Annotated in this window: 102 protein-coding genes, 3 tRNA genes, 1 pseudogene and 1 riboswitch (2 of these 107 cut by a window edge); of the genes and pseudogenes, 55 read left to right on the top strand and 51 right to left on the bottom strand. The window is 63.6% G+C overall.

Annotated elements, in window-relative coordinates; translation table 11 throughout:
* The 5 genes from yihA to rpmH form a co-directional block, all read right to left on the bottom strand.
* Positions 1-392, bottom strand: partial view of a ribosome biogenesis GTP-binding protein YihA/YsxC gene (gene yihA, locus JVX98_RS20140; RefSeq protein ID WP_043616883.1) — the 5' portion only. It extends 262 nt beyond the left edge of the window; 392 of the gene's 654 nt are visible here — the first part of the coding sequence; its start codon is at positions 390-392; its stop codon lies off the left edge, out of view.
* A gap of 56 nt (positions 393-448) precedes the next feature.
* Entirely contained in the window at positions 449-1,381 is a 933-nt protein-coding gene (locus tag JVX98_RS20135) for a DMT family transporter (protein WP_205237203.1), read from the bottom strand.
* Positions 1,382-1,539: 158 nt separating this feature from the next.
* On the bottom strand, positions 1,540-3,327 hold the full coding sequence (yidC, locus tag JVX98_RS20130; protein ID WP_205237202.1) for a membrane protein insertase YidC: 1,788 nt from the start codon (positions 3,325-3,327) through the stop codon (positions 1,540-1,542).
* Positions 3,327-3,725, bottom strand: a complete 399-nt coding sequence (gene rnpA, locus JVX98_RS20125; protein ID WP_034797300.1) for a ribonuclease P protein component — start codon at positions 3,723-3,725, stop codon at positions 3,327-3,329. Before rnpA ends, yidC begins: the two co-directional genes overlap by 1 nt.
* 20 nt (positions 3,726-3,745) lie before the next feature.
* Positions 3,746-3,880, bottom strand: a complete 135-nt coding sequence (rpmH, locus tag JVX98_RS20120; protein WP_077962533.1) for a 50S ribosomal protein L34 — start codon at positions 3,878-3,880, stop codon at positions 3,746-3,748.
* 397 nt (positions 3,881-4,277) lie between these two features.
* Here rpmH and JVX98_RS20115 point away from each other — a divergent pair, with 397 nt between their 5' ends.
* From JVX98_RS20115 to JVX98_RS20105, 3 genes are all read left to right on the top strand, one after another.
* Positions 4,278-6,281: a methyl-accepting chemotaxis protein gene (locus tag JVX98_RS20115; RefSeq protein ID WP_192447981.1), complete on the top strand. Its 2,004-nt coding sequence runs from the start codon at positions 4,278-4,280 to the stop codon at positions 6,279-6,281.
* 442 nt (positions 6,282-6,723) lie between these two features.
* A complete protein-coding gene (locus tag JVX98_RS20110; RefSeq protein ID WP_192447980.1) occupies positions 6,724-8,205 on the top strand; it encodes a HAMP domain-containing sensor histidine kinase in 1,482 nt (493 codons plus the stop codon).
* Positions 8,206-8,523: 318 nt separating this feature from the next.
* Positions 8,524-8,600, top strand: a tRNA-Arg gene (locus JVX98_RS20105).
* Positions 8,601-8,836: 236 nt separating this feature from the next.
* Here JVX98_RS20105 and JVX98_RS20100 read toward each other — a convergent pair.
* The 9 genes from JVX98_RS20100 to JVX98_RS20060 form a co-directional block, all read right to left on the bottom strand.
* Positions 8,837-9,424, bottom strand: a complete 588-nt coding sequence (locus JVX98_RS20100) for a hypothetical protein (RefSeq protein WP_205237201.1) — start codon at positions 9,422-9,424, stop codon at positions 8,837-8,839.
* A 297-nt stretch (positions 9,425-9,721) separates the two neighbouring features.
* On the bottom strand, positions 9,722-9,904 hold the full coding sequence (locus JVX98_RS20095) for a hypothetical protein (protein WP_246764913.1): 183 nt from the start codon (positions 9,902-9,904) through the stop codon (positions 9,722-9,724).
* Between the two features lie 35 nt (positions 9,905-9,939).
* Entirely contained in the window at positions 9,940-10,116 is a 177-nt protein-coding gene (locus JVX98_RS20090) for a MerR family DNA-binding transcriptional regulator (RefSeq protein ID WP_205237200.1), read from the bottom strand.
* A gap of 371 nt (positions 10,117-10,487) precedes the next feature.
* Positions 10,488-10,919 (bottom strand): DUF1810 domain-containing protein, encoded by a 432-nt coding sequence (locus JVX98_RS20085; protein ID WP_205237199.1) that lies wholly within the window; start codon positions 10,917-10,919, stop codon positions 10,488-10,490.
* Positions 10,920-10,958: 39 nt separating this feature from the next.
* A complete protein-coding gene (locus JVX98_RS20080; protein WP_205237198.1) occupies positions 10,959-11,945 on the bottom strand; it encodes an aldo/keto reductase in 987 nt (328 codons plus the stop codon).
* A 191-nt stretch (positions 11,946-12,136) separates the two neighbouring features.
* Entirely contained in the window at positions 12,137-12,721 is a 585-nt protein-coding gene (locus JVX98_RS20075; RefSeq protein WP_205237197.1) for a YigZ family protein, read from the bottom strand.
* 347 nt (positions 12,722-13,068) lie between these two features.
* Complete coding sequence (gene putA, locus JVX98_RS20070) at positions 13,069-16,776, bottom strand: trifunctional transcriptional regulator/proline dehydrogenase/L-glutamate gamma-semialdehyde dehydrogenase (protein ID WP_205237196.1); 3,708 nt, start codon at positions 16,774-16,776, stop codon at positions 13,069-13,071.
* Between the two features lie 186 nt (positions 16,777-16,962).
* Positions 16,963-17,277, bottom strand: a complete 315-nt coding sequence (locus JVX98_RS20065; protein WP_205237195.1) for a YkgJ family cysteine cluster protein — start codon at positions 17,275-17,277, stop codon at positions 16,963-16,965.
* 41 nt (positions 17,278-17,318) lie between these two features.
* Positions 17,319-18,125 carry a phosphodiesterase gene (locus tag JVX98_RS20060; RefSeq protein ID WP_205237194.1) on the bottom strand — a complete coding sequence of 269 codons (807 nt, stop codon included), beginning with the start codon at positions 18,123-18,125 and terminating at the stop codon, positions 17,319-17,321.
* A gap of 200 nt (positions 18,126-18,325) precedes the next feature.
* Between JVX98_RS20060 and JVX98_RS20055 the strand changes: the two genes are divergently transcribed.
* Positions 18,326-19,360 carry a proline racemase family protein gene (locus JVX98_RS20055; protein ID WP_205237193.1) on the top strand — a complete coding sequence of 345 codons (1,035 nt, stop codon included), beginning with the start codon at positions 18,326-18,328 and terminating at the stop codon, positions 19,358-19,360.
* A gap of 87 nt (positions 19,361-19,447) precedes the next feature.
* Here JVX98_RS20055 and JVX98_RS32720 read toward each other — a convergent pair whose 3' ends face one another.
* Both JVX98_RS32720 and JVX98_RS32715 read right to left on the bottom strand, forming a co-directional pair.
* Positions 19,448-19,786 carry a tetratricopeptide repeat protein gene (locus JVX98_RS32720; protein WP_371826572.1) on the bottom strand — a complete coding sequence of 113 codons (339 nt, stop codon included), beginning with the start codon at positions 19,784-19,786 and terminating at the stop codon, positions 19,448-19,450.
* Positions 19,763-20,308, bottom strand: a pseudogene (locus JVX98_RS32715) (sel1 repeat family protein); the annotation flags it as partial. The gene JVX98_RS32720 and the pseudogene JVX98_RS32715, both read right to left, overlap by 24 nt.
* A gap of 216 nt (positions 20,309-20,524) precedes the next feature.
* Between JVX98_RS32715 and JVX98_RS20045 the strand changes: the two are divergent.
* The gene (locus tag JVX98_RS20045; protein WP_205239488.1) at positions 20,525-21,148 is read left to right on the top strand and encodes a FecR domain-containing protein; all 624 of its coding nucleotides are present in this window, start codon (positions 20,525-20,527) and stop codon (positions 21,146-21,148) included.
* Between the two features lie 35 nt (positions 21,149-21,183).
* Here the strand turns inward: JVX98_RS20045 and JVX98_RS20040 are convergent, their stop codons facing one another.
* Both JVX98_RS20040 and JVX98_RS20035 read right to left on the bottom strand, forming a co-directional pair.
* Complete coding sequence (locus tag JVX98_RS20040) at positions 21,184-23,046, bottom strand: CHASE2 domain-containing protein (protein ID WP_205237191.1); 1,863 nt, start codon at positions 23,044-23,046, stop codon at positions 21,184-21,186.
* Positions 23,047-23,051: 5 nt separating this feature from the next.
* A complete protein-coding gene (locus tag JVX98_RS20035; RefSeq protein ID WP_043618891.1) occupies positions 23,052-23,756 on the bottom strand; it encodes a Crp/Fnr family transcriptional regulator in 705 nt (234 codons plus the stop codon).
* A 263-nt stretch (positions 23,757-24,019) separates the two neighbouring features.
* Here JVX98_RS20035 and JVX98_RS20030 point away from each other — a divergent pair, with 263 nt between their 5' ends.
* A complete protein-coding gene (locus tag JVX98_RS20030) occupies positions 24,020-24,442 on the top strand; it encodes a DoxX family protein (protein WP_043618888.1) in 423 nt (140 codons plus the stop codon).
* Between the two features lie 188 nt (positions 24,443-24,630).
* Here JVX98_RS20030 and JVX98_RS20025 read toward each other — a convergent pair whose 3' ends face one another.
* Positions 24,631-25,059: an RbsD/FucU family protein gene (locus JVX98_RS20025; RefSeq protein ID WP_192447971.1), complete on the bottom strand. Its 429-nt coding sequence runs from the start codon at positions 25,057-25,059 to the stop codon at positions 24,631-24,633.
* Positions 25,059-26,291: an ROK family transcriptional regulator gene (locus JVX98_RS20020; RefSeq protein WP_205237190.1), complete on the bottom strand. Its 1,233-nt coding sequence runs from the start codon at positions 26,289-26,291 to the stop codon at positions 25,059-25,061. The genes JVX98_RS20025 and JVX98_RS20020 overlap by 1 nt, the downstream gene beginning before the upstream one ends.
* A gap of 342 nt (positions 26,292-26,633) precedes the next feature.
* Between JVX98_RS20020 and JVX98_RS20015 the strand changes: the two genes are divergently transcribed.
* From JVX98_RS20015 to JVX98_RS19985, 7 genes are all read left to right on the top strand, one after another.
* Positions 26,634-27,659, top strand: coding sequence for a sugar ABC transporter substrate-binding protein (locus JVX98_RS20015; protein ID WP_034797243.1), 1,026 nt, complete (start codon positions 26,634-26,636; stop codon positions 27,657-27,659).
* A gap of 201 nt (positions 27,660-27,860) precedes the next feature.
* A complete protein-coding gene (locus JVX98_RS20010; protein ID WP_192447969.1) occupies positions 27,861-28,946 on the top strand; it encodes an ABC transporter permease in 1,086 nt (361 codons plus the stop codon).
* Entirely contained in the window at positions 28,946-29,728 is a 783-nt protein-coding gene (locus tag JVX98_RS20005; RefSeq protein WP_034797240.1) for an ATP-binding cassette domain-containing protein, read from the top strand. Before JVX98_RS20010 ends, JVX98_RS20005 begins: the two co-directional genes overlap by 1 nt.
* Positions 29,725-30,345 (top strand): nucleoside triphosphate hydrolase, encoded by a 621-nt coding sequence (locus JVX98_RS20000; RefSeq protein ID WP_205237189.1) that lies wholly within the window; start codon positions 29,725-29,727, stop codon positions 30,343-30,345. The genes JVX98_RS20005 and JVX98_RS20000 overlap by 4 nt, the downstream gene beginning before the upstream one ends.
* 186 nt (positions 30,346-30,531) lie before the next feature.
* Positions 30,532-31,569 (top strand): dihydroorotase, encoded by a 1,038-nt coding sequence (pyrC, locus tag JVX98_RS19995; protein WP_205237188.1) that lies wholly within the window; start codon positions 30,532-30,534, stop codon positions 31,567-31,569.
* Positions 31,570-31,697: 128 nt separating this feature from the next.
* A complete protein-coding gene (locus tag JVX98_RS19990; RefSeq protein WP_043618867.1) occupies positions 31,698-32,390 on the top strand; it encodes an orotate phosphoribosyltransferase in 693 nt (230 codons plus the stop codon).
* Positions 32,391-32,481: 91 nt separating this feature from the next.
* Positions 32,482-33,408: a carbohydrate kinase gene (locus JVX98_RS19985; RefSeq protein WP_205237187.1), complete on the top strand. Its 927-nt coding sequence runs from the start codon at positions 32,482-32,484 to the stop codon at positions 33,406-33,408.
* Between the two features lie 3 nt (positions 33,409-33,411).
* Here JVX98_RS19985 and JVX98_RS19980 read toward each other — a convergent pair whose 3' ends face one another.
* From JVX98_RS19980 to JVX98_RS19960, 5 genes are all read right to left on the bottom strand, one after another.
* Positions 33,412-33,624 (bottom strand): helix-turn-helix transcriptional regulator, encoded by a 213-nt coding sequence (locus JVX98_RS19980; RefSeq protein ID WP_192447965.1) that lies wholly within the window; start codon positions 33,622-33,624, stop codon positions 33,412-33,414.
* A gap of 3 nt (positions 33,625-33,627) precedes the next feature.
* On the bottom strand, positions 33,628-34,182 hold the full coding sequence (locus JVX98_RS19975) for a DUF2975 domain-containing protein (RefSeq protein ID WP_205237186.1): 555 nt from the start codon (positions 34,180-34,182) through the stop codon (positions 33,628-33,630).
* A gap of 133 nt (positions 34,183-34,315) precedes the next feature.
* Entirely contained in the window at positions 34,316-34,606 is a 291-nt protein-coding gene (locus tag JVX98_RS19970) for a hypothetical protein (protein ID WP_205237185.1), read from the bottom strand.
* A 336-nt stretch (positions 34,607-34,942) separates the two neighbouring features.
* The gene (gene pgi, locus JVX98_RS19965; RefSeq protein ID WP_205237184.1) at positions 34,943-36,568 is read right to left on the bottom strand and encodes a glucose-6-phosphate isomerase; all 1,626 of its coding nucleotides are present in this window, start codon (positions 36,566-36,568) and stop codon (positions 34,943-34,945) included.
* 139 nt (positions 36,569-36,707) lie between these two features.
* Positions 36,708-38,408, bottom strand: coding sequence for a long-chain fatty acid--CoA ligase (locus JVX98_RS19960; protein WP_205237183.1), 1,701 nt, complete (start codon positions 38,406-38,408; stop codon positions 36,708-36,710).
* 337 nt (positions 38,409-38,745) lie between these two features.
* On the opposite strand from JVX98_RS19960, the gene JVX98_RS19955 reads away from it, so the two are divergent.
* From JVX98_RS19955 to JVX98_RS19920, 8 genes are all read left to right on the top strand, one after another.
* A complete protein-coding gene (locus JVX98_RS19955) occupies positions 38,746-39,981 on the top strand; it encodes an MFS transporter (protein ID WP_192447960.1) in 1,236 nt (411 codons plus the stop codon).
* A 188-nt stretch (positions 39,982-40,169) separates the two neighbouring features.
* The gene (locus JVX98_RS19950) at positions 40,170-41,330 is read left to right on the top strand and encodes an AI-2E family transporter (RefSeq protein ID WP_043618916.1); all 1,161 of its coding nucleotides are present in this window, start codon (positions 40,170-40,172) and stop codon (positions 41,328-41,330) included.
* A gap of 326 nt (positions 41,331-41,656) precedes the next feature.
* Positions 41,657-41,743, top strand: a complete 87-nt coding sequence (gene kdpF, locus JVX98_RS32710; protein WP_043618850.1) for a K(+)-transporting ATPase subunit F — start codon at positions 41,657-41,659, stop codon at positions 41,741-41,743.
* A gap of 85 nt (positions 41,744-41,828) precedes the next feature.
* Positions 41,829-43,538, top strand: coding sequence for a potassium-transporting ATPase subunit KdpA (gene kdpA / locus JVX98_RS19940; protein ID WP_192447958.1), 1,710 nt, complete (start codon positions 41,829-41,831; stop codon positions 43,536-43,538).
* Between the two features lie 124 nt (positions 43,539-43,662).
* Entirely contained in the window at positions 43,663-45,783 is a 2,121-nt protein-coding gene (gene kdpB, locus JVX98_RS19935; protein ID WP_205237182.1) for a potassium-transporting ATPase subunit KdpB, read from the top strand.
* Between the two features lie 2 nt (positions 45,784-45,785).
* Positions 45,786-46,355 (top strand): potassium-transporting ATPase subunit KdpC, encoded by a 570-nt coding sequence (gene kdpC / locus JVX98_RS19930; RefSeq protein ID WP_192447956.1) that lies wholly within the window; start codon positions 45,786-45,788, stop codon positions 46,353-46,355.
* A gap of 22 nt (positions 46,356-46,377) precedes the next feature.
* Positions 46,378-49,074 (top strand): sensor histidine kinase KdpD, encoded by a 2,697-nt coding sequence (locus tag JVX98_RS19925; RefSeq protein WP_205237181.1) that lies wholly within the window; start codon positions 46,378-46,380, stop codon positions 49,072-49,074.
* Positions 49,071-49,766, top strand: a complete 696-nt coding sequence (locus JVX98_RS19920; RefSeq protein WP_192447954.1) for a response regulator — start codon at positions 49,071-49,073, stop codon at positions 49,764-49,766. The genes JVX98_RS19925 and JVX98_RS19920 overlap by 4 nt, the downstream gene beginning before the upstream one ends.
* Before the next feature lie 30 nt (positions 49,767-49,796).
* On the opposite strand, the gene JVX98_RS19915 is transcribed toward JVX98_RS19920, so the two are convergent.
* Together JVX98_RS19915 and ampC are read right to left on the bottom strand one after the other, a co-directional pair.
* Positions 49,797-50,951, bottom strand: a complete 1,155-nt coding sequence (locus JVX98_RS19915; RefSeq protein WP_371826571.1) for an alpha/beta hydrolase — start codon at positions 50,949-50,951, stop codon at positions 49,797-49,799.
* Positions 50,952-51,250: 299 nt separating this feature from the next.
* On the bottom strand, positions 51,251-52,423 hold the full coding sequence (gene ampC / locus JVX98_RS19910; protein ID WP_205237179.1) for a class C beta-lactamase: 1,173 nt from the start codon (positions 52,421-52,423) through the stop codon (positions 51,251-51,253).
* 532 nt (positions 52,424-52,955) lie between these two features.
* Here ampC and JVX98_RS19905 point away from each other — a divergent pair.
* The 6 genes from JVX98_RS19905 to JVX98_RS19880 all read left to right on the top strand — a co-directional run bounded on the left by JVX98_RS19905 (position 52,956) and on the right by JVX98_RS19880 (position 58,312).
* On the top strand, positions 52,956-53,207 hold the full coding sequence (locus JVX98_RS19905; protein WP_192447951.1) for a glycine zipper 2TM domain-containing protein: 252 nt from the start codon (positions 52,956-52,958) through the stop codon (positions 53,205-53,207).
* A 17-nt stretch (positions 53,208-53,224) separates the two neighbouring features.
* Positions 53,225-53,578: an EF-hand domain-containing protein gene (locus tag JVX98_RS19900; RefSeq protein ID WP_192447950.1), complete on the top strand. Its 354-nt coding sequence runs from the start codon at positions 53,225-53,227 to the stop codon at positions 53,576-53,578.
* A 400-nt stretch (positions 53,579-53,978) separates the two neighbouring features.
* On the top strand, positions 53,979-55,340 hold the full coding sequence (locus JVX98_RS19895) for a DUF3300 domain-containing protein (RefSeq protein WP_205237178.1): 1,362 nt from the start codon (positions 53,979-53,981) through the stop codon (positions 55,338-55,340).
* A 21-nt stretch (positions 55,341-55,361) separates the two neighbouring features.
* A complete protein-coding gene (locus tag JVX98_RS19890) occupies positions 55,362-56,318 on the top strand; it encodes a DUF2950 domain-containing protein (RefSeq protein ID WP_192447947.1) in 957 nt (318 codons plus the stop codon).
* A gap of 4 nt (positions 56,319-56,322) precedes the next feature.
* A complete protein-coding gene (locus tag JVX98_RS19885; RefSeq protein WP_246764911.1) occupies positions 56,323-57,549 on the top strand; it encodes a hypothetical protein in 1,227 nt (408 codons plus the stop codon).
* Between the two features lie 91 nt (positions 57,550-57,640).
* Entirely contained in the window at positions 57,641-58,312 is a 672-nt protein-coding gene (locus JVX98_RS19880) for a VOC family protein (protein ID WP_205237177.1), read from the top strand.
* A gap of 45 nt (positions 58,313-58,357) precedes the next feature.
* On the opposite strand, the gene JVX98_RS19875 is transcribed toward JVX98_RS19880, so the two are convergent.
* Positions 58,358-58,433 (bottom strand) — tRNA-Thr (locus JVX98_RS19875).
* A gap of 76 nt (positions 58,434-58,509) precedes the next feature.
* Complete coding sequence (locus tag JVX98_RS19870; RefSeq protein ID WP_205237176.1) at positions 58,510-59,520, bottom strand: nitronate monooxygenase family protein; 1,011 nt, start codon at positions 59,518-59,520, stop codon at positions 58,510-58,512.
* 341 nt (positions 59,521-59,861) lie between these two features.
* Here JVX98_RS19870 and JVX98_RS19865 point away from each other — a divergent pair, with 341 nt between their 5' ends.
* On the top strand, positions 59,862-61,103 hold the full coding sequence (locus tag JVX98_RS19865; protein ID WP_205237175.1) for a biotin transporter BioY: 1,242 nt from the start codon (positions 59,862-59,864) through the stop codon (positions 61,101-61,103).
* An 84-nt stretch (positions 61,104-61,187) separates the two neighbouring features.
* On the opposite strand, the gene ppk2 is transcribed toward JVX98_RS19865, so the two are convergent.
* The gene (gene ppk2 / locus JVX98_RS19860) at positions 61,188-62,084 is read right to left on the bottom strand and encodes a polyphosphate kinase 2 (protein WP_205239486.1); all 897 of its coding nucleotides are present in this window, start codon (positions 62,082-62,084) and stop codon (positions 61,188-61,190) included.
* Between the two features lie 232 nt (positions 62,085-62,316).
* On the opposite strand from ppk2, the gene phoR reads away from it, so the two are divergent.
* The 7 genes from phoR to phoB all read left to right on the top strand — a co-directional run bounded on the left by phoR (position 62,317) and on the right by phoB (position 70,189).
* Entirely contained in the window at positions 62,317-63,582 is a 1,266-nt protein-coding gene (gene phoR, locus JVX98_RS19855; RefSeq protein ID WP_043622440.1) for a phosphate regulon sensor histidine kinase PhoR, read from the top strand.
* A 195-nt stretch (positions 63,583-63,777) separates the two neighbouring features.
* Entirely contained in the window at positions 63,778-64,812 is a 1,035-nt protein-coding gene (locus JVX98_RS19850) for a substrate-binding domain-containing protein (RefSeq protein ID WP_192447942.1), read from the top strand.
* Positions 64,813-64,906: 94 nt separating this feature from the next.
* Positions 64,907-66,391 (top strand): phosphate ABC transporter permease subunit PstC, encoded by a 1,485-nt coding sequence (gene pstC / locus JVX98_RS19845; RefSeq protein ID WP_192447941.1) that lies wholly within the window; start codon positions 64,907-64,909, stop codon positions 66,389-66,391.
* The gene (gene pstA, locus JVX98_RS19840; RefSeq protein WP_205237174.1) at positions 66,388-67,710 is read left to right on the top strand and encodes a phosphate ABC transporter permease PstA; all 1,323 of its coding nucleotides are present in this window, start codon (positions 66,388-66,390) and stop codon (positions 67,708-67,710) included. Before pstC ends, pstA begins: the two co-directional genes overlap by 4 nt.
* 13 nt (positions 67,711-67,723) lie before the next feature.
* Complete coding sequence (gene pstB, locus JVX98_RS19835) at positions 67,724-68,539, top strand: phosphate ABC transporter ATP-binding protein PstB (RefSeq protein WP_034797173.1); 816 nt, start codon at positions 67,724-67,726, stop codon at positions 68,537-68,539.
* 50 nt (positions 68,540-68,589) lie between these two features.
* Entirely contained in the window at positions 68,590-69,303 is a 714-nt protein-coding gene (gene phoU, locus JVX98_RS19830) for a phosphate signaling complex protein PhoU (RefSeq protein ID WP_089043230.1), read from the top strand.
* Between the two features lie 202 nt (positions 69,304-69,505).
* The gene (gene phoB / locus JVX98_RS19825) at positions 69,506-70,189 is read left to right on the top strand and encodes a phosphate regulon transcriptional regulator PhoB (protein ID WP_034797168.1); all 684 of its coding nucleotides are present in this window, start codon (positions 69,506-69,508) and stop codon (positions 70,187-70,189) included.
* A gap of 68 nt (positions 70,190-70,257) precedes the next feature.
* Here phoB and JVX98_RS19820 read toward each other — a convergent pair whose 3' ends face one another.
* Entirely contained in the window at positions 70,258-70,779 is a 522-nt protein-coding gene (locus JVX98_RS19820) for a GcrA family cell cycle regulator (RefSeq protein ID WP_034797167.1), read from the bottom strand.
* A gap of 421 nt (positions 70,780-71,200) precedes the next feature.
* On the opposite strand from JVX98_RS19820, the gene JVX98_RS19815 reads away from it, so the two are divergent.
* The 3 genes from JVX98_RS19815 (at position 71,201) to JVX98_RS19805 (ending at position 74,711) form a co-directional block, all read left to right on the top strand.
* Entirely contained in the window at positions 71,201-72,400 is a 1,200-nt protein-coding gene (locus JVX98_RS19815) for an aspartate aminotransferase family protein (protein WP_205237173.1), read from the top strand.
* A 104-nt stretch (positions 72,401-72,504) separates the two neighbouring features.
* The gene (gene argF, locus JVX98_RS19810; RefSeq protein ID WP_043622364.1) at positions 72,505-73,422 is read left to right on the top strand and encodes an ornithine carbamoyltransferase; all 918 of its coding nucleotides are present in this window, start codon (positions 72,505-72,507) and stop codon (positions 73,420-73,422) included.
* 299 nt (positions 73,423-73,721) lie between these two features.
* Positions 73,722-74,711 (top strand): Hsp33 family molecular chaperone, encoded by a 990-nt coding sequence (locus JVX98_RS19805; protein WP_192447938.1) that lies wholly within the window; start codon positions 73,722-73,724, stop codon positions 74,709-74,711.
* 69 nt (positions 74,712-74,780) lie between these two features.
* Here JVX98_RS19805 and apaG read toward each other — a convergent pair whose 3' ends face one another.
* Complete coding sequence (gene apaG, locus JVX98_RS19800; RefSeq protein ID WP_043622371.1) at positions 74,781-75,173, bottom strand: Co2+/Mg2+ efflux protein ApaG; 393 nt, start codon at positions 75,171-75,173, stop codon at positions 74,781-74,783.
* Between the two features lie 228 nt (positions 75,174-75,401).
* Positions 75,402-76,586, bottom strand: a complete 1,185-nt coding sequence (locus tag JVX98_RS19795; RefSeq protein WP_043622374.1) for an O-succinylhomoserine sulfhydrylase — start codon at positions 76,584-76,586, stop codon at positions 75,402-75,404.
* Between the two features lie 44 nt (positions 76,587-76,630).
* Positions 76,631-76,709, bottom strand: a riboswitch (SAM riboswitch).
* A gap of 74 nt (positions 76,710-76,783) precedes the next feature.
* Between JVX98_RS19795 and JVX98_RS19790 the strand changes: the two genes are divergently transcribed.
* The 3 genes from JVX98_RS19790 (at position 76,784) to JVX98_RS19780 (ending at position 79,010) form a co-directional block, all read left to right on the top strand.
* Positions 76,784-77,881 (top strand): 2'-deoxycytidine 5'-triphosphate deaminase, encoded by a 1,098-nt coding sequence (locus JVX98_RS19790; RefSeq protein WP_205237172.1) that lies wholly within the window; start codon positions 76,784-76,786, stop codon positions 77,879-77,881.
* An 81-nt stretch (positions 77,882-77,962) separates the two neighbouring features.
* A tRNA-Gly gene (locus tag JVX98_RS19785) sits at positions 77,963-78,037 on the top strand.
* Between the two features lie 139 nt (positions 78,038-78,176).
* Complete coding sequence (locus JVX98_RS19780) at positions 78,177-79,010, top strand: transporter substrate-binding domain-containing protein (protein WP_205237171.1); 834 nt, start codon at positions 78,177-78,179, stop codon at positions 79,008-79,010.
* A gap of 34 nt (positions 79,011-79,044) precedes the next feature.
* On the opposite strand, the gene JVX98_RS19775 is transcribed toward JVX98_RS19780, so the two are convergent.
* The 3 genes from JVX98_RS19775 to JVX98_RS19765 all read right to left on the bottom strand — a co-directional run bounded on the left by JVX98_RS19775 (position 79,045) and on the right by JVX98_RS19765 (position 81,084).
* Complete coding sequence (locus JVX98_RS19775; protein WP_192447936.1) at positions 79,045-79,455, bottom strand: tellurite resistance TerB family protein; 411 nt, start codon at positions 79,453-79,455, stop codon at positions 79,045-79,047.
* Between the two features lie 128 nt (positions 79,456-79,583).
* The gene (locus JVX98_RS19770; RefSeq protein ID WP_192447935.1) at positions 79,584-80,417 is read right to left on the bottom strand and encodes a thermonuclease family protein; all 834 of its coding nucleotides are present in this window, start codon (positions 80,415-80,417) and stop codon (positions 79,584-79,586) included.
* A gap of 13 nt (positions 80,418-80,430) precedes the next feature.
* Positions 80,431-81,084 (bottom strand): helix-turn-helix transcriptional regulator, encoded by a 654-nt coding sequence (locus JVX98_RS19765; protein ID WP_192447934.1) that lies wholly within the window; start codon positions 81,082-81,084, stop codon positions 80,431-80,433.
* 192 nt (positions 81,085-81,276) lie between these two features.
* On the opposite strand from JVX98_RS19765, the gene JVX98_RS19760 reads away from it, so the two are divergent.
* Positions 81,277-82,353 (top strand): calcium:proton antiporter, encoded by a 1,077-nt coding sequence (locus tag JVX98_RS19760; RefSeq protein ID WP_205239485.1) that lies wholly within the window; start codon positions 81,277-81,279, stop codon positions 82,351-82,353.
* A gap of 18 nt (positions 82,354-82,371) precedes the next feature.
* Here JVX98_RS19760 and JVX98_RS19755 read toward each other — a convergent pair whose 3' ends face one another.
* Positions 82,372-82,881 (bottom strand): helix-turn-helix domain-containing protein, encoded by a 510-nt coding sequence (locus JVX98_RS19755; protein WP_043622393.1) that lies wholly within the window; start codon positions 82,879-82,881, stop codon positions 82,372-82,374.
* A 133-nt stretch (positions 82,882-83,014) separates the two neighbouring features.
* Here JVX98_RS19755 and JVX98_RS19750 point away from each other — a divergent pair, with 133 nt between their 5' ends.
* On the top strand, positions 83,015-83,479 hold the full coding sequence (locus JVX98_RS19750; protein ID WP_192447933.1) for an SRPBCC family protein: 465 nt from the start codon (positions 83,015-83,017) through the stop codon (positions 83,477-83,479).
* A 67-nt stretch (positions 83,480-83,546) separates the two neighbouring features.
* On the opposite strand, the gene JVX98_RS19745 is transcribed toward JVX98_RS19750, so the two are convergent.
* Positions 83,547-84,128: a LysE family translocator gene (locus JVX98_RS19745; protein WP_205237170.1), complete on the bottom strand. Its 582-nt coding sequence runs from the start codon at positions 84,126-84,128 to the stop codon at positions 83,547-83,549.
* Positions 84,129-84,345: 217 nt separating this feature from the next.
* Between JVX98_RS19745 and JVX98_RS19740 the strand changes: the two genes are divergently transcribed.
* Positions 84,346-85,230 carry a DMT family transporter gene (locus JVX98_RS19740; RefSeq protein ID WP_205237169.1) on the top strand — a complete coding sequence of 295 codons (885 nt, stop codon included), beginning with the start codon at positions 84,346-84,348 and terminating at the stop codon, positions 85,228-85,230.
* A gap of 22 nt (positions 85,231-85,252) precedes the next feature.
* Here the strand turns inward: JVX98_RS19740 and JVX98_RS19735 are convergent, their stop codons facing one another.
* The 6 genes from JVX98_RS19735 to JVX98_RS19710 all read right to left on the bottom strand — a co-directional run bounded on the left by JVX98_RS19735 (position 85,253) and on the right by JVX98_RS19710 (position 92,471).
* Entirely contained in the window at positions 85,253-86,086 is an 834-nt protein-coding gene (locus JVX98_RS19735; RefSeq protein ID WP_205237168.1) for a methyltransferase domain-containing protein, read from the bottom strand.
* A gap of 73 nt (positions 86,087-86,159) precedes the next feature.
* Positions 86,160-86,588, bottom strand: a complete 429-nt coding sequence (locus JVX98_RS19730; RefSeq protein ID WP_205237167.1) for a GNAT family N-acetyltransferase — start codon at positions 86,586-86,588, stop codon at positions 86,160-86,162.
* A 162-nt stretch (positions 86,589-86,750) separates the two neighbouring features.
* Positions 86,751-88,967, bottom strand: coding sequence for an FAD-dependent oxidoreductase (locus JVX98_RS19725; RefSeq protein ID WP_205237166.1), 2,217 nt, complete (start codon positions 88,965-88,967; stop codon positions 86,751-86,753).
* 11 nt (positions 88,968-88,978) lie between these two features.
* Complete coding sequence (locus JVX98_RS19720; RefSeq protein WP_192447927.1) at positions 88,979-89,383, bottom strand: YbaY family lipoprotein; 405 nt, start codon at positions 89,381-89,383, stop codon at positions 88,979-88,981.
* A gap of 11 nt (positions 89,384-89,394) precedes the next feature.
* Positions 89,395-90,603, bottom strand: a complete 1,209-nt coding sequence (locus JVX98_RS19715) for an acetyl-CoA C-acetyltransferase (protein ID WP_192447926.1) — start codon at positions 90,601-90,603, stop codon at positions 89,395-89,397.
* Between the two features lie 71 nt (positions 90,604-90,674).
* Positions 90,675-92,471 (bottom strand): acyl-CoA dehydrogenase C-terminal domain-containing protein, encoded by a 1,797-nt coding sequence (locus JVX98_RS19710; protein WP_205237165.1) that lies wholly within the window; start codon positions 92,469-92,471, stop codon positions 90,675-90,677.
* A gap of 476 nt (positions 92,472-92,947) precedes the next feature.
* Between JVX98_RS19710 and JVX98_RS19705 the strand changes: the two genes are divergently transcribed.
* From JVX98_RS19705 to JVX98_RS19690, 4 genes are all read left to right on the top strand, one after another.
* Positions 92,948-96,793 carry a peptidoglycan-binding protein gene (locus JVX98_RS19705; protein WP_205237164.1) on the top strand — a complete coding sequence of 1,282 codons (3,846 nt, stop codon included), beginning with the start codon at positions 92,948-92,950 and terminating at the stop codon, positions 96,791-96,793.
* Positions 96,794-97,133: 340 nt separating this feature from the next.
* The gene (locus JVX98_RS19700; protein ID WP_043622412.1) at positions 97,134-98,060 is read left to right on the top strand and encodes a sulfite exporter TauE/SafE family protein; all 927 of its coding nucleotides are present in this window, start codon (positions 97,134-97,136) and stop codon (positions 98,058-98,060) included.
* On the top strand, positions 98,060-98,860 hold the full coding sequence (locus JVX98_RS19695) for a TIGR02186 family protein (RefSeq protein WP_205237163.1): 801 nt from the start codon (positions 98,060-98,062) through the stop codon (positions 98,858-98,860). Before JVX98_RS19700 ends, JVX98_RS19695 begins: the two co-directional genes overlap by 1 nt.
* Before the next feature lie 113 nt (positions 98,861-98,973).
* A complete protein-coding gene (locus JVX98_RS19690; RefSeq protein ID WP_034797129.1) occupies positions 98,974-99,210 on the top strand; it encodes an Lrp/AsnC ligand binding domain-containing protein in 237 nt (78 codons plus the stop codon).
* A gap of 52 nt (positions 99,211-99,262) precedes the next feature.
* Here JVX98_RS19690 and pdeM read toward each other — a convergent pair whose 3' ends face one another.
* Together pdeM and JVX98_RS19680 are read right to left on the bottom strand one after the other, a co-directional pair.
* A complete protein-coding gene (gene pdeM / locus JVX98_RS19685) occupies positions 99,263-99,988 on the bottom strand; it encodes a ligase-associated DNA damage response endonuclease PdeM (protein ID WP_205237162.1) in 726 nt (241 codons plus the stop codon).
* A 78-nt stretch (positions 99,989-100,066) separates the two neighbouring features.
* Complete coding sequence (locus JVX98_RS19680) at positions 100,067-102,613, bottom strand: ligase-associated DNA damage response DEXH box helicase (RefSeq protein ID WP_205237161.1); 2,547 nt, start codon at positions 102,611-102,613, stop codon at positions 100,067-100,069.
* 108 nt (positions 102,614-102,721) lie between these two features.
* On the opposite strand from JVX98_RS19680, the gene JVX98_RS19675 reads away from it, so the two are divergent.
* Positions 102,722-103,225, top strand: coding sequence for an Rrf2 family transcriptional regulator (locus tag JVX98_RS19675; protein WP_205237160.1), 504 nt, complete (start codon positions 102,722-102,724; stop codon positions 103,223-103,225).
* A 35-nt stretch (positions 103,226-103,260) separates the two neighbouring features.
* The gene (locus JVX98_RS19670) at positions 103,261-103,725 is read left to right on the top strand and encodes a carboxymuconolactone decarboxylase family protein (RefSeq protein ID WP_205237159.1); all 465 of its coding nucleotides are present in this window, start codon (positions 103,261-103,263) and stop codon (positions 103,723-103,725) included.
* Positions 103,726-103,825: 100 nt separating this feature from the next.
* Here the strand turns inward: JVX98_RS19670 and JVX98_RS19665 are convergent, their stop codons facing one another.
* Positions 103,826-104,461, bottom strand: a complete 636-nt coding sequence (locus tag JVX98_RS19665; protein ID WP_034797123.1) for a YitT family protein — start codon at positions 104,459-104,461, stop codon at positions 103,826-103,828.
* A gap of 106 nt (positions 104,462-104,567) precedes the next feature.
* Entirely contained in the window at positions 104,568-105,506 is a 939-nt protein-coding gene (locus tag JVX98_RS19660; RefSeq protein ID WP_205237158.1) for a methyltransferase, read from the bottom strand.
* A 162-nt stretch (positions 105,507-105,668) separates the two neighbouring features.
* Here JVX98_RS19660 and JVX98_RS19655 point away from each other — a divergent pair, with 162 nt between their 5' ends.
* The 3 genes from JVX98_RS19655 (at position 105,669) to JVX98_RS19645 (ending at position 108,118) form a co-directional block, all read left to right on the top strand.
* Positions 105,669-105,935, top strand: coding sequence for a DUF6460 domain-containing protein (locus tag JVX98_RS19655; protein WP_205237157.1), 267 nt, complete (start codon positions 105,669-105,671; stop codon positions 105,933-105,935).
* 2 nt (positions 105,936-105,937) lie between these two features.
* On the top strand, positions 105,938-106,441 hold the full coding sequence (locus JVX98_RS19650) for a CAP domain-containing protein (protein ID WP_192447917.1): 504 nt from the start codon (positions 105,938-105,940) through the stop codon (positions 106,439-106,441).
* Between the two features lie 321 nt (positions 106,442-106,762).
* Positions 106,763-108,118 carry an MATE family efflux transporter gene (locus tag JVX98_RS19645; protein ID WP_205237156.1) on the top strand — a complete coding sequence of 452 codons (1,356 nt, stop codon included), beginning with the start codon at positions 106,763-106,765 and terminating at the stop codon, positions 108,116-108,118.
* On the opposite strand, the gene JVX98_RS19640 is transcribed toward JVX98_RS19645, so the two are convergent.
* Entirely contained in the window at positions 108,094-109,179 is a 1,086-nt protein-coding gene (locus JVX98_RS19640) for a quinone-dependent dihydroorotate dehydrogenase (RefSeq protein ID WP_205237155.1), read from the bottom strand. The two genes, JVX98_RS19645 and JVX98_RS19640, sit on opposite strands and share 25 nt — an antisense overlap.
* Positions 109,176-109,523 (bottom strand): DUF952 domain-containing protein, encoded by a 348-nt coding sequence (locus tag JVX98_RS19635; RefSeq protein ID WP_192447914.1) that lies wholly within the window; start codon positions 109,521-109,523, stop codon positions 109,176-109,178. Before JVX98_RS19635 ends, JVX98_RS19640 begins: the two co-directional genes overlap by 4 nt.
* Positions 109,524-109,692: 169 nt before the next feature.
* Between JVX98_RS19635 and JVX98_RS19630 the strand changes: the two genes are divergently transcribed.
* Both JVX98_RS19630 and JVX98_RS19625 read left to right on the top strand, forming a co-directional pair.
* Positions 109,693-110,112: a hypothetical protein gene (locus tag JVX98_RS19630; RefSeq protein ID WP_205237154.1), complete on the top strand. Its 420-nt coding sequence runs from the start codon at positions 109,693-109,695 to the stop codon at positions 110,110-110,112.
* A gap of 81 nt (positions 110,113-110,193) precedes the next feature.
* Complete coding sequence (locus tag JVX98_RS19625) at positions 110,194-110,844, top strand: response regulator transcription factor (protein ID WP_192447912.1); 651 nt, start codon at positions 110,194-110,196, stop codon at positions 110,842-110,844.
* 63 nt (positions 110,845-110,907) lie between these two features.
* On the opposite strand, the gene JVX98_RS19620 is transcribed toward JVX98_RS19625, so the two are convergent.
* On the bottom strand, positions 110,908-111,429 hold the 3' portion of the coding sequence (locus JVX98_RS19620; protein WP_205237153.1) for a PAS domain-containing hybrid sensor histidine kinase/response regulator. The gene runs 2,982 nt beyond the window's last position; the window shows 522 of its 3,504 coding nt (coding positions 2,983-3,504); its start codon lies off the right edge, out of view; it ends in the stop codon at positions 110,908-110,910.

Here is a 111,429-nt window from a genome sequence, read left to right as displayed (position 1 = left end):
ACATAGACGCGCTTCAGCGTCGAGCGGCCGCGCAGATAGTCGAAGACGAGTTTCGTCCAGGCATCGACCTGGTCCTTCGGCGCCTGGGCATAGCCGTAGCCGGGCATGTCGACGAGCGCCATCGGCGGCAGGTCGTCGGCCTCGCCGGAAAAACCGTCCGGCACGAAGTAGTTGAGTTCTTGCGTGCGGCCAGGGGTATTGGAGGTTCTCGCCAGGCCCTTGTGGCCGACCAGCGCGTTGATCAACGACGATTTGCCGACGTTCGAGCGACCGGCAAAGGCAATCTCGGCCGGTCCTTCGGGTGGCAGGAATTTCATGGCGGGAACGCCGCGAATGAAAATCCACGGCCGGCCGAACAACGGCTTGTCGTCTTTGGGTCTGGTATCGGCCATCGGCGGTCGGTCCTTCATCGAGAAAGTCCTTGGCTTCAAGGTTTTGGCCGTGGATGTCAAGGCGTCGGCGTGCGGACCGGCCGTGTGGGGATGGTTTGCGTCCGCCGGAATTCGTTGAGCAAGTAGGCAAGCAACGCCAGAAGAATGAAGGTGCCGCCGACGATCGTCCGGCTGCTCGGCACTTCGCCATGGATGATCGCGACCCAGAGCGGCCCCAGCACGGTTTCCGCCGTCCCGAGCAGTGCGGCCAGCGCCGAGGGCACCAGCCGGGCGCCGGTGACGAAGAGCGCCATGCCAAGCCCGAGGTTGAAGGCGCCGAAGACGAAGAGCAGCGCGAGTTCGCCTCCGCTCACCGCCAGGCCCGATGATTGGCTGGCGGCAATGCCGCTTGCGGCAAAGCAGCCGAAGCAGGTGGCGGGCGTCATGCGCACATGCGGGTAGCGGCGGGTAATGACGGTTGCCAGTGCGAACACGACGGGGATCAAGAGCGCCAGCGCGTCGCCGACCGGTGACATTGTTCCGGTCAGGCTTTCCGACACCATGATCCCGACGCCGAAGATGACCGCGGTGATCGCCCCCCACGTGAAGCGGGAGACCCGTTCGCGAAACAATACCCAGCTCATCAGCGCTGCAAACAGCGGCACACCGGCGCCGAGCAGAACGACATTGGCGATCGTCGTGTAGGAGATCGCAATGATGAAGGACGTCGAGGCGATGGTGAAACAGAGCCCGACGGCGATGCCCGGCCAGCCCATGCCCTTGAACAGCGCCACCGTGCCGCGCGGTCCGTCGCGCACCAGCATGAAGGCGAGCAGGAACAGGCCGGCGAACAGGCAGCGCCAGAAGACGATCGTCCAGCTGTCGGAAATGTGCAGGAAGCGCGCAATGGCCCCGCCGAAGCTCCAGAAGAAGGCCGAGCCGAAGACGAGCAGGGCGCCAAGCTTCTCGTTGGCGGCAAACGGGGCGGAAGTGGCCGACGGGTCGGTCATGGCAAGTTGTCCTGGAGCAGGGGGACGCTGATTTCAATAACGCCAGATGCCCGGACCGCACGCCCGCGTCAACGCCATCCGCGTGTCGCGCCGCGGCGTGGAAACAAAAAAGCCCCGGACCGAAGTCCGGGGCTCTGCGATTGTGGTGTCGGCCGGCGTCATTCCGCCGGTTTGGGTTTCTTCGAGAACAGGCCCTTCAGATTGTCGAAGAGCTCGATCTTCACGCCCTGGCGCTTCATGATGATCGACTGCTGCAGCACCGAAAGCGTGTTGTTCCAGGCCCAGTAGATCACGAGACCGGCCGGGAACGAGGCCAGCATGAAGGTGAAGACCACGGGCATCCAGGTGAACAGCATCGCCTGGGTCGGATCCGGCGGCGTCGGGTTCATGCGCATCTGCACGAACATGGTGACGCCCATGATGATCGGCCAGACACCGAGGTGCAGGAAGGCCGGACCGTCGAACGGCAGGAGGCCGAAGAGGTTGACGATCGTCGTCGGATCGGGCGCCGAAAGGTCGTGGATCCAGCCGAAGAACGGCGCGTGGCGCATCTCGATGGTGATGTAGATCACCTTGTAGAGCGCGAAGAACACCGGGATCTGGATGAGGATCGGCCAGCAGCCTGCCAGCGGGTTGATCTTCTCTTCCTTGTAGAGCTGCATCATCGCCTGCTGCAGCCCCATGCGGTCGTCGCCGAACTTCTTCTTCAGTTCCTCCATCTTCGGCTGAACCTTCTTCATGTTCGCCATCGATGCGTACTGCTTGTTGGCAAGCGGGAAGAACAGACCCTTGACGACGATCGTGGTGATCAGGATCGCGATGCCGAAGTTGCCGAACAGACGGAAGAAGAAATCCATCATTTTGAACATCGGCTTGGTGATGAAGTAGAACCAGCCCCAGTCGATCAGCTTGTCGAAGTTGGGGATCGAGTAGGCCACTTCATAGTTGTCGACGACAGGAACTTCCTTGGCGCCGGCAAAGACGAGGTTCTTGATTTCCGAGGACTGGCCAGGCGCGACCGTGATCGCGTCGCTCTTGTAGTCGCTCTGGTAGCGGGCGCGACCGTCGGTAAAGTGCGTGAAGCGGGTGTCGTAGGGGGTTGCCTGCGGCGGAACGATGGCCGCTGCCCAGTACTTGTCGGTGATGCCGAGCCAGCCGCCGGTAGCCTTGCCCGGCTCGACCGACTTTTCGTCTTCGATCTTGCCGTACTTCAGTTCCTGCAGGCCGTGCTCGCCAAGCACGCCGATGAAGCCTTCATGCAGCACGTAGACGCTCGGCGTCGTCGGCTTGTTGAAGCGGGTCACGCGGCCGTAGGAGGAAAGGCTGAGGGGCTCGGCTGCGCCGTTCTTGATGCTGTCGACCACCTGGAACATGTAATGTTCGTCAACCGAGATGGTGCGGTTGAACGTGACGCCCTTTTCGTTGGTGAAGGTCAGCGTCACCGGGGTTGCCGAGGTCAGTTTGTCGCCGCCCGAAAGCGTCCAGACGGTCTGCGGGCCGGGCACGGTGCCGGTCGCGTCGCTGCCGACATAGCCGATTTCGGCAAAGTAGCCGTCAGCGGTTTCAGCCGGGCTGAAAAGGGTGATGACCGGGCTCTTCGGATCGACCGTCTCGCGGTACTCCTTGAGCTTCAGGTCGTCGAAGCGGGCGCCGGTCAGGTTGATGGAGCCGGAAAGCGCCGGCGTGTCGATCGCAACGCGAGCCGACTTGGCAATCGCCTGGTCGCGGTTTTCACCGGCACCCGGGATTGCGCCGCCGCCCGGCAGGGCCTGGCCTGGCGTCTGCTGTGTCGGTGTTGCCGGCTGCGACTGTGCCTGCTGGGCCTGCAGCGCTTCCGCAGCGATGCGTTCCTTTTCAATCTTCGGATTGACGTAAAGGAACTGCCAGGCAATGAGGATCAGCACGGACAGGCCAATCGCCACGAAATAGTTGCGGTTTTTTTCCATCATAGTTTCCTGGAACCGGCCGGCGGCCGCTTCTGTTTCGGCTTGTTTTCGATGCGCTCGTGAAGGCCCCGGGTCAAGGCGTCGAAGGGAGCATTCAGGAGTTCGCGTCGGGCGACAATCACATAGTCGTGTCCGGGTTTCATTGCAAACCCGGCGGAAAGCCGCACCGCCTCTTTCAGGCGTCGGCGCATCCGGTTTCGCTCGACGGCATTGCCGTGTTTCTTGGTCACGGTGAAGCCGACGCGGGCTTCGCCTTCCGGATCGTTGCGGTCGAGCACTTCGAGGAGAAACAGGGGGCCTCTGCGGCCTTCTCCAGCCCGAACGGCCAAAAACTGCGGACGGCTTTTCAGCCGCCCGACAGTCGTTTTGTCTTTATCTGACGTCATGTGCCCGGACACTGGTTTCGGGCAGTTTCGGCTTAAGCCGAAAGACGCTTGCGGCCACGAGCCCGGCGGGCTGCGAGGACCTTCTGGCCACCCTTGGTAGCCATACGCGAACGGAAGCCGTGGCGACGCTTGCGGACAAGCTTGGACGGTTGGTAAGTACGCTTCATTTATTTAATACCGCGGTGTGCGGCCCTTCTTGGGTTTGCGTGTAGCAAGGAGCGTTTACGTTATCGGACATGGCTCCGCCATTTCGGGCAGGAGGGCTTGACCGGACGTGGGCGGCTTATAAGGGGAATTTTCCCGGAAAGTCAATTGCGGGCGGCGATTCAGTGGCGACAGCGCCGCAAAAAGCGCCGGTGCACCCGCCAATGGCGATCCGTCGGACCGCGAAAAGGAAGGTCAACTAGCCGAGATTGGTAAAGGGAGCCCTAACTGGATCTCCCCAGAATGCCGGTCGAGGCCGACGAGCTTTATTAACCACGCCTATTTTAGGGTCTTCCCGGTGCATATGGGGCGGCGGCATGTCCGATAATCGGACGCTCTCGTCACTCCGTGGAGGTCGGGATGAAAATACGCGGAAAGATCAATCTAATCGTCGGCATCATGAGCATGCTGGCGATCGCTGTGACCGGCATGTCGCTGGTGGCGGTCAACAAATACAACGAAAAATTCCATCAGTACGAGAACGTTGCGGAGCGCGCCTTCAATGCCGAGCGCCTCAACCGCCTGGTGACCGCGGTGGTGATGGAATCGCGTGGCATTTATGCCGCCCCGACCCTTGAGAAGGCAAAGCCCTTCGCCGAAGGCATTCGCAAGAATCTCGACAAGATCGATACGCTGCTCGCCGAGTGGCGCCTGCTGATCCCGGCTGAAACCATGGCCTCCTTCGACACGCTGGTCGCGCGCGCCGCGGAGTTCAAGGCTTTCCGCGTCGAGACCGCCCGTCTTGGCGAGGAAGTTTCGCCGCAGGCTGCCAACGAGCAGGGCAATACTGACGCCAATCGCGCCAACCGCAAGGCGTTCCAGGAGCAGATCGACGGCGTCGTCGACATCAACCTGAAGACGCTTGAAGTCGTGACGGCTGACGTTGCTGTCTTCGAGCGCGGCGTGATCATCACGATTCTTGCTATCGCTGGCCTTGGCCTCATCGCCGGCATAGGCGCGGCATTCTATATCGCCACCAACCATCTGAGCCGTCCGATCCTCGAGTTGACCGGCAAGATGAAGCAACTGGCTGGCGGCGATCTCACCGCAGACGTGCCCTTCGTGGGCCGCACGGACGAGATAGGCGAAATGGCCGAAGCCGTGCAGGTCTTCAAACAGAACGGCCTGGCCGTGCGCGACCTCAATGCGCAGGAAGCGGTGTTGCGTGAAAAGAGCGCCGACCTGCAGTCGAGCATCGGTGTCGTCGTTGCGGCCGCCGCCGCCGGCGATTTCACCAAGCGCATCGGCAAGGACTACGAGAACGACGACCTCAACCGCTTTGCTGGCAGCGTCAACGAGCTGGTCGGCAGCGTCGATGCCGGTATCGCCGAAACCCGCCGGGTGATCGCGAGCCTTGCGGCCGGCGACCTGACCCAGAGCATGAACGGCCACTACCAGGGCGCCTTCGCCGAGCTGCAGAAGAACGTCAACGAGACGCTCTCCACGCTGCAAAAGACGCTGCGCGAGGTCCGTGTGACGACCGACTCGATCAACGGCAATTCGTCCGAGCTGCGTTCGGCCGCCGACGATCTGTCGAAGCGGACGGAACAGCAGGCCGCCGCCCTTGAGGAAACGTCTGCAGCGCTCGATCAGATCACGGTCGCCGTCAAGAGCTCCACCGAGCGGGCGCAGGAAGCGACCGTCATGGTCAACGAGGCCAAGCACAGCGCCGCGCAGTCGGCAGCCGTCGTGCGCAACGCCGTCGACGCCATGGGCCGGATCGAGCAGGCCTCGAGCGAAATCGGCCAGATCACCAACGTGATCGACGAAATCGCCTTCCAGACCAACCTCCTGGCGCTGAACGCCGGTGTCGAGGCGGCCCGAGCAGGTGACGCGGGCAAGGGCTTCGCCGTCGTCGCGCAGGAAGTGCGCGAGCTCGCCCAACGTGCCGCAAGTGCCGCCAAGGATATCAAGTCGCTGATCTCCAAGTCTGGCAGCGAAGTGGCAACCGGTGTCCGCCTGGTGCAGGAGACCGGTTCGGCGCTTGGCGAGATCGAGGAACGGGTCCTGAAAATCAACGACCACATCCACTCGATCGCGACCGCCGCACGCGAACAGTCGACAGGCCTCAGCGAAGTCAGCACCGCCGTCAACCAGATGGACCAGGTGACCCAGCAGAACGCTGCCATGGTGGAAGAGGCGAATGCCGCAACCCACAAGCTCTCCGGCGAAGCCAACAATCTCGCCAGCCTGATCGCCTACTTCAAGGTCGACCATGTTGCCGCGCGGCCGATCGCCGTGGCCCGCGAGACGGCCCAGCCGGTCGCATCGCCGGCGCGGCGCATGATGGGCAACGTCGCCCGCGCCTTTGGCGGCGGCGGCGCCGCTGCGGCGGCCGCCAAGGACGATTGGGAAGAGTTCTGATCGGCGGCTTGCCTCGCCAGGTGATTGGAGCCCGCGGTGCCACAAGGTGCCGCGGGCTTTCTGCTTTTGAAGCCATCAAGACTTGCCCCTGATCATGGGCAGGGCTGTCGTCGTCGTCCGCAACGGCGCCACGCGAACTGTTCCCTGGGTGACTTACATCGATGCCAATTCTGTGCAGGTAGGTCGAGCCGAGGCGGCGGTGTGCCGAATTTTTCTTCGGCGATGCAAGGGGAGAAAGATGAGCGGGATGCGATCCTTGGTCATGATCGACGGCACGAGACGGAGAGATGGCCGCGCCTATGCCGCACCCTCCAAAGTCCGTCTGCGATTGGAAAAACGGCGGCCATCTCCTATTATGCGCTTCAGGCGCGATGCCCCATGGCCCGGATGTTCATACGGGGTCCCAGGCGTTTTGGTTGACGGGCAGGAAAGTTTTTAAGGCATGACGGAAGAAACACGTCCGGCGAAGGCAGGCGAGGCATTGAGAACCAGTGCCGGGTTTTTCCGCGGTCTATCCGGCAAGCTGCTGCTGTTGACCATCGTTTTCGTCATGCTGGCCGAAGTGCTTATTTTCGCTCCGTCCGTTGCCACCATGCGTATCCGCTGGCTCGAGGATCGGCTGAATACGGCAGCGGCCGCAGCCGTCGTCGTCGACGGCCTGCAGAATGTCGAGCTGCCGCGCAGCGTCCAGAAGGACACGCTGATGGCGACCGGCACCAAGGCGATCGTCATCCGGCGCAAGGATGCCTCGCGCATGATCGCGCTGACCGACATGCCGCTCGAGATCCAGGGCGAATACGACGTCGCCAATTCCACCGCCGTTGCGGCCATCCGCGATGCCTTCGACACGCTGCTTTTCGGCGGCGACCGCGTGATCCGCGTCTATGGTCCGCTTGGCGAAAGCGACGCGACGATCGAGCTCCTGATGAAGGATGCGAGCCTGCGCAAGGCGATGCTCGTCTACTCGCGCAATGTCTTTGTCCTGTCGCTGATCATTTCGCTGATCACCGCGGCGCTGATCTTTCTTGCCATCAACCGCATGCTGATCGCGCCGATCCGGCGGATGACGGCGAACATGCAGGACTTTTCCAACGACCCGGCCGATCCTGCCCGCGTGCTCGTGCCGCCGCAGGGCCACGACGAACTCGCCGTCGCCGGCCAGCATCTCGCCAGCATGCAGCGCGAACTGCAAAAGACGCTGAAGCAGCAGAAGAGCCTGGCCGAACTCGGGCTCGCGGTGTCGAAGATCAACCACGACATGCGCAACATCCTGTCCTCGGCGCAGCTGATTTCCGACCGGCTGGCCGATGTGGACGATCCGGTGGTCAAGCGCTTCGCGCCGACCCTGTTGCGCACCATCGACCGCGCCGTCGGCTACACCCGCGAAGTCCTGTCCTACGGTCGCACCACCGAGGCCGAGCCGCATCGGCGCTTCGTCGCGCTGAAGCCGCTGGTCTCCGATGTCGCCGAACTGCTGGCGATCGATCCGCAATCCGGCATCGATTTCCAGATCCAGATGCAGGACGACCTCGAAGTCGACGCCGACAGCGAGCAGCTCTTCCGGGTGGTGCACAATATCTGCCGCAACGCCGTGCAGGCGCTGACCAATCACGAACCCGAGGACGGGCGCCCACGCGCCGTTGTCGTCTCCGCCATGCGCATCGGCAGCGTCGTCACCATTTCCGTGGACGACACTGGCCCCGGCATGCCGCCCAAGGCGCGAGAAAACCTGTTTGCCGCTTTCCGCGGCTCGGCGCGCTCAGGCGGCACCGGACTTGGGCTGGCGATCGCGCGCGAGCTTGTACTTGCCCATGGCGGCACCATCGCCCTCGTCGAAAAGCCGACGCCCGGCACGCTGTTTCGCATCGAACTCCCCGACCGCCCGGTGCCGCTCGACGCCTTCCGTTCGAAGTTCCGCCACTAGAGCCGCACATTCACCCTCCTAGGTGTCAGCCGTAGCCCCTGATGATTCCGTGTTTGGGCAGGATCTGCCCGGCCACGGCGCGCGGCTCGCCCGGCGTACGGGCGGCGCAGGGGCACCCCAAATTATTTTCTGCAGTCGGGTCCTGCGGCGGCATCCCTTGCTTTCCAGCGGGTTCAGCGCCGGCGCGGCCGCCTCCGTCCACAGCAAAGCGGACATGTCGTCGTAAAAATGAAATTTTTTACAGAACGGCGCTTGCAATCCCCGAAAGGACCCTTTAGAGAACCGCTCACGCAAGCGGTTCGACCGCTTCAGGCAAAAGCACCCGTAGCTCAGCTGGATAGAGCACCAGACTACGAATCTGGGGGTCAGGAGTTCGAATCTCTTCGGGTGCGCCATTCTTTTCAATGACATAGATGATGTCTAGATCCGGTTCTTCTGGATCCCACCTTGGGTCGCGCGTCGCGACCTTGCGTTTCGCGACGCGCCTCTCACATCCCTCAAGTGTCTTTCGTTTGCAATGTTCCGTGGGCCAGGCTCGCGGCTGGTGAATCGCCGCTAACTTGCTTCACGGGATCCGAAGCAAGCAGCGCTCGATCCTGAAGAATCGCGTTCGCCTAGTCCGGTTGATCGCTCAGGATTGGCCTACGCTGTAGCCCTTCTCGACGAGCCAGGCATCGTGAAGCCACTTTTCCGTTCCGCGGCGGCCGGGAAAGCTGATCCAGTGAATGTCGCGCTCGAACACAATGACCTTTCGGTCCGCGCCGACGATGACCCCCATCCAGAGGCCGTCGGCCTGGTTGCGCATCTTGACCTTCATGCCCGTGAGGGTCAGGTCTTCGCTGCGGCCGTTGCGGGCAACCCGCAGGGGTTCGTCGTGCGGGTCGATCCAGCTGATCCTCATTCCGGGCAGAAGGTCTGGCGCTGCCTCGCGCAGGAAATCCTTGGCGATTGCCTGCGCGTCCTCGCGGGTCGGCAACGGGCGGCCGACCAGATCCAGGTCGATCCGGGCAAAGCCCTTGAGGCGGCCATCGTCGGCGATGACGGTGCTGAAATGCTCGGCGCCGAGCGTTGCATTGCGCCCGTCGGCGCGCGCGTAGCGGACGAGTTCCGCAGCTTCACCGTCGACGATGGCGGCACGGCGGCCCGCCTCGCGGTAACCGGCGGGCATGAAGGCGCCGATGGTGGCGGGTCGAGCGCTGTCGGCTGCAGCGGGCCTCACTCCTGTCTCTGCGAAGGCCATGTTTGCGGTTGCCGTGCCGGCGGCAAGGCCAAGGGCGACGAGGACCGCGAGAGGGCGTCTGTGCGGGCATGTCCAGAGCTCCTTTTGTGTGTTTTGGGGGAGGCGGTAGGTGGTCATGAAACCGATCGCGGATCGCCGAGGGGGCACTTGAGAGGCGGATGTTGCCGACAACGGAAGCGGAGTGCCGGCAGGGAGCTGGCGGGGCACGTGGATCTATGAATGAAACCTGACGTCAGGTGTAGATTTAGTATGTGCCAAATCCCGTTCGTGCCGCGTTTACCTTCGCCGCGCCTCGGCGATCAGCCCGTGCATGTGGGTGATGTTGTTTTCGAGGTCCGGTTTGAATGTCGAGAGTTCGTCGAGTTGGGCATTCGTCTTGTCGAGCTGTGCCTGCAGGATTTCCAGCACGCGCTCCTTGCCCCGGATGCCGCTTGCGTCCTCGAAATAGAGGTCGATCACTGCGGCGATCTCGTCGAGGCTGAGACCGAGACGCTTCAGCGCCGCGATCTTTCCAGCCGTTTCGCGGCGGTTTCGTCATAGTAGCGGTAGCCGGCCCCTTCGCGCTCGGCCGGCTTCACCAGGCCCAGCCGCTCGTAATAATGGATCGTGCGCTGGCTGACGCCGGCCCGTTCCGACCGGTGGGGCTTCAGGCGCCGGGTCAGTTCCGGCAACGCCGCCCTTCGAAAGGATTAGGAGACAATAATATATGTTAGTATATAATGATTTACGCTTCTCGTGAGCGGTGTTGCGGCGGCGAACAGGCCGGGTTGCTACGATCAAGACCCGATCACGAAAGCACCGGCGGGTTCACGATCTTTTGACGCCGAAGTGTGAAAATCGGTCGAGCGGCTTCCTATATGAAGGAGGAAGGGGCCGCTCGAAGAAAGGAGGTGCCGATGTATCGCTATATGATGAAAGAACTGCTGGTGATTGTTGCTGGCCTTTCGGTTTGTGCCTTCATGATCCTGTTCTTCCTGATCAATTCGACACCCAACCTCTGAGGGTCGCCGAAGCGCGCTTCCTGAGCGCTTGAACGCCGGCATCAACGCCGCTGCGCCAGGATTTCCATAGTGCGCCGATCCTTCTCTCCCGCGAAATAGCGCTCAAGCGCCACTCCGAACGGCCCCCCGTCTTTCTCGACCTCGGCAAACAGGGTCATCGATGACCGGAACTTTATGTCATCGGGGCTTGAGAAAATGTCGTGGGCCGAGCTGCCCGTAACCACATTGGCGCGCTCGGTGCATTCACGCAGCCTCGGGCCGAGCACCGGGTGGGCGAGATAGGCCGACGCTTCGTCGAGCCCGGAGATCGCATAGCGCTGTGCCATCGGCGAATGGCCAAGGCCGGCAAGCTGCGGGAAGACAAACCACATCCAGTGGGTTCGCTTGTGGCCATGCCCGAGTTCATCGAGGACCGCGGCATAGGCGCGGTCCTGAGCGTCGACAAACCGTTGCAGGTCGAAGGGGTCGGTCATCGCTGCACCTCCCTTGGCCCCCCGTCGGCGAGGCGTCAGTTACCAGCGGTGATGAACATGAACCTTCACCAGCCGCTCGTAAACCGCTGCAATCGCTGCCTTCGTGTCGTCGTCGATGGCGGCAAGCTCGCTGGCGGCCGCGTTGGATTGCGCCTGCGCCTCGTTGCGGGCGCCCGGGATCACCACGGAGACCGCCTGCTGCTCGAGGATCCAGCGTAGCGCAAACTGCGCCATAGGCACGCCCTGAGGCGTGAGCGGGCGAAGCTGCTCGACGGCTTCCAGCGCCGCTTCGAACGGCACGCCGGCAAAGGTCTCGCCGACATCGAAGGCTTCGCCATGGCGGTTGAAGTTGCGGTGGTCGTCTGCGGCAAAGGCGGTTTCGCGGTTGATCTTGCCCGAAAGCAGACCGGAGGCGAGCGGCACGCGCACGATGACGCCAACGTTCTTTTTCTGCGCTTCCGCGAAGAACAGCTCGTGCGGGCGCTGGCGGAAGATGTTGTAGATGATCTGCACGGTCGCAACGCCGGGATATTCGATCGCCTTCAGCGCTTCCTCGACCTTTTCGACCGAGACGCCGTAGTGGCGGATCTTGCCCTTGGCTACGAGCCGGTCGAGCGCGCCGAACAGCTCCGGCCGATAATAGACTTCGGTCGGCGGGCAATGGAGCTGTACCAGGTCGAGCGTCTCGACGCCGAGATTGGTAAGGCTGCGATCGATGAAGGCCTCGATGTTTTCGCCCGTATAGCCTTCGGTCACATGCGGGCTCAGCCGGCGGCCGGCCTTGGTCGCGACGAAGGGCCTGTCGCCACCGCGTTCCTTCAACACCGCTGCAATGATCTTTTCGGAGCGGCCGTCGCCATAAACGTCGGCCGTATCGACAAAGGTGACGCCAGCATCGAGCGCCGCATTGAGCGCCCGCTTGCCGTCCGCCTCGCTGACATCTCCCCAGGAGCCGCCAATTTGCCAGGCGCCGAAGCCGATCTCGGATATGGTTGCGCCGGTCTTGCCAAGAACTCTCGTCTGCATGGTGCTGTCTCCTGTTGTGCGTCATCGAACATACGCTGGGTGGAGCACTTCTATTATGACTGATCTGATCGCGTAAATTAGAGCGAGATGTGGAGCGGGAAACCGCGCACATATTTTCTCAATGCTGTCGCAGGTGCCCGATCAAGAAACGCGATTTCGATAGGAGGTTAGGTCCGCGAGCGCGCCGGGCGTTAGTCGTCGAGCGATACCACTGCCTTGCCGCGGCTGAGATCGACGACCATGCCGAGGATCGCCTCCGCCTCATCCTTGCGCAGGTCTACGCTCAGAACCGGGCCTTTGTCCGTGAAGCTCTCGTTGACGATGGTGACGTCGCGGGCAAGAAGCCGCGCCTTGATCAGCGCCATGTCGGAAAAGTCGACGGCGACAGTTGCGCGCACGGTTTCGATCATCTCGATCTTTTCCGCGGCGCGAAGGCAGAGCGCCGCTGTGCCGCCATAGGCGCGCACCAGGCCGCCGCTGCCCAGCAGAATGCCGCCGAACCAACGGGTCACCACGACGGCGACGCGGTCGAGCTCCTGGCCGTCTATGGCCGCGAGAATGGGCTTCCCGGCCGTGCCGCTCGGCTCGCCGTCGTCGCCGAAGCGATAGGCCTGGCCGATGCGCCAAGCCCAGCAATTGTGGTTGGCCGTGGAATCGGAATGGGAGGCGAGGAAGTCTTTCGCAGCCTGTTCGTCGGCGATGGGCGCGGCAAAGGCCAGAAAGCGGCTCTTCTTGACGTCCTGGTTTGCCGTTTCAATGCGCTTGAGGGTGAACATGGCTGCTTCCGTTTCTTGAGAAGCTGATAACGGATTGTTGGGGGCGGCGCCACAATGGCTTGGATCAGCGCCGGGTCTGGCGCGGCGCTGTAATTGATGCCGCGTTTTTCCACCGTCATTCCTTTGCTTGCCAAAGCAATCCAGTCACGGCGCGTCTGCGCCGTGGGAAGACTCATTTCTGTTGAGGCATTCTTTCGCGCCGCCGACGCGGCGCGGCTGGATCCCTGTGATGGGGCACAGGGGATGAGGTGGAGAGGGGACGGCCGTCACCGCCGGATGATGCCCCTGTTCCTTCATTGCCTCTCCCGCGTTCGGGAGAGGCATTCTTGTAGCGTGACCGATGTCGATCAGCCGATCGCCATCAGGCTGGCATTGCCGCCGGCAGCGGCCGTGTTGATCGAGGTCGAGACCTCCTCGAGCAGCCAGTTCAGGCAATAGGCGTCGGGGTTCTTGCCGATCTCTTCGGTCGAAGCCGCCTGGACGAGAACGAGCGGGCCGGGAAGGCCGGCAATCGCCTTGCTGACTTCGCGTACGCGGGGGCCATCACCTTCGACGAGCGCGCCCGCGAACGGACCGTCGGCCGCCCAGTCCTTCGACCAGGAAAGCCGTGCGGAGACGCTTGCCGGCAAATCCTTCAGCGAAGCCTGCAGGCCGGAGGCCGCGTCGACGACGACGGTGTTGCCGGTGGCAAGGGCGGCACCCAGCTGGCGGTAGAGACCGGTTTCCGTCGCCGGAACCAGAAGCACGCGGCCACGCGGATGCAGCGCATAGAGGTTGCGCTCGCCGACCGGGCCCGGAAGCTCGGAGGCAAGGCCGAGGGCCGAGTTGCTGCCGGCCGTGCGGGCGGTCTCGGCCTCGGCCTTTGCGCCCTTGCCGTCGAGCCACTTGGCAAAGTCGAGCAGCGCCGGATCGGTGTGAACCGAGCTGTGCTGCGGCGGAACCGGGGCGGTGGCGACGAGGCGGCCGAGATAGAGCGGGCCGCCGGCCTTCGGGCCGGTGCCCGAGAGTCCGCGCCCGCCGAACGGCTGAACGCCGACGACGGCGCCGATGACGTTGCGGTTGACGTAGAGGTTGCCCGCCTTCACCCGCGAGGTGACGTGAGCGATGGTCTCGTCGAGGCGCGTGTGCAGGCCGAAGGTCAGGCCGTAGCCGGTGGCGTTGATGTCGTCGATCAGCCGGTCGAGATCGTCGCGGCGGTAGCGAATGACATGCAGCACCGGACCGAAGACTTCGCGCTTGAGGTCCGAGAGCTTGTCGAGCTCGATGATCGTCGGCGGCACGAAGGTGCCCTGTTCGGTGCCGGAGGCAGGGCCGATCTGTTCGACCTTGCGGCCGAGGCCGCGCATCGTCTCGATGTGCTTTTCGATGATGCCCTTGGCTTCCGCGGTGATGACGGGGCCGACGTCGACCGAGAGCCGGTCGGTGCGGCCGATCTTCAGCTCGTGCAGCGCGCCCTTCAGCATCGAAAGCGTGCGGTCGGCCACGTCTTCCTGCAGGCAGAGAACGCGCAGCGCCGAGCAGCGCTGGCCGGCGCTGTCGAAGGCCGAGGCGATGACGTCGCCGACGACCTGTTCGGCAAGCGCCGAGCTGTCGACGATCATGGCGTTCTGGCCGCCGGTCTCGGCAATCAGCGGGATCGGCCGGCCGGCCGGCGACAGCCGGTCGGCAAGCTGCGCCTGGATCAGGCGGGCGACTTCGGTCGAGCCGGTGAACATCACGCCGGCGATCTCGGGGGCGGCAACTAGGGCCGCGCCGATGCGGCCGTCACCGGGCAGCAGTTGCAGCGCGTCGGCCGGGATGCCGGCCTCGTGCAGGATGCGCACGCCTTCGGCGGCGATCAGCGGCGTTTCCTCGGCAGGCTTTGCCAGCACCGGGTTGCCGGCAACCAGCGCTGCGGCAATCTGGCCGGCGAAGATCGCCAGCGGGAAGTTCCACGGGCTGATGCAGACGATCGGACCAAGCGCCTTGTGGGCCGGGCCGAGCGTGCGGCGCGTCTGTTCGGCGTAATAGCGCAGGAAGTCGATCGCCTCGCGCACTTCGGCGATTGCGTTCGGCAGCGACTTGCCGGCTTCGCGCGAGATCAGGCCGAGCAGGGTCGGCATGCGCGCCTGCATCAGGTCGGCAGCGCGCATGAGGCAGGCGGCGCGCTCGGCCGGCGAAACGGCAGCCCAGCTTGCGGCTGCCTTGGCGGCAAGGCTCGCTGCCTGGCGGGCGTCGGCTTCCGAAGCCTCGGTGACCGAGCCGACCACGTCACGGTGATCGCCGGGGTTGACGACGGCGCGGGTTTCGCCGGAGGCGGGGCCGGTTGCCAGCAGCGGCACGGCCTTCCAGTCGATCATCGCGCTTGCCTGCAGCGCTGCGGTCAGCGAGGTCAGGCCCGCTTCGTTCGAAAGGTCGAGGCCGGCGGAATTGCGGCGCGTGTCACCGAAGAGGTTGTCGGGCAGCGCGATCTGGTCGTGCGGCGCGCCGACGACCGGCATGGCGCGGACGATCTCGACCGGATCGGCGATCAGTTCGTCGACCGACACCTTCGGGTCGGCGATGCGGTTGACGAAGGAGGAGTTCGCACCGTTTTCGAGCAGGCGACGAACGAGATAGGCAAGCAGGGTCTCGTGCGTACCGACAGGCGCATAGATGCGGCAGGGACGGTCGAGATTGCCCTTGCCGACGACTTCGTCATAGAGCGGCTCGCCCATGCCGTGCAGGCACTGGAACTCGTACTTGCCGACCTTGAAGTCCTTGCCGGCCATTTCGTAGATGGTCGCGAGCGACTGGGCGTTGTGAGTGGCAAACTGCGGGAAGATCACGTCGGTCGCGGCCAGCAGCTTCTTGGCGCAGGCGATGTAGGAAACGTCGGTGTAGATCTTGCGCGTGTAGACCGGGAAATCTTCCAGGCCGTCGAGCTGGGCGCGCTTGATCTCGGCATCCCAATAGGCGCCCTTGACGAGGCGGACCATGACGCGGCGCTCGGCGCGGCGGGCAAGGTCGATGATGAAGTCGAGCACGTAGGGGCAGCGCTTGCCGTAGGCCTGGACGACAAAGCCCATGCCGGCCCAGCCGGCGAGGTCCTTGTCGAGGCACAGCTCTTCGAGCAGGTCGAGCGAAAGTTCGAGACGGTCGGCTTCCTCCGCGTCGATGTTGAGGCCGATGTCATACTTCTTGGCGATGACGGCAAGCGCCTTCACCTTCGGCAGCAGCTCTTCCATGACGCGCGAGGCCTGCGAACGGGCATAGCGCGGGTGAAGGGCCGAAAGCTTGATCGAGATGCCCGGGCCTTCATAGATGCCGCGGCCGGCCGATGCCTTGCCGATGGCGTGGATCGCCTGCTCGTAGTCGCGATAGTAGCGCTCTGCATCGGCAGCCGTGGTCGCCGCTTCGCCGAGCATGTCGTAGGAGTAGCGGAAGCCCTTCTGTTCGAGCGCGCGCGACCGGCGCAGCGCCTCGTCGATGGTCTCGCCGGTGACGAACTGTTCGCCCATCATGCGCATCGCCATGTCGACGCCGCGGCGGATGACCGGCTCGCCGCAACGGGCGATCAGGCGGGTGAGGGCGGCGGAAAGGCTGCGGTCGTTGACGGTCGAGGTCAGCTTGCCGGTAACGACGAGACCCCAGGTGGCGGCGTTGACGAACAGCGAGCGGCCGCCGCCGATATGCGACTTCCAGTCGCCGTCGGCGATCTTGTCGCGGATCAGCGCGTCACGGGTTGCCGTGTCCGGGATGCGCAGCAGCGCTTCGGCCAGGCACATCAGCGCCACGCCTTCCTGGCTCGACAGCGAATATTCCTGCACCAGTCCTTCGACGCCCGAGCCCTTGTGCTTGGCGCGCAGCGCCTCGATCAGCTTGCGGGCGGTCTTGGCGGCGGCGGAACGGGTGGCCGCGTCGAGCGTTGCAGCTTCGACCAGTGCCGGCAGTGCTTCCGTTTCCGGCCGGCGGTAGGCGGCGGTGATCGCCTGGCGCAGCGTGCTCTGCGGTCGAACCGGTGGGGCGAACTCGGCAAAGGGAGCCTGAGGCGCGCCGGTCTCTGCAGTGGTCTTGTGAAGCGGTGTCTGGCTCATCGAGCGCTATCCTCCGGGAAGCGGTTTGAAGGGCGCAGCGCGCGCCCGATCGTGGCCGGAAAATACGCTTCCTTTCGCCGTACATCCATCCGGCAAATTTGATCTTTCGCGGAATGTTTCACCGTCCGGTGCGTGCGGAGCCGCAGAGGATGCGGAATGTTCGCAAAATCACCGGATGATCCGGTGTTATGCGGCCTTGCCGAAGTGCTTCTCGCGGGCCATCAGGCACTCGTCGTCGCCGGGCATGCAGGTGCGACAGACGATCGGCCGGATCGCGTAGATCTTGCAGCCGACATGGTCGCCGAGCTTGCCGCTGAGCGCCAAGCAGCGATCGTCCTCGCAGCGCATGCCGCCGAGGTCGGCGGACACATATTCCGCTGGGATCAGGTCGAGCTCCTCGTCCGTCTCCAGCGAGAAACGCGGCCAGTCGGCCGAATAGGCGCAGCAGGCGCCGCAACTCTGGCAATCGAAGCTTTCGTCGAGGGATACGGGTTTGGTCATAGCCTCAAACTAGCATGAAGGTCCGCGGTCTGAAATGGCCCTTACGCGATGGCGGCATCTCGGCGGGCGATCTCGTAGTCCTCCGTATGCACCAGCACGCCATCGTCGGTCACGACGGCGATGCCATAGGCGGCCGGCTCGTCGACCGACAGCGAGGCGTCGGGTGCATCGAAGGGCATCGGCTGCTGGTGTACGGGGCTCTTGAAGACCGAGAACGGAATGCCGCGGCAGGAGCCGCTGATCGTCCGGTGCACATGGCCGGCGAAGATGTGCCGCACATTGCCGTGCAGTTTGACGAGGTCGTAGAACTCCGTCTCGTTGGCGAGCCGGATCATGTCCATGCCGCTAAAGCCCGTCCTGTGCGGCGGATGGTGCATGAAGATGAGCACCGGCCGGTCGCCGGCATCGGCCAGTTGCCTGTCGAGCCAGGCGAGCCGCTTGGCGCAAAGCACACCCGCATGGCTGGTCGGATAATCATAGGGCGGGGCAAACAGCGTATCGAGCAGGAGGATACGGCAGTCGGCAAAATCGATAGCCTGCTGCACGAAGCCGTTCTCGTCGGTCTCTGCAGCGGCAAAGACCTCGCGGAACACCTCGCGCCGGTCGTGATTGCCGATGGTGATGGCGACCGGCGGCGTCAGCTGATCGATCAGCCGCTTCAGGCGCTGGTAGGACGCATGGTCTGCATGGTGGGTGAGATCGCCCATGAAGACCACCCGGTCCGCATCCGCATGATAGCGGTTGACATGGGCAATGCCGTTGGCCAGCCGCTGATACGGATCGAGGCCGATGATCGTCGTGCCCTCGGGCACCATGTGCAGGTCGGTGAAGATGATCAGCTTTGTCATGGAGTTCCAGAGGGTTGCGTCCGATTGGCCCAAGCTGTCGTGCGGGCGCACTTGCGTCAAGCCGCATCTTTGGGCTCGACAGACGAACAGCGGCTCGCGGTTTTTCTTGCGGGCGCCCGCGGAAAGCGGTAATGCAGGCGCATCTGATATATCAGTCATGATCGCCGTTGAGGCGATGGCAAACGCGTTGGAGAAACGGCATGCGGTGGAAGCGCACGATCCAGTTGCTGGACGTTCATTGCGAGGGCGAAATCGGCAAGGTCGCGATCGGCGGCGTGCCGAAGATCCCGGGCAACTCGATCGCCGAGCAGCTCAACCACATCAATACGGTCGACGACAGCCTGCGCCGGTTCCTGTGCCTGGAGCCGCGTTCCGGCTCGATCGGCTCGGTCAACTTGCTGGTGCCGCCGAAGCGGCCGGAAGCCGACGCCGGCTTCATCATCCTGCAAGCCGACCAGGCGCACGCCATGTCCGGCTCGAACTCGATCTGCGTCACGACCGCGCTCTTGGAATCCGGCATCATCGAGATGAAGGAACCCGAGACCGTCGTCATGCTCGACACCGCCTCCGGCCTCGTCAAGGCAACCGCCACCTGCCGCGATGGGCGCTGTGAGAAGGTGAAGCTGACCATGGTGCCGTCCTTCGTGCATGAGCTCGACGTCGAGGTCGATACGCCGAAGTGGGGCAAGATCAAGCTCGACCTCTGCTATGGCGGCATCTTCTACGCCCTGGTCGATGTCGGCCAGATCGGCACGACGATCGACAAGGCGAACGCCCGCGAGATCGTCGAAGCCGGTATGATCCTCAAAGACATCGTCAACCGCACCATCCCGGTCGTCCATCCGGAAATCCCTGAGATCAAGGGCGTCGCCTACGTCATGTTCCGCGATGTCGAGGCCGACGGCACGATCCGCACCTGCACCACCATGTGGCCGGGTCGCGTCGACCGTTCGCCCTGCGGCACGGGCAGCTCGGCCAACCTCGCGACGCTGCATGCGCGCGGCAAGGTCAAGGTCGGCGATGTCCTGAAGTCACGCTCGATCATCGGTTCGGAGTTCGAAGTCGGCCTCGAAGGTGTGACGACGGTTGCCGGCCGCGAGGCGATCATCCCGACGATCGCCGGCCGAGGCTGGACCTTCGGCCTGCACCAGGTGGCGCTCGATCCGTTCGATCCGCTGGCCGAAGGCTTCGCGCTGACCGATACCTGGGGGCCGCAGGCAGGCGAAATCCGCTAGTCGGCTCTTAGGGGCTGTTCCAAACGAAAACGCGGGCCGAAGATCATGGGATCTCCGACCCGCGTGGCCCTTGGGAGGCGTGTTCGATTACTTGACGCGGCTGGCCTTGGGCAGCATGGCTGTCTCAAATCCGTCCCTGACGCTGAGTTCGGCGAGCTTCTGGCCGGCAAACGCATCGCCTTCATTGGCCGCCTTGCGGAAGATTTCCCGTGCCGCGGGGATGTCCTTGTTGATGCCTTCGCCGTTCTCGAGCATCAAGCCGAGATTGACCATGGCATCGACATTGCCGCGGTCTGCGGCCAGCCGGTAGAACTTCGCGGCCTTCGCGTTGTCCTCGGCGACCAGCTTTCCTTCATCCAGGATGACCGCGAGATTGAAGGCGGCGACGTCGTCGCCAGCGAGCGATGCCCGCTCGAACCATGCGATCGCCAGTTCGCCGTTGACCGAGGTTCCCATGCCGTCGCGATAGGAGACGCCGAGATTGTAGGCGGCGAGAATGTTGCCGGCGGCGGCCGCCTTCTGGTTCAGCGCGAATTCTGTTGCGATGTCGCCGCCTTCGCCGACGAGGACGGCATAGTTGGTCATGGCGAGCGCATGGCCATGCTCGGCGGCTTCGCCGAGGATGCGCTGCGACTGGATCTTCTGGCCGGCCTTGTCGAGAACGCGGGCCAGCTGAAACTCGGTGCGGGCGCCACTCTTCTGGTTATAGGCCTCGCGGCAGGCCGACAGCGCCACGCCGATCTTGATGTCCTCGGTGGCAACGGCCGGGAAGGCCATATTGCGCTGCAGGTCGAAGATGCTGCCTGCCTCGCGGTCGCAGACATCGGCTGCGGAAAGCTCGGCGGCGCGGGCTGAAGGAAGTGCGATCGCAGCAACCGCCAGCAGGCTGACGACGGCCAGGAATACGGCGTTGATGATGCGGCTGCCGGATGCGCTGCGATTTTCCATGAAACTCTCCCTTCTCTTGACGGTGAACTTATCGCTGTCCGTTGGAGGCGGCTGTTCCGGCGGGAACAGCCCGGCAACGAAAGCTCTGGCGAAGTGGCGAGGGACTGCCGCGGGCCCGGCCTCGCGCCCGCTTGCATCCGGCAGCGCCGGGACTATCCTCGGATGGCGGCAGCGCGCAAAACGGGAGAGATGCAAATGGATGATCTGGCAGCGTCGATGCGCAAGTTGCTGGTGAGCCGGCGCGTCGTCGTCGGCGGCCTGTTGCTGACGGCAGTCGGCCGCGGTGCTGCGCCCGCCTGGGCAGACTCGGCCCTTGGCGAAGCAACGGAGATCCGCGGCGATGTCCGGCTAAGGCAGGCGAAAAAGGACAAGCCGCTCGCCGTCGGCGGCCAGCTTTTCGAGAACGACCGCGTGCACACGAACGCCGAGAGTTTTGCAACCTTGAACCTCGGCACGGATACGCGCGTGCTTCTGGGCGCCGAAACCGAACTGCTCGTCGACAGTTTCATTGCCGGGCAGGGCGGCACGCTCGAGCTTGGAACGGGTCGCATGGTCTTCGACCGGCCTGAGGGGCTGCCGAAGGTCGACGTGGCTGTGCGCACCGCCTTCGGCATGATCGGCGTGCGCGGCACCAAATTCTTCTGTGGTCCGAGCCGGGCAGCCTTTGCCGTCTTCGTCGAACATGGAAGCGTTTCGGTCGCGCGCGGCGGCGTCACCAAGATCGTCGCTGCCGGGCAGGGGGTGGAGTTTCATCATCGCGGCGACGCCCCGAGCGAGCCCGTCAACTGGGGCGAGGCGCGCATCAAGGAAGCCTATGCGAGTGTCGGCTTGACGCGTTGAACTGACGCCGGATCGAGATTATCCGGCGCGCCGCGTCAGTCGGCGACCGTGAACAGTTCCATCATGGAGAACCCGCGGATCTCGTGGCTGCCGAGCGGGCGAAGCGGCCGTTTGCTTTCCTGAGCGGCAGCAGGCCCGACACAGATCGCCGTGCCGAGAAACTTGTTTGCCTCCTGCAGGCGCGCTGCCAGATTGATCGCGTCGCCGTGGGCGGTGTAGTCGAGCTTGCCGCCGGCGCCGACCTCGCCGACGACGGCCGGCCCGGTCTCGATGCCGATCCGCGTCCGGCCGAAAGCGTTGGCGGCGAACTGCGGACGCCTGCGCATCTCTTCCGTCAGCGCGTGGATCGCCTTGGCGCAATCGATCGCCCTGTCGACATGATCGGCCAGGTCCTCCGGGGCGTTGAAGAACGCGTGCACCGCATCGCCCACCACCTTGTCGACCATGCCGCCATGGTCGGCCACCAGCGCGTTGACTTCGGCGAAATAGATGTCGAGCAGGGCGATGAGCTCGCGCGGCTTCAGCCTCTGCGACAGGGTGGAAAAGCTCTCGATGTCGGTAAAGAGCGCGGTCACCTGACGCTCCTCGCCTGCCATGCGGGCAAGTCCGGGATTGTCGATGTAGCGGGCGACAACCGACTGCGGCAGATATTGCGAAAACTTCTGCCGGGCCGTCGCTTCCGCGCGCCGAACCTCGGCAAATTGCAGCACGCTGGTCACCGCAAGGACGGCAATAAGCGCGATCGAAATGCTGACGGCGTCGATGAGCCAGCCGCTGCCATCGTAGATGACGGCGGCGGCCGTCACGGCGGTGGCGACAGCGCCAAGGCCGAGCGCTGCCGATGTCAGCGGGCGCAGGCGGGTGGCGGCGAAGGCGACGCCGAGGCCGGCGACAAGTGCTGCCACGGCTTCCGCCAGCGGCAGTCGGCCGTCGCGCTGCGGCAGGAAGCCGGTCAGGATCGCATTGGCGATGTCGGCGTGGATCTGCACCGAGGGTTCGAGCGGCATCGAAGCGCTCGGCCTGAGGCCCCCGAGGTTTGGCAGGCTGCTTCCGATCAGCACGAGCTTGCCGGCGAAGCGTTCCGCCGAAGCCTTGCCGGACAGGACGTCGGCCGCCGAAACCGTGCGTTCGCTCAGCCGCTCCTGCGGGCTTGCCACGAAACGCAGGCTTCCGGTGTCGTCGAGCAAGATCGTTTGCCCGTCGATGCGCACCCAGGCCGGCTGGCCGCCGAGGATGGGCGTGCCACCGCCCCGCATCTGCCGGGTCGCTTCGATCGCCAGCGTCGGATAGGCGTCGTTGCCGAGGATGGCATAGGCCTGAACCCGGCGTATGCGCGCATCCTCGTCGCCGACGAGAAACGAGGCCGCCGCCGCACTTGCCTGATCCATGAAGGCCGGGCACGAGGTTTCGGCGCCGTCGAGAAACCACAGTTCGGGTGCGGTGAAGGGACGGCTGAGCGCCAGCGGCGGCACGGGACGCGGCCGCTCCTGCACCGTATCGGCAACGAGGAAACCAAGCACGACGGCGGTCTTCGAAAGTGCTGCAGCAAGCGCCGGGTTGCCGTCGGAGGTCGAGTTACAATCGGCGCTGAAGACGAAGTCGACCGCAATCACCTTGGCGCCCGCGGTCGCGAGCTGCGACAGAAGCTCGGCGGTCGCTGCCCGGTCCCATTCGCCCGACGGGCGCGACTGGTGGGCCTGCCTGTCGATGTCGACGACGATGATATCAGGGGACTGGGGTGCCGGAACCCATTGCGTCAGACTGTCGAAGAACAACTCGCGCTGGGTTTCGAACAGAGGTCCGGCGTAGAGATAGAGCGCTATGGCCGCAAGCAGGCTCGTGAGGCAACCGCCGGCAAGCGGCGTGAAACGCAAACGCCGGCGCTGCTCAGCGACCATACGGACTAGTCCTCCTCGGGGTCAGCAATGCTCTGCAGGCGGCCGACCTTGCAGGCGATGATGCCTTCGTTGCGCTTGATCGCGCCGCTTTCCTCCAGCCATTGGATGGCGCGGTTCACCTTTGGCCGGCTGGCGCCGAGCACGCCGGCGATATCCGTCTGGCTCATGGTCAGCCTCAGATTGGCGCTTTCCGGCAATTCGTTGCCGTGGATCTGCCGGAGCGTCGCGAGGAAGAAGCGCGCCACCCGGGCGTTGAGGTCGTAAAGCGCGATAGTTTCCAGCCGCTCGGTCGTGTCGCGAAGCTGGGCACAGAGAAAGCGGATCACTGCTTCGGCCGCTTCCGGGCGATTGGTGACGATATCGAGAAAGGCCTTTTTGCCGATCACATAGCCTTCGGACGCGGTCATGGTCGTCGCATCGGCCGAACGGGTCTGGCCGTCGAGCACGGCCATCTCGCCGAAGATCGCGCCCGCTTCGTGCTGGCGCAGCATGAGCTCGCGTCCCTGCGGCGTGATCAGCGACAGCTTGATGCGCCCAGAGATGACGACAATCATGTAATTGCCTTCATCGCCGCGCTGGAAGATCACGGTGCCGGCCGGCCACTTCCGGTAGGTTGCGATATCCGCAAGCTCGGCAATCGTGCTCTTGTCGAATTCTTCAAAAATCGGAAACGAGCGCCAGAATGTCGGGCTCCGGTTGATTTCGTTCATGTCATGCCCCCGCGCGGCGTTCCCCAGCCGCGCCGAAATTCTTTGCTCAGCCGCTGCGTCCTTGCAACAGAAAAGAACGGCGCGCCGTCGTTGTGGTCCCGCATTGCCTTGCAGTTTTGCGTCGAGAACCGGTCGGTAGAAGGTTGACGATGGGTCGTAGGCGTTTCATTTTTGTGAACGATCTGTCGCTTGCGGAGCGGCTAGATGATTTTGAGAATGCTGATACTTCTGTTGTCAACAACCGTTTCTCACAGGAGCCTTCCATGCCTCAGAATGTTGCCGTCCTCGTCGGACGCATCCTGCTTTCTATCATGTTCATCATGTCCGGTTTCAGCAAGCTGATGGATCCCTCGGGCACTGCCCAGATGATCACCGGCGCCGGCTGGCCGGCTCCGACCGTGCTTGCCTACCTCGCAGGTCTCTTCGAGCTTGTTGCCGGTCTCGCCGTCCTCGTCGGCTTCCAGACGAAGATTGCTGCCTATCTGCTCGCCGCCTTCAGCTTGGTCACCGCCTTTGCCTTCCACAGCGGCGCGATCAATGTTCCGAACTTCCCGCCGGAAGCCAATGGCCTGCTCACCGTCTTCAACGGCCTGATGATGATGAAGAACGTTGCGATCGCCGGCGGCTTCCTGGTGCTCGGTGCTTTCGGCCCCGGCGCGCTGTCGGTCGACAAGCGCGGCGCCTGAGGCTTGGTCTCACCGCAATAACAAAAGCCCGCCGTCCATCGGCGGGCTTTTTTGCGTTTGAACAGGGTCGGAGTGGGTGCGTGCGGAAAACCGCGCACACTTTTCCTCATCGCGTTCTCGGCGCATTCGGTCTTTGATTTTCGCATGTCGTCATCACAAAACCGCTGCGCACCTTTGCGCGACATGCTCTAGGGATAGATCACGCCCTTGCGCAGGATGACGTTTCCGTAAAGTCGAGGCTCGCTGGTCTGCACGACCGTATGGGCGGCTCGAACGCGCGGATAGAAATCGGCGCCGAGCAGGGGAACGACGCGGCGGTTCGGCTCGTGCCTGCCGCAGCACGCGATGATCTCCTGGTGGACCGGATCGAGCGCGTCCTTGTCCTGTTTGACCGTTGCCCGGAAGATCGCGTCGGCCACGAAATCGTCGATCGGCAAGACGCTCAAGATGGCGTCGAGCACCGGGATCAGCCCATGCCCGTCGAGCCGCACGAGCCGGCGCGCATGTTCCTGGCCGGGATAGTTGCCATCCACCAGCGCGATCTCGTCGCCATGGCCCATCGCCCGCAGCGTTGCGAGCAGTTCGGGACTGAGGATCGGGTTTAGGCCTTTCAGCATCAGCCGAGCTCCTTGAAGAGGACATTGGTGTCGAGCAGGTAGCGGGAAAAGAGCGGCAGGCTCGCGCCGCCGATGGCGCGCGCGTGGCTGCCAACCATGCCTTCCACCAGTTCGGGAATGGTCACGCCCTGAAGGTCGAGGTGGTAGAGCGCCTTGCGCGTGGCGGAAAGCAGCCGCGCCCGCACCCAGGGCGGAAAGCCGCCGTCGATGACGACGGCGGAGAAATCGACGATCGAGACGGCGGAGACGACGGCCTGGGCAAGAGCTGCGCCGCAATCGTCGATCCAGATGTCGAGCGGCTCGCCGAAATCGATCCAGTCGTCGGCCGAATACCAAAGCGGTCGCGGATCGATGCCGCGCTCGCGCAGGAGGTTCTCGAGCACGAAGACCGAGGCGATCTTGAGGAGCTGAATGGTCTTGCCGTCCTTGCCCGAGACCGGCAGCGGGCCGACGGCGCCGGCCGTGCCGGTGCGTCCGGAAAAGAGCGCGGAGTTCAGCACGACGCCGCCACCGATGAACGAGCCGATGTAGAAATAGACGAAATCCGGATAGCTGGCGCCGACGCCGAAGGCGAGTTCTGCGCCGCAGGCGCTGGTGCCGTCGTTCTGCAGGAAAACAGGATAGGTGGTGCGGGCTGCGACCGCCGCCTGCAGGTCGACGTCGCGCCACTTGTTCATCTCTTCTCGCGGCGCGCCCACTTCCTCCGCCCAGTTCCAGAGTTCGAAGGGCGTGGCGATGCCGATGCCGGCAATGCGCTTGCGCTGGTCGGGGTTCAGCTGCTGCTCGAGCTTCGCCATGCCCGAAATGATGAAATCGACGAGATCGCCGGGCAGCGGATAGGGGTGCACATGGTGCAGATGCAGGCGGATGGTGCCGACGAAATCCATCAACACCAGATCGGCGCTGCGTCGGCCGATCTTGACGCCGAAGGAATAGACCGCGTCCGGATTGAGCCGCATCGGCGTCGAGGGCTGCCCGACCTTGCCTCTGACGGGATCGCCCTTGACCAGAAGGCCGTCGCTTTCGAGCGCCCGCATGATCACCGAAACAGTCTGCGCCGACAGGCCGGAGCGCCGGGCGATGTCGGCCTTGGAGAGGCCGCCGTGGCGCCGGACAAGCGACATGACCAGCCGCTCGTTATAGGCGCGCACACGCGTCTGGTTGGCGCCGCCACTCGGGTCGATGACTTCAGGCTGCGTCGGTCCCCTGTCGGGGCCGTCTGTCAGTGACATGCCACCGTCTCCTCCCGTTGGCATTGGATCATGTGCGCAGGATGCAGGCGGAAACCGCATGGGGCATTCCCCATCCCGTTCTGCTGCCCGCTTGGCGCAGGTCTCTTGTTTCCACTTGTCGCGGCTCTGTCAATTTGATCGGCGCGCCAATCCTCCGGTGGACCGCTGTCATCCCAAGAATGCCACATCGAAATAATAATTCAATTTGATTTATTTATTGACACCCCGGAAATTTAGTGTTTGTTTTTGTCTCGGAAGCGCCAGTTGCAGCGGAGGAGAATGCTGCGGTGGTGTAGCCAGGGCCGGTCCGCCGGCACGATTTTCAATCCTTGGGAGGATTTCATGAAGAAGACTGTTCTTTCCGCTGCTTTTGGCGCGCTGTCGCTTGGCGTTGTCTTCGCCATGCCCGCGCAAGCCGCCGATGTCGGCGCCTGCCTGATTACCAAGACCGACACCAACCCCTTTTTCGTCAAGATGAAAGAGGGCGCGACTGCCAAGGCCAAGGAACTCGGCGTGACGCTGAAGTCCTATGCCGGCAAGATCGACGGCGACCATGACAGCCAGGTGGCTGCGGTCGAATCCTGCATTGCAGACGGTGCCAAAGGCATCCTGATCGCCGCCTCCGACACCAAGGCGATCGTCGATCAGGTCAAGAAGGCGCAGGAAGCCGGTCTGCTCGTGATCGCGCTCGACACGCCGCTCGATCCGGCAACCGCCGCCGATGCGACCTTTGCTACCGACAACCTGCTCGCCGGCAAGCTGATCGGCCAATGGGCCGCCGCCACCATGGGTGATGGTGCCAAGACCGCCAAGATCGGCTTCCTCGACCTGACGCCGTCGCAGCCGACAGTCGACGTTTTGCGCGACCAGGGCTTCATGATGGGCTTCGGCATCGACACGAAAGATCCGAACAAGATCGGCGACGAGGACGATCCGCGCATCGTCGGCCACGACGTCACCAACGGCAACGAGGAAGGCGGCCGCAAGGCGATGGAGAACCTTCTGCAGAAGGATCCCGATATCAACGTCATCCACACCATCAACGAGCCGGCCGCCGTCGGCGCTTATCAGGCGCTGAAGGCCGTCGGCAAGGAAAAAGACGTGCTGATCGTTTCGGTCGACGGCGGTTGCCCGGGCGTCAAGTCGGTCGCCGAAGGTGTCATCGGCGCAACCTCGCAGCAGTACCCGCTGATGATGGCGGCGCTGGGCATCGAGGCGATCAAGAAGTTCGCCGACACCGGCGAGAAGCCGAAGCCGACCGAAGGCAAGGACTTCTTCGACACCGGCGTTTCGCTGGTCACCGACAAGCCGGCAGCCGGCGTCGAATCGATCGATACCAAGGTCGGCACGGAGAAGTGCTGGGGCTGATCGCCACCTCGCTTCGAACATATGAGCTAGTCACCGAAGGGCGGCCCCGGCCGCCCTTCGCATAAGCGCCGATGTCTTTGACAAGGCGAAGAAAACCGCGCAGCCTCATGTAGGAGTGCTGATGCCCGCCCGAAGGCGGGCGGGCTGTGCACCAAGCAGCATCGCAACCCCTTGGGAGCGGGGTTCACGGGAGGAAGGTCCATGGGCGAGCCCAACACAGCCGCGCAGCCATCCCAGGAATTCGAAAAAGTCCTGGTCAACAGTTCGACGCAGGTCGCGTCGTTCGACACGCATGACAAGACAGCGGTCCAGAAGATCCAGCATTTCCTGCATTCGACGCCGGCCGCCGTGCCGTTCATCGTGCTGGTCGCTGCGATCCTGATTTTCGGCATCGCCATCGGGGGTAAGTTCTTCTCGTCCTATACCCTGACCCTCATCCTCCAGCAGATCGCCATCGTCGGTATCCTCGGCGCGGCGCAGACGCTGGTGATCCTGACCGCCGGCATCGACCTTTCGATCGGCGTGATCATGGTGCTTTCAGCCGTCATCATGGGCAATTGCGCCGTGACCTACGGACTTCCCGCACCGATCGCCATCGCCATCGGCTTCCTCGTCGGCGGCGCCTGCGGCTTCCTCAACGGTTTCCTCGTTTCCAGGGTAAAGCTGCCGCCGTTCATCGTGACGCTCGGCACCTGGTACGTGATCATGTCGACGAACTTCATCTATTCGGCCAACGCGACGATCCGCGAGGCCGACGTGACGGCCGTCACCCAGATGCTCCACCTCTTCGGCGTCAGCTTCAAGGTGGGCTCCGCCGTCTTCACGCTCGGCGTGGTGATGATGGTCGTGCTGGTCTTGGGCCTCTGGTACGCGCTGAACCACACCGCCTGGGGCCGCCACCTCTATGCCGTTGGCGACGATCCGGAAGCGGCGAAGCTCTCGGGTATCCGCACCAGCCGCGTGCTCCTGAGCGCCTATACGCTGGCCGGCCTGATCGCGGCGCTTGCCGCCTGGGTCTCGATCGGCCGCAACGGCTCGATCTCGCCGTCCGCTGCGGTCACCGACTACAACCTCCAGGCCATCACCGCAGCCGTGATCGGCGGCATCTCGCTCTTCGGTGGCCGCGGGTCGATCCTCGGCACACTGATCGGCGCGATGATCGTCGGTGTCGTCTCCATGGGTCTCAACATGCTGGGCGCCGACCCGCAATGGAAGGTCTTCCTCACCGGCGTGCTGATCATCACCGCCGTCGCAATCGACCAATGGATCAGAAAGGTAGCAGGCTGATGGCTCAGGAACCCATTCTCACCGCGCGCGGCCTGGTCAAGCGTTACGGTCGCGTCACCGCCCTCGATCATGCCGATTTCGATCTCTATCCCGGCGAGATCCTCGCCGTGATCGGCGACAACGGTGCCGGCAAGTCCTCGATGATCAAGGCGATCTCCGGCGCCATCACGCCGGATGAGGGCGAGATCCGGCTTGAGGGCCAACTGATCAACTTCCGTTCGCCGATGGAAGCGCGAACGGCCGGCATCGAAACGGTCTATCAGAACCTGGCGCTGTCGCCGGCGCTGTCGATCGCCGACAACATGTTCCTCGGCCGCGAAATCCGCAAACCTGGCATCATGGGCAAGCTCTTCCGCACTCTCGATCGCGCGGAAATGGAAAAGCGGGCGCGGGCGAAACTGTCCGAGCTCGGGCTGATGACGATCCAGAACATCAACCAGGCGGTGGAAACGCTCTCGGGCGGCCAGCGCCAGGGTGTTGCCGTGGCTCGGGCCGCGGCATTCGGCTCCAAGGTGGTGATCATGGACGAGCCGACGGCGGCACTCGGCGTCAAGGAAAGCCGGCGGGTGCTGGAGCTGATCCTCGACGTGCGCTCGCGCGGCCTGCCGATCGTCTTGATCTCGCACAACATGCCGCATGTGTTCGAGGTGGCCGACCGCATCCACGTTCACCGTCTCGGCAAGCGCCTCTGCGTCATCAATCCGAAGGAGCATACGATGTCGGATGCGGTTGCCTTCATGACCGGGGCGAAGGAGCCGCCGCGCGAGGCGCTTGCGGCATGAACGTCGAGCCGGTCGCCAACGAAATCCTGAAACGGGCGGCCGGTGCCGCCCGCTTCGTCGTCGCCATCGCCGGGCCGCCCGGTGCCGGCAAGTCGACGCTGGCCGAGGCGCTGGCCGAAACCCTGGTTGCCGGCGGCGAAAGGGCGGCGGTTCTGCCGATGGACGGCTTCCACATGGACAATGCCGTTCTTGAGGAAAAAGGTCTGCTCCCACGGAAGGGGTCGCCGGAGACCTTCGACGTCAGGGCTTTTCTTTCGACGGTCGCCGCTGTCCGCGCCAATGACGGCGAGGTGCTGGTTCCGGTCTTCGACCGCTCGCGCGAGATCGCGATCGCCTCGGCCCGGATCGTTGCGCCCGAGACCCGCATCATCCTGGTGGAGGGCAATTACCTGCTGCTCGACGAGGCGCCTTGGTCGGGGCTCGAAGGCGCCTTCGATTTCTCGATCTTCATCAATCCCGGCGTCGAGGAACTGGAGCGGCGGCTTCTAAAACGCTGGTACGATCACGGCTATGACGAGGAGGCGGCAAAGCGCAAGGCTCTCGGTAACGACATCCCGAACGCGCATCGGGTGGTCGAGCATCAGCGGGCTGCCGATCTGGTGCTTGCGGATTTCTGAGCGATGGCCGGATTGCGGATTGTGTTTGCGGGCGCATTGGTGATATCGAGACGCGGTTCCACCACATGAGAAACCGCCCGCCACCCGCGCACCCGCCGGCTCGCAAAGCCGCGCGCGCGGATCGGGCGCGAGCCCGGGGCTGCGGTTTTCCGTCTGCGCCTGCTCTGACCTAGGAGAACGCTGACCATGCAAGACCTCGTTATCCGCCGCCCGGATGATTGGCACCTTCATTTGCGCGACGGCGACATGCTGAAGGGTGTTATCGCCGATACCAGCCGCCATTTCGCCCGCGCGATCATCATGCCCAACCTGGTGCCGCCTGTCGTCACCACCGCAGACGCCTCCGCCTATCGCGAACGTATCGTCTCGGCGATCCCGGCCGGGGACCGGTTCGAGCCGCTGATGACGCTCTACCTGACCGCAGGCACCAATCCCGACGACGTCGAAGCCGGCCACAAGAGCGGTCTCGTCAAGGCGGTCAAGCTCTACCCGGCAGGTGCGACGACCAACTCGCACAGCGGCGTGCGCAACATCGACGAGGCGATGCCGGTGCTGGAGCGCATGGCAAAGATCGGCCTGCCGCTCTGCGTGCATGGCGAAGTCACCAGCTCTGATGTCGACATCTTCGACCGCGAGGCCGTGTTCATCGAGACCGTGCTCGATCCCTTGCGCAAGCGCCTGCCGGAACTGAAGGTGACGATGGAGCACGTCACCACCAAGGACGGCATCGACTACATCAAGGCGTCGAAGGCGAACCTTGCAGGTTCGATCACCACCCATCACCTGATCATCAACCGCAACGCCATTCTCGTCGGCGGGATCAAGCCGCACTATTACTGCCTGCCGGTTGCCAAGCGCGAGAACCACCGCCTCGCACTGCGCGCGGCGGCCGTCTCCGGCGACAAGCGCTTCTTCCTCGGCACGGACTCCGCACCGCACGTCGATCCGCTGAAGGAATGCGCCTGCGGCTGCGCCGGCATCTACACCTCGATCAACACCATGAGCTGCCTGGCGCATGTGTTCGAAGAGGAGGGCGCGCTCGACAAGCTCGAAACTTTCGCCTCGCTGAACGGCCCCGCCTGGTACGGCCTGCCGGTTAACGAGGAAACGATCACGCTGCGCAAGCAGGCCGAGGTCGTAACCTATCCGAAGAAGATCGAGACCGGCGCCGGTACGGTCACTGTTTTCGATCCGATGTTCCCGCTGCACTGGGCCGTCGTTTGATCGCAACTGCATGATTCCCTGGATCGGATGGATCCAAAGGCAAAGTTATGCAGCAGCTGAAGATGTTACAGCGACCTTTGCGCGTCTGAACAGACGCGCGGCGCTGCAGAGAATTGAAGGAGAGTTTGATGTTTTCCAACGCGTTCACCGACAAGGCCGTCATGGCCGAGCTGGTCGCCAAGATGCTCTGGGAGATCAAGGCGGTGCATTTTAGCGCCGACAAGCCCTACAAGCTGTCGTCCGGCATGGCGAGCCCGGTCTATATCGACTGCCGCAAGCTGATTTCCTATCCGCGCATCCGCTCGGCGGTGATGGATTTTGCCGCCGCATCGATCCTGCGCGAAGCCGGTTTTGAGAAGTTCGACGTGGTTGCAGGCGGCGAAACCGCCGGCATTCCCTTCGCCGCCATGCTTGCCGAACGTCTCGGTCTGCCGATGATCTATGTGCGCAAGGCGCCCAAGGGCCACGGCCGCAACGCCCAGATCGAAGGCCATATGCCGGAAGGCGCCCGCGTTCTCGTCATCGAGGACCTGACGACGGCTGGTGGCTCGATGTTCAAGTTCATCGACGCCATTCGTGCGGCCGGTGGCATCGTCGACCACGGCATTGCGCTCTTCTACTACGACATCTTCCCGGAAGCGGTCGGCGAGATGAAGGGCAAGGGCGTCGACCTGCACTGGATCGCCACCTGGCGCAACGTGCTTGCTGTCGCCCGCGAGCAGAAGCTGTTCGACGAAAAGACGCTCGGCGAAGTCGAGGCCTTCCTCAACGCGCCGCTCGCCTGGTCAGGCCGCAACGGCGGCGTCAGCGCGCTGGCGTAATCTTTGGCGAGGCCTCGGTCTGCCGGGGCCTCGCAGCGTCTTGAGCTACATTTTTTAAATCGATTGAAAATCTGTCGAGGAGGATAAGCCGATGATCGTATGTTGCGGAGAAGCGCTGATCGACATGCTGCCGCGGGACACGACCGCGGGCGAGAGCGCCTTTGCGCCCTATGCCGGCGGCGCGATCTTCAACACGGCGATCGCCCTTGGCCGCCTCGGCATCCAGACCGGATTTTTCACGGGTCTCTCCGACGACATGTTCGGCGATATCCTGCGCGACACGCTGACGGCAGCGAATGTCGATTTCGGCCCCTGCGCCACGCTGTCGCTGCACACGACGCTTGCCTTCGTCAAGCTGGTCAACGGCCATGCCAGCTACGCCTTCTTCGACGAAAACACTGCCGGTCGCATGATCACGTCAGAGCATCTGCCGGCGCTTGGCGACTTCTGCGAGGCGCTGCATTTTGGCGCGATCAGCCTGATCCCCGAGCCCTGCGGCTCGACCTATGAAGCGCTGATGACGCGCGAGCATGAGAAGCGGGTGATTTCCTTCGACCCGAACATCCGGCCGGGCTTCATCAAGGACAGGGAATCGCACCTCGCCCGCATGAACCGCATGGCGGCGATGTCCGATATCATCAAGTTCTCCGACGAGGACCTCGCCTGGTTCGGCATGGAAGGCAGCCACGACGCTCTCGCCGCCGAATGGCTGAGACGCGGCCCGAAGCTGGTGCTGATCACCAAGGGCGCCGATGGCGCCGTCGGCTACACCGCGCGCCACAAGGTCGAAGTTGCCGGTGAGCGGGTGACGGTGGTCGATACCGTTGGCGCCGGCGACACGTTCGATGCCGGCGTGCTGGCATCGCTGAAGCTGGCCGGCCTCCTGAGCAAGGCAGATGTTGCAGATCTCACTGAGGCCGCCGTCCGCAATGCGCTGGCGCTCGGCGCCAAGGCGGCAGCCGTCACCGTCTCGCGCGCCGGCGCCAACCCGCCGTGGAAGCATGAAATCGGTCTTTGATCGTTAGCCTGGGTCCGGGCGGTATTCCAGAATATCGCCCGGCTGGCAGTCGAGGGCTGCGCAGATCTTTTCCAGTGTGTCGAAGCGCACGCCCTTCACTTTTCCGGATTTCAGCAGCGAGATGTTCTGCTCGGTGATCCCCACCTGCTCGGCAAGGTCGCGTGAGCGGACCTTGCGTTTCGCCAGCATCACATCGAGATTGACGACGATCGGCATGCGTTAGACGAAGCTCCTGTTCTCCGCTTCGATCCCCGACGCGATGACCATGACGTGGCCCAGTCCGACGACCAGGCCCGCCATCAATAGCACGATCATCGTGCCGCCGTTGATGTCGAACATCACCGCATGCCCCGTGGCGCCCGGATTGTCATAGGTGACGGCCAATATGCCGATCCCATTGCTGACGGTCATACACAGCGAACCGAAAAGGACGGTGAGGCCCACCCGCCGCAACAGCACGCCGTTGCGGCTGGAGAGGATCTCTCCACGCTGGAAGCTTTCGAAAAGCTGCCAGGCGAATGCTAGGCCGGCAATGACGAGCGCGTTGTTGAGCGCGGCCAGAAAGATGACGGTCCCGATGGCGCGATAGGACAGGGTTATGATCTCAACCCGAGGAAAGACGATGTCGCGAACGCCCTGTTCGAAGCCTTGCCGGTCGAAGAAGATTTGCCAATGGGTGTAGACGACCGCCGAACAGAACAACGCTCCGCACAAAATGATCATGAGTTTCATCAAGCGGCTGAGCTTGCGCAGCCTCTCGGCGGAGTTCGTCATGAAAAGTCCTTTATCGTTTGGCTTGTATTTTTATCGTAAAACAATAAATAATTACCGTCAATTGTGATCTTGGTTTTGGCGAGGCTGAACGAGCACGGGCGGCCTCGCCTCTCAGGCGCAAGGGAGGCACGCCCTAGGAACGGATTGCCCAGGCCGCTGCAGCGGCATCGAACTTGAATTTTGCAGAATCCTGGATCGAAGACATGATGCAGAGCATAGATTCGATCTTGTTCATCTGACGGATGAGTTCGAGATATCTCGCTTGCTCATCCCAATTGAGCTGCTCCGCGTTCTCCATGACCCAAGGGATAATTTCGCGAGAGGCCTCGTCCGGTGGCGTGTCCTTTGCCGTCAGCAGCATCGACCGCGTGAATGTCCGCGCCGCCAGTGTTTTGACCGGTTGCGTACTGTGGCGGAACTGCATGCTCGTCAGTGGGCACGCCTCCATCGCCCGTTCGACGTGGGACTGAACGAGATCGGGGCTCTCTTCGAAGACGGAAATTTAGGTCGCGGCAAAAGGCGTCTTGTCATCATTCGAGATGACATAGGCGCCTGAAGCGCCTGTCGCCAAAAGTGCGGCCGCGAGGATTGCTATACGCATCAACACTCTCCGTTGCGCGTACAACGACAGGTCAATGCCATGAGAATCGGCTAAGAAATATTGCTGCCTTTGATTGTGCGCCTGCCCAGGCCCATGGCCCCGTGCGCCGAAAGGTTGCACGGAAGGCGCGATCTGCACCCTCCGCGCTCAGCGTTTGGTCTAATGCGCAGCCTTCAGCAGTGCTGCCACCAACCCTGCCGTGGACGAGTCGTGACCTTCGGCACTTTCCTTGCCTTCGACCACCGGAAGCAGGCCGGTGGCCAGTTCCTTGCCGAGCTCGACGCCCCACTGGTCGAAGGAGTTGATGTTGAAGAGCGCGCCCTCGACGAAGACGCGGTGCTCGTAAAGCGCGATCAGGCGACCGAGCGCGAAGGGGTCGAGCTGGTCGTAGACGATCGTCAGCGACGGACGGTTGCCGGCAAAGACGCGGTGCGGGGCAATCTTGTCGGCCTTGGCGTCTGCCATGCCCTTGGCGGTCAACTGTGCCTTGGCTTCCGCAAGCGTACGGCCCTTCATCAGCGCTTCCGACTGGGCCAGGCAGTTGGCGATCAAAAGCTCATGTTGGTGGCGCAGGTTCTTTTCATGGCCGTTGGCGGCGATCATGAACTCGGCCGGAATGACGTCCGTGCCCTGGTGGATCAGCTGGTAGAAGGCATGCTGGCCGTTGGTGCCGGGCTCGCCCCAAACGACCGGGCCTGTCGAATACTCGACCGATGTGCTCTCAAGCGTCACGGCCTTGCCGTTCGATTCCATGTCGAGCTGCTGCAGGTAGGCGGGGAAACGCGACAGGCGCTGGTCATAGGGCAGGATCGCCCGCGACGGGTAGCCGAGCACGTTGCGGTGGTAGAAGCCGAGGAGGCCGAGCAGGACCGGAATGTTCTCACGGATCGGGGCGGTGCGGAAATGCTCGTCGATGGCATGGCCGCCATCGAGGAAGCGGCCGAAATTCTCCTTGCCGACCGCGATCATCAGCGGCAGGCCGATCGCCGACCAGATCGAGTAGCGCCCACCGACCCAATCCCAGAAGCCGAAGACGCGGGTGTGGTCGATGCCGAAGGCGGCGACCTTGTCGAGCGCGGTCGAAACGGCAGCGAAGTGATGGCCGACCGCAGCCTCGCCGAGCTTGCCGGCGATGAAGGCGCGGGCGGTCGCCGCATTGGTCATGGTCTCGATGGTGGTGAAGGTCTTCGAGGCGATGATGAAGAGCGAGGTTTCCGGATCGACCAGCTTCAGCGTATCGGCAATATGAGCGCCATCGATGTTGGAAACGAAGTGCAGGCGCGGGCCGTCGTGGAAGGGCGCGAGCGCCAGCGTCGCCATGACCGGGCCGAGATCGGAGCCGCCGATGCCGATGTTGACGACGTCGGTGATCTTCTTGCCGGTCGCACCTTTCAGCGCGCCCGAGCGGATGCCGTCGGCAAAAGCGCCCATGGCGGCAAGCACGCTGTTGACATCGGGCATCACATCCTTGCCGTCGACGAGGATCGGTCGGTTGCTGCGGTTGCGTAGCGCCGTGTGCAGGACGGCACGCTCCTCGGTGATGTTGATGATATCGCCGCGGAACATGGCGTCCCGCTTCTCCTCGACCTTGGCGGCCTTGGCGAGCGCCTCGAGGCCATCCAGCACCTTGTCGTTGACGGCGCATTTCGAATAGTCGAACAGCAGGTCGCCGAGCGTGGTGCTGAAGCGCGCGAAACGTTCTGCGTCGGCGGCGAAGGCCGCGCGGATATCGGTCGCGTTGGTTGCAGCGGCGGTTGCTTTGAGTTGGTCGACAAGCGCTTTCATCGCGGGGCTCCTTGGTCGGACAGGGGTGTCGGACAATCGCCTGCGTAGCTATTCGCTTTAAGTGGACCAAATCAAGACTGGAAAACCGCCGAAGTGGCGGTTTTCAGGATTTTTTAAATCGTTTGAATTTGGGAGTAGTTTACCCGCGCAGGTCCTTGCGCAGGATCTTGCCGACATTAGTCTTCGGCAGTTCGGTGCGGAATTCGACGAAACGCGGGCGCTTGTAGTTGGTGAGGTTGGCGGCGCAGTGGCGCTTGACCTCTTCTTCCGTCAGTGCTGGGTCCCGCTTGACGACGAAGAGCTTGACTGCTTCGCCGGAATGCTCGTCCGGAATGCCGATCGCCGCGCATTCGAGGATGCCCGGATGGGTCATCGCCACTTCCTCGATCTCGTTCGGGAAGACGTTGAAGCCGGAGACCAGGATCATGTCCTTCTTGCGGTCGACGATCTTGACGAGGCCGTCGGCGTTCATGAAGCCGATGTCGCCCGAGCGGAAGAAGCCATCCGGCGAAATTGCCTTGGCCGTCTCGTCCGGCCGCTGCCAGTAGCCAGCCATCACCTGCGGCCCGCGGATGCAGATTTCGCCGACTTCGCCGATCGCCAGCGTATTGCCCTGGTCGTCACGGATCTCGACGTCGGTGGACGGGATCGGCATGCCGATCGTGCCGGTGAACTCGGTCGCGTCGAGGATGTTGGCCGTTGCCACCGGCGAGGTTTCCGAAAGCCCGTAGCCCTCGGCGATCGAGCAGCCGGTCATCTGCTTCCAGCGTTCGGCGACCGGGCGCTGGATCGCCATGCCGCCGCCGAAGGTCAGCATCAGCGACGAGAAGTCGAGCTTCTGGAACTCCGCATTGTTCATCAGCGCGTTGAACAGCGTGTTGAGGCCCGGGAAGATGTTTGTCCTGTGCTTGCCGAGTTCCTTGACGAAGCCCGGAATGTCACGCGGATTGGGGATCAGGATGTTGTTGCCGCCGGTGGCAAGGCCCATCAGCGAATTCACCGTCAGCGCGAAGATATGGTAAAGCGGCAGCGCGCACATGAAGACGAGATTGTCCGGCCGGGCCCTCGAGCGGAACGCCGTCTGGAACCAGATTTCCATCTGTGCCATGTTCGACAAAAGGTTCGAATGGGTAAGCGTCGCGCCCTTCGAAACGCCGGTCGTGCCGCCGGTATATTGCAGGAAGGCGACGTCGCTGGCGGCGACATTGGGCTTGGTCAGCGTGCTGCGGCCACCCTTGGCAAGCACGTCCTTGAATGAAAGGTGTCCAGGGATCGACCAGGCCGGAACGAGCTTCTTGACGCGGCGGACCACCAGGTTGACGATCGCGCCCTTGAGGCCGAGCATGTCGCCCATAGTCGCGACGACGACGTGCTTGACCGAGGTCTTGTCGACCACCTGCTGCACGGTATGGGCGAAATTCTCCAGAACGAAGATCGCCTTGGCGCCCGAGTCGACCAACTGGTGCTGCAGCTCGCGCGGCGTGTAGAGCGGGTTGACGTTGACGACGGTGAAGCCGGCTCTGAGGATGCCGTAGACGATCACCGGGTTCTGCAGGATGTTCGGCATCATCACCGCGACGCGGTCGCCCTTGGCAAGGCCGAGTGATTGCAGCCAGGCGCCGATCCGCGCGGACTGGGCGTTGAGATCGGCAAAGGTGAGCGTCTTGCCCATGCAGGTGAAGGCCGGGCGGCTCGAATAGCGGGCCACGGCATGGTCGAAGAATTCGCCGATCGACTTGTAGGGCAGGGGGCCAATTTCGCCGGCTATTCCGGCTGGGTAGGATTTCAGCCAGATCTTGCCTGGGCTGATACCCGTCTGTTGTGCGCTGACTTCCGCCATGACCTCTCTCCCTCTGGTCGCCACAGGCTGGCCTGATCGCGGCCTGAGAAAATCCCTCCCGATCCTCTCACGCCGATGAAGATGATGCTTTTGCGACACCTCTTCAAGCTGAGATTCGGGATTATATAACTTTGACGTAAACGTCAACCAAGCTTACGGTTAACAGGCCTCTGCGAGCCTCGCGAAAAAGTATGACGAGAACCGCAAAAGCTTTGCCTGCCGCGGGAAAAACCTGTATTGCATTGCAGCATATCCCTGTTGGTCCAATCCAACATCCGTCGACATATCCCCCAGATTTTTCTCCGGCCGCAAGGCACGGCGACACTGGCCATTGCCCATGAGTGATCCCATGTGTGACGAAGCCTTCACCTCTGCCGTCGATCCGCGCCGGGCCCGCGTCTCCGCCGCCGAAGTGGCGCTCGCCGTCGGCGGCTTCGGCATCGGTACCGGCGAGTTCGCCATCATGGGTCTGCTGCCGCAGGTCGCCGAAGACGTATCGGTCTCGGTACCCCAGGCCGGCGCTGTCATCAGCGCCTATGCACTCGGCGTTGTCGTCGGTGCGCCGCTGATCGCGGTGCTTGCCGCTCGCTTCTCGCGTTTCCGGGTGCTTCTGGTGCTGATGCTGGTTTTTGCCGTCGGCAACTTCGCGAGCGCCATCGCTCCGGATTTCTACACGCTGATTGCCGCGCGCTTCTTCGCCGGTCTGCCGCACGGCGCCTATTTCGGCGTCGCTGCCCTGGTGGCGGCGGGCCTTGCCGCGCCGAACCAGCGGGCCCGCGCCGTCGGGCGCGTGATGATGGGGCTGACCATCGCCACTCTCTTCGGCACGCCGCTCGTCGCCTGGTTCGGCCAGGCGCTCGGCTGGCGCTCCGCCTTTGCCATTGTCGGCGCCATCAGCCTCCTGACCATGGCGCTCACCTTCGCCCACGTGCCGCGGGACAAGGGCAACCCGAAGGCGACGCCGCTTCGCGAACTGGGCGCGCTCGGCAAGCTGCAGGTCTGGCTGATGCTCGGCATCTGCGCCATCGGCTGCGGCGGCATGTTCGCCGTCTTCAGCTATATCACGCCGGCGCTGACCGAAGTCGCGGGCGTTTCGCTTGGCAATGTGCCGATCATGCTTTCTGTCTTCGGCGCCGGCATGATCCTCGGCAACATCGTCGGAGCACGGCTTGCCGACTGGGCGCTGATGCCGGCGATCGGCATCGCCATCGCCTTCAACATCTTTGCCTATGTGCTTTTCTATTTCACCATGGGCAATCCGTGGATCGCCATCGTCAACGTGCTCTTCATCGGCGGCGGCTTTGCCGTCGTCCCGGGCGTACAGACGCGGCTGATGGATGTCGCCGGCGAGGCCCAGACGCTGGCCGCCGCCCTTAGCCACTCCGCCTTCAATCTCGCCAATGCGCTTGGCGCCTGGCTCGGTGGTGTTTCGATCGCCGCCGGTTACGGCTGGACCTCCACCGGTCTCGTCGGCGCCGTTCTCGGCGTCGCCGGCTTCGGCATCTTTCTCGCTTCAGTCTTCGTCGATCGCGCACAGCCTGCGCGTATGGCTGCAAAACCTGCGGCGGAATGACCGGCTTTATCGAAAGAAAGCCAGGGGCTCTTGAACCCTCCTAAATTTTTCTGTCATGTCCCGCCGTTAGCGTCGACCACGGCCCTGAAACTACCGTAAAGCAGGGGCAAAGGGGCGGCGCCCGGCGCCAGACAGGCTGGCAAGGCCTCGGGTTTGTTGTAAAGTCGTCGAAAGACGGAGGATCATTGGTGCAATTGGGCAATCGTGAACGAGAGAATTTTGCCGTGGAGCCGCGGCTCCTCGGGCAAACCGCTATTTCGCGCCATGCCCTTGTCGGCCCCATGACCGCTGCCCGCTGGATGCTGGTCTTCGTTCTGCTTGCCGGCGTCTACTTCTTCCATGGTTTCGTCGTTCCGGTTCTGGCCGCCGTCGTCATCGGTTTTGCCAGCTGGCCGATCTATCGCCGGCTGCTCGCCGGTGTGAACGGCAACCGGACGCTGGCCGCCACTATCGCGATCGTCTGCGTCATTTCCTTCATCGTCGTGCCGATCTCTATCGCTGCCGTCTATGCGGTCGACGAGGTGCGCGACTGGGTCGTCTGGGCGGTCGAGACCAATGCCAATGGTGCCGTGGTGCCCGCCTGGCTGTCCGGTATCCCGGTTGCCGGCGCCTGGCTCGGTGAACAATGGGTCAAGCATATCGGCCATCCGGGTGCGCTCGGCGAACTGGTCCAGCTCGTCAGCGGCTCCAACATCGGCAATATCTACCGCGGCGTCCTGGTCGTGGGCGCGTCGACGTTCCATGCCTTCCTGACGTTGCTGTTCATGATGATCACGCTGTTCTTCGTCTATCGCGACGGCCAGTCCTTCTCCGGCCAGCTCGACAAGCTCGGCGAGCGCATCTTCCCGATGCGCTGGGAGCGGCTGTCGCGCGTCGTGCCGCTGACGATCAGCTCCACGGTCACCGGCATGGGCATCATCGCCATCGGTGAGGGCATCGTGCTCGGCGTCGCCTATTGGCTTGCCGGCGTACCGTCGCCGGTAACCCTCGGCATCATCACCGGCCTGATGGCACTGATCCCGGGTGGCGCGCCGCTCTGCTTCACGCTGGTCTCGGTCTACCTCGTCGCCAGCGGTTCGCCCGTTCACGGCCTGGCGCTGTTCACCTGGGGCACGACCGAACTCTTCATCGTCGACAAGACGCTGCGTCCGCGCCTCGTCGGCGGCCCGATCAAGCTTCCCTTCCTGCCGACCTTCTTCGGCCTTGTCGGTGGCGTGAAGACCATGGGCTTCCTTGGCCTCTTCGTCGGCCCGGTGCTGATGGCGCTGCTCGTTGCCATCTGGCGCGAATGGATGCGCGAAGTCACCGCGCCCACCGAAACGAGCGTGAACCACATCATCAAGGGCTAGGCGTCACGCCAAGCCGGCGGTCGCGGACGTGCGGTCGCCCTGGATCTGTCCGGCATCTCGCTGATAGGCCGATAACGACCGGATCCCGCGCTTATGAAGATCGTATTCCGCCTTCGTCAGCGGACCCTGGCGGGCGTCTTTATCTTTTCCTTATGCCGCCTTCCGACCATCGCAATCGATAATTGACCCGTTGCGGATGCACACTGCGGACCTCAACAGTCCGGAGAATTTGCATGTCCGATGTTCTTTTTCTTGCTGCCGGTGTCGGCGGCTTTGTCGTGTTCGCGCTTTATGCGCGCGCGCTAAGCCGGCTTTAGGAGGGCGTCATGTTCGAAGCCCTGCTCGGTCTTGCCGTCGCTGTCGCGCTTGCGGCCTACCTCGTCGTCACCCTCGTTCGCCCGGAACGGTTCTGACCCGGTCGACGGGATCGGACCCGTTGGCCGTTCGCATCAGCCGGGCGCCGTCGCACCGTCCGGCCGCCCTTAGCGGAGTAATCTCATGTCTATCATCGGGTGGCTGCAGATCAGCCTCCTCTTCATCGCCGTCCTGATCGTCATCAAGCCGTTGGGGCTTTACATGGCGCGGGTCTTCTCCGGTGAACGCAACGTCTTTTCGCCCGTCCTCGGCCCCGTCGAGCGCGGCCTTTATCTTGCCGCCGGCGTCGATCCGAAGAAGGAGCAGGGCTGGCTCGCCTATACGATGTCGATGCTTGCCTTCAGCCTCGCGGGCTTCGTCTCGCTCTACGCGATCCTCCGGCTGCAGGCCTATCTGCCGATGAACCCGCAAGGTTTCTCGGGCATGCCGTCCGACCTCGCCTTCAACACGGCGGCCAGCTTCGTCACCAACACCAACTGGCAGAACTACGGCGGCGAAACCACGCTCAGCCATTTCAGCCAGATGGCCGGGCTCACGGTGCACAACTTCGTCTCGGCTGCGACCGGCATCGCCATGGCGCTTGCCGTCACCCGCGCCTTCGCCCGCTCGAACGCCTCGACCGTCGGCAATTTCTGGGTCGACCTCACCCGTTCGACGCTCTACGTGCTCCTGCCGATTGCCGTCGTCATGGCGCTTGCCATGGTCTGGAGCGGCCTGCCGCAGACCTTCCACGCCGATCTCACCGCAACCACGCTCGAAGGCGTCAAGCAGACGATCTCAGTCGGCCCGGTCGCAAGCCAGGAAGCGATCAAGCAGCTCGGCACCAATGGCGGCGGCTTCTTCAACGTCAACGCCGCCCATCCGTTCGAAAACCCGACGGCCTTCTCCAACTATCTCAACATCTTCTCGATGCTGTCGATCTCGGCGGCGCTCGTCTACACCTTCGGCCAGATGGTCGGCAACCGCCGCCAGAGCTGGGCCTTCATCGCCGTCACCGGCATCCTGCTGATCTCCGGCGTCGCGGTCGTCTACTGGGCTGAAGCCCAGGGCAACCCCATCCTGACCGCCCTTGGCCTCGATGCCGCCCAGGGCAACATGGAGGGCAAGGAAGTTCGCTTCGGCCAGGCGATGACGGCGCTCTATGCGGCTGTTACGACGGGTCTGTCGGATGGCGGCGTCAACAGCATGCACGGCTCGCTGACGGGCCTCGGCGGTCTCGTGCCGATGTTCCTGATGCAGCTTGGCGAAGTCCTGCCGGGCGGCGTCGGTTCCGGTCTCTACGGCATGGTCGTCTTTGCGATCCTCGCCGTCTTCGTTGCCGGCCTGATGGTCGGCCGTACGCCGGAACTGCTCGGCAAGAAGATCGAAAGCCGCGAGATGAAATACGCGATGTTCGCCGTCCTCATCCTGCCGGCAACGATCCTCGGCTTTGCCGCCGTCTCCGCGATGCTGCCCTTTGCTGTCGCCAGCATCGGCACGGCGGGTCCGCATGGCCTGTCGGAAATCCTCTACGCCTTCACGTCGGCGGCCGGCAACAACGGCTCGGCTTTCGGCGGGCTCACCGGCAACACACCCTGGTACAACACGACGCTAGGCTTCGCGATGCTGCTCGGCCGCTTCGCCTATGCCGTTCCGGTGATGGCGATCGCCGGCTCGATCGCGGTCAAGACCCGCGTACCGGCCTCCAAGGGTACCTTCCCGACCGACACGCCGCTCTTCGTCGGCCTGCTCGTCGGCATCATCCTCATTCTCGGCGGGTTGCAGTTCTTCCCGGCGCTCGCGCTTGGTCCCATCGTCGAGCATCTCTCGATGCTTGCCGGTCAGACCTTCTAGAGCGGGATGAGGAAAAGTGTGTGCGGTTTTCCGCCCGCATCCCGCTCTAACTTATTAGAAACGATCACGTTTATGGTTTGGGTCGACTAGACCCAAACCATCGCGATCTAAAGGAATTCGACACATGTCTTCCAAACCCATCGCTCCCAGTCTTCTGGACCCGGCGATCCTGCTGCCGGCGATCAAGGCGGCGTTCGTCAAGCTCGACCCGCGCCAGCTCGTGCGCAATCCGGTGATCTTCGTCACCGAAGTGGTCGCCGCCGTCGTCACCGGCCTCTTCGTCCGTGATCTCGTAACCGGCGGCGGAGGCGCACTCTTCTCCGGCCAGATCGCTGCCTGGCTCTGGTTCACCGTGCTCTTTGCCACCTTTGCCGAAGCCGTCGCCGAAGGTCGCGGCAAGGCCCAGGCCGACAGCCTGCGCCGTACCAAGTCCGAGCTGACGGCGCGCAAACTCGTCGCCGACGAAGGCCGTGAGACCCAGACGATCCCGGCGACATCACTCAAGGTCGGCGACCTCGTGCTTGTCCAGGCCGGCGAACTGATCCCCGGCGACGGCGAAGTCGTCGAAGGCGTCGCTTCCGTCAACGAGAGCGCCATCACCGGTGAATCGGCGCCCGTCATCCGCGAATCCGGTGGCGACCGCTCGGCTGTCACCGGCGGCACGCAGGTGCTGTCAGACTGGATCAAGATCCGCATCGCCGTCGCACCGGGCGACACCTTCGTCGACCGCATGATCGCTCTGATCGAGGGCGCGCAGCGCCAGAAGACCCCGAACGAGATCGCCCTTTCGATCCTGCTTTCGGGCCTGACGCTGATCTTCCTCGTCGCCGTCGTCACGCTCTGGGGCCTTGCCGGTTATTCCGGTACCGTTCTCTCGGTCACCGTGCTGGCCGCGCTTCTGGTAACGCTGATCCCGACCACCATCGGTGGTCTGCTTTCGGCGATCGGCATCGCCGGCATGGACCGTCTGGTCCGCTTCAACGTCATCGCCACCTCCGGCCGCGCCGTCGAGGCTGCCGGCGACGTCGATACGCTGCTGCTCGACAAGACCGGCACTATCACCTTCGGCAACCGCATGGCCGCCGACTTCATGCCGGTGCCGGGCGTTACCGAGGCCGAGCTTGCCGATGCCGCACTGCTTGCAAGCCTTGCCGACGAAACGCCGGAGGGTCGCTCGATCGCAGCGCTCGCCACCGGCGAATTCGGCCGCCAGGCGCCAGACGTGTCGCTTCCGGTGTCCGACAAGAGTGAAGTCGTGGCGCTTGCCGGCGGCGGCGGCGGCGCAAGCCGGGCCGGTGCGACCCGGATCGACGCGGTCATTCCCTTCGCTGCGGAAACGAGGCTTTCTGGCGTTGACTTCGGCGGTCGCCGGCTGCGCAAGGGTGCCGTCGACTCGATCCTGAAGTTCACCGGCATCCGCGACGAGAACGTGCCGAACGAGTTTCGCCGCGCCGTCGATCAGGTCGCCCGCACCGGCGGCACCCCGCTTGCCGTCGCCGACGGTCCACGCCTGCTCGGCGTCATTCACCTGAAGGACGTGGTGAAGCCCGGCATCAAGGAACGCTTCGCCGCCCTGCGCGCCATGGGCATCCGCACGGTCATGGTCACCGGCGACAACCCGGTGACAGCGGCCGCCATCGCATCTGAAGCCGGCGTCGACGACTTTCTCGCCGAAGCCACCCCCGAGGACAAGCTTGGCTATATCCGCAAGGAACAGCAGGGCGGTCGTCTCATCGCCATGTGCGGCGACGGTACCAACGACGCGCCGGCGCTCGCCCAGGCCGATGTCGGCGTCGCCATGCAGACCGGGACGCAGGCCGCCCGCGAGGCCGCCAACATGGTGGACCTCGATTCCAGTCCGACGAAGCTCATCGAGATCGTCGAGATCGGCAAGCAGCTGTTGATGACCCGTGGGTCGCTGACGACCTTTTCGATCGCCAACGACGTTGCGAAGTACTTCGCCATCATCCCGGCGCTGTTCATCACCACCTATCCGGCCCTGGCCGCGCTCAACGTCATGGGCCTCGCCTCGCCGCAATCGGCGATCCTGTCGGCGGTGATCTTCAACGCGCTCATCATCGTCGCGCTGATCCCGCTGGCGCTGAAGGGCGTCAAGTACCGGCCGGTCGGTGCGGCAGCACTCCTGCGTCGCAACCTGCTCGTCTACGGCCTCGGCGGCATTGTCCTGCCCTTCGCCGGCATCAAGCTCGTCGACCTTGCCGTCAACGCACTCAATCTGGTGTAACCATGCTGAACCAACTTCGCCCCGCCATCGTGATGATCGTGCTTCTGACCGCGATCACCGGCCTTGCCTATCCCTTCGCCATCACCGGCGCCTCGCAGGTGCTGATGCCCGCCCAGGCAAATGGCAGCCTCATCGAAAAGGACGGCGCCCTCATCGGCTCCGCCCTCATCGGCCAGAATTTCACCTCCGACAAGTATTTCTGGCCGCGGCCCTCCGCGACCGGTCCGGAAGCCTACAATGCCGGCGCTTCGAGCGGCTCCAACCTCGGCACCACCTCGGTCAAGCTGAAGGATCGCGTTGCAGCCGATGTCGAGCGGCTGAAGGCGGCCGGCGTCAACGGTGAAATTCCGGCGGATGCGGCGACCACGTCAGGCTCCGGTCTCGACCCGCACATCACGCCGGCCTTTGCCGAAGCCCAGGTTGCCCGCGTCGCCAAGGCGCGGGGCCTGAGCGAAGCGGACGTCGCCGGCCTGGTTTCCAGGGCGACGGAGGAACGGCTGTTCGGGGTCGTAGGCGAGCCGCGCGTCAATGTGCTAGAACTCAACCTGGCCCTTGATGCGCCCCGAACCTGATTCCTCACGCCTGAGATCATGAATGCCCGACAGTGAACGCGACGCCAAAAGTCGCCCGGATCCAGACGCATTGCTGGCGCTTGCCGCGCAGGACCGCCGGGGAAAGCTGACCGTATTCCTCGGTGCCGCTCCCGGCGTCGGCAAGACCTATGCGATGTTGTCGCGGGCCCGCCGACTGAAGGACGACGGCATCGATATCGTCGTCGGGCTGGTGGAGACGCATGGGCGCAGCGAGACCGCAGCGCTCATCGATGGATTGGAAATACTGCCGCGCCGCGATGTGAACCATCGCGGCCGCGTGCTGTCGGAGTTCGACCTGGATGCCGCCCTTGCGCGGCGTCCGAGGATCATCGTCGTCGACGAACTGGCCCATAGCAACCCGGCCGAAAGCCGGCACCCCAAGCGCTACCAGGACATTGAGGAACTGATCGCCGCCGGCATCGATGTCTGGACCGCGCTCAACATCCAGCATCTCGAAAGCCTCTCGGACATCGTCGCCCAGATTACTGGTGTTCCCGTGCGCGAGCGGGTGCCGGATACTGTGCTGAAGCGGGCCGACGAGGTGCTGCTTGTCGATCTGCCGCCGGCCGAGTTGATCGAGCGCCTGAAGGACGGCAAGGTCTATCTGCCCGACAGCGCCAAGCGCGCCGTCGATCGCTTCTTCCGCCTCGGCAACCTGACGGCGCTGCGCGAACTCGCGCTCCGGCGCACGGCCGACCGGGTCGACGACCAGATGGTCGACTACCTCAAGCAGAACGCGATCGAAGGCATCTGGGCGAGCGGAGAGCGCCTGCTCGTCTGCATCGGCCCCGATCCGCTGTCGGAAAAAGTCGTGCGTACCGCAAGCCGGCTTGCTGAGGGCTTGAACGCACCGTGGATCGTCGTCTTCATCGAGCGCGCCGACCGCGAGAGCGGCGACGGCGAGGATGTGCGCCGGCTCGACGAAACCTTCCGCCTTGCCGAACAGCTCGGCGCCGAAACCCGTCGCATCGTCGGCAATGATTTTGTCGAGGAAATCCTGAAGCTCGCGCGCCGCGAGCATGCGACGCAGATCGTCATCGGCGCGCGCCGCCAATCCTTCCCGATGCGGTTCTTCCGGCAGTCGCTTCCCGATGCCCTGGCCGAGCGCGTGTCCGGCATCGGCATCTACCTCGTTACCGATCGCGAGACGACGCCCGTCAAGCGGCGATCAAAGAGGAAGAGGACGCTGCCGCCGGGAACCGGGCGGGCGATCGGCATCGCTGCCGGATCGGTCGCCATCTCGACCGGTGTCGGCCTGCTGCTCGGCCGTTTCGTCGTCCTGCCCAACATATCGCTGCTTTATCTGCTCGCGGTGCTGGCGTCCGCGACCTATGCCGGCCATATCGCGGCGATCGCCGCAGCGCTGTTTTCGGTGCTCGCCTACAATTTCTTTTTCATCAAGCCGACCGGCACCTTCACCATCGCCGAGCCGCACGAGGTTTTCGCGCTCGTTGTCTTCCTGGTCGCCGCGGCACTCGCGGGCAGCCTCGCCTCCCGCGTGCGCGAGCAGGCGAAGGCAGCGCGGCAGCGTGCCGCCGCGACCCAGGCGCTTTATGATTTTTCCCGCAAACTTTCCGGCACGGCCAAGCCGGACGACGTGCTTTGGGCGGCGGTCACGCAGATGCAGTCGACGCTGAAACGCAGCGCCGCCCTCTTGTTGCCCGCAGAAGGCGACCTGCAGCTGAAGGCAGCCTGGCCTCCGGACACCGAGCTTGACGTCACCGACATCATGGCTGCACGCTGGGCGATGGACAAACGCGAGCCGGCCGGCAATGGCACCGGCACGTTGCCGAACAGCCCCTTCCACTTCCGTCCGCTGACAAGCCCGCATGGCGTCGTCGGCGTCTGTGGCTTCGTCCAGGCGGACAAGCCACTGGAGATCAACGAAGAGCGGGCACTGGCGGCGATCCTGGACCAGACGGCGATCGCGGTCGATCGGGCGCGCCTGTCGCGCGAAAGCCTCGACCAGGCGGCCAAGCTCGAAGGCGAACGCTTCCGCGCCGCTCTTCTCTCATCCATCTCGCATGACCTGAGAACCCCGCTTGCGACGATCACCGGTGCCGTCACCAGCCTGCGCCAACTCGGCGACCGGATGCCGCCGGAAAGCCGCGACGACCTGTTGCAGTCGATAGAGGAGGAGGGCGGTCGGCTGACGCGCTTTGTCGCCAACCTGCTCGACATGACCCGCATCGAGGCCGGCACCGTCAACGCCAAGCGCGATTGGGTCGATGTCGCCGACGTCGTGCGAGCCGCCGTCGATCGCGCCCGCAAGTATTTCCCGGACCGCGAGGTCGAAACCAGCATTGCAGCCGACCTGCCCTTGATGCGCGGCGACAGCGTGCTGCTCGGCCAGGTGCTGTTCAACCTGCTCGACAATGCCAACAAGTATGGCGGCGACGAGCCGATCAGCATCTATGCCCGTACTGAAGGCAGCGAGATCGTGCTGTCGGTAACCGATCTCGGCAAAGGTATCCCGCCGCGGGATCTCGAGCAGGTCTTCGAGAAATTCTTCCGCCGCGGCAAGGCCGACGGCCGCACGCCGGGAACGGGGCTGGGGCTGTCGATCGCCAGGGGCTTCGTCGAGGCGATGGGCGGACAGATCAAGGCGGAAAGCCCGGCGCTTCGCCGCCGCGGCACGCGCATTTCCATGCGCTTTCCCGCCGCCAAGGCTGAAATTTCCGAAAAGGACCGTGCATGAGCGTGGAGCGTATCCTCGTCGTCGACGACGAACCCCAGATCCAGCGTTTCCTGAAACCCGCGCTGAGTGCCGCCGGCTATGACGTTCGCGAGGCGATGACCGGTGCCGAGGCGCTGAAGGCGGCCGCGACGATGGCGCCGGATGTCGTCATACTCGATCTCGGCCTGCCGGACATGGACGGCAAGGAGGTCATCGCCAACTTGCGCGGCTGGTCGCAGGTGCCGATCATCATTCTGTCGGCCCGCGACCGGGAAAGCGAAAAGATCGCCGCACTCGATCTCGGCGCCGACGATTACATCGAAAAGCCCTTCGGCATCGGCGAACTGACCGCCCGCATCCGCGCGGCCCTTCGCCACCGGGTACAGATGGAAGGCGGCCAGACGCAGCTGTCCGCCGATGGCGTTTCGATCGACACGATCAAGCGGGTGGTGACGAAGGACGGCGAACCGGTGCGGCTGACGCCGAAGGAATACGACCTCCTGGTGATGCTGGCGCATCACGCCGGCCGGGTCGTCACCCACAAGACGCTGCTCACCTCGGTCTGGGGCGTGGCCCATGGCGAAGACCTGCACTATTTGCGCGTCTTCATCGGGCAACTGCGCGGGAAGATCGAGCGCGATCCGGCCGACCCGAAGATCATCCGCACCGAGCCCGGCGTCGGCTACCGCTTCGTCGGCGACGACGACGGTTGACGGGGTCACCGCCAACGGCCGCTGAGACCCTTACTTGATCTTCACCGGCGTCGGCATGTCGGTCGCGAGCGTGTCTCCGACGACCACCTTCTTCTTCTTTGCCGGTTGCGGGTTTTCGAGGATCGACACAGGCGCCGAGACCGTTACGGCCGCGACGTTGCCGACGTTTCTGGCCGTGCCGGCGACGACTGCCGCGATGCCGGTTCCGACCGAGATGTCAGAGTCGGTCAGCGTCTGTCCCGTGGCGAGCCGCGTGCCGATCAACTGAACGATTTCAGGACTTTCAGCGAACTTTCCGTGGTGCAGGCCGTCCTCAGACTTAACCTTCGTCAGGTCGATGGCGGTGATGCCGGCGCGTTCCAGCTGGGTCCGGTAGGGCTCTGCCGACGGGTCGATTGCGCCGAGGCGAGAGACGTCGCCGGAGATGAAGCTCGAAAGCGCCAGCGCCCGGTCGTCCTGCGAAACGAAGATCGTGAATTTCGGCCGCTTGTGGCCCATCTCGACAAACTGCTTGGCAAAGACGTCGAGATCGATATCCGGCGAAGCAAGAATGACGTTCTCGATCTTCGACGGCACGTTGCCGTCGCGGATACCCATCTGGCGCAGCGATTCCATCGTCAGCCAGGTGCCCATGGAGTGGGCGAGGATGGTGATGCTCTTGACCTTCGGTGCGTCGGAAAGCTTCTTCAGAATGTCTTCAAGGGCCGTGCGCGAATAGTTCGTGCTTTCCTTGTCGTAATTGTAGTCGAACACGTTGGCGCGCGAAGGCCAGGTGAAGAGAACCGGTGTCGCTTTGACGTCCGAATCGTGGACGATCTGCGCCAGCCGGTAGACCGAATCCTCGTAGCGGTTGTTGAAGCCGTGCACGAAGACGAAGGCGTTGCCGCCGATATCGTGCTGCAGGAACCAGGACTTGGCCTCGTCGAGCGACCTGAGTTCATTCACCCGCGTGACGGCGAATTCCTTGGCCGGATCCGGCGGCAGCTTGCGCGGCCATTGTACCGTGCCCGACTTGCGTGCTGTTTCCGGCGGGATCGAAACCGCGACGTCGGTTAGGAAGGTGTTGGCGTCGCGCTCGCCGGAAAAGAGTGTCGCCGGATCGCCCGAGGGTTCGCGCGTGGTCGCCACAAGCATGTCGACGGTGGAGGCGCCTGGAACCGGAGCGGTCAGCGCGACAGGCGCCATCACGCCCTTGGCATGGCCGCCGCAGCCGGCAAGCAGCGTCAAGGCTGCAAGCACGAAGATTGTCCGCCCCCTGCCTGCACGTTGCCGATGTAGCGAACTCTGAACTCCCAACCACTCGAACATCGGCATCCCCACATACGCCTGAACTCGACTGCATCTGATCGCGCTTTCGCGAAACGCAGATGACAATACTCGGCGCTAATATGCAAGCAGGCCCTGATTGAAGATTCGCTACAGAGTTGTTGATGGATGTCGTTTCCCGTGTCGCGGGCTCGCCGCGGCACGGGAATTTTCCGCCGTTACTTCGCTCTCGCTTCGAGCGCCGTCAGGATCGCGTGGGCCGCCTTGATCCTCTCGGGGATCGGAATGTTGCGGTTGGCAAGCAGCAGGATGCCGATCTTCTTTTCCGGCACGAAGGCGACATATCCACCGAAGCCGTTGGTGGAGCCGGTCTTGTTGTAGAGCGTCGAACCGTCGGGTTGCCTCGGCGGGCTCAATGCCTTGACCGGGTTGCTCTTCAGGGCCATGTCGCGCGAGTTGCCGTCGAGCAGCCGCTCCACCGAAACCGGGTAGGGGTACTGCTCCCAGCCGAGCCCCTGCACCATCTTGCCGCTGTCGAAATACCCCACGTGAGTGGCTTCGATCGCCTTGCGGATAGGCCCGTCCAACTGTTCAGGCCGGATGTTGGCCTCGACGAAGCGGATCATGTCTGCCGCCGACGACTTCACCCCATAGGCCTCCGCGTCGAACGTTCCGGCAGTGACGCGGATGGGCTTGTCAGCCTTGCCGTAGCCCCAGGCGTAGCTGCCCATCTGGCTGTCTGGAACGCGGACATAGCTGTGCTTCAGCCCGAGCTTGGGAAAGATCTCGCTTTCGAGGACCGCGCTGAAGTCGCCGCCCATCGCCAATGCCGCGGTGTGGCCGAAGAGGCCGATGCTCGGGTTGGAATAGCGACGCTTCTTGCCGGGCTTGGCTTCCGGCTTCCACGTGCTGAAATAGTCGACCATGTCGGCGTCGCTCTTGACCGCGTCGGGGAACTGCAGCGGCAGCCCGCCGGCGGTATAGGTGGCGAGATGGAGGAGGGTCGCCTTGTCGATCGCCGTGCCCGCAAGGGCCGGCATGAATTTGCCGGGATGGTCGGCGAACGAGAGCTTGCCGGTTACCTGCGCATAGGACGCCAGTGTCGAGGCGAAAGTCTTGCTGATCGAGCCGAGTTCGAACAGCGTATCTTCGGTGACTGGAGCCTTCGTTTCCTTGGAAGCGACGCCGTAATTCATGAAGTAGCGCTGGCCGTCAACGGTCACCGCGACGGCGATGCCCGGCACCTTGTGTTCGTGCATGACAGGGCGGATTGCCTTGTCCACGACGGCGGCAATCTGGGCCCGATCGCCGCCTTCGGCGAGCGCGTTCGACGCCAGGGCTGCAAGGGTTGCAGTAGCAAGGCCTAATCTAATTGTCGCCAATCTGTCCATTCGATGTGTTCTCTCTCGATAGGTGTTTTGTCGGTGGCGCGGGCATTGGGGGGCGTGCGGCCACGGTCGGAGATGGGTGTCGGATCGAGTCGGCGCTTTACCAACCCCTTTTTCCTGTCAGGCCATGGAGACCTGCAAGGGGAGCCCAAAAGGACGGCAAAGAGCTAGACCGCCCGGTCCGACGGCACAAATGACGATATTTCGAGGGAGACCCTAGAAAATCTAAGGCGAGATGTCGCGCCGGGGGAGACGATTTTCAGGGGGCGAAGGCGGCGGCGAGGGGCGTTGGCGCCGTGCATTCCATAAAATTGCGTGGTCCGTTGTCATTGCGGGCGCTCGGGCGTAGTATTCGCCGGCAGTTTAAGGCCTCGTTGTTGCCAGGCTGCATTTTTAATCCACGAGCTGCTTCTGATCGAACAGAAGAGTCTCCCCGATTCCGGGGGCATATTCGGAAGCTTATTTACATCCGACGCCAATCAATGGCGCCTCCGCCGATCTCTATTGCAATCAGACGGCCATATTGGAGGATAAAATGAGCAAGCAGACCATAACTCTCATTCTTGCCGGCGCCCTAGCCTTATCGGGGTGCCAATCAGCCTATGTGTCCAAGAGCGGTCCGACCGGCAACGAATTCGGCTGCATTGCCGGAACCGTTGGCGGGGCCATCGTCGGCGGCCTGATCGGCTCGACGATCGGTTCAGGTACCGGTCAGCTTTGGGCGGTTGGTGGCGGAGCGACGCTTGGCGCTGCTGCCGGCAATGCGCTGGCATGCCGCTATTATTGATCAAGGAACAAAGCAGGATGAAGAAAATCGTTCTTATGAGCGTGCTTGCGCTCGGCCAGATCACACCGGCGATCGCGCAGCAGCAGGCTGCGACGATGAATCAGGGACAGATGAGCGCGCTCGACAGCAACAAGGACGGCGCGATCGAGCGGTCCGAGTATGAGGCCTTCATGTCGAACGCCTTCGTCAATCTCGACAAGAACAAGGACGGAAACCTGACCTCCGACGAGACGAAGCAGGCGCTGAACGCTCAGCAGTTTGCCGCCACCGATACCAACGGTGACGGCAAGATCAGCCGGAACGAGTTCCTGGATCGGGTCATGGCGGACTTCAAGACCGCCGACCGAAGTGGTGACGGTGCCCTGAAATGACGCGCGGTGCCGGAGCCGACCACCATGAATTTCGATCGTCCCGGCTGCCGGCACAGGCTCCGGCCGACAGCCATCGCGCAAGAAAGGAGGCGTGCGCGCTGATATGGCCTCATTTTCCGGTTGCATTTGCCGGACGTTCTGTTTCTCTTAGCTAAAATTCACCGGCAACTGGCCACCTGGCTGCCGGTGCTCATGCCGCTCTTCCTGATTGTCCCATTCGGCTTTCTGACAAGCGACTTGGCTCCCAATGCAAGCATCCGTCTTGCGCAAGGGTACGTCGACGACGGTGAATGGGAATTCTCGCGATTGCTCCGCCGGCCGCATGGCCGGCGCCTTGACGTCCAAGCCGGGGGATTTCCCGGGCTCGTTTGTTGATCGTTGTGCCTGGATAGGAGAGACCATGTTCGACCGACCTCGTTCTTTGCGTGCGCCGACGGTGGCATTGCTTGCCATGCTGACGGGTTCGTTTGCAGTGAGCACTGCGTTGGCGCAGGAGCAGGCCGCCACCCAGGCGGCGAGCGAAGAGGCGCCGCAGCCACTCAGCGAAGACGAACTCGAGGTCCTCGTCGCGCGCATTGCGCTCTATCCCGACGAACTCGTCGCGCTCGTGACCTCCGCCTCGCTCTATCCGCTGCAGATCGTCGAGGCGGAGCGCTTCCTGGAGGTTTCCAAGACCAAGAAGGATATGAAGCCCAAGGACAGCTGGGACGGCAGCATCGTTTCGCTGCTGAACTACCCCCAGATCGTCAAGATGATGAGCGACGACCTCGACTGGACCCAGTCGCTCAGCGACGCGCTCGCCTACCAGCAGCAGGATGTGCTCGTCGCCATCCAGCAATTGCGCGACAAGGCGGTCGCCGACGGCGTCATCAAGTCGGACGACAAGGTGGTGGTGAAGCAGGAAAACAACAACGTCGTGATCCAGGCCGCCGATCCGGAAAAAATCTACGTCCCGCAATACGAGCCGCAGATGCTCTATGATCCGGGCTATCAGCCGGCCCCGATCGCCTATTATCCCGAGCCCTACCCGAACTACTACTATCCGACGGCAACCTTCTTTGCCGGCGTGGTCACGGGCGCTGCCTTTGCCGCGGTCGTCGACTGGGACGACTGGGGCGTCTGGGGCGGACGCTGGAACGGCGGCGATGTCGATATCGACTGCAACAACTGCTTCAACAACGTCAACGGCAAGGTGAAGTTCAACGACGTCGACTGGAAGAATGTCGATCGCAGCAAGATCAGCTTCGACAAGAACCAGTTCGCCAAGATCGATCGCACCTCGATGGAGCGGGACTTCAAGTCGGCGAAAGGCAACAACATCGCCAACCGGGCGAAGGTGGCCCGCTCCGACCAGGTCGGCGCGGCGGCAAACAGGGCCGGTAGCCGGGTCTCGGTCGACGATGTCCGCAAGAGCAAGGTCGAGGCGCGCCAGCGCGAAAATGTCGGGCGAGCCAACGCAGCTCCTGGCGACCGCAAACCGGGCAACCAGGTCAAGGCAAGGCCCGACGGCGCCGGCAAGGTCGGCAATGCCAAGCCCGCGGCCCGGGCCGACCGGCAGGTCGCCAAACCGAAACCGGGTGGCAAGGTCGATCGTGGCGGCGGTGGCAAGCCATCGGCGCTCGGCCAGGTCCAGAGTGGAAGGGTCACCAAGGTCCAGTCGGACCGCGGCCGGCAGGCGCTCGGCGGCGGCCAACGCGGTGGTGGCCAGCCGCATCGCGAAATCAAGCGCGGTGGCGGTGGCGGCGGCGGACGGCACCGGTAACTGAAGGAGAGGAGAACGAAAATGACCAAGCGCGTACATCATCTGCTCCTGTCCTCCATAGCTGCCGCCGTGCTCGTCAGCGGTTCCGCGACGTTCGCGTCGGCGCAGGATGCCGCGGCGCACACGCCGCTCTCCGACTACGCGGCAGCAAGCGATCCGCCGGTGTTCGACACGCCGGAACAGGCGATCGACGCCTTCAAGTCGGCCGTCGCTTCCGGCGATTTCGACAAGCTCGCAAACCTCGTCGGCCTTGATGCCGCCAAGGCCAAGACGAGCGACGGCGTCATGGATGCCTATGCCGATATCCAGGCAGGGGTGAAGAAGAAGGTGGCGGTGCAGGATGTCGAGAACCGCAAGGTTCTGGAGATCGGTGAGGTGCTCTGGCCCTTTCCGTTCCCGATCGCCAAGGGCAAGGACGGCAAGTGGGCCTTCGACACCTATGTCGGGCTCGAGGAGATCGCCAATCGCCTCGTCGGCCGCAACGAACTCGACACGATCGCGACGGTCCGCGCCTATGTCGAGGCGCAGGAGGAATATGCGCTCGAGGATCATGACGGCGACGGCGTTCTCGAATACGCGCAGAAGCTGATCAGCAGCGAGGGCAAGACCGATGGGCTCTACTGGCCCGCCGGCGAAGGCGAACCGCAAAGCCCGGCCGGCGAAGCGCTCGCCGATGGCGCGGTGCTTGCCAAGGCGCAAGCCGGCAAGGGCTACTTCGGCTATCGCTACCGGGTGCTGACGAGCCAGGGCGATAACATCGCGGGCGGCAAGTTTGACTACATCATCAACGGCAACATGATCGCCGGCTTCGCGCTCGTCGCCTGGCCGGTGCGATACGGCGCGACGGGCGTTCACACCTTCGTCGTCAACCGCAACGGAACCGTCTACCAGGCCGATCTCGGCGACAAGACCGAGAGCGTTGCCAACGGAATCCGGCAGTTCAATCCGAACGACAACTGGCAGGTCGTGGAGGATTGATGCGGTGGACGGAGCGGACCCAGGCGCCAAGACATCCGGCAGCGACGCGGCGGATGCCGCGCCGGCGTCTCGGCAGGGAAGGATCGCCGAGTTCCTCGCCGCCCATGGCGGGCCGTTCTTCGAGCTTCAGGCCCGGCTGAAGCTGCTACATGCAAACGCGCTGCAGTCGGGCAAGCGGGCGCTGGTTTTCGTGGCGCTCGCCTGGGGCGTGCCTTTCTTGCTGAGCCTGCCGGGGAGCTTTCCGCTGGAGCAGGGCGCCTTCCTGAGCGACCCGGGCGGCTGGGCAAAGTTCTTCATTGCCATTGCCGCCTTCGTGCTGGCCGAACAGCAGGTTGAACGCGGCCTGCGCATCAAGCTCGGCCAGTTTTCGCGCGCGCCGCTGATCGCCCCGACCTCGATGCCATCAGCCGCGCGCGCGATTTCCGACGCACTGAAGCAGCGCGATTCCGGGCTCGCGGAAGCCGTCTGTCTGGCTCTCGCCGCGGTCGCGGCGCTGCTTTCCTTCTTGAATTTCCATACGTCGCCCGCCTCGTTCTGGGCCGTCGAGCATGCGGCCGAGGGCAACCGGATTACTGCGGCGGGCTGGTGGTCGATCTGTGTCAGCCTGCCCTTGTTCGTCTTCCTGTTCCTGCGTGGGGTCTGGCGGCACCTCGTCTGGGCGCGGCTGTTGCGCAAGATCGCCCGGCTGGAGCTTCGCCTGGTCGCGACCCATCCGGATGGCAAGGGCGGGCTCGGCTTTCTGTCGCAATATCCGAACGCCTACATGTTCTTCGTCTTCGGCATGAGTGCTGCGATCGCTGCCGCGGTCATGAAGCACCTGCTGCAGGAAACACTGTCGATGACGACCTTCAGCATGATCATGAGCGGCTGGCTCGCGATCGTCGTCGCGTTCTTCGCCCATCCGCTGTCGGCCTTCTCGAAGCCTCTGGCGCAGTTGAAGGAGAGCGGGCTTTTGATGCTCGGCGTGCAGGCGACGCGCTTCCAGCGCGCCGCCGAACGCAAGGTGCTCGGTCGCAACGTGGCTGCCGATCCGGGCCCGGAACCGGAAGAGGAACTGGCCGATCCCGGCAAGCTCTTCGACGCGACCAGCAAGCTCTCGACCGTGCTCATCAGCCGGAGCGCCGTCGTCCCCGTTGCCGCCGCCGCCCTCATCCCCTTCGCCGTCGCCGGCGCAACCAGGTTGCCCTACAAGGAAGTCTTCTCGGTGCTGAAGAAGCTGCTGCTGCTTTGATCAGGCACTGCCATCGGCGCCAGTCTTGACCTCAAGTTGGCTTGAGGTCGTATCCGTCACGAGTCACTCACTCGCGATAGGATCAGGCTCCATGCGCATCCGTAAACTGACATTGCCAACGTCCGATGTTTCGAAAAGCGTTGCCTTCTTTCGAGACCTGCTTGAGTTGCCGGCGACCGAAAGTTCGATCCGCGTCGGATGGAGCGAGATTCGCCTGGTTCCTGCGATCGGCGAGCCGCCGCGCGGTGTCCATCTGGCGTTCAATGTGGGCTATGAGCGGTTTGATGCCGCAATATCATGGTTGAAGCAACGCACCCCGCTGCAACGCGTGCCGGAAAGCGGAGAATGCGCGGTGCTGGAGGGCGATTGGCAGTCGAAATCCGTCTATTTCGAAGGTCCCGACAATGCGGTTCTCGAACTGATCGGCCGCCGCAGGCTCGCTGGCGCTTCCCAAACAGGACCCTTTGGCGGCTCGGACCTGGACTGCGTCAGCGAGGTCGGTGTTCCAGCCGACGATGTTTTCGGCACCGCTGCCGAATTCGCCCGTACGTTCGCGGTGACCACTCTTGGGCAGGCCTCACCCAGCTTTGCCGCCATTGGTGACGACGAGGGACTTCTGATCGCCGTCGCCCCAGACCGGCCGTGGTTCCCGGAGCGGCGCCAGTTGCCGAGTGCGAAGGGCCTGGAAATCTTACTTGAAGGCGTGAAAGCGCCAGGAATGCTGGCGAACTCTCTCGGCGGCTGGAAGGTTCACGCGGTATAGCCTGCGTTCGCGAAGTAAAGGTCGGTTTGATTTATGGGAGAGAAGTGGTGCCGCTTACGTGACTCGAACACGTGACCCCATCATTACGAATGATGTGCTCTACCGACTGAGCTAAAGCGGCCCGGAGGCAGTTCCGCGGACGTCCGCGGAACGAATGTGAGGCGCTGATAAACGCAAAGCGCCGAGATTTCAAGCCATCAGTTGCGAGAACTTGAAAATTCCTTGTTGGCTGTCACTGCGGGTGTGGGATGCAGGCCGAGGCGGGTGCGGGCCGCGTCGTATTCGCGCTCCAGCCGGTCGACCATGCGGGCGACGGATGTCACTTCCTTGACTGCGCCGATGCCCTGGCCGCAGCCCCAGATGTCCTTCCAGGCCTTGGCGCCATCAGTCGCTGCGCCGAAATCCATCTTCGACGGGTCGGCCTCGGGCAGGTTTTCCGGATCCATGCCGGCGGCCGAGATCGAGGGCTTCAGGTAGTTGCCGTGGATACCGGTGAAGTAATTGGAGTAGACGATGTCGGCCGCATTGCTGTCGACGATCATCTGCTTGTAGGCGTCGCTGGCGCGTGCTTCCTCCGTCGCGATGAAGGGCGAGCCGATATAGGCCATGTCGGCGCCCATCGCCTGGGCCGCGAGAATGGCGCTGCCGGTCGCGATCGCACCGGAGAGAAGCAGCGGCCCGTCGAACCAGGAGCGGATTTCCTGGACCAGAGCGAAGGGGGACAGGGTGCCCGCATGGCCGCCGGCGCCGGCAGCAACTGCAATCAGGCCGTCGGCGCCCTTGCGGATCGCCGAATTGGCATGGCGATTGTTGATGACGTCATGAAGCACGATGCCGCCATAGGAATGGATGGCGGCATTGACCTCCGGCACGGCGCCGAGCGAGGAAATGACGACCGGCACCTTGTACTTGACGCAGAGCATCAGGTCCTGCTCGAGCCGCGCATTGGACTTGTGCACGATCTGGTTGACTGCAAAGGGGGCGGCGCGCCGGCCCGGATTCTTGGCATCGTGATCGGCGAGCGTCTCGGTGATCTCCGCCAGCCATTCGTCGAGTTGCGATTGCGGGCGGGCGTTCAACGCCGGGAAGGCGCCGATCACGCCGGCCTTGCATTGCGCGATCGTCAGCTGCGGGTTGGAAATGATGAACAGGGGGGCGCCGACAACCGGCAGTCTCGTCGTTCCGGAAAGAATTGGCGGAAGCGGCATCGGTTTCTCCATCCCTCAGTAAGGCGCGCCAAATTTTTGACGTTTGCGTAAACGTCAAAATAGATAGCAGCAAGTTCGCCGCTTGCAAAGGGCGGCTTGACCGCGATGTCGCCGCCTCTTTTTCGCGCAGGCGCGGCCAAGCAAAGCGTTTTCCCCCGCCTTGGCCGGCAGCGCCCGTCGCCGGACTTGCGGATTTTGGCAGCAGCGGTTACGCAATTGTTAACAAAACCAACGGCGTGCCTCCAGATTTAACCCTTATGCCCTTGCGGTTGGATCGAGAGCGGTGGTGAACCGCGGCGCGCCGGCAGGTCCAAAGCCCTGCCTACACAGAAGGACTTGATGTGAGCGGACTTGAGACTGCAATCAGAAATGCCCTTGAGCGCTCCGATCGCACCAATGCGGAAACGCGGGCGCGCATCTATCAATCTGCCCGCCAGGCGCTGGAAACCGGACTGCAGAAGCAGGGTATCGAGGATGGCAACGTCATCGCCCAGCAGCGCCATCGGCTCGAAGCCGTCATCCATGCGATCGAAACGGAGGAAAGAGCGGCGCTGAGGACGCGACAGCCGGCACCGCCCGTGGTCAGCCTCGACGATGCTGCGCGGGCGCGCGGGGCCGCACAGCCGCGGGTCGAGCCGCAAGTCCGGTCACAGCCCCAGGCGCAGGCCCAACCTCAACCCCAGACCCAGACACCGCCGCAGAGCCAGCCACATGCCCCGGCAACGGGACGTCGGGAGCCCGGCTTTGCCGCTGACGCGCCGCGTCAGGCGGCGAGCGACGGCGGTCTCGGTGGTCTCGGCGGTCTGCGCGCCGATCGTGACGGTCCGGTGGTGTCGACGCGCGCAGCCGCCGAGAGCAAGGCGGATGCTGGTGAAGCGACGGGCCTTGCGCCGACGGTCCGCGGAGATACGCGCAAGCGCCGGCGCAAGCGCAGCCGCTTTTTGTCCTTCACCATGGTGGTTCTCACGCTTGCAGCCGCAGTCGGGGCCGCCGTCTGGTGGGTGCAGACCAACGATCTCCTGAAATCCGCCGCCGAGCGCGACACCAATGTCGCCAATCCTCCGGCATCGGTTGCCTCCGAAAACTTCGATGGCGCCGCCGGATTGCAGACGCTGGGTGCCCAGCAGGGATTCACCGGTGACTGGGTGGAGGTCTTCAAGCCGACGGAAACCGGTGCGATCGCGCCCGGGGCGCAGGCCAAGGTCGAGCCAGTAGACGACGAAGGCGGGCGGCGTGTCTTGTTGACCTCGCAAGTCGCCGACGCGGCTGGGGACATCACCATCGAGATCCCGGCCGCGGTTCTGGCCGAACTCTCCGGCAAGACGTCGACCCTGGCGCTGACCGTGCAGGCCGAGCCCGGCAAGACCACGGAGTTTGCCGTCGAGTGCAATTTCTCCTCGCTCGGCGAATGCGGCCGTTATCGCTTCACCGTACATGACGAGCGGATCGACATGTTGTTCAAGGTCACCTTCGACCGCAGTCTGGCGCCGAGTTCGCCCGGCCAGATCGTGATCAACAGCGATATTACCGGCGAGGGCAACAGCCTCAACCTCTACGCCATCCGCGTCCTGCCGGGGCAATAAGGCCGGTCGCCAAGGCTTTTCGAGACAGGGCGGCAGGAAAACCTGCCGGCCGCTCAGCTTTGCCGGCTCTGAGGGGGCCGGCGTCTATTTCAGGAAGCCGTGGCCGGATCCGACGATCTTGTCGTCGATCTCGCCGATCGCACCCTTGTCCTTGCCGTCGTAATCGAGGGAATGCAGGATGTGGCGGATCAGGTTGAGCCGGGCCCGCCGCTTGTCGTTGCCGCGCACCACTGTCCAGGGCGCATGATCCGTGTGGGTCGCCTTCAGCATCTCGTCGCGCTTGGCGGTGTAATCGTCCCATTTGTTGAGCGCCGCGATATCCATCGGCGACAGCTTCCAGATCTTCAACGGGTCGTGGCGGCGATCGTGGAAGCGCTTGAGCTGCATCTCGCGGCCGATATTGATCCAGAATTTAAAGAACTGGATGCCCTCGTGCACGATCATCTTTTCGAAGCGGGGAACCTGCTTCAGGAACTGTTTGTGCTCTTCGGGCGTGCAGAAGCCCATGACCGGCTCGACGCCGGCGCGGTTGTACCAGGAGCGGTCGAACAGCACGAATTCGCCAGCCGTCGGCATGGTCGCGACATAACGCTGGAAATACCATTGGCCGTGCTCGGTTTCGGTCGGCTTGGTCAGCGCGACGACGCGCGCCCAGCGGGGGTTGAGATTGTCCATCGTCGCATGGATCGCACCGCCCTTGCCGGCAGCGTCCCGGCCCTCGAACAGCGCCATCATGCGCTTGCCGGTCTTCTGCTGCCAGAGCTGGACCTTGACCAGCTCGACCTGAAGCGCTTCCAGCGTCTCGGTGTACTCGTCTTCGTCGAGCTTCTTCTTGTAGGGATAGTCGTCGGAGGAAAAGGACGCGTCGTCGATCCACTTCGGCAACTCGGGATTGTCGATGTCGAAAACGCGGCTCTTGCCGTCGATCACGAGTTCCACTGCGCGGTTCTCACCCTTGTCCGCCGTTTCCGTCAACGCCATCGGTTCGCCCTTTCGGCTTGGCGCACGGGCCCGAAAACCGGCCTCGATCATCGGAAGGATCATGCGCGTTTTCAAACTTTCGGACGCGCGCCTGCCGTCTGATGAAGAAGGCGCTCGCGACCCGATTTCGTTGGAGGAGGCCATAATTGCGTTGCGGATTCAAGCCGGTCGTGAAAATCATGTCATGAAGTATCGCTATTCCTCGACCATTTTGGTCCGGGAGGAAAAGAAAGTGATTCACGAGGATGTCGAGGTGGACGGTTCGAAAGCGTTCTGGCGGAACCTGGTTCCGCGACTGAAAGCAGAGCGCTGGCTGCTGGGACTGACCGTGCTGCTGGCGATCCTTGCGACCGTCGCGGGCATTCATTTCCTCATTGTCCTGCCCTTCTGGATCGTTCTCGTCGCCGCATTGCTCAACCGTAGCGCGCCGGCCTCGGTGATCCTGAGCCCGGCCAAGGCGGTGGTTGCTGCCGGCCCGGCGAGCGATCCGCTCGTGCCGGCATTGAACGCACTCGACATGCCGGTACTGGTGATTGCCGCCGACGAGACGGTGGTCTTCCAGAACATCGCCGCCGAGAAGGCCTTCGGGACCATCCCGCCAAACACCTATCTTGCCGCTCGGGTGCGCTCGCCCGGCATCCTCGACATGGTCCGCGAGACGATGGCGACCGGCAAGGCGAACCAGATCGAGCATAACGAGCAGTTGCCGTCCGACGCCGTCTATGTGGTGCGCGTCGCTCCGGCTGAGATTCCGGGCGACGGGCCGGTCAAGCGGATCTTCCTGCTGACCTATCGCGACATCTCCCAGGCGCGCCGCATCGACCGCATGCGCTCTGACTTCGTCGCCAATGCCAGCCACGAGCTGCGCACGCCGCTGGCATCCTTGCGCGGCTTCATCGAAACGCTCCAGGGCCCGGCGCGCAACGATCTGAAGGCGCAGGAAAAGTTCTTCGGCATCATGCACGAGCAGGCGACGCGCATGAGCCGGCTCGTCGACGATCTGCTGTCGCTGTCGCGGCTGGAGTTGCGCTCGCATATTGCGCCAGATGATCCGGTCGATCTGGCGCCGCTGCTCGGGCATGTCCGCGACAGCCTGCTGCCGCTGGCGAAGGATCTGGATGTCACTGTCTCGCTCGTCGTGCCGGACAAGCCCGTGGTCGTCCGCGGCGAACGGGACGAGCTCATCGAGGTCTTCGAGAACCTGATCGAGAATGCCTGCAAGTACGGCCAGGAAGGCAAGAAGGTGGATGTCACCTTGCGCGGCGGCGAGGGCGGCGAGGCTGAAGTCGTCGTCAAGGACTATGGCCCGGGCATTCCGGCCGAACATGTGCCGCGCATCACCGAGCGGTTTTACCGGGTCAATGTCGAAGCCAGCCGCTCGAAGAAGGGCACCGGCCTTGGCCTTGCCATCGCCAAGCACATTCTTACGCGCCACCGCGCCCGCCTCCTCATCCATTCCGAGGTCGGTAAAGGTACGACTTTTACGGTCCGCTTCTGACATATTGGCGCGGGAAAACCCGGAGCCTTTCATTTTTCATTAGCGTTTTCAATGACATGAGCTGTCATAAATGTTTCGTCAAACTGACATAAAAGGTGTGGCCATCGGCAGCTAGTTAGGGGCAGCCGATAAGACGGCGAAGAGCGCTGCAACGCTTGGCGCACACCAACACAAGCCCATTCCGGGAGAACTTTTATGAAAGCTCTTAAACTCACTGTCGCGGCGCTGGTAGCTTCGGCCGCATTTGCCGGCGCAGCCGCCGCTCGCGATCAGGTTCAGGTCGCTGGCTCCTCGACCGTTCTTCCCTACGCCAAGATCGTCGCCGAGACGTTCGGCGAGACCTTCCCTGACTTCAAGACCCCGGTCGTCGAATCCGGCGGCTCCTCCGCTGGCCTGAAGGAATTCTGCAAGGGCGTCGGCCCTGATACCATCGACATCGCCAACTCCTCGCGCAAGATCAAGGACAGCGAAGTCGAGGCCTGCAAGGCCGCTGGCGTCACCGAAATCCAGGAAGTGAAGATCGGTTATGACGGCATCGTCTTTGCGACCGACGCCGGCAATGCCGACCTCGCCCTGAAGCCGGAAGACCTCTACAAGGCGCTCGCTGCTGAAGTCGTCGTCGACGGCAAGGTCGTCGCCAACCCCTATAAGAAGTGGTCCGAAGTCAACGCCGCTCTGCCGGCCGTCGAAATCGCCGCTTACATCCCGGGCGAAAAGCACGGCACCCGCGAAGTCTTCGAAGAAAAGATCCTCGCTGCAGGCTGCAAGGACGCTGGCGCCGTTGACGTGATCAAGGCAGCCGTTGCCGATGAAAAGCAGCAGCACAGCAAGTGCGTCGCAGTCCGCAAGGACGGCATGGCTGTCGACATCGACGGCGACTACACCGAAACGCTCGCTCGCATCGCTGCCAACAAGAACGGCATCGGCGTGTTCGGCCTGTCGTTCTACGAAAACAACGCCGACAAGCTGAAGGTCGCGACCGTCAACGGCATCGTACCGTCGACCGAAACGATCGCTTCCGGCGAGTATCCGGTTTCCCGCCCGCTGTACTTCTACGTCAAGAAGGCACATCTCGGCGTTATCCCGGGCCTCAAGGAATATGTTGAGTTCTTCCTCGACGATCAGATGATCGGCCCGGAAAGCCCGCTCGCCGAATACGGCCTGGTTGCCGCTCCGGACGCTGAGCGCGAAGAAATCCGCAAGGCTTTCTCTGCCGGCAACATGCTCTGATAATGACAAGCCCCGGCGCGATGTCTTCGCGCCGGGGCATGCCTTCATTCGATTTGCCGGCACCCATGACGGGCGATGCCGGGGAGACGTGCGGATGAGTACTTCGCTCCTTCTTTTGCTCATTATTGTTATTGGTTTCATTGCTTATTTTGCAGGCCGCGCCCGTTCGCTGGCGCAGTCCGGCGGCAAGCTCTCCAACCTTCATTCTCTGCCGGGCTATCACGGTAGCTACGTCGCCATCTGGGCGATGCTTCCGGCCGCACTCGTTCTCGGCACCTGGCTGTTCGCCGCTCCCGTGTATATCGACGGAAGCACGCGCGCGGCCTTGCCGGATACCGTCCAGAGCCAGGGCCCTGCCGCCGTGCAGCTCGCGCTCGGTCAGGTCAAATCCGTTGCCGGTGGCCTTCTGCGCCTGAGCGGCGAAGAGCTCGCAGCCCTTGAGGGCGGCTCCGCCAATCTTCGCGCGACGCTCGCGTCCAAGGGTGTTGCCCTTGCTGGCGAAGGCGATCCCTACATGGTCACCGTCGCCAAGCACTTCAACGCGATGACCGCGACCAACCGCTGGCTGATGACGGTCGCCGTTCTGCTGATCGCGATTGCCGGCGGCGTCTACGCCATCCGCAACGTCGCGACCCGCTTCCGCGCCCGCAACCAGGTCGAGCGGGTCATTCTCGGCTCGCTGATCGTCGCGTCCTCCATCGCCATCCTGACGACGGTCGGCATCGTCGCCTCGATGCTGTCGGAAGCCGGCCGCTTCTTCACCATGGTCTCGCCGTTCGAGTTCTTCTTCGGCACGGTCTGGGATCCGCGCTTTGCGGCTGCCGGCAGCGGTGGTGCTTCGGGCCAGTTCGGCCTGATCCCGCTCCTCGCCGGTACGCTCTATATCGCCTTCGTCGCCATGCTCTTCGCAGTGCCGATCGGCCTCTTTGCTGCGATCTACATGGCGGAATATGCAAGCCCGCGCCTGCGCTCCACCGCAAAGCCGCTGCTCGAAGTGCTCGCCGGCATTCCGACCATCGTCTACGGTTTCTTTGCGCTGGTGACGGTTGGTCCGTTCCTGCGCGATATCTCGGCGCAGATGAACGGTCTCATGACCGGCAACTACCAGAACTTCATCCAGGCACAGAGCGTGCTGACGGCCGGCATCGTCATGGGCATCATGCTGATCCCGTTCGTGTCGTCGCTGTCGGACGACATCATCACCCAGGTGCCGCGCGCCCTGCGTGACGGCTCGCTCGGCCTTGGCGCCACCCGCTCAGAAACGGTCAAGAAGGTGATCCTTCCCGCCGCTCTTCCGGGCATCGTCGGCGCGTTGCTGCTGACCGCCTCGCGCGCCGTCGGCGAGACCATGATCGTGGTGCTGGCGGCCGGTGTCGCGGCCCGCATGCAGATCAATCCTTTCGAGCCGATGACGACGGTGACTGTGAAGATCGTCAACCAGCTGACGGGTGACCTCGAGTTCACCTCGCCGCAGACGCTGGTGGCCTTCGCGCTGGGCATCACGCTCTTCGTCATCACGCTCGGCCTCAACATTTACGCGCTCTACATCGTGCGCAAATACCGGGAACAGTACGAATGACCGACATCGCTTCCCCGACCGTCCGGATCTCCGCCCGTCCCGCATCCGCCAAGCGCGATATCGGCATCAAGCGTCGCTATGCTGCCGAACGCCGGTTCCGCTTTTACGGCATGGCCGCGATCAGCACCGGTCTCTTCTTCCTGGCATTGCTGCTGTGGACCGTATTTTCCAACGGCTACACCGCCTTCCAGCAGACGACGATCACGCTGCCGATCGAGTTCACTGAAAAGGTCATCGACCCCAAGGGCGAACGCGCAACCGACGGCAAGGTGCTGATGACCGCCAACTATCCGCTGCTGGTGCGCGATGCGCTCGTCAAGCAGCTCGGCATCGACGCCACCAAGCGGCCGCAGGTCAAGCAGGCGACCGACATGGTTTCCGCCAGCTCCCGCACGCTGCTGCGCGACATGGTCGTCGCCGACCCGTCGATCATCGGCAAGACGGTTCCTGTCACGCTGCTGGCCGAAGCCAACATCGACTCCGCCTTCAAGGGCCAGATCGATCTCTCGGTCGATGAGGGCAAGCGCAAGGTCAAGGACCAGCAGGTCACCTGGATGAACGAGCTGGCGAGCGCCGGCATCCTGAAGAAGAGCTTCAACACCGGCATCTTCACCTTCGGCGCCTCCAGCCGTCCCGAAGCGGCAGGCGTCGGCGTCGCTGCCCTCGGCTCGCTCTACATGATGCTGATCGTGCTGGTGCTGTCGCTTCCGATCGGCGTCGCCGCCTCGATCTACCTCGAGGAGTTTGCGCCGAAGAACCGGCTGACCGACCTGATCGAGGTCAACATCAACAACCTCGCGGCCGTTCCGTCGATCGTCTACGGTCTCCTGGGCCTTGCCGTCTTCATCAACTTCGCCGGCATGCCGCGCTCGGCAGCCGTCGTCGGCGGCTTCGTGCTGACGTTGATGACGCTTCCGACGATCATCATCGCCACCCGTGCGGCGTTGAAGGCGGTCCCGCCGTCGATCCGCTCGGCGGCCCTCGGTCTCGGTGCGTCGAAGATGCAGACCATCTTCCACCACGTGCTGCCGCTCGCCATGCCCGGTATACTGACCGGCACCATCATCGGTCTTGCCCATGCGCTTGGCGAAACGGCGCCGCTGCTCCTGATCGGCATGGTTGCCTTCGTTGTCGATTTTCCCGGTTCGCCGATGGAACCGTCGACGGCGCTGCCGGTGCAGATCTACATGTGGGCCAACGAGGCGGAACGCGCCTTCGTCGAGCGCACCTCTGGCGCAATCATCATTCTTCTCATCTTCCTGGTCGTCATGAACCTTGGAGCCATTCTGTTGCGACGTCGCTTTGAGCGCCGCTGGTAGTGAGGTAATTACTATGAACATCATGTCAGAAGCAGCAGTCGAGAAGGCCCTGGATCAGAAAATGAACACCGTGCCCTACAAGATGATCGGCAAGGATGTGTCGGTCTACTACGGCGAGAAGCGCGCGCTTTTCGACGTCAACCTCAACATCCGCGAGAACACCGTCACGGCGCTGATCGGTCCTTCGGGTTGCGGCAAGTCGACCTTCCTGCGCACGCTGAACCGCATGAACGACACGATCGAGAACTGCCGCGTCACCGGCAAGATCACGCTCGACGAGGACGACATCTATGACCCGACGATCGACGTCGTCGAACTGCGCGCCCGCGTCGGCATGGTCTTCCAGAAGCCGAACCCGTTCCCGAAGTCGATCTACGACAACGTCGCCTACGGTCCGCGCATCCACGGACTTGCCCGCACCAAGGCCGATTTTGACGAAGTGGTCGAGACCAGCCTGCAGAAGGCCGGTCTGTGGAACGAGGTAAAGGATCGTCTGCAGGAGCCGGGCACCGGCCTTTCCGGTGGTCAGCAGCAGCGCCTCTGCATCGCCCGTGCGGTCGCCGTCAGCCCGGAAGTCATCCTGATGGACGAGCCCTGCTCTGCGCTTGATCCGATCGCGACGGCCAAGGTTGAAGAGCTCATCCACGAACTGCGCACGAACTTCACGATCGTCATCGTGACCCATTCGATGCAGCAGGCCGCCCGCGTTTCGCAGCGCACCGCCATGTTCCACCTCGGCAATCTCGTCGAGGAGAACGACACCGACAAGATGTTCACCAATCCGGATGACCAGCGCACCCAGGATTACATCATGGGCCGCTTCGGCTGAGGCCGCATAAGGCTGCAACAGTAACTGCAAAGCGCCCGTAAGGATCGACGATCATGTCCATGCATATCATGTCCGCCTATGACGAAGAACTGAAGTACCTGACGCGCCGCATCTCGGAGATGGGCGGTCTCGCCGAGCAGATGGTCGCCGAATCCGTTCGCGCGCTGGTCAATTCCGACCTCGCTCTCGCACAGAAGGTGATCTCGGACGACACCGTTCTCGACGACGCCGAGCGCCAGATCGGCGAGAAGGCGATCGTCACGATCGCCAAGCGCCAGCCGGTCGCCGCCGACCTGCGCGAGATCATGGGGTCGATCCGCATCGCCTCCGATCTGGAACGCGTCGGCGACCTTGGCAAGAACACCGCCAAGCGCGTGATCGCGGTTGCCGGATCCGGCATTCCGCGCAAGCTCGCCCGCGGCCTGGAGCACCTGGCAGAGCTTGCTCTCGTCCAGCTCAAGGAGGTGCTCGACGTCTACGCTTCGCGCTCGCCTGAGAAGGCCAACAGCATCCGCGAGCGCGACGAGGAGATCGATGCGATCTACACCTCGCTGTTCCGCGAGCTTCTGACCTACATGATGGAAGATCCGCGCAACATCACGCCCTGCACGCATCTTCTGTTCTGCGCCAAGAACATCGAGCGCATCGGCGACCATGCGACCAATATCGCTGAGACGATCTATTACATGGCGACGGGCGCCCAGCCGGAAGGCGAGCGTCCGAAGGATGACACCACGTCGACGCTGGGCTCGGTCAACGACTGAGCGCCAAGCGCGCCGCAAGCATGCATGCCCTTTGAAATCTGATCCGGTCGCGGCTTCGGTCGCGGCCCCGAGTTCCTGTATCTGAAGCACGCGGTTTTCGCCCCGCCTTTGAAATCGGCGGATGTGCTCCAGATTTAGAGTGTCTGAGCGCCGGCCGGGCCGATGAGCCCAAAGGCCGCCCGCGGTAAGGAGACGTTACCTGATGTTGCCAAAAATCGCCGTAGTCGAAGACGAAGAGGCGCTGAGCGTTCTGCTGCGTTACAATCTGGAAGCCGAAGGCTTCGACGTCGACACGATCCTCAGGGGCGACGAGGCGGAGATCCGGCTTCAGGAGCGGCTGCCCGACCTGCTTATCCTCGACTGGATGCTGCCCGGTGTTTCCGGCATCGAGCTTTGCCGCCGGCTGCGCCAGCGCCCGGAGACCGAACGTCTGCCGATCATCATGCTGACGGCGCGCGGCGAGGAAAGCGAGCGCGTCCGGGGTCTGGCGACCGGTGCCGACGACTATGTGGTCAAGCCCTTCTCGACGCCGGAGCTGATGGCGCGCGTCAAGGCGATGCTGCGCCGGGCAAAGCCCGAGGTGCTCTCGACGCTGCTTCGCTGCGGCGACATCGAACTCGACCGCGAGACCCACCGCGTTCATCGCCGCAGCCGCGAAGTGCGCCTCGGCCCGACCGAGTTCCGTCTTCTGGAGTTCCTGATGTCCTCGCCGGGCCGCGTCTTCTCTCGCTCGCAGCTTCTGGATGGCGTCTGGGGGCATGACATCTATGTCGACGAGCGCACCGTCGACGTGCATGTCGGTCGTCTGCGCAAGGCTCTGAACTTCTCGAACATGCCCGACGTCATCCGCACCGTTCGCGGCGCCGGCTATTCGCTCGAAAGCTGAGCGGTCTGAAAGTCGCCAACAAAAAAAGGGACCGATCGGCCCCTTTTTTTGTGATGCTGTCCGGCTTCTTAGCGGGCCCTGCGGCGCTCCCCCGACGGCTGGTAGGCCAGCCGCGCATGGAAGGTGCAGTAAGGCGAGGCTTCCGGGGAATCGTTGCCGCAGAAGTGAAACTCTTCCTTCAGCGGGTCGCCGATCGGCCACTTGCAGGTGCGCTCGGTAAGCTGGGTCAGCTCGAGGCGACGCGACATCGGCACGACAACGTCGGTCCGAGTGCTGAAATCCTGCTCGGCAACGAGATCGACTTCGATTTCTTCCTTGAGAACGACAGCGCCGGCCGCGCGTGCAACCGGGCGGGTCGAAACGCGCGAAGCGTAGTTCGGCGCGCGCGGTGCCGAAGTCGGGCGCTTCGGACGGGCCGCCGTCGTGGTGCTGCCACCGGCCTTGGCGCGACCTGGCAGGCTCAGGCGGTGAACCTTGCCGATGACAGCGTTACGGCTGACGCCGCCGAGCTGTGCCGCGATCTGGCTTGCGCTCAGGCCCTCGGACCAAAGCTTCTTCAGTTTCTCCACCCGCTCGTCAGTCCAGTTCATTTCTGCACTCTCCGTTCTCAGCGTTGGGGATGGCAGAATCCCTCACCGCACCCCGGCTGAACCCCGGGGTTGCAAACGCGATAACTCTTTTGGTGACTAGGTCCGCCGCATGCGTCTAGTAATTGAATGTTAACGTACTGACCGCTGGACTCTGTGGCAAGAGTCCCGGGAATCAGGCCGAATCGATTTCGTAGTTTTCCCCAACTTGCTCGGCCAGCGTTGCATTTTTGCAAGCCCTCCCGGACGATTTTTCTGCTGCCAGGAATCGACCCTTCATGTTGCGCTGCAAGGCTTGGTTTTGTTGACATTGCACCGCGAAATGGGAATAGTGCCTGCGCCGCCGAAAGGCGGCATTTTTGATTTTTATCGGCCCGCGTGAGGCGCGGGATCGATGTCGATCTGGAGTGAAGGAGAGCCTCGCATGACTGCAACAACGCCGCTTTACGATACCTACATGCGCGCGCCGTTGCGTTTCGAGCGAGGAGAGGGCGCCTGGCTGATCGCTGAAGACGGCACGCGTTATCTCGATTTCGGTGCCGGCGTTGCCGTGAACTCGCTCGGCCACGCGCACCCGCACCTCGTCGAGGCGCTGAAGGCGCAGGCCGACAAGGTTTGGCACCTGTCCAACCTCTATGAGATTGCGGGCCAGGAAAGCCTCGGTCGCCGGCTGACCACAGTGACCTTTGCCGACAAGGTGTTCTTCACCAATTCGGGTGCGGAAGCGCTGGAATGCGCCATCAAGACGGCACGGCGTTACCACTTCTCCAAGGGTCACCCGGAGAAGTTCCATGTCATCACCTTCGAGGGCGCCTTCCACGGCCGCACGATCGCGACGATCGCCGCCGGCGGTCAGCAGAAGTACATCGAAGGTTTCGGGCCGAAGGCGCCAGGCTTCTACCAAGTCCCGTTCGGCGATATCGCTGCCGTCAAGAATGCGATCACCGAGGAAACTGCAGCGATCCTGATCGAGCCGATCCAGGGCGAGGGCGGCATCCGCCCGGCGACCAAGGAGTTCATGCAGGAACTGCGCGCGCTCTGCGACGAGTTCGGCCTGCTCCTGATCCTCGACGAGGTTCAAACCGGCGTCGGCCGCACCGGCAAGCTGTTTGCCTATGAATGGGCCGATATCCGTCCGGATATCATGGCGGTCGCCAAGGGTATCGGCGGCGGCTTCCCGTTCGGCGCGTGCCTGGCGACCGAGGAAGCCGCATCAGGTATGGTGGCGGGCACGCACGGCTCTACCTATGGCGGCAACCCGCTGGCCATGGCTGTCGGCAATGCCGTGCTCGACGTCGTTCTGGCCGACGGGTTCCTCACGCATGTGCGCGATGTCGCGCTGGTCTTCCGTCAGGGTCTTGCGTCGCTCAAGGACCGTTTCCCTGATGTCATCGATGAGATCCGCGGCGACGGTCTGATGCTGGGCATCAAGGTGAAGGGCCCTTCGGCCGATCTGCTGAAGGAAATTCGCGCGGAGAAGCTTCTGGCCGTGCCGGCCGGCGAAAACGTACTGCGTTTGCTGCCGCCGCTGACGATCACGGCCGAGGAGGCCCGCGAGGGCCTGGCGCGTATCGAACGCGCCGCCGAGGCGGTTCGCAAGGCAAGCGGCAACGCCGCGGCCTGAAGGTAGCGACCCAGGGCCGACTAAGGCGTTAGAATGACCTTCGTGCGGGCACGTCGATAGCGTGCCGCACCAGGGACCGATTTTTCAGACAGGAACCGAGTACGATGGCAGGCACCAGACATTTTCTCGATCTTTCGGCCATGACGGCCGCCGACCTCCGGACGATCATCGACGATGCGCGCGTCCGAAAGGCGGCGACCAAGGCCGGAACCGCCGAGAAGCCGCTCGCCGGCAAGATGCTGGCGATGATCTTCGAAAAGCCCTCCACCCGTACGCGCGTTTCCTTCGATGTCGGCATGCGCCAGCTCGGCGGCGAAACCCTGTTTCTGTCGGGTACCGAAATGCAGCTCGGCCGCGCCGAGACGATCGGCGACACAGCCAAGGTCCTGTCGCGTTATGTCGACGCCATCATGATCCGCACCACCGACCACCGCCGTCTTCTGGAGCTGGCCGAACATGCGACGGTCCCCGTCATCAACGGCCTGACCGACGATACCCACCCCTGCCAGATCATGGCCGATATCCTGACCTTCGAGGAGCATCGCGGTCCGGTGAAGGGCAAGACGATTGCCTGGACCGGTGACGGCAACAACGTGCTGCATTCGCTGATCGAAGGTTCCGCCCGTTTCGGCTACCGTATGAACATGGCCGTGCCGCTCGGCTCCGAGCCGCAGGACAAGTTCCTGAATTGGGCGCGCAACAATGGCGGCGAGGTCCTCTTGTGTCATGACGCCGAACAGGCCGTCGCCGACGCCAATTGCGTCGTGACCGACACGTGGATTTCGATGAACCAGGAACACCGCGCCCGCGGCCACAACGTCTTCCAGCCCTATCAGGTCAACGAGGCGCTGATGAAGCGTGCGGCCTCCGATGCGCTGTTCATGCACTGCCTGCCGGCGCACCGCGGCGAAGAGGTCACCGACGACGTGATCGACGGCCCGCAGTCGGTGGTCTTCGATGAGGCGGAAAACCGCCTGCACGCGCAGAAGTCGGTCATCGCCTGGTGCATGGGGCTCGTCTGAGCCGGCTTCCCGGTCGCGCGACTGCGGCGAAGAGGCTTCGGTGCGCTCCGCCGAGCGTGCGCCATATAGGGGCGTGTGCACCGCACTTGACATTGTCCACGTGCGACACGATTTAGGCGGCATACGGGCGCTCCTGAAAGTAGTGAGCGCGCAACCGTCGAGGTGGTGCGTTGCTATGGCGGCGGCACATACCTGGTGGACAATCCGTTTATCGCGGGATCAACTGAGACAGCGAGCACGTTGCGCGGGGATAGCAATATCTCTGGTGCAACTTGGTGGCTGAAGGCAAGGAGCAAGACATGACTGACATGACGCCAGGGCTTGGTGAGTTCGACTTTGCCGGTGACGATCACGTCGTGCCTTTCCAGGTGGAAGGCCTCGACGTGCGCGGCCGCGCCGTGCAGCTCGGCCCCATGCTGGACGCAATCCTCGAGCGCCACAACTATCCGCTTCCGGTCGCGCGCCTGGTTGCTGAAACCGTCGTGCTCACCGTGCTGCTCGGGACCTCGCTGAAGTTTGAAGGCAAGCTGATCGTCCAGACCCAGGGCGATGGCCCGGTCGATCTGGTGGTCGCTGATTTCTCGACGCCGGATCGCGTGCGCGCCTATGCCCGCTACGATCAGGAAGCGCTTGCCGCTGCCGAAAAGGACGGCCGAACCCTTTCGCACGAGCTGCTCGGAAAGGGCGTGCTCGCCTTCACCATCGACCAGGGCGCACATACCCAGCGTTACCAGGGTATCGTTGCGCTCGACGGAGCGACGCTGGAAGAAATCGCCGGCGTCTATTTCCGTCAGTCGGAGCAGATCCCGACCAAGGTGCGCCTTGGTGTGGCCGAGCTTCTCGATCGCGACGAAAACGGCAAGCCGCGCCATCGGTGGCGCGCCGGCGGCATGGTCGCGCAGTTCCTGCCAGAAGCGCCGGAGCGCATGCGCCAGCCCGACCTCTCGGGCGGCGACGGCGATGACGGCGAAAGCACGTTCGAGGACGACGATCTCTGGGCCGAAGCCAAGGTGATGGTCGAAACGATCGACATGGACGAATTGACCGATCCGATGGTCGGAACCGAGCGGCTGCTTTATCGCCTGTTCCACGAGCGCGGCGTTCGCGTCTATGAACCGCAAGCGGTCTATGACCGTTGCAGCTGCTCGCGCGAAAAGCTTCAGTCGGTGTTGTCCAACCTGAGCACGGACGACCTCGAAAGCACCATCGACGATGGCGAAGTCAAGGTGACCTGCGAGTTCTGCTCGACGACCTATCGCTTCGAAGCTAGCGAGGTGCGCCCGCAGTAGCGGGCGCCTCCGGTCGACTGGCCGCGAGTTAGAGCGACGTCAGTGAAGGACAGGCTGTTCCGGATGGCGTCAGTTCAGGGTGCGCACGAGCCCGGGTGAATCGAGCGAGAAGGCGGGGATGGCCACGTTGAAGGTCTCTCCGCCTTCCGATTCCATGCTGTAGTGACCGAACATCACGCCCGAGGGCGTATCCAGCGGGCATCCGGACGAATACTCATAGGTATCGCCGGGATTGAGCAGCGGCTGCTCGCCGATGACGCCCGGGCCGCTGACCTCGTCGACTTGCCCATTCTCATCGGTAATGTGCCAGTAGCGCGTCATCAACCGCACGGTCGCGTCCGAGTGGTTTGAGATGACGATGCGATAGCCCCAAACATAGCGGCCGTCATCGGGATCCGACTGTTCTTCGAGATAGTACGGCTCCACCGTAACTTCTATGTCGCGGGTCAAAGCGCGATACATGGGCATCACCTTGCTTCAGGTCTTTCAGGGTATTCTACAGCAAGATGGTTTCGTCAAGAATAACGGCAAGATTGTGCGATCCCACGATGGGACGGATGGTCGTGCTGGTGCGATCGGGCGGATGAAACGCGTCCGGCGCCTAAGCGCCGTGCCGCTGGAATGCCCTTGCGCGGCTGCCGGCAAGGGGTGTCGGCCGCCGTTGGTCACGGCGGCCGCGTCTTCGTAAAATCAGGCCTTCACGGCCTTCAGCGCGCGGGCGAAATCTTCCACCACGTCGTCGCTATCCTCGATACCGGCCGAGAAGCGCACGGTGCCGGCGGACATGCCGAGCTCCGTACGGGCCTCGTCGGTCAGGTTCTTGTGCGTGGTCGTGGCCGGATGGGTGATCAGGCTCTTGCTGTCGCCGAGGTTGTTGGAGATGCGCACGATCTCCAACGCATTCTGCAGCGCGAAGGCAGCGTCCTTGCCGCCCTTCAGTTCAAACGCGACGAGCGTCGAGCCGCCGGTCATCTGCTTGGCGATGATGTCGGCCTGCGGGTGGTCCTTGCGGCCGGGATAGATGACCTTCGCGACCTGCGGCTGTTCCGCCAGGAAGTCGGCGACGCGGCGGGCCGTTTCCGTCTGCTGGCGCACGCGCAGCGGCAGCGTCTCGATGCCCTTCAGCAGCGTCCAGGCGTTGAACGGCGACATCGCCGGGCCGGTGTGGCGGAAGTAGTCGTGCAGGTGCTCGTTGATCCATTCCTTGTCGGAAAGCACCACGCCGCCGAGGCATCGGCCCTGGCCGTCGATATGCTTGGTGGCGGAATAGACGACGATATGGGCGCCGAGTTCCAGCGGCTTCTGGAAGAGCGGCGTCGCAAAGACGTTGTCGACGACGACCTTGGCGCCGATCTGGTTGGCAAGCTTGGCGACACCGGCAATGTCGATGACTTCAAGCGTCGGGTTGGTCGGGCTTTCGAGGAAGAAGACCTTGGTGTTCTTCTGGATCGCCTTTTCCCAGTTGGCGAGATCACGTCCGTCGACGAGCGTGCATTCGATGCCGTATTTCGGCGCCAGCGTCTCGACCACCCAACGGCAGGAGCCGAAGAGCGCGCGGGCAGCGACGATATGATCGCCGGCCTTCAGCTGGCAGAGGATGGCGGCGGTGACCGCGGCCATGCCCGATGCGGTGGCGCGCGCGTCTTCAGCGCCTTCCAGCATGCACATGCGCTTTTCGAACATGTCGTTGGTCGGGCTGCCGTAGCGGGCGTAGATGAAACCTTCGGTCTCGCCCTTGAAGCGCGCCTCGGCGGCTTCCGAAGTCTCGTAGACGAAGCCCTGGGTGAGGAAGATCGCTTCGGAGGTCTCGCCGTGCTGGGAGCGGGTCGTGCCGCCATGGACCAGTTGCGTTGCGGGGCGCCAGTTTTTGCTCATGTGACGATCACTTTCAAAAACAAAAAAACCGGCCGCGTGAAGGGCCGGTTTGACACCCGGCCTTTTTAGCTACTTGTTTAACGTGGCTGCAAGCCGACCGGCCAAATCACCACGGGATAAAGCTTCAATACTGCCAGGGTACGCTTGCGTCAATTCCCGGAGTTTGGTTTTGTCTCGCAACTGAAAAGAGGACTGCAATGGGCCGCGACACTGGGATTTTGGCCGATCGCGCGATCGCCGCGCTGTTCGAATCGGGACGCCTGAAGAGCGAGAAGCCGCTGGATGACGATCAGATCCAGCCGGCAAGCCTCGACCTGCGCCTCGGCGCCAAGGCTTTTCGCGTCCGCGCCAGCTTCATGCCGGGTCCGTCTCATCTCGTTGCCGACAAGCTCGACCGGCTGAAGCTGCACGTGGTCGACCTGACCGAGGGTGCGGTGCTGGAGACCGGCTGCGTCTACATCGTGCCGCTGATGGAAAGCCTGGCGCTGCCCAAGGGCATGTCGGCCTCGGCCAACCCGAAGAGCTCGACCGGCCGCCTCGACATCTTCACCCGCGTCATCACCGACCGCGCCCAGGAGTTCGACAAGATCCCGGCCGGCTACAGCGGTCCGCTTTATCTCGAAATCAGCCCGCGCACCTTCCCGATCGTCGTGCGCCGCGGCTCGCGCCTGTCGCAGATCCGCTTCCGCATGGGCCAATCGATCCTGTCGGAGCAGGAATTGCAGGCGCTGCATGATAGCGACGTGCTGGTGGCGAGCGACAAGCCGAATGTCAGCGGCGGCGGTATCGCGCTGTCGATCGATCTGAAGGGCACCGGACCCGAAGGCCTGATCGGCTATCGCGGCAAGCACCACACGGCGGTTATCGACGTCGACAAGAAGGCGCAGCACGCGATCTTCGATTTCTGGGAGCCGCTTTATAGCCGCGGCCGCGACGAAATGATCCTCGATCCGGATGAGTTCTACATTCTCGTCTCGCGCGAGGCCGTGCATGTGCCGCCGCTTTATGCGGCCGAGATGACGCCGTTCGATCCGCTGGTCGGCGAGTTCCGCGTGCATTACGCCGGTTTCTTCGATCCGGGCTTCGGCCATGCCTCTGCCGGCGGCACGGGCAGCCGTGCGGTGCTGGAAGTGCGCAGCCACGAGGTGCCGTTCATCCTCGAACACGGCCAGATCGTCGGCCGCCTGATTTACGAACACATGCTGGAACGCCCGGATGGTCTCTACGGCCTCGGCGTCGGCTCCAACTATCAGGCGCAGGGCCTGAAGCTCTCGAAGCATTTTCGCGCCGAGTAGGGGATTTCGAAGCGACCCTGGTGCGATCCGGCGCAAGGGTGCTTGACAGATCGCCCCGGTTCGGGAAATTTCGCAGGCGCCGCGGGTGTAGTTCAGCGGTAGAACGCCAGCTTCCCAAGCTGGATGTCGTCGGTTCGATCCCGATCACCCGCTCCATTCCTTCCTGACCGATCATTGCCTCGATGGCGTAAGGCCTATGGCCAGTTGCGCCGTGGACGGCTAACCTAGGACGGGATGAATCATCCGCGGTTCTAAGGGCCGCATCTGACACACGAGACGTGCCGGCCCGCTGCCCATGAAGCTTTTCTCCCTGTTCGCCCTTTGCGCGTCCTTGATCGCAACGCCACTTGCGGCCCAGCCCAAGGACCTGCCGCTCCTTTTCGATGCGCGCGAACGCATCGCCAAGCCGGATCTCACGGGCCTCGCGCGCCTGCGCTTCTTGACGACGGTGGACTTTCCGCCGTTCAACTTCATCGACCAGTCGGGCAAGCTTTCGGGATTTCATGTGGATCTCGTGCGCGAGATCTGCCGCGAGCTCGACATCGAAGCCAAGTGCCAGATCCAGGCGGTGACCTATGCGGAGCTGCTGCCGGCGTTGGAACAGGGGCAGGGCGAGGCGGTGGCCGCCGGCGTCGCCGTCGGTCCGGAACTGCGCCAGCGCTTCGGCTTTTCGCGCGCCTTCATGCGGCTCCCGGCGCGGTTCGCGGTCAACACCAAGGCGGCGAGCGCAGTGGCCGCGCCGAAGGATCTGAAGGGCAAGCCGGTCGGTGTCGTCGCCGGAACCACGCATGAGGCGATGTTCAAGGCGTTCTTCCCGAAGATCGAGGCCAAGGTCTTTCCCGACCGCGAGGCCATGCTGACAGCGCTGCAGAAGGGCGATGTGCCGGCGGTGTTTTCCGACGGCATGCAGCTTTCCTTCTGGATCTCTGGCAGCGCTGCCGGCGGTTGCTGCGCGCTCGTCGATGGCGCCTACTTCTCGCAGCGCTTCCTCGGCGAGGGCCTGACGATCATGAACCGCAAGTCGGAGCCGGCACTGACCCAGGCGATCGATCACGCGCTGCTGGCGTTGTCGCGCAGCGGGCGGTTGGAGGAAATCTACCTGCGCTACTTCCCGAACGGCATCTACTGAGCTTCAGGGCTTCCTGGTGCGATCGTCGGCTGGCCTATCGGCGGAAGCGGGCGAGCGCGCCGCGCTCGATGGCGGCGCAGGTCAGTTTGTCGAGGCCAAGCCGGTCTCGAAGCAGCTGCAGCAGGCGGATTTCTTCGTTGCGGATGCGCTGGTCGGCGGCCGCGATCTCGACGGCGAGCGCGTAGGCCGTCTCGTGGAACTTCTCCGACAGCGCTTCGCGCACGATCTCGAGCATGATGTCGAGCCCCTCGGGCGCCGCCAGCTGCGCCGAACATTCATGGCCGATATGGACGAGGCTATCCTCGTCGAAGCCGTCGAACACGGGCAGGAACTGGACCAGCCGGCCGATGCGGGCAAACTCGTCGTCGCTCATCTCGCGGTCGACCGCCGACATCATCACCATGACATAGACGAGAGCTTCGTGGTGGCTGAGGCTTGGCAGCATGGGGCTTTCCGGCGGTAGGGCAATTCCAGGGAGAGGGTAGTTCCTGATCCGGAGTTGCGTCGTTTCAAAGAGTTGGGCCGTCTGTTGCTTTCGGCAGACGGTCGAGAACTGGGAATTGTCGCGGCTGTTTACAAGTCCGGTTGCGAGGCGTCCACTCCGAGGCCGAGGGTCGGATCGTCGAAGGTCATCGGCGTGTGGCTGAGGTCGCGCGGATCGTCACCGTAAAAACCAAGCTTTGCCTGGCGTGCCGCGTCGGCGCGTTTTTCGAGGGAGGAGCCCGCGACCGGTGTCGCCCAGCCATTGTCGACGAGCCAGGTGGCAAGATCCTGCCCGCCAAGCGTGCAGGAGGCGGTGGCCGAAGGGCCGGGACCTGCTTCGGGCAGATCGCAGCTGACCGCACGTGCACGCAGGAAGTTTCGGAAGGCGGTTCGTGCGACGATGCCGCAGGGCCAGCTCTTGCCGCCGCTTTCGCAGGTCCGCTCCGCCTGCTCCGGCTCGATGCCGTCGATCTGCAGCGTCAGCTTGTCGAACTGTATCACGCCGGCGGCGACGGCGACCGGCCGATAGAGCACGGTCGGCCCGGCGGCCTTCGCTTCCTTCTTCGGCTCCGACAGCGGCGCGCGCGGTTCCACCCGCTCGAGCGGCGCGCTGGTGACGGTGTCGGGCAGGCCGAACTGCTGCGGCTCGATAGCGCGCGCCGCATTCTCGGTCGTGGGGGTGCCCTGCGGTTGTTCGCCCGTCGTCGCTGCGCCGCCGGATGGCGCGCCGGGGTCGAGCGGGACCTCGTCGTCGGCCTGATCCGGCGCCGCCTCGAAATCGGTCATGTCGGGCGTTTCGAGAACGAGTTCCGGCGTGGCGGCGGTCTCGCGGTCGCGGATGGCGACGGCGCCCGCATAGAGGATGCCGGTGAAAAGGGCGATTGCGGCGATGCCGCCGGCAAGGGTGTAGAAATGCTGCCGCATCAGGAAGGACGTCCTATTGGCTGGCCCAGATAATTCGGGCGATCCATTCGATCTGGCTGGTCTCGAAGCTGCGGTTCGGATGCTCGGGATTGAGCGACAGAAGTTCGATCACCCGCGGCGTCTGGCGCGTGAGCACCTTTGCCATGACCTCGCCCTCCTGCGTCTTCACCACGACGCGATCGCCACGCCGGATCGGCGCGCCGGGGTCGACGATCAGGATGTCGCCGTCGCGGTAGAGCGGTAGCATGCTGTCTCCCTGTACCCCGAGTGCATAGGTGCCGCTGCGCTTTTCCGCATCCGTGGGAAAATCGATGACGTCCCAGCCCTGACCGGCGGGAAAGCCGCCGTCGTCGAAGTAGCCGCCGGCACCCGCCTGGGCAAAGCCAATCAGCGGGATCGTGGCAGCGGCCACAGGTTCTGAAGGCGCTGTGGCCCCGTCCGGCTGCAGCAGACTTGTGAACTGGTCCATGGTGGCGCCGGTCGCCTCCAGCACCTTGGCGATCGATTCCGTCGAGGGCCAACGCTCCCGCCCGTCGGCGGAGCGACGCTTGGACTTGTTGAAGGAAGTCGGGTCGAGGCCGGCACGGCGCGCGAGACCGGAAGGCGAGAGCTGATGGCGCTCGGCCAGGGTGTCGATAGCGTGCCAGATCGTGCCGTGAGACAACATGACGAGAGATCCAGGCCGGGCAGGCGGCCACTTGCTGCTTTGGTTCCCGGCCACACTACCGAAACGCTGCAGGGCGGTAAAGAATCGGGAGGAAAATAGTCCTCGTCCCGTCATTTGCTTTGCGGGGCGTCGCCCCTATAGTTCCGGTGATGGGCAGGCAGGCTTTCGGTGGAGGGCGTTTTGTTGGTGCGCATGAAAGCGGAACGCCTGCTGATCGTCGCCATGCTTGCCGCGGTCGCCGGACTTGCGCTCGAAGATCACCTGCTTGAGATGGGGCGCCTCGCAACGCTTCTCGGTGCCGGCGGCCTGGTGGTCGCGATCGTACTTGCGTCGCTACGGGTATCGCATCACGCCGAGGTGTTGGCGTCGAAGGTCGGCGATCCCTATGGCACGATGATCCTGACGCTCTCGGCGGTGCTCGTCGAAGTCGTCGTGCTGGCGATCATGATGACGAGCGAGACGTCTCCGACGCTGGTGCGCGACACGATCTATGCGGCCGTCATGCTCGATATCAACGGCATCCTGGGCCTCGCAGCCCTGCTTGGGGGCCTGAAGCACGGCGAACAGCCCTATAACGACGATTCCGCCCGCACCTACAGCGTGATGATCCTGACGGCGATGGGGATTTCGATGGTCGTGCCGGAATTCGTGCCGGCGGCCAAATGGCATCTCTACTCGGCCTTCACCATCGGCGCGATGATCACGCTCTATGCCCTGTTCCTGCGCATGCAGGTGGGCGTGCACAGTTACTTCTTCAGCTACAGCTATCCGAAGGCGAAGGGCGAGGGGAGTGCGAGACAAGGCGATCCGGACCAGCCGGTGCTGCCGTCGATCATGATCCTTATTCTCGGCATCGTGCTGATCGGCTTTCTGGCGGAAGTAATGTCGTCGCTGCTGACATCTGGCCTGAAGGGGAGTGGGGCACCGCTCGCCGTCACGGCCATCGTCGTCGCGGCGATTTCCGCCTCGCCGGAGATCATGACCGCCATGCGCGCCGCACTCGCCAACCGTATGCAGGCGGTCCTCAATATCGCGCTCGGCGCCTCGCTTTCGACCGTCATCCTGACGGTGCCGGTGATGGAGGCGATCGCGCTCTATACTGGCCAGCCCTTCCTGATGGCGATGTCGCCGGTGCAGACGGTGATGGTGACGATCACGCTGATCGTTGCGGCGATCAACCTCAACGACGGCCAGACCAACGCGATTGAGGGCATGACGCATTTCGTGCTGTTTGCCACCTTCGTCATGCTCTCGGCGATCGGCCTTTGAGCGGATGATGGGGGAGCGTCAGGCCGTCGCCTCTTCGCGCGCTTTCCTTGCGACCACCTCTTCATAGGCGGCCTGCAGCGTTGCGCGCACCCTGGGCGGACCGTCGAGCGGCGTCCCCAGATGGTCGTGCCGCAACTCGTCCATGAAGCGGTCCCAGAGCGCCGGGCCGCCGTTCTCCATGAGTTCGGCACGAATGCTGAGTTCTTCGCTGACTGGCAGGTAGCGTCGCCCCCAGGCGCCAAGCTGGGCCATGATCGGCACCAGCGCAATCGTCATTTCCGTCAGGCTGTAGATCGCCTTCTGCTTGTGCGTGGGGTCGTCGCGCTTCGTCAGCATACCCTGTTCGACCAGCATTTTCAGCCGGTCCGCCAGGATGTTCGACGAGATGCCCTCCTGCGATCGCAGCAGCTCCCGGAAGTGCCTTTTGCCGCCGAAGATCATGTCGCGAATGATCAGCAGGCTCCATTTGTCGCCGAACACTTCGAGGGAAAGATTGATCGGGCAACCCGAGCGCATGTCGTCCTTCATTGGCACCTCTTTAAAACCGCTTGCATTATCGCATCACTGACGCTAACGTTCAACTGATTTCAAAATAATAGCAGTTCATATTCGAAACCAGTTAATCATAGACCATCAGTTTCCGACCCAGAGGAGGCAAGACATGACTGACAGATCCGTGGAACATTCGAGCTTCACCATTGAGCGCAATTTCAAGGCGACACCGGTTGAGGTGTTCAGGGCGTTCTCGGAACCGGCCGCAAAGGAGCGCTGGTTCGTCAACGTCGAAGCCGGGGCGCAGATCACCCACGACTTCCGCGTCGGCGGCCGCGAAAGCGGTCGCTTCAGCGTAGACGACGGGACGACCTATTACGACGACACCGTCTATCTGGATATCGTCGAGAACCGCCGGATCATCTTTGCCTATACGATGACGCAGAACGACAGGCGGATTTCCGCCTCCGTCGCCACGGTCGATATCCAGCCCGCGGGCACCGGCACACGCCTCGTCTTTACCGAACAGGTGGCCTTCCTCGACGGGCTCGACAAGCTCGAGTACCGGCGCGGAGGCTGGGAAGAATTGATGGGCGCCTTGGCGAAGGAACTCGGCGAGGCAGTTGCCGCTTGAGGCGCAACGTTTGGCCGCTTCTGGCGATCGATATCCCCGAGGGCACGTGCGGCCCTCCGGGGTTTTTCTAGTGCATGGCGGCAATCGCGCTGCCGGCGATGCCAACAGAAAAGAGCGTGAGGCAGATGGCGGCGATCCGGCGCGGCAGGTGCGAGGCCGACAGGCCCTTGGAGATCTGCACCAGCAGGGCGCCGGCCCCGATCCAGGTCGACCCGGCAGCGACGACCAGCAGCGAAAAGCCGGCGATCCAGGGCCAGACGGCTACCAGCCCCGTCTGCGGCAACAGCACCAGGGCGACGATCAGGGCTTTCGGATTGAGCAGCGTCGTGACGAAGACTTGTCGGGTGGAGATGACAACGCCTTCGCTGCGTTCGGCATCGGTCGTCCAGAGCGCATAGGCGAGATAGAGCACCCAGCAGGCGGCAATGAGCCTCAGCGCCAAGCCGAGGTTTGGATGGGCGGCGAGGAACGGGGCGAGCAGCGCGACGGCGGGAATGATCACCGCAAGATAGCCGCCGAGCTCGCCGGTCAAAAGCGGCAGCGACCGGCGGAAGCCCGCCGATGCGCCGGAAAGCCAGAGCAGCGTGTTCGTCGGACCGGGCGTCGCGAGCAGGACGAGGGCGGCAAGGGCGAAGGCGAGCGGCTGCATGTCATTGAGACCCAGGTTTCATGGTCGTTATCGCCGCCTTCTAGCAGCGGTGCAAGCGCCGGTTCTTGATCTCCATCAAGCCAGGTGCCGGATCGTGGCGGGCCACCCCAAGAAATCGCCACAGCGCCACCCCGGCATGCCCCTTCCGCGCCCGACGCCGCCGCGCTATCAGACGGGCTCCGCCGCTTCTCTTCCCGCCGGCGTGATCGAGGCTCCCATGAACAAGACCGTCCTGTCAGGCATCGTCATGACGACGTTTTCCTATTTCCTGTTTTCGCTGCAGGATGCGTCGGTCAAATGGCTGGTCGTCGGCTACTCGGTCTGGCAGATCCTGTTTACCCGCAGCATCACCATCCTTGTGCTTTGCCTCGTCATCGGCCGCGGCCAGCTGGTGCGCAATGCCGTCGTGTCGCCGGTGCTCAAGCCGCTCTTCGTGCGCAACCTTTTGCTGCTCGCCGCCTGGCTTTGCTATTTCAATGCGGCGTGTGATCTCAGCCTCGCCGAAATGACGACGCTCTATTATGCCGCGCCGATCGTCGTGACGCTGCTGGCGGTGCCGATCCTGAAGGAGGACGTGCCGCCGATCCGCTGGTTCGCCGTCTTCATCGGCTTCGTCGGCGTGCTCGTCGCCTGCGATGTACTTGGCACCGGCATGAAGCTGTCGCTGCCTGTGTTCCTGGCTCTGCTTGCCGCCGTCTTCTGGGCGATCGGCACCGTGATGCTGCGCAAGACCGCACTCCATGAAACGACCTTGGTGCAGATGACGATCTCCAACGTCTTCTTCATCGGCATGACCGGGGTTGCTGTCGGTTTCTTCTGGACGCCGCCGGCGATCTTCGACGTCGCGCTGATGGCTGGTACCGGCGTCATCGCCGGCATTGCGCAGTACGCCTTTTTCGAGGGCATGCGTCGCGCACCGATCTCGGTGATCGCACCGTTCGAATATACCTCGCTCGTCTGGGCTTTCGGTCTCGGCTTCCTGATCTGGGGCGACGTGCCGGCCACGAACGTTTTCGCCGGCGCCGGACTGATCTTTGCGGCCGGCCTGCTGATCATCGTTGGGGAACGCCTGGCGCATCGCCGCCAGGGCGCCACAGCCTGAGGCTGAATGGAAACGGGACGTTTCAAGCCTTGATGACGAGGGCTTCCGGTATGCGACCGGTCAGCCGGAAGAACAGGTGGGACGTCACGAGCACGTTGGGGTCGGCAAGGTGGCGGTCGAGGGCGGCGAGATCGTCATCCAGCTGGACTTGGCTGATGAAGCCTTCGGCGACGAGCCTGTCACGGACATTGTTGATGAAATCCCGAAGGATCGATCGGCGGTCGTGGCCGGGCGGGTAGACGTGCTCGACCGCATCGACGGAAATCGCCTCGACACCGGCACTCCGGAACAGGCGATGCAGCCGACGGCCGATGTTGAGGTCGATGCCTCTGGCAGTGGAATAGGCGGAGTAGGCTGCCAGCAGCCGGTCCCAGGCGGCAAGCGGCGGATCGCAGATATGCGCCAGGAAATCGGCTTCGAAACTCGCAATCCAGCCGCCGGGCCTCACCAGAGACACCATTTCGAGCACGATGAGTTCCGGCCGTGGCACGTTGACCAGCACCAGCCGCATATGGGCGCCGTCGAAGGAGCGGCGCGGCAGGCCGGTGGCATGGGCGTCGCCCTCACGCACCTCGACCTGCGGCAGCGCGTGACCGGCAACGAAACGGCGGGCAAGCTCAACGAAATGCGGGTCGCGCTCGATGCCAAGCACCGAGCCGGTCGGCCCGACGCGTTTGCCGATGAGATGCAGCACGCCGCCGGGACCGCAACCGAGATCGACGACGCGCTCGCCCGGCTTGATGCCGACCCTTTCGAGTTGCTGGTCGGAATCGGGTGCGAGGTTGGCGATTTGTCGTTTCAGGCGTGCTTCTTCGGGCCCGGCGCGCCCAAGCAGATAGAGATCAGGCTCGCTCATGGCGTGTCCCCCTCTGAAGTCGCGGAGGATGCGCCCCCGCACGGAGGGCGTCAATCAGAAGATGCTGATAAGCTTAACGCGCCCGCGATGTCATGAAGCGCCGTTCCGCGGTTTCCTCATAGATCACAAGGCCTTCGCGCCGGTAAAATGCGACTGCCGGATTGGTTGTCAGCACGCTGAGCCGCACGGGCAGGCCGAACGCTGCCGCCTCGCCAAGCACCTGCCTCAGGGCGAAAGCCCCGTAGCCACGCTTCTGATATGCGGGCGCGACATAGAGCTTGTTCACCCAGAGATGGTCCGCGCGCGGCGTCACCGAAACACAGCCGGCATCTTCGCCGTCTGCAACGATGAGGCGATGTTCATCGAGGATCAGCGCATCCGCCGGACGCGGGCGCCAACTGCCCCAGAGTGCGACGGCATAGTCGCGCATGCAGGCTTCTTCGAGCCAGTGCAGATAAGGTTCGTCCCCGGGGACGGCGGCGCGGAATGTCGTTTTCGTCATGGCTTCGTCGTGGGTCGCGGTTCCATCCGCGCGGCCCTAGCACCAGAACTGTAACAGGGTGAAGGCGGCCGGGTGGGCGTTGAGCCGGCAAGGGCCTCGAATGAGCCGTGCTCAAACGAAAACAGGCCCCGAGGGGCCTGCTTCCAATGCGATGAGCGGGCCTTACGCCGCCTGCTTCTTCTCGCCGTAGGGATCGAAGCGGCCGTAGAAGGTCTCGCCCCGTTCGGCCATTTCCTTCAAGAGCGCCGTCGGCTTGAAGTGGTCGCCATAGTCCTTGGCGAGCTTTTCGCACATCTCGACGAAGGTCTTTACGCCCATGCCGTCGATGTAGGAGAGCGTGCCGCCTGTGTAGGGCGCAAAGCCGAATCCGAGGATCGAGCCGACGTCGGCTTCGCGCGGATCGGTGACGATGCCTTCTTCCATGGTGCGGGCCGCTTCGAGCGCGATCGTGGCCAGAAGCCGCTGCTTCAGCACCTCGACATCGATCTTGTCGGCGTTCTTCTGCGGATAGAGCGTCTTCAACTCCGGCCACAGATACTTCTTGGCAGGCTTGGCCGGGTACTCGTAGAAGCCCTTGCTGTTCTTGCGGCCGCGGCGGTCGAGATCGTCGACCAGCTTGTTGATCAGCGCCAGGTGCTTGGGATCGACGGCCTTTTCGCCGAGGTCGGCGACGGTGGCCTTGAGGATCTTCTGGCTGAGGTCGATCGCCACTTCGTCGTTGAGCGACAGCGGGCCGACCGGCATGCCGGCCATCTTGGCGGCATTCTCGATCATCGCCGGCGGCACGCCTTCGATCAGCATGTCATAGGCTTCGTGGATGTAGCGGAAGACGCAGCGGTTGACGTAGAAGCCGCGCGTGTCGTTGACGACGATCGGCGTCTTCTTGATCGCGGCCACATAGTCGAGTGCCACGGCGAGTGCCCTGTCGCCACTCTCCTTGCCTAGGATCACTTCCGTCAGCATCATCTTCTCGACCGGTGAGAAGAAGTGGACGCCGATGAACTGGCTCGGGCGTTTGGAGTTCTTGGCAAGACCGGTGATCGGCAGCGTCGAGGTGTTGGACGCAAAGATCGCGTCCTCGGCAATCACCGCTTCCACCTTCTCGATCACGTCCTTCTTGACCTGGCGATCCTCGAACACCGCTTCGACGACGAGACCGGCGGTCTTGAGATCGTTGTAGTCGGCAGAGGGCGTAATACGGCCAAGCAGCGCTTCGCCTTCTTCCTTGGTCAGGCGGCCCTTGCCGACCGAATCCTTCACCAGGCCTTCCGAATGCGCCTTGCCCTTTTCGGCCGCTTCCATGTCGCGGTCGATCAGCGTCACGGCAATGCCGGCAGCGGCCGTCACATAGGCGATCGAGGCGCCCATGAAGCCGGCGCCGACGACGCCCACATGCTTGAACTCCGACTTCGGTACGCCGGCCGGGCGGCGGGCACCCTTGCCGAGTTCCTGCATCGAGACGAACAGCGAGCGGATCATCGAGAAGGCTTCGGTCGTCTGAAGGATCTCGGTGAAGTAACGCTGCTCGATCTTGAGCGCGGTGTCGAAAGGCACTTGCAGGCCTTCATAGACACACTTCAGGATCGCGACGGCGCCCGGATAGTTGCCGTAGGTCTCGCGGCGCAGGATGCCGGAAGCGGCCGGCCAGAGCTGGGCCGAGGCCGGCGTCCAGATGCCGCCGCCGGGAACCTTATAGCCCTTCTCGTCCCAGGGCTGCACCGGCTTCAGGCCGTTCTTGATCATCGCCTTGGCGGCGTCGACCAGCTTATCGGCGTCGACCACTTCATGCACGAGGCCCATCGCCTTGGCGCGGGCCGCCGTCAGCGACGAGCCCGTCGTCATCATCTGCAGCGCGTCCTGCGCGTTGGTGAGGCGCGGCACGCGCTGGGTGCCGCCGGCGCCCGGGAAGATGCCGACCTTGACTTCCGGCAGAGCGATCTTCACCGACTTGGAATTGGAAGCGACGCGGCCGTGGCAGGCAAGCGAAAGCTCGAAGGCCCCGCCCATGCAGGTGCCGTTGATCGCCGAGACCCAGGGCTTGCCGGAGGTTTCGAGCTTGCGGAACAGGCCCGTCATGCGGCCGACCAGATCGAAGAGCTTCTGGGCGGCGTTATCCGGATCCTTCTTCTTTTCTTCCTGCTGGAAGGTGAACATCGACTTGATCATCGAGAGATCGGCGCCGCCGGAGAAGCTCGACTTGCCCGACGTGAAGACGACGCCTTTGACCGCCGCATCGGCAGTGGTCTGGTCGACGATGGCGTTCAGCTCTTCCATCACCTCCTGGGTGAAGACGTTCATCGACTTCTCGGGCATGTCCCAGGTGACGAGTGCAATGCCGTCGGCGTCGGTCTCTATCTTGAAATTGGTGTAATTCGTCATGGTTCTCCCCCTCAGTAGAGAATGGGTTCGATCTGCAGCGAGACGTTCGATCCGCCGCTGTAACGTTGCTTGCTGGTGTTGGTGGCGATCAGCCGCCCGTCGCGCTCGACACGGATGCTGAAGCCGGCGTCGACAGCCTTGTCGAGTTCGGGCTTCGGCACCTGCAGCACGAAGGGCACGCGGGTGGCCTTGCCGTCGCTGACGACAGACGTCTCGGCGATCAGCTTGGCGGCGACGTCCATCACGCCCTGCTCTTCGAGCCGGATCGTGACGGTGCCGACTGGAACCGGGCCGCTGGCGACATTTGTGATCGCACCGGTGAGCGTGAAGCTGTCGCCGCCTTCCTCCTCGTCGGAGACGCAGCCCGCGGCTGCAAGCAGCCCCAGGCCCATCAGTCCAAGAAGGGTGCGGCGCATCACGTCCATCGTCAGACCCTTTCGATGATCGTGGCCGTGCCCATGCCGGCGCCGATGCAAAGGGTGACGAGCGCGGTGTTGAGATCGCGGCGCTCCAGTTCGTCGAGCACGGTGCCGAGGATCATCGCGCCGGTCGCGCCGAGCGGATGGCCCATGGCGATCGCGCCGCCGTTGACGTTGATCTTGTCGTGCGGGATGTCGAAGGCCTGCATGTAGCGCAGCACGACCGCCGCAAAGGCTTCGTTGAGCTCGAAGAGGTCGATGTCCGACAGCTTCATGTCGGCGCGCTTCAGGAGCTTCTCGGTGACGTCGACCGGGCCGGTCAGCATCAGCGCCGGATCGGAGCCGATGTTGGCGAAGGCGCGAATGCGGGCGCGCGGCTTCAGGCCCATGCTCTCGCCGCCGGCCTTGGAGCCGAGCAGCACGGCTGCTGCACCGTCGACGATCCCGGACGAATTGCCGGCGTGGTGCACGTAGTTGATCTTCTCGATTTCAGGGTGTGCCTGGATGCCGACCGCCTCGAAGCCACCCATTTCGCCCGGCATCTGGAACGACGGGTTGAGCGAGGCGAGGGCCTGCATGTCGGTGCCCGGACGCATGTGCTCGTCGCGGTCGAGGATGGTGAGACCGTTCTGGTCCTTGAAGGGAACGACGGACTTCTTGAAGTAGCCCTTTTCCCAGGCATGCGCGGCGCGCTTCTGGCTTTCCACCGCATAGGCGTCGACATCGTCGCGGCTGAAGCCGTACTTGGTAGCGATCAGGTCGGCCGAAACGCCCTGCGGCATGAAGAAGGCCGGCAGATTGACCGAGGGGTCCATGAACCAGGCGCCGCCGGACATGCCGAGGCCGACGCGCGACATCGATTCAACGCCGCCGGCAATGACGATGTCGTCGGCGCCTTGCGCGATCTTCGCCGCGCCGAAGTTGACGGCGTCGAGGCCGGAAGCGCAGAAGCGCGAGATCTGCATGCCCGGTGCACGGGTCGAATAGCCGGCTTCGAAGGCGGCAGCCTTCGGGATCACCGCGCCTGCGTCCATCACCGGATCGACGCAGCCCATGATGATGTCGTCGACGGTCGACGTGTCGAGGTCGTTGCGGTCACGCACCGCTTCCAGCATCTTGGCGGCGAGCCGAACGGACGGCACTTCGTGCAGCGATCCGTCCTTCTTGCCACGGCCGCGCGGCGTGCGCACGTGGTCGTAAACGAAGACTTTCGTCATGTCTCATCTCCCTTTCGGCAGCACCGTCAGGTGCTGCCCGTCAAACATGTTAGATCGCTTCCGCGACGAGATTAGAAAGCGGCTGCGTCGAGCGCCATCAGCGTGTCGGCGCCGGTTTCGATGCGGGCCTTGCGCAGGGCCGTTTCCGGCAGGATCCTTTCCATGAAGAAGGTCGCGGTGATCAGCTTGTTCCTCAGATAGTCTGCACGCGCCGTTTCGCCAGAGGCAAGCTTTTCCTCGGCGGTCTTGGCGATCTTCGCCCACATGTAGCCAAGCACGACGAGGCCGAAGAGGTGCATGTAGTCGGTCGAGCCGGCGCCGGCATTGTCGGGCTTGGCCATGGCGTTCTGCATGAACCACATGGTGGCCGCCTGCAGGTCGTTGAGGCCCTTCTTCAGCGCCTTGGTATAGGCGGCGAGCTTTTCGTTGCTACGGTTCTCCTCGCAGAAATCGCCGATTTCCTTGAACAGCGCCATGACCGCACGACCGCCGTTGAGGCCGAGCTTGCGGCCGACGAGGTCGAGCGCCTGGATGCCGTTGGCGCCTTCGTAGATCATCGCGATGCGGGCATCGCGGACATACTGGCTCATGCCATGCTCTTCGATATAGCCGTGGCCGCCGAACATCTGCTGCGCCATGACGGCATGGTCGAAGCCCTTGTCGGTCATGACGCCCTTGAGGATCGGGGTCATCAGGCCGAGAATGTCGTCTGCTGTCTGGCGGTCGGCTTCATTGTCGGAACGGTGCGCGATGTCGGATTTCAGCGCCGTCCAGAGCGTGAAGGCGCGACCGGCTTCGTTGAAGGCCCTGATCGTCATCAGCGTGCGGCGGACGTCCGGATGCACGATGATCGGGTCGGCCTTCTTGTCCGGCGCCTTCGGGCCGGAAAGCGAGCGGCCCTGGATGCGGTCGCGGGCATAGTTGGCGGCGTTCTGGTAGGCGACTTCGGCAACCGAGAGACCCTGCAGGCCGACGCCCAGGCGAGCCTCGTTCATCATCACGAACATGGCATTGAGGCCCTTGTTCTCCGTGCCGATGAGATAGCCCTCGGCCTCGTCATAGTTCATGACGCAGGTGGAGTTGCCGTGGATGCCCATCTTGTGTTCGATCGCGCCGCAGGAAACGCCGTTGCGTTCGCCCGGTTCGCCATCGGCGTTCAGCTTGAACTTCGGCACGATGAACAGCGAAATGCCCTTCACTCCCTCAGGCGCGCCCTCGATGCGGGCGAGCACCAGGTGGATGATGTTGTCGGACATGTCGTGTTCGCCGGCCGAGATGAAAATCTTCTGGCCGGAGATCTTGTAGGCGCCGTTGCCGGTGGGCACCGCTTTGGTGCGCAAGAGGCCGAGGTCCGTGCCGCAATGCGGCTCGGTCAGGTTCATCGTACCGGTCCAGGTGCCGGCGACCATCTTCGGCAGATAGGCCTGCTTCTGCTCGTCGGTACCGTGAACCAGGATCGCGGCGATCGCGCCTTGGGTCAGGCCCGGATACATGGTCAGCGCCATGTTGGCCGACGACATGTATTCGCCGACGGCGGTGTGCAGGGTATAGGGCAGCCCCTGGCCGCCGAATTCTTCCGGCACGGCGAGGCCAAGCCAGCCGCCTTCGCGGTAGAGATCGAAGGCTTCCTTGAAGCCCTTCGGCACGCTGACCGAACCGTCTTCGCGGCGCTTGCAGCCTTCCTGGTCGCCGGACAGATTGACCGGGAACAGCGCTTCCTCGGCAAGCTTGGCGGCCTCACCGACGATCGCTTCGATCATGTCTGGTGTCGCGTCGGCGAAACCGGGCAGGTTGTTGTAGCGCTCGATGCCGAGCACGTCGTTCAGGATGAAGAGGGTATCGTCGACCGGGGCCTTGTAGATGGGCATTCTTTCCTCGCCTTATGGTGCTTCGGGCCGCCGTCTGTCGTCGTCGACGCCCGGTTGCAGGATGCCGGATGCGCCGCCATCCTCATTGTTTCCAGGGCATCTTCTCCTCCCGTTTTTCCACGGGAAAGCGGATGCCGCCGGGGCGGTCTCGCATCGTTGGCCGGATGCTACAAAATTTTGACGTTTGCGTAAACGTCAAAAATTGCGTGTCGTGCAGTTTGGTGGCGTGTGGGGCGGCGGCACCGCAGCGCCTCAACTTCGTACGATCCTGCCAAATCGTTAAAAAATCATCCGCAGGTTAACCGCTTGTTTACCACGTTTCGTGAAAGGTGCGTGTTGAGATGGTCAAAGCTGCAACCTGTCCTGGCGTCGCATCGTTGTAGTTTTGCCCGCGTCGGAAGCGCCACAGGGGTGAAGAAAGCAGTTTTCTTCCGTGACGACTTTCGAGATGGCCGACGACAGGGGCGAAGAACAACATGAGTGGATTGCGATCAAATCCTCAGCGCGCAGGCAGCCAGTCCTACAGCGAGCGGCCGTCGCTCGACGCCTTGAACCGCACCATCGAAGGATTGGAGGCGCGGATCGAAGGCCTGATGAGCGGTACGGCCCGCGACCCGGCGCCAAGGCCGCCCGAGCGCCAGCCCGCCCGCGAACCCGCCCGGGAAACGGCATCGCCCCGCGATGCCGTGGCCGAAATCATGCAACGCCAGCGCAGCCTCAGCGCCTCGCGCGAGCGACCAGCGCTTAGCGACCGGCTGCCGCAGCGCGGGCCTGAACGGTATGCCCCCGAACGCCCCGCTTCCGAACGCCCCATTTCCGAACGCCCGGTCCAGGACCGCTACGTCGAAGAGCCGCGCCCCCAGCTTCACAGCCAGCCGCAGCGCGCCTCCGCGGCCGTCAACGATATCGCCGAAGCCCTCGTCGGTTTGCGCCAGGACCTGAAGCGCGACATAACCGACGGGCTGACGCGCGAGATGAATTCGCTACGCTCCGAAATTCGCGGCATCAAGGCCCAGGCGCAGGATCACAGCTTCGCCGAAGACGTGCGCGGCGACATGCAACGCCTTGCCGACAGTATCCAGCATCTCGGCCGTCAGGCCTCGCCAGCTCAGGCCGACGCCTTGCGCGGCGATTTCGACGACCTGCGCGCGATGATCGACGGACTAGCGCGCGAAGACAGCGTGCGCCGCATGGAAAACCGCTGGACTGGTGTCGAGGACCGGCTGATCGCGTTCGACCAGAGCCGCGACGACGAACTGGTCGCGCTCGCCTATCGGTTGGACGAAATCAAGTCGCAGATCGGCTCGCTGAAGAGCAGCTCCGCCGTCGATGTGCTCGAAGACAAGCTTATCGCCGTTGCCCAGGCGATCGAAATGCTCGGCCGGCAGATCCAGCCCGACGATCGCCGCCTCGTCTCGCAGTTTGCCGATCTCGACAGCCGGCTCGACGAAATCAGCCGCGCCATTGCCGCCAACAGCCGCACGACCCAGGGGCTCGATACCGGCTTCGTCAATCGCCTCGAAAGCCGGCTCGGCGATCTCTCCCACCAGATCGACAGCCTGTCGCGCCCGAACGATTCGGGCCTCAGCGCCCGTCTGGAAGCCCTGACCGTCCGTGTCGAGGATCTCGCCAGCGAAAAGGCTGCCGCCCGCCTGGAAGAGCGGCTCGACCAGCTGTCGCTGATGATGGAGCGCAGCAACAGGACGGCGCAGTCGGACCTTAACGATTACCTGTCGGATATCTCCCGCAAGATCGAGGCCCTCGACCAGGGCAGCGTCAACGACGCTCTGGCCGAGCGGCTGGACTATCTCGCCCGCCGGATCGACGAGCTGGACGCCCACGGCGCCCAGCCTGTTTCCGATCCGCGTTTCGACCGGCTGGAAGATCGCCTCGCCGGTATCGCCCAGCGGCTGGAGGAAACACAGGCAGCGCCGTTCGACGACCGCGCGGCGCTTCAGAACCTTGAAGCCCAGATCGCCAACTTGTCGACGCTGGTCAGCCAGCCGCGGGCGGACGTCGCCCAGAGCGTGATGCCCGTCGATTTCGAAAACCGCATGACCGCGCTCGAGGACTATTTCTCGACCAGCGACGAATACATCGTCGAAGCCGCCCGCCAGGCGGCCGAAGCGGTGATGGAAGCCTATTCCAAGAACGGCCCAACGCAGGCCTCCTCCGGTGGTGACCTGGCCGCGATCTCGGCGCTCGCCGAAGATCTGCGGACGCTTGAGGACTTGAGCCGCTCCAGCGAGGAGCGGACTGCGCGCACTTTTGAGGCGCTGCACGAAACCCTCGTCCACATCGCCGACAAGCTGGAACGCATCGAAAACCGCGAGCCGGCAATGGCGGCCCAGCCTGCCATGGCGGTGGTGCGCGAAGCCGCCCCGATGCCGCGCGCCGCGCAGCCGGAGTTCAACGACCCCTTCGGTGGCGGCGACCTCGATGATCGCTACGACGACCTGCAGCGCAATGTCCGCGCCCTCCAAGCGGAGGACCAGGCCGTCGCAGCCGAGGCCGTCGAACCGGTAACGGCCCTTGCCGACGATGCGCAGATCTCGACAGTCGAGCTCGAAGAAGGGCGCGAGCCGGTAGCCGCTGGCCGCACCGGCCTGCTCGCCGGCCTCACCCGTCGCTTTTCCGGCAAGCGCTCGGAGCAGGCACCGGAGCAGGCGCGCAAGCTCGTCGAGCCGACGCCGTCGATCGATCCCTCCGAAATGCTGGCGCCGGAAGAAGCCAACCAGCTGCTCGAGCCGGGCTCCGGCGTTCCGGACGTGAAGAAGATCCTGGAGCGCGTGCGCGCCGGGCAGATGAACAAGGCAGGCATTCAGCCGGCCGATGGCGACAAGTCGGACTTCATCGCCGCCGCTCGCCGCGCCGCCCAGCTCGCCGTCGAGGAAGCCGACACCCTCAACAAGACCGGCGACAAGGCCGCGACGTCCGGCATCGGTGGCGCTTTCGCCCGTCATCGCCGGCCGATCCTCATGGCCGTCGGCGCCGTGCTTTTGGCGATCATGTCCTACCCGCTGGTCAGCTCGATGCTGAACAAGGACGAGATGCCGATCGAACCGGTGGCGGTCATCGAGCAGACGGTCAACCCGCAGGCATCCGAATTCAAGGTCGCTGACGACCAACTGGTGCAGGGCACGACCGTTGCGGCACAGGCAGCACCGGTTGCTGCGTCCGAAACGGCTGTTGCGCCACCGCTCGATTCCGTTGAAGCGCCGGCAAAGACCCCCGAGGCCTCGATCGCGGTGACGGCAACGACCGTGCCGACGACCACCTTTGCAACGCCGGCAGAAGGCAAGGCGCCGATGCTTGCGCCTGTCGCTGAGACGAAGACGCCGGTCACCGAGTTCCAGCCGGCAGCGGCTGCAGCGACGCCGGTGGCGAGCGCTTCGGTCGCAAGCGCGCCGGCCGATGGTGCCGCGATGACCCCGTCGACCACTGCCGCCGCAGCCGTGGCGACCGACGTGGTATTGCCGGAAGGTTTCGGCCCGGTCGCCCTGGTGACGGCGGCCAAGGGCGGCGACCCGCTCGCCTTCTACGAAATCGCCGTGCGCTTCACCGAGGGCCGGGGCGTTCAGGAAAACATGGCGGAAGCCGCGAAATGGTATCAGCGCGCCGCCGATGCCGGCGTCGTGCCGGCACAGTACCGTCTTGCAACCCTTTACGAGAAGGGCACCGGCGTGACGCGCGACACGGCGAAGGCGAAGGCGCTCTATATCGCTTCCGCCGGCCAGGGCAACGCCAGCGCCATGCATAACCTCGCAGTCATGCTGGCAAGCGGCCGCGATGGCGCGCCTGACTTTAACGAGGCAACGAAGTGGTTTGCGAAGGCTGCCGAACTCGGCATCCGCGACAGCCAGTTCAACCTTGCGGTTCTCTATGCCCGCGGCAACGGCGTGCCGCAGGACCTGACGGAATCCTACAAGTGGTTCTCGGCGGCTGCCCGCGAAGGCGATCTCGATGCAGGCGCCAAGCGCGACGAGGTTGCCAAGGCGATGAAGCCGGAGCAGCTCGAAAGCGCCAAGGCCAAGGCCGAAGCCTGGAAGGCTGAGCCGGTCGACGCCAAGGCAAACAGCGTCGACGTTCCGGATGCATGGGTCGGCCCGGCCAACAAGACCGCCAGCGTCGACATGAGCAAGGCGGTCCGCAACATCCAGGCGATCCTCAACAACAACGGCTTCGACGCCGGCAAGCCGGATGGCCAGATGGGCAAGAAGACCGTCGCCGCTATCAAGGCTTTCCAGAAGTCGGTCGGCCAGGAGCCGACGGGCGAAATCACCGAGCAGCTGGTCAAGGAATTGCTGAAGCGCAATTCCTGACCTTCAGGCCCAGCGCCGTAATAAAGCCGCAGAGCCGGGCGACACGGGTTGCGGGTGGCGAAGCCATCCGCCATGTGGCTGAAAAGGTTGAAATCTCGGGCTGCTGCATAATTCCTTAATCGGAATCGGGCTAAGGAAGAACCGATGCAGCAATCAAGGTCCGATTCGTGGCCTTGGCACGTCCTGGCGGAAGCGCAACGCTGCAGGAGTGCATGACGGAGGCCGCCTCGCCCTCGGGAGAGGTGCCGGCCCTTCGAATAATCCCTCAATCGTGGTGATTTGCTTGCCACACTAACTGGTTTGCCCGCATCGCGGGCCGTTGGCATATCGAGGATCCGGCGTGACGATCTATCTGCCCATCGCAGAGTTGTCGGTGAACATACTCATCATTCTCGGTATGGGCGCTGCCGTCGGGTTTCTATCCGGCATGTTCGGCGTCGGTGGCGGGTTCCTGATCACGCCGCTCCTGATCTTCTACAATATTCCTCCCGTCGTCGCGGTGGCGACCGGTGCCAACCAGGTGGTGGCCTCGTCGATTTCCGGCGCGATCACACATTTCCGAAGAGGCACCATAGACATCAAGCTCGGCACGGTACTTCTGTGCGGCGGTCTTGCCGGCGCGACCGTCGGCGTCTGGTTGTTCTCGCTGCTGCGCCGCCTCGGCCAGCTCGACCTGGTGATCTCGCTGCTTTACGTCGTGCTGCTCGGCACCGTCGGCGGGCTGATGCTCTGGGAGAGCGTCGTCGCCATGCGCAAGGCGGCCAAGAACCAGCAGACGACCTTGCGCCGTCCCGGCCAGCACAACTGGGTGCATGGCCTGCCCCTGAAGATGCGCTTCAAGAAGTCGAAGATCTATCTGAGCGTCATTCCGGTGATCGCCCTCGGCTTCTGCATCGGCATCCTGACCTCGGTCATGGGTGTCGGCGGCGGCTTCATCATGGTGCCGGCGATGATCTATCTGCTGCGCATCCCGACCAATGTCGTCGTCGGCACGTCGCTGTTCCAGATCATCTTCGTTTCCGCCTACACGGTCATCGTCCAGGCCTCGACCAACTACACGGTCGACATCGTGCTCGCCTTCGTGCTGATGATCGCCGGCGTCATCGGCGCCCAATACGGCGTGCGCGTCGGCCAGAAGCTGCGCGGCGAACAGCTGCGCGCATTGCTGGCCCTGCTTGTTCTTGCTGTCGGCATCCGTCTGGCGATCGAACTCATCATCCCGCCGAAGGACGTCTATTCGGTCGTATCCGCGGGGTTCGGTTTCTGATGCACCGTTTCGCCCGCATAGCCTTGACGCTCCTGGCTTTCGCCTTCTCCGCTCCGGCTCTGGCCGCGCTGCAGGACGAGAATGCCGATTTCACCGAGAAGCTGGAGATCGGCATCTCCACTGACGAGATCGCCATCACCTCCGATTTTCGCGGCGCCGACCTGACGATCTTCGGCGCGGTCGACGGCTTCGACCAGGGCCTGCTTGCGCAGGGCCGCTACAACATCGTCGTCAGCCTCGAGGGGCCCAAGGACAATGCGACGGTGCGCAAGAAGGAGCGTGTCTTCGGGATCTGGGTCAACACCAGCTCCATGACCTTCGAGCTGGTGCCGGAATCCTATTCGCTGTCGTCGACGCGCGATATCGAGACGATCGCGCCGCCCGGCGAGATGGGCAATATGGGCATCGGCGTCGATCACATGCGGCTGGTGCCGCTCGGCTTCGTCGGTGACGGCAGCAATCTCGGTGAGTTCCGCAACGCCTTCCGCCGTATCCGCGAGACCAGCGGCGTCTATGAGCGCGATCCGGGCGGCGTGCAGTTCATCAGTTCCAGCCTGTTCAAGGCGTCTGTACGCCTGCCGGCCAACGTGCCGAACGGCGTGCATGTGGTGCGCGCCTATCTCTTCCGTGACGGCGTCTTCGTCGCCGCCAAGGCGCTGCCGCTGCGTGTCGTCAAGACCGGCCTCGAACAGTTCATCACCCAGGCGGCACACCAGCAGCCGCTGCTTTACGGTCTGATGGCCGTGCTGCTCGCCGTCATCACCGGCTGGGGCGCCAGCCTGATCTTCCGCAAGGAATAGTGACGGGCGACCTTCGCCGACGTTTCCTTTTGCGCGCCGGAGCGCTATGGAAAGGCATGCCGCGTGCGTTTCATCAGCGCATGCCGTGGCAAATAAAAAACAGAGGAAGCTCGATGAAACCGATTTTTGTCCAGTTGCAGTGCGCTCCCGGCAAGACCTACGAGGTCGCCGACGAGATCTACCGCAAGGAGATCGTTTCGGAGATGTATTCGACGAGCGGCGATTACGACCTGATCATCAAGGTCTATATCGAAGAAGGCCAGGACATCGGCAAGTTCATCAACGACAACATTGCCACGGTGCCGGGCATCTCGCGCTCGCTGACGACGCTGACCTTCAACGCGTTTTGATCGCACGCGGCGCCCCCGGCGCGGGAGAGCCGCGCCGTTTTCGCCGCTCTCGTCAGGCGATGAGATTGGCAAAGCGAACCGAGTAGATCCGGTCGCGCCCGAGCATATGGGCGACAAGTTTGCTGCGGTCGAAGAGGCCGGTCATGGCCCGGTGCCTGAGATCGAGCCCACCGGTGGTGACACCGAAAGCCGGCATCAGCAGGCGCGTGCCATCGGTCGCAAAGCAGGCGCGGCGCACCGCTCTTTCCCGTCTTACCACCGTTGCTGCCGGATGCAGGTGCCCGGCGATCTCGCCGACGGCATCGCTGCGCTTCGGCTCGTGCCGGAAGGTCAGCCCCGCATGGCTAAGCTCGTCCATCGAGGCGCCCGGCAGGCCGAAGGCGCCGTCGGGGTCGTGGTTGCCGTTGATCCAGACCCATTCGCGCCCATAGGCCATGGCGGCAATCATATGCCGGAAATCATCCGGCATTGCCGCCGAACCGACGCGGTCGTGGAAGTTGTCGCCGAGGCTGATGACGAGCTTCGGGTCGTGACGCGCGATCGCCGCCTCGAGCACGCGCAGCGTCGCAAGCGTATCGTAGGGCGGCAAAAGCATGCCGCGTCGGGCAAAGGCGGAGCCCTTCTCCAGATGCAGGTCCGAGACGACCAGCGTGCTCGTCTCCGGCAGGTAGAGGCTACCGAGCGGATCGCACATCGCGACGACGCCGTTGACGATTGTCTGGGCGTGCAGGAGGGGAGTGGTCGTCTGAGCCGAGAAGGCGTGGGCGAGGCGGTGCATGGTCACGGTCTCGCACGTTGTGTGCGGAGGTGACCCGCCGACATCGACTGACTGCTCATTCTCAAGGTCATTTTCCTATCAATCCACATCCAGACCGCCCATCGCCTCGTGGATGAGGTCGTCGGCGGCTTCCGAAAGCAGGAAGTCCTGTGCCTCGCCCTGGACCATTTCCTTGCCGATCTCCAGCATGACGGGCACCGCCAGCGGCGAGATATGGTCGAGCCGTCGGTGGGTGATGTGGCCCTTGATTCGCTTCAGCATATCCCCGAGGCGCGCGATGTCCAAAAGCCCCGTTGCCGCGTCGTTGCGGGTCGCTTCGAGCAGCAGGTGATCCGGCTCGTGCGCGTGCAATACGTCGTAAATGAGGTCGGCCGAGACCGTCACCTGCCGGCCGGTCTTTTCCTTGCCGGGATGCCGCTGGTCGATCAGCCCGGCGATGACGGCGCAGTTGCGAAAGGTGCGTTTCAAGAGGAAGGATTCGTTGAGCCAGGCTTCGAGGTCGTCGCCGAGCATGTCCTCGTCGAAGAGATCGGCAAGCGCGCCGCGCCTGAGTTTGAAGGTCGCGCCGAGGTCGTCGAGCGCCCAGACCGCCAGCGAATAGTCGGTGGCGACGAAGCCGAGCGGCTTCAGCCCGGCGCGATCGAGCCTGCGGGTCAGCAGCATGCCGAGTGTCTGGTGCGCCAACCGCCCTTCGAAGGCATAGATGACCATGTAATGGCGGCTGCCGCGCGGGAAGGTCTCGATCAGAAGCTCGTCCTCGCGCGGCAGCATCGAGACGTCCTTCTGCAAGGACAGCCAGTCGCGTACCTGTTCCGGCAGCGCCGCGCGCCGTGCCGGATCGGCAAGCATCTTTCGGACCTGTTCGGCGAGATAGGTCGAGAGCGGGAACTTGCCGCCCGCATAACTCGGCACCTTGGGATCGAAGGTGAAAGCCTGGCTGACAAGGCACTCGTTTTCGCGGATGCCCTCGAAGCGCAGCACCTTGCCGGAGAACATGAAGGTGTCGCCCTGGGACAGCATTTCGAGGAAATACTCCTCGACCTTGCCGAGCGGCATGCCGCCGCGGCCGAGCGAGCCGCGGGCGTTGCGCTTGACCATGCGCACGTTCAGCATCGGCGATTCCACGATGGTGCCGACGTTCAACCGGTATTGCTGCGCCACCAGCGGATTGGAGACGCGATAGAGCCCGTCCTTGGTCTTGCGGATGCGGGCATAGCGCTCGTAGGTCTTCAGTGCATAGCCCCCGGTCGCGACGAAATCGATCACCCGCTCAAAGGTCTCCCAGGCGAGTGTCGTGTAGGGCGAGGCACTGGTGATTTCGTCGAACAGCGCAAGCGGATCGAAGGGGGCGGCGCAGGCCATGCCGAGCACATGCTGGGCGAGCACGTCGAGCGCGCCCTTGCCGACGGGCGGCGTATCCTGCGCGCCGATATAGTTGGCGTCGAGCGCCGCCTGGCATTCCATCACCTCGAAGCGGTTGGCCGGCACCAGGATCGCCTTCGACGGTTCGTCCATGCGGTGGTTGGCGCGGCCGATGCGCTGGGCGAGGCGGCTCGCCCCCTTCGGCGCGCCCACATGCACGACGAGATCGACATCGCCCCAGTCGATGCCGAGGTCGAGCGTCGAGGTCGCAACGACCGCCCGCAGGCGGTTCTCCGCCATCGCGGCTTCGACCTTGCGGCGCTGGGCGACGTCGAGCGAGCCGTGATGCAGCGCGATCGGCAGATTGTCGTCGTTGTTCGTCCAGAGTTCCTGGAACAGAAGCTCAGCCTGGCTGCGGGTGTTGACGAAGAGCAGGGTCGTGCCGTGCTCCTTGATCGCTTCGTAGACGTCGGGGATCGCGTAGCGCGCCGAGTGACCGGCCCAGGGCACGTGTTCCTCGGTCTTTAAAATGGTGATCTGCGGCTGGGCCCCGCCCTTTACCTGAACGAGGCCTGCGTGATTGTTCGCGTCCGGTTCTTGTGGAGCCAGCCAGCGCTGCAGATCCATCGGGTCGGCGACCGTCGCCGAAAGGCCGATCGTTTGCAGGCCGGGCGCCAGCCGGCGCAGTCGCGCAAGGCCAAGGGAAAGCAGATGGCCGCGCTTGGAGGTGACGAGCGAATGTAGCTCGTCGAAGACGACATAGCGCAGGTCCTTGAAGAAGCGCTGCGCCTCGCCGTTGGCAAGCAGCAGCGCCAGCTGTTCCGGCGTCGTCAGCAGAATGTCGGGCGGATTGAGCTTCTGTCGCTGGCGCTTGGCGGGGGGCGTATCGCCCGTGCGGTTCTCGACGCGCACAGGCAGTCCCATTTCGCCGACCGGCTTCATCAGGTTGCGTTCGATGTCGACGGCGAGCGCCTTCAGAGGCGAGATGTAGAGCGTGTGGATGCCGACGAAGGCTGAGCCCGGCGGAATTTTGCCACGGCGGGTGAGATCGACCAGCGACGGCAGGAAGCCGGCGAGCGTCTTGCCGGCGCCGGTCGGCGCGATCAGCAGCGTGCTTTCCCCGGCCTCGGCGCGGGCGAGCAGCTCCAGCTGGTGCGCACGCGGCCGCCAGCCCTTCTCGCCGAACCAGCGCAGAAAGGGAGCGGGCAGGCTCAGGGCGTCGCCCTGAGGCTCTCTGGAATCGATCCTGTTCACGGAGAACAAAGGTAGATCAAATCCGCCAAAAGAGAAGCCTGTCCGATGGGTGCAATCACGAGGATTGACTCTCGGCTTAATCGTAGATAAAAAATATCCACGATTTCGGAGGCGCCCATGAAACTCGGTGACGGGGTCGAGCAGGCCATTCACAGCGTGACGATGCTGAGCTGTCTTCAGCCGGGCAGCACCCTGTCGGCGGCAGCGCTTGCCGAGTTCCATGGTGTTTCCACCAGCTATCTCTTGAAGCACCTGCAGGCGATGTCCGGTGCCGGACTGCTGGAAGCGGTGCCGGGCCCCAAGGGTGGCTACCGTCTCGCCAAGACGCCGGAGAGGATCACTTTGCTCGATATCGTGCTTGCGGTCGAAGGCCCGGAGCCGGCGTTCCGCTGCAATGAGATCCGCCTGCGCGGTCCCAATCCTTACGCCTGCAAGCCGACGGCGCCCTGCACCATCAATGTCGCGATGCTGAAGGCCGAACAGGCCTACCGCGCCGAGCTGCGCCGCGTGACCATCGCCAGCATCCTGGATGACCTCAACGCCAAGGATGACGGCAGTGTATCGGCGCGAACCGAAGCCTTTCTGGCGATCAACGAGCGCAAATCGTCCGCCAGCGCCTGACCTCCATCAATCCTGTTAAGCCCAAGGAGAAGTCCATGCAGCCGCGTTTCAACTTCGTCAAAGCCGCTCCCGATGCCTACAAGGCCGCGGCCGCCTTCGACAGCTACATCATCAAGGAATCGGGCCTGGAGCCGCGCCTGATCCATCTGATCAAGCTGCGCGCCTCGCAGATCAACGGCTGCGCCTATTGCATCGACATGCATGTGAAGGAAGCGCGACACACCGGCATGAGCGAGCAGTGGATCCACCTGATCTGCGCCTGGCGGGAATCGCCGATCTATGACGCGCGCGAACGCGCGGTACTCGCCTGGACGGAATCGCTGACCAACCTTGCCCAGACCGGCGCGCCCGACGCGGATTTCGAGCCGCTGCGCGCGCACTTCAGCGAAGCCGAGATTACCAAGATCACGATGGCCATCGGCGTCATCAATGTCTGGAACCGCGTCGCCGTCGGCCTGCGTTCGCAGCATCCGGTCGATCAGCCGGCCAAGGCCGCCTGATATCCAGTGAGGAAGCTCCAGCTAGCCCCGAGGTCCGCTTCGGGGCTAGCTGCTCTGCATCCTAGAGCGTCCTTGCGCGTTCCGGTGAACGCACGGCGCTCTAGAGCGCGATGTAACGATCAGCGCGGTGGTTGATGGCCACGAACAGGTTCAAGACGACTGCGCCGAGCACCGACCAGGCGACGACCGTGGGCGATGTCACGCCGAAGGCGAAGACGAGCACGACCATGTCGATCGCAAGCTGCACGAGGCCGGCGCGAATGCCGAAACGCTCCTGCAGGTAGATGCCGAGAATGCCGACGCCGCCGAGGCTGGCGCGGTGGCGATAGAGCGCCAGGAGGCCGTAGCCAAGCAGCAGGCCGCCGAGTAGCGCCGCCCAGGCCGGCTGGATCGTGCCGATCTGGAAGAGGCGCGACTGGATGTCCGTCAGGAACGAGGTCACGCCGATGGCGATGAAGGTCTTGACCGTGAAGGCCGGGCCGAGCCGTTTCAGCGAAAGATAGAAGAAGGGCAGGTTCAGCAGGAAGAAGGCGAGGCCAAAGTTGATGCCGAAAGCGTAATGCAGGAGGAAGGCGACGCCGGCCGTGCTGCCGGTCAGCAGGCCGGCGCTTGCGAGGAAATAGAGGCCGAGCGCTGCGATCAGGCTGCCGGTAAAGATGCCCTGCAGATCCTCGACGGCGGAATGCCGGGTCGGGCTGGTGTTCCAGAGACCGAAAACGCTGCTGATCTGGGCCATGGCAAATCCTCGATTGCGATGGCTTGAGCAATGCTGCAACGCACAACAACAATCAAGAAAAATATGTCAGTTATGCTGACCTATTTTTGCGACTCTGCCTTGCGTTTTATGCAGGCTTGCGCGCCAGGAACAGGATGCCGAACACCGGCGCGCCGGCATCCATGCGGATGGCGGTGCGCTCGACTGCCAGCAGAGTGAGGCCATGCGCCTTACAGAGGCCGCGGACATAGGCTTCGCCATGGGCGTAGCGCAGCGACGGCCGCAGCAGGAACTCCTCGGCATCGCCGGCGTCTTCCACCGAGAAGGCGAAGTAGCCATCTGGTGCGAGCAGCCGGGTGGTGATGTCGAAAACACTGTCGAGATTGCCGAGATACATCAGCACGTCGGCGGCGCTGACCAGGTCGGCCCGGGCGGGCGCGAAGTTGCCGAAGATGCCGGAGGCATCAGGAGAAAGAGAAAGGTCGGCGCGGGCCAGCCGATCGTAGGTGGATTTCGCCTCGGCCTTGGCGAGCATGTTGATGGAGATGTCGAAACCTTCGAGGAACTGTGCCTGATCCCGGATGCGCTCGCCAAAAAGGCCGGTGCCGCAGCCGAGATCCGTCACATGCTCGAAGATGAGGCCCCCGGTGTGGCTTTGGATCAGCGCCGCGAGCTTCTGCGGCACTGTGTAACCGAGCTTCTCCACCAGGGCCTTGTCGAAGCGGTCGGCATAGTCGTCGAAGAGGCGCTCGACATAGAGGCTCGGCGGCTGTTCGGGCATGGCGGCAGCGCCGAGCAGCGCCAGTTTCAGGCCGGCGCCGAAGATATCCTGGGGGCTGAGCGCCAGCGTTTTCCTCAGCGCGTCGATCGCCGCCTCTTTCCGGCCAGATTTTTCCTCATAGTCCGCGAGCCGAAACCAGCCGGCTGCCCAGTTGGGCGCCTGCTCCAGCGCTTGCGCCATGAGTTCGGCCGCACTTGCGGGCTCGCCGCCCTCGGCAAGCATTTTTGCGTAGTCGGCACGGCGGTCGGCGATCAGGTCGCCGGAGGAGAGCTGGTTGAGCGTCATCAATGTGAGATGTTGGTTGCGATCAGCGCTTCTGACGCCGGATGCCGCAAAATACAAGCGGAATCTGGCGCGATCGGCAGCCCGAGCCGTGCCCGCCGGGGCCAGCGACTTGCGACGCTGCCGATCGCGGCTTATGTGAAGACAAACAGGAGAAGTTCGCTGATGTCGGACGGAATGAACAGATTCTTGGGTGACTCGCCGCTGCGCGTGCTGGTCAAGCTCATCGTGGTGTCGATCCTCGTCGGCTTCGTGATGAGGATGTTCGGCTGGTATCCGACCGATATCTACTTCGCCGTCCGCAACTTCCTGCTCGACCTCTGGTACACGGGCTTTGCAGCACTTGGCCGGGTGGGCGAGTACCTGTTGCTCGGCGCCGTAATCGTCGTGCCGGCCTTCGTCATCCTGCGCGTCCTGAACTTTCGGCGCTGACGATGCAGGACCGTTTTCTTCTGATCGAACGCCGCGGCCTGCTCCGCGCGACCGCCATCCTGTCGCTCGGCGCGCTCGCCGGCTGCAACACCTCCAAGGTGCTGATGCCCGAAAGCGGCACCGGCAGCGACCAGACCGCAGCGAGCCTCGGCTATGTCAACAAGCTGCGCAAGGGCAAGGGCCTGACCGAACTCGTCGCCGACCATGCGGCGTCCGTCGCGGCGATGCACCAGGCGGCACGCATGGCCAAGGCCGGCAAGATGCAGCACCTGATCGGCTGGAACGACAGTTTCTACGACCGCATGAAGGGTCAGGGCGTGACGCTTCCGGCCGCTGAAAACATCGCCGTGGGCCAGGACGACGCCGAGCGCGCCTATGACGCCTGGTACAGGTCGCCCAAGCATCTCGAAAACATGCTCGGCAAATATCGCGGCCTCGGCGTCGCCGTCGCCCAGAACGACGCCTCCGGAAACCGTCCCTTCTGGGCCATGGTGCTTTCGGGCTGACAGGCTTCCAGCAGTTCGCAGCCGCTCCTGTAAGATTTGCCGCTGATCCCTCTGCCGGGACCTTCTTCCCGTTATGACGGGAGAAGGGGCGCGCGGCACCCTCTACATCAACCACTCGATCGAACCGCTTCTCGCTTTCTCGGGGATGCGGCGCTGCTCTATTGGCACGTCCCCTCTCCCCGCAGGCGGAAAGAGGGCGGGCCATCGCATGCGCTAACACACGCAAGGTTTCCCGGTCGGCAGCGGCAAATGCCACCTTGCATCCCCCCATGCTCATTCCCTAAAACGGTCATCTCTCACCGACCACGCCCGGACCGTTCGATGACCGCCTCTTCCGCCTCGCCGAGCGACGCTGCCGGCCCCTTTCACGTCACCCATCGGCTGATCCTGGCGATCGCATTGCCGATGACGCTCGGCTTTCTGACGACGCCTCTGCTTGGTCTCGTCGATACCGCCGTTGTCGGCCGCATGGGGCAGGCGACCTTGCTGGCGGGCCTTGCGGTCGGGGCCATCCTGTTTGACCTGATCTTCACCACCTTCAACTTCCTGCGGGCAGCGACCACGGGCTTGGTTGCACAGGCCTATGGCCGCGGCGATCGGCGCGAGCAGCAGGCGGTGTTTTGGCGATCGCTGATCATCGCGCTCGTTTGCGGCACGGTCAGCCTTTTCCTTTCGCCGCTGCTTCTGTCGGGCGGCCTCTGGCTGATGGGGCCGGAGCCTGAAGTGGCCGGCGTCACCAGCACCTATTTTCTCTGTCGCATCCTTTCTGCACCGGCGGCGCTTGCCAACTACGCCATCCTCGGCTTCGTGCTCGGCCGCGGCGAGGGCACCACCGGCCTGATGCTGCAGACGCTGATCAACGGCATCAACATCGTGCTTTCGATCCTGCTCGGCCTGGTGTTCGGCTGGGGCGTGATGGGGGTGGCGTTGGCGACCGTTACCGGCGAAGTGATCGGCGCCCTCGTCGGCTTCGCCATCGTCTATGGCCGCTTCGACAGCAGGGATGCGCCAAGCTGGGCCGAGATCTTCGACCGCGAACGGCTGAAGCCGCTCTTCGGCCTCAACCGCGACATCATGATCCGCTCGTTCCTGCTTCTGGCAGCCTTCACGCTGATGACCCGCATCGGCACTGCCTTCGGGCCGGTGACGCTTGCGGCCAATGCGGTGCTGATGACGATTTTCCTCGTTGCCGGCTACTATCTCGACGGCCTCGCCAATGCGGCGGAACAGCTCATCGGACGCTCGATCGGCGCCGGTTACCGCCCGGCCTTCGATCGCGCACTCCGGCTGACGGCCGCCTGGTCACTGGGGCTCGCGCTGATGACGACCGTCGCCTTCCTGCTGTTCGGTGACGGGCTCATCGATCTCCTGACCACGGCGCCGAATGTGCGCGCGGCGGCTTACGAATATCTGCCCTGGGCGGCGGTGACGGCGATGACCGGCGCGCTTGCCTTCCTGATGGATGGCGTCTTCATCGGCGCCACCTGGTCGCGCGAGATGCGCAACATGATGCTGGCGGCCTTTGTCGGCTATGCCGCAGCACTCGCCGTGCTGGTCCCCACCTTCGGCAATCACGGCCTGTGGGCGGGGCTCAACCTGTTCCTGCTGATGCGGGGGCTGTTGCTGTTGTCGCGGATCCCGATGAAGGCGCGTCAGACGTTCTTGCCGGCCCAGTAGTCGAGACGGCTGTCGCGGATATCGCGGATCGAGGTGAGCCGCTCGCGATCGCAGAGATCCGAGAGGCCACGTACGATGCGGCCGGGCAGGGCCGGGCCTTCATAGACCATGCAGGAATAGAGCTGCACCAAGTCGGCACCGGCGCGGATCTTCTCTGCCGCGGATTCGGCCGAGCTGACGCCGCCGACGCCGATGATAGGCAGCTTCGGGCCGACGCGCTTGCGCATGCGGGCAAGCACGGCCGTCGACTTGTCAAAGAGTGGCTTGCCCGAGAGGCCGCCGGACTCCTTCGCCTGGGCCTGGTCCTTGAGGCCGTCGCGCGAAAGCGTCGTGTTGGAGACGATCAGGCCGTCGAGATCGTGCGCCAGCACTTCGGCGGCGATGTCGTCCATTCCTTCTTCGGTGAGATCGGGCGCGATCTTCAGGAAGACCGGCACGCGGCGATTGCTCCTGAGTGCCTCTTCGTCGCGCGCCGACAGCACGGCTGACAGCAGGGCGGCGAGGCTTTCGCGCGCCTGCAGGTCGCGCAGGCCCGGCGTATTCGGCGAGGAGATGTTGGCAGTGAAATAGCGGGCGACCGAGTAGAAGGTATGGATGCCGCCCACATAGTCGGCGATACGGTCGGCGCTGTCCTTGTTGGCGCCGATGTTGACGCCGATCAGCGCATCGCGCGAACAGGCCTTCAGTCGCGCCAGCGCTGCGCCATGACCTTCATTGTTGAAGCCGAGGCGGTTGATAACGGCCTCATCCTCGACGAGCCGGAAGATGCGCGGCTTGTCGTTGCCGGCCTGCGGCTTCGGCGTGACGGTGCCGATCTCGGTGAAGCCGAAGCCGATCTTCAGAAGCGCTTCCGGTACCTCGGCATTCTTGTCGTAGCCGGCCGCCATGCCGATCGGGTTTGGAAAAACGATGCCGGCGACCGTCTGAGAGAGCCGCTTGTCTGCCTTGGCAGGACAGTTCGGTACGAGCCCGGTCTTCAATGCCTTGATCGAAAGGCCGTGCGCAGCTTCCGGGTCGAAGAGGAAAAGGCCGCGGCGGGCAAGGCTGGTCAGCGGGTTCATGCATCAAGTTCCGGGAAGATATGCGCGCCATCGGCGCCGAGCGGCAGTGGTTTTTCCCAGACGACGGCCGACAGGAAGAGGGGGGCATAGAGATGCGGGAAGAGGGCGCCGCCGCGTGAGGGTTCATAGACCAGTTCTTCGCCGAGCGCATCGCCGTCGACGGCGACCAGCAGCAGGTCTACCTGTCCCTCGAAATAGCGCGCCGCCGTCTCGACCACCTGTTCGCCGGTCGAAAAATGGACGTAACCGTCGGCGAGATCGACGGGCGCGCCGTCGAAGCGTCCGCTGCGCTTGGCTTCCTGCCACAGCGATGCCGGAACGATTTTGTAGATGATGGAACCCATGGTGCCCGTCTGTCCCCGTAATTTTCTGTCGTGGCCTTGCCGTAAATATCGGCGATTGTCCATCGCAGAAGGACGACGATTCGCGCATAATCCGCGGTGAAGACCGATTTCGCTCTTCTCGTTCGCGCACAGATCACGTCCCGGCAAGGATCGTAACGGAGAAGATGTCATGAAAAACGCTGTTGCCATACTTATGTTCGGCACCGGATTGGCTCTGGCCGGCGGCGCCAGCGCACAGGATCCGGCCCCCGGGCGCTACAGCATGCAGAAGTCCGAGACCGGCATCGCCCGGCTCGATACCCAGACCGGCGAGGTGTCGCTGTGCCAGGAGAAGGACGGCCAGTTGGTCTGCCGCATGGCCGCCGACGAGCGGGCCGCCTTCGAACAGGAATTGGACCTCCTGACGAAGCGGGTCGAGGCCTTGGAAAAGACGGCCAAGGCCGGTGAAAGTGTCGCAAAACAGGACCTTCCGGCTGAGGAAGAGATTGACCGCGCAATGGGCATCATGGAAAGAATGATGCGTAGGTTCATGGATATCGTGAAGGATCTCGAAGGCAGCGACTCCACTCAGGAGCCGCAGAAGACCTGAGTGGCCGGATCGGCCATGCGGGATGCGGATCGGCGCATGGGGGCGCGCAGATTTCAGCCCGGGCTCTTGGGAGGGAGCAGCATGACACCGCACATGACCATCATCATCGCGGACGACCATCCGCTGTTTCGCGGCGCGATGCGCCAGGCGCTGAGCGGCGTGGACGGCGCGCCTGCCATCGTCGAAGCTGGCGATTTCGCAGCCGCGCGCAAGGCCGCGGCGGACAACCCTGACGCCGACCTCATGCTGCTGGACCTGACCATGCCCGGCGTCAGCGGGCTCTCTGGTCTGATCGCTCTTCGCGCCGAATTTCCGAGCCTGCCGGTCATGGTGGTGTCGGCCCATGACGACCCGGCGACGATCCATCGCGCGCTCGATCTCGGCGCGTCCGGCTTTCTTTCGAAATCGGCTGGCATCGAGGAAATCCGCGAGGGGATCGAGAAGGTGATGGCCGGCGAGGTCTTCGTTCCCGCGGGTTACGACCAGGCGCAGGAATACGAGCCTGAAGTTGCCGATCTGCTCCAGCGCCTGCAGACCTTGACGCCGCAGCAATCCCGCGTCCTCAGCATGCTCGGCGAGGGCCTGCTCAACAAGCAGATCGCTTACGAACTCGGCGTCTCCGAGGCGACGATCAAGGCGCATGTCTCGGCGATCCTCTTAAAGCTCAATGTCGACAGCCGCACCCAGGCGGTCATTCAGCTTTCGAAGATCGGCACCGTCGCCGCCGCCTGATACGGCCCGCTTTGACTTTGTGATATCCCCTTGTTTCAGGTGGCTCCGAAATGCGGGAGCCGTTCATTCCGCAGCGGTTCGTGCCGCCGTCGAAAGCTGCGTCAGCCAGGCGCGCATCGCCGCCGGGCGCACCGGCTTGTTCTGGATCGCGATGCCGTCGCGTTCGGCCGCGGCGCGCACCTCCGGCGAACGGTCGGCCGTCACCAGCAGCGCCGGCGTCGCTTCGCCTGTCGATGCCCGGATGCGCGCGACCGCCTCGATGCCGGTCCCGTCGTCGAGATGGTAGTCGGCGATGACTGCATGCGGCTTCTCGCCGGGCTGGGCACTGAATTCGGAACAGGCAGCCAGCGATTCCGCCGTGCTGACGATGCAACCCCAGCCGGAAAGCAGCACCCGCATGCCCTCGAGGATCCGCGGCTCGTTGTCGATGCAGAGCACCCGCAGGCCGTTCAGCGCCTCGCTTGCCTTGCTCGGCGGCAGCGGACGGACAGCGACCCGTTCGCCGGCGCTGGCATCAAGCGGCAGGGTCACCTTGAAGCCGGTGCCCTTGCCGGGCGTCGATTGCAGGCTGACCGGATGGTTGAG

This window comes from Ensifer sp. PDNC004 (assembly GCF_016919405.1).
Taxonomy (GTDB): Bacteria; Pseudomonadota; Alphaproteobacteria; order Rhizobiales; family Rhizobiaceae; genus Ensifer.
Note: the sequence above shows the minus strand (reverse complement) of the source record. Positions and strands in the feature narration are given on the sequence as shown.

Excerpts from the sequence above, each read along its gene's own strand:
- JVX98_RS20135 (WP_205237203.1), bottom strand. The coding sequence starts at position 1,381 with ATGACCGACCCGTCGGCCACTTCCGCCCCGTTTGCCGCCAACGAGAAG.
- yidC (WP_205237202.1), bottom strand. The coding sequence starts at position 3,327 with ATGGAAAAAAACCGCAACTATTTCGTGGCGATTGGCCTGTCCGTGCTG.
- rpmH (WP_077962533.1), bottom strand. The coding sequence starts at position 3,880 with ATGAAGCGTACTTACCAACCGTCCAAGCTTGTCCGCAAGCGTCGCCAC.
- JVX98_RS20115 (WP_192447981.1), top strand. The coding sequence starts at position 4,278 with ATGAAAATACGCGGAAAGATCAATCTAATCGTCGGCATCATGAGCATG.
- JVX98_RS20110 (WP_192447980.1), top strand. The coding sequence starts at position 6,724 with ATGACGGAAGAAACACGTCCGGCGAAGGCAGGCGAGGCATTGAGAACC.
- JVX98_RS20085 (WP_205237199.1), bottom strand. The coding sequence starts at position 10,919 with ATGACCGACCCCTTCGACCTGCAACGGTTTGTCGACGCTCAGGACCGC.
- JVX98_RS20080 (WP_205237198.1), bottom strand. The coding sequence starts at position 11,945 with ATGCAGACGAGAGTTCTTGGCAAGACCGGCGCAACCATATCCGAGATC.
- JVX98_RS20075 (WP_205237197.1), bottom strand. The coding sequence starts at position 12,721 with ATGTTCACCCTCAAGCGCATTGAAACGGCAAACCAGGACGTCAAGAAG.
- putA (WP_205237196.1), bottom strand. The coding sequence starts at position 16,776 with ATGAGCCAGACACCGCTTCACAAGACCACTGCAGAGACCGGCGCGCCT.
- JVX98_RS20065 (WP_205237195.1), bottom strand. The coding sequence starts at position 17,277 with ATGACCAAACCCGTATCCCTCGACGAAAGCTTCGATTGCCAGAGTTGC.
- JVX98_RS20060 (WP_205237194.1), bottom strand. The coding sequence starts at position 18,125 with ATGACAAAGCTGATCATCTTCACCGACCTGCACATGGTGCCCGAGGGC.
- JVX98_RS20055 (WP_205237193.1), top strand. The coding sequence starts at position 18,326 with ATGCGGTGGAAGCGCACGATCCAGTTGCTGGACGTTCATTGCGAGGGC.
- JVX98_RS20045 (WP_205239488.1), top strand. The coding sequence starts at position 20,525 with ATGCGCAAGTTGCTGGTGAGCCGGCGCGTCGTCGTCGGCGGCCTGTTG.
- JVX98_RS20040 (WP_205237191.1), bottom strand. The coding sequence starts at position 23,046 with ATGGTCGCTGAGCAGCGCCGGCGTTTGCGTTTCACGCCGCTTGCCGGC.
- JVX98_RS20035 (WP_043618891.1), bottom strand. The coding sequence starts at position 23,756 with ATGAACGAAATCAACCGGAGCCCGACATTCTGGCGCTCGTTTCCGATT.
- JVX98_RS20030 (WP_043618888.1), top strand. The coding sequence starts at position 24,020 with ATGCCTCAGAATGTTGCCGTCCTCGTCGGACGCATCCTGCTTTCTATC.
- JVX98_RS20025 (WP_192447971.1), bottom strand. The coding sequence starts at position 25,059 with ATGCTGAAAGGCCTAAACCCGATCCTCAGTCCCGAACTGCTCGCAACG.
- JVX98_RS20020 (WP_205237190.1), bottom strand. The coding sequence starts at position 26,291 with ATGTCACTGACAGACGGCCCCGACAGGGGACCGACGCAGCCTGAAGTC.
- JVX98_RS20015 (WP_034797243.1), top strand. The coding sequence starts at position 26,634 with ATGAAGAAGACTGTTCTTTCCGCTGCTTTTGGCGCGCTGTCGCTTGGC.
- JVX98_RS20010 (WP_192447969.1), top strand. The coding sequence starts at position 27,861 with ATGGGCGAGCCCAACACAGCCGCGCAGCCATCCCAGGAATTCGAAAAA.
- JVX98_RS20005 (WP_034797240.1), top strand. The coding sequence starts at position 28,946 with ATGGCTCAGGAACCCATTCTCACCGCGCGCGGCCTGGTCAAGCGTTAC.
- JVX98_RS20000 (WP_205237189.1), top strand. The coding sequence starts at position 29,725 with ATGAACGTCGAGCCGGTCGCCAACGAAATCCTGAAACGGGCGGCCGGT.
- pyrC (WP_205237188.1), top strand. The coding sequence starts at position 30,532 with ATGCAAGACCTCGTTATCCGCCGCCCGGATGATTGGCACCTTCATTTG.
- JVX98_RS19990 (WP_043618867.1), top strand. The coding sequence starts at position 31,698 with ATGTTTTCCAACGCGTTCACCGACAAGGCCGTCATGGCCGAGCTGGTC.
- JVX98_RS19985 (WP_205237187.1), top strand. The coding sequence starts at position 32,482 with ATGATCGTATGTTGCGGAGAAGCGCTGATCGACATGCTGCCGCGGGAC.
- JVX98_RS19980 (WP_192447965.1), bottom strand. The coding sequence starts at position 33,624 with ATGCCGATCGTCGTCAATCTCGATGTGATGCTGGCGAAACGCAAGGTC.
- JVX98_RS19975 (WP_205237186.1), bottom strand. The coding sequence starts at position 34,182 with ATGACGAACTCCGCCGAGAGGCTGCGCAAGCTCAGCCGCTTGATGAAA.
- JVX98_RS19970 (WP_205237185.1), bottom strand. The coding sequence starts at position 34,606 with ATGCAGTTCCGCCACAGTACGCAACCGGTCAAAACACTGGCGGCGCGG.
- pgi (WP_205237184.1), bottom strand. The coding sequence starts at position 36,568 with ATGAAAGCGCTTGTCGACCAACTCAAAGCAACCGCCGCTGCAACCAAC.
- JVX98_RS19960 (WP_205237183.1), bottom strand. The coding sequence starts at position 38,408 with ATGGCGGAAGTCAGCGCACAACAGACGGGTATCAGCCCAGGCAAGATC.
- JVX98_RS19955 (WP_192447960.1), top strand. The coding sequence starts at position 38,746 with ATGAGTGATCCCATGTGTGACGAAGCCTTCACCTCTGCCGTCGATCCG.
- kdpF (WP_043618850.1), top strand. The coding sequence starts at position 41,657 with ATGTTCGAAGCCCTGCTCGGTCTTGCCGTCGCTGTCGCGCTTGCGGCC.
- kdpA (WP_192447958.1), top strand. The coding sequence starts at position 41,829 with ATGTCTATCATCGGGTGGCTGCAGATCAGCCTCCTCTTCATCGCCGTC.
- kdpB (WP_205237182.1), top strand. The coding sequence starts at position 43,663 with ATGTCTTCCAAACCCATCGCTCCCAGTCTTCTGGACCCGGCGATCCTG.
- kdpC (WP_192447956.1), top strand. The coding sequence starts at position 45,786 with ATGCTGAACCAACTTCGCCCCGCCATCGTGATGATCGTGCTTCTGACC.
- JVX98_RS19925 (WP_205237181.1), top strand. The coding sequence starts at position 46,378 with ATGCCCGACAGTGAACGCGACGCCAAAAGTCGCCCGGATCCAGACGCA.
- JVX98_RS19920 (WP_192447954.1), top strand. The coding sequence starts at position 49,071 with ATGAGCGTGGAGCGTATCCTCGTCGTCGACGACGAACCCCAGATCCAG.
- JVX98_RS19915 (WP_371826571.1), bottom strand. The coding sequence starts at position 50,951 with ATGGCGCCTGTCGCGCTGACCGCTCCGGTTCCAGGCGCCTCCACCGTC.
- ampC (WP_205237179.1), bottom strand. The coding sequence starts at position 52,423 with ATGGACAGATTGGCGACAATTAGATTAGGCCTTGCTACTGCAACCCTT.
- JVX98_RS19905 (WP_192447951.1), top strand. The coding sequence starts at position 52,956 with ATGAGCAAGCAGACCATAACTCTCATTCTTGCCGGCGCCCTAGCCTTA.
- JVX98_RS19900 (WP_192447950.1), top strand. The coding sequence starts at position 53,225 with ATGAAGAAAATCGTTCTTATGAGCGTGCTTGCGCTCGGCCAGATCACA.
- JVX98_RS19895 (WP_205237178.1), top strand. The coding sequence starts at position 53,979 with ATGTTCGACCGACCTCGTTCTTTGCGTGCGCCGACGGTGGCATTGCTT.
- JVX98_RS19890 (WP_192447947.1), top strand. The coding sequence starts at position 55,362 with ATGACCAAGCGCGTACATCATCTGCTCCTGTCCTCCATAGCTGCCGCC.
- JVX98_RS19880 (WP_205237177.1), top strand. The coding sequence starts at position 57,641 with ATGCGCATCCGTAAACTGACATTGCCAACGTCCGATGTTTCGAAAAGC.
- JVX98_RS19870 (WP_205237176.1), bottom strand. The coding sequence starts at position 59,520 with ATGCCGCTTCCGCCAATTCTTTCCGGAACGACGAGACTGCCGGTTGTC.
- ppk2 (WP_205239486.1), bottom strand. The coding sequence starts at position 62,084 with ATGGCGTTGACGGAAACGGCGGACAAGGGTGAGAACCGCGCAGTGGAA.
- JVX98_RS19850 (WP_192447942.1), top strand. The coding sequence starts at position 63,778 with ATGAAAGCTCTTAAACTCACTGTCGCGGCGCTGGTAGCTTCGGCCGCA.
- pstC (WP_192447941.1), top strand. The coding sequence starts at position 64,907 with ATGAGTACTTCGCTCCTTCTTTTGCTCATTATTGTTATTGGTTTCATT.
- pstA (WP_205237174.1), top strand. The coding sequence starts at position 66,388 with ATGACCGACATCGCTTCCCCGACCGTCCGGATCTCCGCCCGTCCCGCA.
- pstB (WP_034797173.1), top strand. The coding sequence starts at position 67,724 with ATGAACATCATGTCAGAAGCAGCAGTCGAGAAGGCCCTGGATCAGAAA.
- phoB (WP_034797168.1), top strand. The coding sequence starts at position 69,506 with ATGTTGCCAAAAATCGCCGTAGTCGAAGACGAAGAGGCGCTGAGCGTT.
- JVX98_RS19820 (WP_034797167.1), bottom strand. The coding sequence starts at position 70,779 with ATGAACTGGACTGACGAGCGGGTGGAGAAACTGAAGAAGCTTTGGTCC.
- JVX98_RS19815 (WP_205237173.1), top strand. The coding sequence starts at position 71,201 with ATGACTGCAACAACGCCGCTTTACGATACCTACATGCGCGCGCCGTTG.
- argF (WP_043622364.1), top strand. The coding sequence starts at position 72,505 with ATGGCAGGCACCAGACATTTTCTCGATCTTTCGGCCATGACGGCCGCC.
- JVX98_RS19805 (WP_192447938.1), top strand. The coding sequence starts at position 73,722 with ATGACTGACATGACGCCAGGGCTTGGTGAGTTCGACTTTGCCGGTGAC.
- apaG (WP_043622371.1), bottom strand. The coding sequence starts at position 75,173 with ATGTATCGCGCTTTGACCCGCGACATAGAAGTTACGGTGGAGCCGTAC.
- JVX98_RS19795 (WP_043622374.1), bottom strand. The coding sequence starts at position 76,586 with ATGAGCAAAAACTGGCGCCCCGCAACGCAACTGGTCCATGGCGGCACG.
- JVX98_RS19790 (WP_205237172.1), top strand. The coding sequence starts at position 76,784 with ATGGGCCGCGACACTGGGATTTTGGCCGATCGCGCGATCGCCGCGCTG.
- JVX98_RS19780 (WP_205237171.1), top strand. The coding sequence starts at position 78,177 with ATGAAGCTTTTCTCCCTGTTCGCCCTTTGCGCGTCCTTGATCGCAACG.
- JVX98_RS19775 (WP_192447936.1), bottom strand. The coding sequence starts at position 79,455 with ATGCTGCCAAGCCTCAGCCACCACGAAGCTCTCGTCTATGTCATGGTG.
- JVX98_RS19770 (WP_192447935.1), bottom strand. The coding sequence starts at position 80,417 with ATGCGGCAGCATTTCTACACCCTTGCCGGCGGCATCGCCGCAATCGCC.
- JVX98_RS19765 (WP_192447934.1), bottom strand. The coding sequence starts at position 81,084 with ATGTTGTCTCACGGCACGATCTGGCACGCTATCGACACCCTGGCCGAG.
- JVX98_RS19760 (WP_205239485.1), top strand. The coding sequence starts at position 81,277 with ATGAAAGCGGAACGCCTGCTGATCGTCGCCATGCTTGCCGCGGTCGCC.
- JVX98_RS19755 (WP_043622393.1), bottom strand. The coding sequence starts at position 82,881 with ATGAAGGACGACATGCGCTCGGGTTGCCCGATCAATCTTTCCCTCGAA.
- JVX98_RS19750 (WP_192447933.1), top strand. The coding sequence starts at position 83,015 with ATGACTGACAGATCCGTGGAACATTCGAGCTTCACCATTGAGCGCAAT.
- JVX98_RS19745 (WP_205237170.1), bottom strand. The coding sequence starts at position 84,128 with ATGCAGCCGCTCGCCTTCGCCCTTGCCGCCCTCGTCCTGCTCGCGACG.
- JVX98_RS19740 (WP_205237169.1), top strand. The coding sequence starts at position 84,346 with ATGAACAAGACCGTCCTGTCAGGCATCGTCATGACGACGTTTTCCTAT.
- JVX98_RS19735 (WP_205237168.1), bottom strand. The coding sequence starts at position 86,086 with ATGAGCGAGCCTGATCTCTATCTGCTTGGGCGCGCCGGGCCCGAAGAA.
- JVX98_RS19730 (WP_205237167.1), bottom strand. The coding sequence starts at position 86,588 with ATGACGAAAACGACATTCCGCGCCGCCGTCCCCGGGGACGAACCTTAT.
- JVX98_RS19725 (WP_205237166.1), bottom strand. The coding sequence starts at position 88,967 with ATGACGAATTACACCAATTTCAAGATAGAGACCGACGCCGACGGCATT.
- JVX98_RS19720 (WP_192447927.1), bottom strand. The coding sequence starts at position 89,383 with ATGCGCCGCACCCTTCTTGGACTGATGGGCCTGGGGCTGCTTGCAGCC.
- JVX98_RS19715 (WP_192447926.1), bottom strand. The coding sequence starts at position 90,603 with ATGACGAAAGTCTTCGTTTACGACCACGTGCGCACGCCGCGCGGCCGT.
- JVX98_RS19710 (WP_205237165.1), bottom strand. The coding sequence starts at position 92,471 with ATGCCCATCTACAAGGCCCCGGTCGACGATACCCTCTTCATCCTGAAC.
- JVX98_RS19705 (WP_205237164.1), top strand. The coding sequence starts at position 92,948 with ATGAGTGGATTGCGATCAAATCCTCAGCGCGCAGGCAGCCAGTCCTAC.
- JVX98_RS19695 (WP_205237163.1), top strand. The coding sequence starts at position 98,060 with ATGCACCGTTTCGCCCGCATAGCCTTGACGCTCCTGGCTTTCGCCTTC.
- JVX98_RS19690 (WP_034797129.1), top strand. The coding sequence starts at position 98,974 with ATGAAACCGATTTTTGTCCAGTTGCAGTGCGCTCCCGGCAAGACCTAC.
- pdeM (WP_205237162.1), bottom strand. The coding sequence starts at position 99,988 with ATGCACCGCCTCGCCCACGCCTTCTCGGCTCAGACGACCACTCCCCTC.
- JVX98_RS19675 (WP_205237160.1), top strand. The coding sequence starts at position 102,722 with ATGAAACTCGGTGACGGGGTCGAGCAGGCCATTCACAGCGTGACGATG.
- JVX98_RS19670 (WP_205237159.1), top strand. The coding sequence starts at position 103,261 with ATGCAGCCGCGTTTCAACTTCGTCAAAGCCGCTCCCGATGCCTACAAG.
- JVX98_RS19665 (WP_034797123.1), bottom strand. The coding sequence starts at position 104,461 with ATGGCCCAGATCAGCAGCGTTTTCGGTCTCTGGAACACCAGCCCGACC.
- JVX98_RS19660 (WP_205237158.1), bottom strand. The coding sequence starts at position 105,506 with ATGACGCTCAACCAGCTCTCCTCCGGCGACCTGATCGCCGACCGCCGT.
- JVX98_RS19655 (WP_205237157.1), top strand. The coding sequence starts at position 105,669 with ATGTCGGACGGAATGAACAGATTCTTGGGTGACTCGCCGCTGCGCGTG.
- JVX98_RS19650 (WP_192447917.1), top strand. The coding sequence starts at position 105,938 with ATGCAGGACCGTTTTCTTCTGATCGAACGCCGCGGCCTGCTCCGCGCG.
- JVX98_RS19645 (WP_205237156.1), top strand. The coding sequence starts at position 106,763 with ATGACCGCCTCTTCCGCCTCGCCGAGCGACGCTGCCGGCCCCTTTCAC.
- JVX98_RS19640 (WP_205237155.1), bottom strand. The coding sequence starts at position 109,179 with ATGAACCCGCTGACCAGCCTTGCCCGCCGCGGCCTTTTCCTCTTCGAC.
- JVX98_RS19635 (WP_192447914.1), bottom strand. The coding sequence starts at position 109,523 with ATGGGTTCCATCATCTACAAAATCGTTCCGGCATCGCTGTGGCAGGAA.
- JVX98_RS19630 (WP_205237154.1), top strand. The coding sequence starts at position 109,693 with ATGAAAAACGCTGTTGCCATACTTATGTTCGGCACCGGATTGGCTCTG.
- JVX98_RS19625 (WP_192447912.1), top strand. The coding sequence starts at position 110,194 with ATGACACCGCACATGACCATCATCATCGCGGACGACCATCCGCTGTTT.